The organism is Devosia aquimaris, from assembly GCF_020169335.1.
Lineage (GTDB): Bacteria > Pseudomonadota > Alphaproteobacteria > Rhizobiales > Devosiaceae > Devosia > Devosia aquimaris.
Genome location: NZ_JAIEZN010000001.1, coordinates 2,524,957 through 2,638,978, shown reverse-complemented (window position 1 = coordinate 2,638,978; position 114,022 = coordinate 2,524,957). Strand labels below are relative to the sequence as shown.

Here is a 114,022-nt window from a genome sequence, read left to right as displayed (position 1 = left end):
CGCGCGTAGAACGATGTCGACCGGACGCAGCAGGCAGGGCCAGCCGATGCGGGCTTGGAGCCAGCCATACCCGGCATGGACCGACCGCTCAAGGGCGTTGGCAAATGGCCTGGTGATGGCGGAGAACAGCAACGTAATGCCGCCAGACTCTTCCGCGATGACTGCCGCTGCCATGAAGGCGGCAATTTCGTCCAGGCTGGTGGCCATGGTCGTGCCGCCAGGCAATTCGGACGGGTCGCGATAGACCACGCCGATGGTGACGATATGGGCGTTGAGCAGGCTTTGGCTAAGCTGCTCGCAGGCGCGCTTGACCCGGGGATATTGGTAGCAGTCCGTCACCGCGTCGACATTGGCGGTCGCGGTGCTGATGTAAAAGACATGGATGTCCGTTTCGGTCGCCAAGCGAGCGAACATGGCCCGGTTGGCATCAAGGTCGCGGGCATAGCTCAGGACCCACACCCGGTCACCCGGGGCGAAGGCAAAGCTATCGAGTTCGCTGTGACCAATAGCCTTGAATCCCGACGCCAGTCGCGAGTCCGTGCAAAGCGCCTGCCAGACCGTCGAATTTTTGCCCAGCACGATGTTTCGGCCGCTGCCTGTGCTCATGGGGCAGAAGCCCCGGTCTGGACAAATCGGGCCGGAATGCCGACGGCCGTTGCTCCGGCGGGGACTGACGTCAGCACCACCGCATTGGCCCCTATCGTGCTGCCGCTTCCCAGCGTTACCGGCCCCAATACCTTTGCGCCAACGCCAATGGTCACCCCGTCCTCAACCACTGGCCGCTTGGCCGGGTTGTACTGGAAGTCGGCGACGCTGGCGCCCAGTGTCACCTGGTGGAAGATCGTCACATTATTGCCAATGGTTGCCGCGCCCAACACGGTTCCGATCGTGTGCGGCAGGACGAGGCCACCACCGATGACAAGGCTTGCCGGCACCTCGATGCCGAAAAGCTGAAAGTTGAACAGGCTCACCAGCTTGGCCAGCGGGCCCAGCCTGTGCCGATGCAGCGCATTGGCCAGGCGCAGCAGGAAAACCGGCATGAAGCGCGGGCCCAGTACATTCCAGGGGCGGAGTGGTCGCCCGGGGCGACCGGTCAGCTCACACAGGTGCGCCCAGTCGCGCTGCAGCAGGTCGCCAAATCGTTGCGTCGGTGTGCTCGTCATGCCTTTGCGTCTCGCTGCCAGAGGTAGATCGCGCCGGCATAGGCCAAGGCAAATTGGGGGGCGGAGATATAGTATTGAAACAAGAACACCACCGGCACGGCAAAGATGAACAGGCGCGCAACCGGATCGGCCTTGGTCATTGCGATCCGCATGGTGGAGATCCTGATAAAGGGAAAGGCCAGCACGCCAGCCTGGAACAGCAGGACGCCATAGCCACTTGGCACACCGGTCCCACTGATGTCCATCAGGAACGAGAAGCGCTCCATCAGCAGCGGGCGGGCGTCCGTCCAGGTCTGGGCAGCCAGCCCATTGGGGAAGAAGCTGGATTCAATGCTGTCCAGCATTCCGGCAATGGCACCGCCGATACGCATGTTGGTGCTGTAGTCTTCGGTGATCAGAATGGTGGGATTGCTCAAAAGGCGACCAAGCAGGGTGATCAGGCGGTTGCCGTCGGCCATGGTGAGGATCGCATTGCCGACGCCCAGCATAATGGACCCAAGCAATAACGTGATTCCCAAGACCACCAGCCGGGGGCGATAGACCGTCAAGGCGATCGCCAGGGCCAAGGTGAGCACCAGCGCACCATTGGCCGAGCGGGCCAGGAACAGGACGCTGAGTGCGGCCAGGACAATTGTCCAGCGCTGCTGGCGCAACAGGATGGCGCTGCCGCCGAGCAGGATCATGTGGAATGCAAAATGGGTGGGTTCGGGCGCCAGGCCGATGGCGCCGCGGCCCGACGCGGCGATATCCTTGGCCAGCCCGCCCCATTCGCCCAGAAGAGCCGTCATGAAGCTGGCGTCCAGCAGGGCCTGGGTCATGCCGATCCAGAACCAGATCAGGATGGACAGCGACACAAGCTGCCCCACCAGTCTGCGATCCCAATCAAGCAGGGTGTAGCAGGCCATGGTCAGGATCATCGGGCTGACGTAGTTGAGCAGGTATTTGTATTCCTGCACATTGCGGTAGGGTGCGCAGGTCAGCAGGAACAGCACGATGCCCAGTCCTGCGAACGAGATCAGCGCCACTGCGTCCGGCCAGGGCATGCGGCGCACACTCGACAAGCGTGACAGGACCAGCACGACCATGCCCAGAACCATGGCATAGGGCTGCGTGTAGCTGCCCAATGGGATGATCTGCACATAGGGGAAGGTGATGGACAGCACGGTCAGCACCAACAGCGTCGTGCGCGCCGCTGCCAGCCATCGCATCCGGGTCAATGATGAGCCATGCTCGTCAGCCAGCAGCGCGTCGGCCATTCATCATTCTCCAAAGAACTGCTGCGTGCAGCGTGCGGGCGACCAGTACGGCAAGGATAAACCACTCGAGCGCCAAGCCCAAATACCACGCTGCGCCAAACAGCAGAGCCATTGTTGCCGTTGCAATGGCACTGGCGAGCAGGACGTCCTTCTCGCGGTCATGAGCGATCAGGTGGAACTCGAGCAGGCTGAAGATCTGCATGAAGCAGACGCCGCCACCAAGCAGGATTGCCTCCCAGGAAATCTGGTAGCGCTCAAAGAACCCGAATGGCAGGTCCAGGGCCCGTGCAGCCAACATGCCGCATGCCAGTGCGACCGATAGCGCGGCCATGCCCAGCACCGGCTTGCGCACACTCTCGATGCGGCCCGAACCGATGGCATTGGTTCGCGCGGACTTGATGACACGGGGGCCGGCGCGTTGCGCAAAGATGTTGATGACCAACTGCCCAACCTGAAACATCAGGGCGACGATGCCGTAGGAGCCGGCCGCGGCGGCGCCCAGGATAATGTTGATGGCGCCGCGGTCGAGCAATTGGGTGGACGAGGACAGCAGATAGGCCAGGTAAAGCTTGCCACCGCCGGTCTTGCTAACGGTGTCGACCTGTGGCTCGACCAGTTGGTCGCCAGCGTGTTGCCTGATCAGGCTACGAATGCTGACGATGGCGTAAAGCAGGGAGCTGGCGGCGGCGACCAGGTCGCCGACCATCGCACCCGTCCAACCGAACATCCAACCGCCCAGACAGGCGAGAAGGATGGCCGTGCCGTTGCGAACGAGATTGAAGGCCTGCAGCACATTGGCATTCTCGGCGGCGCGGAGCAGTGATGCAGCCAGGGCGAGATAGGCACTGCACAGACCGATGCCACCCGCCGTTACGGCGGTGAGCACGGGATTGTCGATCTTGAACAGGAACAGGGCAACCGCGCCAGCCAAGGTTGCCAGGACGAAGCGAATCCCAAGCTTGAGCGCAATCAGCCGCACGCTTTCGGTGATCCGCGCGTAGTCGCGCGTGAGCCAGAGACGAGGATAGTATTTTGTGGTGCCTTCGATCTGGCCGAAGCTAAGCAGGGTGCCACTGAGCACAGCCACGCCGATGACCGAAACATAGCTGCCCAGATTGGCGGGCGACATGATTTGGGCGAGGGCCAGGACTTTGGTGAAACCCAGGCCGGATGCAAACAGCATCCAGAAAAAATACCGTTTCACGCCATGTGCCAGATCTGAATGGAATGAGAAGTTGGAACAGACGCCGGGCCCGGGCTGTGTGGCCGCCCGGCCCGGCGTGCTGTTGCGCTCAATTCAGCCGCAAGATGTTCCGCAGGAAACGCGGGTTGAGATCGGGACGCAGCTTGGCGCCAACCTCTGCGAGACGCTCGGCATTGTCGAGGATCTGCGGGTTTGCCGGCACGAAGGGGGTCTGTGAATTGAAGGTCACAAAGATCGCATAGCGCGGCTCAGACGTGCAACGGCTGCCGTAGTGGTAGCAGACTGCCGGGTCGACCAGCACCGATTCTCCAGCCTTGCCGTAGAACGTCCGGATCTGACCATTGCCGAGCTCGGCCTTGAGCTCGTCGTCCGAAAGCCGGCGGATTGCGATCGACTTTCGAATGCGTTTGGTGTCGTTCTTGTCCACAAAGACGAAGGGGCCCTTGTCGTCCGTGAGGACGTCATTGAGATAGACCACACAGTGGAACGACTTCCGGTCGCCGTAGTCCTTGTGCCAGAACTGGCTCTCGCGCAGCTTTTCGGTCGGATAAGAGTAGAGCACCTGGATACTGTCCAGGGTCAGACGCCCACCGAAATAGTCGATGGCGGGGTCGAGTACTTCCTGGGAAAAGGCCACTTTCATCAGCGGATTGTCGACGGTGAAGTCTTCCGGCTTGACCAGGTTCACAAACGGTGCGCCGCGGTCTTTGGGAACCACCAGCGCGCCGCGAGGCACATAGATCTCGCGCAGGGCAGCGACCGTCTCGGCATCGAGCGTGGGACCGGCGTGATAGCCCTGTTCGTCGAGAATGCCCGTGGTCTTGCTCACGCCAGCGCGCTGCGCACCTGCGTGCTTGCCATATTCCATCAGCATGGTCGCATAGCGGACCGGGATGAGCCGCCAGCGGATAAAGCTTCCGATGTCTCGTAGACTTGTCACTTAGTGTTCCTTTGCATCACCGGACTGGACCCATTCGTCGGATGCCTGGTCTTTCACTCGGCGAACCGGCACTCCGACATAGATGCCTGGTTCTGAAATCGACTTGTTCACCAGCGACATCGCACCAATGATCACATTGTCGCAAATATCGATCGGGCCGACCACGACCGAACCTGCTCCGATTACCACATTATCGCCAAAACGAAAGACGGATCTGGTTTTGTGACGTTCAAGATAGGTTGGGTCGGAAGGGCTGCGTGCTACCAGCGAGACGCCAGCCATGACGGCAACCCGACCAGACGACACCACGCCGTTGCCGCCGAGCAAAATGCCGTTCGGATGGCTGATCGACAGGCGTTTGACATCGATGGACGAGGACATCATGTCCACGCCGTAGCAAACCAGCATGAGCCGATCCAGGATCATGGAGATCGGACGGCCGATGAACGGCACCCGGAACCAGAAGAAGCGGGAGACGCGGATGTGCCCCCGGATCTGGCTCTCGATCATCCAGAGCTTTTTCAGGATCTGCTTCACTTGGCTGTTCCCGCTCGATATTCGGCTCGAATTGCCTCCGAGAGGGCGTGCAGGTTTTCCTCGGTGAACAGGACATCAGATGGCTGGGGGTCGCCGGGATAGGCGTTGCGGCCAAACGCGATGAGTTCCTCGATATTGGCGTCGGCGTTGTCGCTGAGCTCGTAGGTTTCAGCGCGATTCAGCGCAACTGCAAGCTCGTCATGCGAAGAGACCGGTATGGCGCCGGTGAAAGTGCGGTAGAAGACCCGACCGGCGACGATCACCTTGCGGCCAAGCAAGAGGGCGTCCATGCCCATGCTGCTCGAAATGCTTACAGCGGCGCCGCAACGCTTGATCAGTTCGCGGCCGCTTTGCCGACCGTGGATGAAGCGCAGGTTGCCATATTTGGCCCGCAACGCGCGCCAGGGCTTTTCGCCCAGGGCGCCGAACTGGTTCGGATGTTCCTTGACCCACAGGAGCCGGTCGCTGGGCAGGGCGCGCAGGATGGTTTCGACAAACGATATCTGGCTGACGATCTCTGGCGCGAAATAGATCAGGGATGCTTCCGGCTCGTACTGCAGTGGATAGACCACATTGGTGGCAGCAAAGCTGTCGGGCAGGGCATCGTAGACATAGGACGGCGTGAGCAGATAGCGCATATAGGCACGATGCTCTGAGGCCGACCCCGCGGTCATGTAATCCCCGCGGAACGGGAAGGTCAGGCGTTTGATGTGCGCGCGCATCATGCGGGCGAACTGGAGGCCGATACTGGTCAGGCCCGGACGCAGCACCAGCGGTCGCTCACCCTTGCGTTGGCTGAGATAGTCCAGCTGGGGCTTGCTGGCCTTGCTGGCAAAGGCATGGTGATAGGCCGGGCCGACCCGGTCGCCAATCACGCCATGGGCATAGGATTCAACTGTCTTGCGCAGCTCGGGGCTGGTGTTCGGGGCGCCGGCAATCGGTGTCGGTACCGAGATGTTGGTGGCGTCGGCAAAATAAAAATAGTCCGGAAAGTATGTATTGGCCCACAGGAGGGGGCGGGTGCCGGTCTTGCGGCAGAAATAGAAAACAATGTGCGTGATGAAGATGGCCACGGGCTCGCTGACGAAGGCGTCGTAGTGGCGTTCCGCGAACAGCGCAGCGACGGCGTCAAAGACGATCCGCGCGGTCTTCTCGCGCTTTCGGGCCGGCAGGTCGGGCAGGTTGCGGTCCGAATAGAGCGCTGACCAGCCAAACCCCGTCACGTCTCGGAAATCTTCCGGCTCGCGCCATTGCGCAGGCTGAGTTGAACTGAAGTGCTGTCGCACGACAGCCTCCAGGTTCAGCACCACTGTGCCGCCGGCTGCTTTAACTGCGCGTTCTTCTGCATCGCTCTGCACGATATGAAAATACTGCGCATCCGCATCCAGCTTTCCCAGCCTTGGCAGCAGATTGGAAAGGTAGGATCGGGACAGGCAAAGCACGTTGGCGGTCATCATTGTCTTCCTGGGCAGTAGTGGTGCCGTTGTACAACAGGCACCATTGCCATCTTTATGGGGTTTCCTGCTTGAGCTGCAGATCAAATATCACGAAATAGGGCGCCAGCCATGGCGGTTCGATCGGAGACTGTGCGGCGGTAAAGGACAGGCTGAATGGTCCCTGTGTCCTGATCGGAAGCTCATAGCGATTGTGAGAGAAGAAAGTCTGTGCCGGGGCGGTAACGGTGCCATCGGCAGTCGTGATCGTAATCGTCTCAGGGCGTCGATCACCAAGGGGATGGTCGGAGAACTCCACGCTGAAGACCCTGTGCCCATCCGGGTTGGGGAAGTCGAAGGTGATCGGCTTGGTCCAGTCCGCCTCGGCCTGTGACCATGCAACCATCACCTGGGTCACGTCCGATGGCCAGGGCACTTCAGCGATGCGGGCCCATTCGGGCCAGTGCTTGTCCAGGAACTTCCAGGGCACAGTCGTCAGCGCGCGGTCGACAGGATCACCGTTCGCAAAGGCCAGAACATGCGCGGGACCCAGCGCTGCAACACCTCTGGCGGTCAGCGCCAACCCATAGCCGCCAGCCAGTTCCCGATAGGTGCGGTCAAACTGTTGAACCAAGGCCATGCGCTCTACCGCCGGCATGGGACGCGGCAGGAAGATTATGTCCCGGTCCGACAGTTCCTCCATCGTGGGCGCGAAGCGGAGGTCGCGCCCGAGATAGGCTGTCATCATGGGAAACTGGTAGGTTTCGGTCTCGCCGAAGGGGCTGCGCGCAAGGGAGTCCGGCTGGGGCACCAGGAAGCCGATGGAGGCGTCGGCTCCGGACGGCACGACCTCGCGGAAGAAGCTGGCGGCATCAATGGCGATGTCACCCCACCCGTGGCGCGGGTTGACGATGTCCTGCAGATGATAACCCAGGAACACGGCCAGTGCCGCTAGCGCCACACTGTCGAAAGCCAATTTGCCGAAACGACGTTCTTCAACCGCAGGGCGTGGGAAGGCCAGCGCAAGAAAGACCAATGTAGGGGGCACAAGGAAGTAGATCAACTTGCGCAGCAACGTGCCTTCGTTGAAGCGGTTGCCCCCTTCCAGAAGCACGGCAGACGCCACCACCAGAATAGCGACCAGGATGATCATCAACAGCGGAACCAGGAGGCTGCGGCGCTTGTCGGGCGCGGTGATCAGAACGTAGGACAGCAGCGGAAGGGCGATGCAGACCGCCAACTGGGCGATGACGCCACGCTGAGCGAGTTGCATGGGGTCCAGTTGTGCGAGAGAGACCAGCAGTTGCCGGCCAACCGAAACGCCACCGATCTGCGCAAAGCTGAGCCCGGCAACAAGCAGGGCAATTGCGGCCAGGCCAAATGGCACGAACAGCGCGAGGTTCACGCGCCGACCGGTACGGACGCCAGCCAGCCGCCAGACGGCCAGCATCGTCACAAACGGGGCCAGCACGACGCCATCGCGCTTGGCCAGAATCAACAGCGCCACAAGAACGGCGATCAGCCAACCGGCCTTGGCCCGCGGCTGGGCAAGGGTGGTCACAACCGCAGCCAGAACCAGTCCGACATAGAGATGTGGGCGGAAGGCAAAGGCGTTGTCGAGCAGATAGATGCAGAGAAGCACGGTCACAACGGCCAGAACCGGGCGGCTTATCCGCAGGCGATCAAGCGTGAGCACCAGATAGGCTGACAAAAGCAGCACAACCAGCCGCGACAGCGTGCCGGTCAATGTGCCAAACCACACCACTTCCAGTCCGTCGAGCGCGAGGGATGTTGTCTGGTCGAAGAGGAACCAGCCACTGGCGTCGAACTGCTTGAGCCATGGCGAGAAGGCCGTGCCAGACCGCGCCAGCTCCATCGAGCGCATGGCGGCATGGAAGTAGTCATAATGCATGAACGGAATCGGCGAGGCATTGGCAGCCAGATAGGTGGCGGCCAACAATGCCGCGAGCCCGAAACCCCATCGCCCGGCTTGGCTATCTGGCGTGTCGGGCCGTCGGACGGGCAACAGATTGAAAAAAGCCAATCCCAGCAGCACAAGGGCAATCTGATGCTTGGCGAATGGCCAAGGCGCAGCTGCCAGAAGCACGGTGACACACAGCCCAATCAGGACCGCCAGGATGGTGGCTGCAAAGCCGCTTTCAATCCGGCGGGCAAGCGGGCGTCCAGCCAGGAACAGCAGAACCAGCAAGGCGAGCGCATTTCCAAAAAAGCGCAGGTCCGCTACCTGCGACAATGCAGAAAAGCTTATGTTGCCGACATCCATGCGCGTTCCCGACCTCTAGTGGGTGGCCTTATCAGGGGTAGCCCTTGCCCACCACGATGTACTTTTCGTCGCGGTCGAGGTTGAGACTGTGGGTCGCCTTGAAGGCGACGTCCGTGCGGACGGGTGCAGGATTATGAGCAGTCTCGGGCTGGGGCATGGTGCTCCAGCCATGAAACACCCAATGACCTGGGCGTTCCTCGGTCCAGTAGTCGGGGTTGCGGTGCTCGTTCATGATGAACTGCAGGCCGCGTGGATCGACGCCGAGCCACTCGCAGAACTTTTCGATGTGACGAAGCGGCGCCTGCTCATGCTTGCGCACCAGTTCAAGGCCCTGGTCGCGCGTCAGCCGCCCATGCCGAATCTCGCGGCTGGCGTGGTCGGTGACCTTGGAATAGCCGTGCTTGTACAGCTTGAGGACATCGTGGATGTCCATGAAGTTGTAGCAGTCGACGTGGTCGTAGCAATCGAACGTCCGGTCAAAGCTGGCGCTTTGGTAGCCATGCGATTGGATCATCTGTTCATGCTGTGCCTTGGGATCCCAGCGCACGAAATTGCCCAGATAGATGCCGCGGACGCCACCGGCGGCAAGATCGGGGTCGCTGGGATAGCGATATTGGGCCACGTCATCGCCCTTGAGCGTGTCGAAGATGGACAACAGGTCGTCGGCCTCGCGCGCCATCAGATCGTGGTCGACGCGATAGCGGCGCGACATTTCCACCTCATGTTCATGGCTGAACATGCCGACCTGCTCAAGACCCTGGTGTGCCCCCCAGATGATGAGCGGAACCTTGTAGCGAACCGCTGTCTGCACGGGAAACACAGTCTGACCCGCCAGTGGAGGCCAATACATGCTGCCGAACTGGCGCAGCGTTGTCCGCGTGATCGCCTTGACCGTGACCGGATTGACGTTCTGCACAAGGATATCGCAGTTGAAGCGAATGCGCAGATTGGCGAGGTTGCGAATACCGAGCGGGGTGTTGAAATACTTGTTGTACGTCACCAGCAGCGGGTTGAGCCCCAGCCGCTCCTTGACCAGGTGGACAATGTAGTAGGAGTCGTTGGCTCCGGTGACGGGGACGATGCAATCGTAATTGGCGCCCGCGGCGTTGCGATAGGGCTCCACCAGGGCCTCAAGCTTGCGCCAGCGCGCATCCCAGTCCAGGCGATCCTTTTCTTCGTGAATCCGGCAGCCTGAGCAGATCCCGTCCTCATCGAGCACTAGGCCCAGGGGATGGCTGGAGCGGTACAAGCAACGGCGGCAGCATGTGTCGGCCATAATCAGTGGTCTACCCTGCGTTCATGAGATGGCGCACGGATCGGCAGGTCACCGAGCGCCTTCTTGAGATGGCGGATGGCATGCTCGCGATAGTTCAACGTGTTGCCAACGGCGGCGGCCACCACCGATTTGCGCGTTAGCACGCCGCGCAGCTGGTCGGCGCCGGCCAGTCCGCCAAAGGCGATCAGCGGGATGTCGGCAAGCGGGAATGTGTCCAGGATACGGGTGTCGAAGGCCGTACCGCCGTCATTGCGCCAGTCGATGGTCATCACTTCGGAGACAATGCGTTTGCTCATCAGCTCAAGCACGGTATCGGACAGTGGCGCCAGCGCCCCGGTGCGATAGTTGCGATGCATCAGCCCGGCTGGTTCGACAGACAGTGGCAGCGCGGCGATGATGGCCTGTGCGCCCAGGTTGGCTTCGATCTCATGCACCTGGGACGGCTCGTCGGTGAGCATGGCATCAATGGCGATGCGGTCTGCGCCGGCATGGACTACGGCAACCGCCTGCTGGGCCGTGTGAATGCCGCCCAGGTAGATCAACGGCGTCGTCAGGCCCTTTTGGGCGACGCGCTCGATCATGGCGATGTCGGGGCCTGCCTGGGTGCTGGTACGGTCGATGCACTGCAGCACGATTTCGTCGGCGCCCCAACGGTCAAGATTGAGGGCCAGGATTTCGGGGCGACCCAATGGCAGATAGCGCCGGTAGCCCATGGATTGGACGGCCCAGCCATCCTTGACGGTTATGACGCCTACAATGCGTTTACGCAGCACGGCACAGGCCCTCGATGACGTCGGTCAGCAGTTGCAGGCCAGCGGCCTGGCTTTTCTCGGGGTGGAACTGCAAACCCACCGTGTTCTCGCGGCGGATGGCGACGGGGAAGGGCGTCATGCCCTGGTCAATGCGTGCGACGCCGATGACATATTCCGGTGATGTCCGGAGCACGAAGGAGTGGTTGAAATAGACGGTGCGGCCGTCGCTGGGGCGCACCAGGGGATCACTTGACGCCGCTTCAAGCGTATTCCAGCCGATATGCCAGTCCGCATTTTCGAGAGCGGTCACATAGCCCGGAATGATGCCAAGCCCTGAGGTCTCGCGGATCTCGTCCGAGCTATCGGCCAGCAGCTGCATGCCGAGGCAAATGCCGACCAGCGGCTGACCAGACTGGGCCCGCTCCTGCAGGAAGCCCACCATGTCATGATCGTGCAAGGCCGCCATCGCCGTCGGAAAAGCGCCCACGCCGGGCAACAGGATCAGGCTGCTGGCGGCCAGCGTTTCAGGATTGGACGTGGTCTGGCAGCGATAGCCCAGTGCGGACAGCGAGCGCTCAAGAGAGCCGATATTGCCCACGCCATAGTCGACGATGCCGATCGTGCGCCGCTTCATAGCCCGACACCCACTTCGAATTTGCGCGTAATCGTACCGTCACTGTGCAGCTCGAACAGGTTCTTGTTGAGCGAGCGATGGACCTGATCCCAGAATGCGTCGACCGAGATCTCGATATAGTCGCAGAACTTGGCGATGTACTCGGGCGAGCAGGCGTCGTCGTATTTTTCCACCAGGCGGATGCCGTCCTCCCGCTTGAGGCGGCCGAGACGTATCTCTTCGTTGACATAGTCGGTGACGCGACCAAAACCAAACTTGTAGTATTTGATCATCTGGTTGAGCGTCACCCAATCCTCGTCCAGCGACGTGACGCCGCGCAGATCGCCAGTGTTGTCGACCGTATCAGAGCGGACCTTCAGCCCGCGCCCGGCAGAATACATGCCATTGTTGACCAAGGACCAATCCCCCAGGAACCAGCCCAGGTAGATGATCTGGAGGTCGTGTTCCTCAAAGGCTTCAGGGGCCGGATAGCGGTAGGGCAGGAGTTCTGTATTGGTGGCGCCTGCCTCCATCATCCAGTCGGCGGCGCCCCCGGAAAGGGTATTCATGTAGCGCAGATTGTTGCCATCATAGCCGGTCTTGCCAAGCGTCTTGAGGTCACCCAGTTGCAGGCCCGGGTTCTCCCCCCACAGAATAAGCGGGATGCGGTAGCGGATTGCCAGTTGCGGCACTGAGCTGAACAGGGCCAACTCGGTCGACTTGGCCCAGTTGGTAAAACGCAGGAAAGACTCGCGCATGAGCTTGCGCCAGGTCCCGGGTGCAGGCGCTGACATCACCATATCGAACCCCAGCTCGATCAGGTTCGAGATGTTGTCGACGCCGCGCTCAGTGACCTGTTCGGGCGGGTAGGTCAGGCATGCCAGGAGCGGCTTGAGGCCAAGGTTGTCCCGAACCCAGAGTGCCTGGCGCATGCTGTCCTTGCCGCCGCTGACGCCGATGATGCAGTCGAACTCCTGGTCGGATCGCCTGGGCCGTGCTGCCAGCACATCCTGCAGGATTTCGTAGCGCTCCTGCCAGTCCACGTTCTTGAGACGGGAGTAATATTCGCAGGCCGGGCAAATGCCTTCGGGCAGGAACTGGGTGTTGGGACGAGTGTCTGGTTGCAGGCATTGCTTGCAGTACTTCAAGGTGCCTACTCCATCGCCTTGATGTGGATGATGCGATCATGGGGCAGCCGGCATTGCGGCGCATGGGGCGGCAGAGTGCAGAACACGGGGCGCCCCGCCTCCAGCGCTAGCGCAAGTGCGAAAGACTCACAACCCGCAACCCAGCGCGCCCGTCCAATCGCCTGCGAAATACTGCCTGATTGATCCAATGACAGGGCCATATTGGCATGACGGGCGATCCACTCGTCATACTTGCCCGACGGGTCGGAGGGGTGGGGACGCAGGGTGATCTCGATATCGGCCGGCAGGCGAAGTCCCGGCAGCCTTTCGGCAAAATAATCGAGCGCCTGGAACTCCCCCTGCGTGTGGCGGCCCCAGTCAGACCGTGCCGGTTCGAGAACGTACAACACCCGGTTGGCCGTCTCGGCAGTGATCGGCGCCACGCCGGCGAGTTGTGCTCTGGCGTAGAGGTTGGGCACCAGGTCAATGCGCGCGGGATCAAAGTGTCTGCTCGCTTCGGCCAGCGCAAAGTTGTCAGTGACCCACCAGCGGTCGGGGAGGACCTCCTGTCCGTTGCGGACGAAGCGCTGCGGATAGTTCACCCAATGGTCAAGCACGGCGATGGAGGGAATGCCGCGCGCCCTGGCGCCGGCGCGGGCCTGGTGCTCGAGGTCGCTTGCCCAGCCGGTGCCGCTCAACAGCATTGCCGCGCCATCCAGCGCAGCGTCCAAGCTGTTGGTGTTGCGCGGATGGCCCAGGGCGGCGGCAATGCCGTCCGCCGGCCCTTCAGTCCAAATGCGAATGCCATCCGCTTGTTCGCCAATCGCATGCAAGATGATATTGGCAGCGCCAGCGTCGTGACACACGACCGCAAGCGGGCGTGGCAGATCATTGATGGGTGAAGCGCGCATAGTACACGATGTCCTGGGGCTGGCCCTCAACGATCTCCTGTGCCACCCGTCGGGCTTCCAGTTCCATGCCAGAGCGCTGCATCAGCTTTTGCATGCCGATATTGCAGTCCAAGGTGCCGGCGGTGATCTTGCGAATGTCACTGCGGCTGGCCAGCCAGGTCAACAGCAGGTCCCAGGCGTCCTGGCCATAGCCCTGGCCCCAAACCTCTGGGGCGCCGACCATGATGCCGACGTCGACCGTCTGGTGGTGCACGTTCACATAGGCCGTCATGGTGCCGATGGGCGCATCGTCCTGACGCCGTCGCATGGACAAGAACAGGTTGGCGGTGCCTTCAAAGCTGGACAGATAGGCCACGCAGCTTTCGGCATTGTGACGCCGAAAGCGCTGGTTGCTGAAGCGAACCACCCGTGGGTCGTTCAGCCAGCCAATGTATTGCTCGGTGATGTCGTCTGGCCCGAACGGGCGCAAGCTGACCAACTGGCCGACCAACACAGGTGCGCATGCCGCCATTTGTGGTCACTTGGCCTTCAATGCGTCGAGGTTGCCCCAGACTTTGTGGAAGGCAGCCACCAGGTTGGCGATGTCGGCGTCGCCGTATTCGCCCATGCACAGGTTGAGCCCGAGGAAGGTGCGAGCATGCAGGTCCTCGGCGACGGGGCAGATGCCGCGCGAATAGTCGATGTCGCGGGATACAAAGGGCTGGTTCCAGGGGAAGCCCTTTGAGCCATAGGCGATCTTGTGCTGGAACAGGGGGTAGAGATGCACGTTCTGGTAGCCGGCCATCAGCCACGGCACGCCCTCGGCGCGGAGGGCCTCGACCAGGCGTTCACGCGAGACGCCCAGAGCGTCGACGTCCAGTTTCATGCCATAGACATAATAGACATTGGTATTGCCGGGGGCCGTGACGGGCGGGGTCAGCCCAGGCAGGTCGGCAATGCCGCGAGTAAAGGCCTCGGCGGCCTTCTGGCGGCTGGCAACCCGCGCAGCCAGCTTGTCGAGCTGGACCGAGGCGATGGCAGCCTCGATTTCGCCCATGCGGAAGTTGTAGCCGAGCATGTTGTTCAGCTCGGCGGGGTCGGACGAGCGGATCACGGCCTCGGCGTGGTTGCGGATCAGGCGCATGCGGTCAGCCAGCCGATCGTCCTCGGTGACAATGATGCCGCCTTCGCCGGAATGAATATGCTTGTGGTAGTTCAGGCTATAGCCGCCGATGTCGGCCAGCGTGCCGGCATATTTGTTGTCCTGCAGCGCCCCGGGCGCCTGTGCGGTATCGCTGAGCAGCTTGATCCCATGCTTGTCGGCAATGGCGCGCAGGGCGCGCATGTCGGCCGACTGGCCAAAGATGTCCACGGCCATGATGGCGCGGGTGCGCGGGGAGATCAGCTTTTCGACACTGGCGGGATCGATGTTGAATGTCACCGGGTCGATATCGGCAAAGACCGGGATGCCGTTGAAGTGCAGGATGGCGGTGGCTGTCGCCGCCATCGTCCAGGGCGTCGTGATGATCTCGTCGCCCGGCTCGATGCCGATGGCGCCCACGGCCGCAATCAGGCCGGAGGTCCAGGAGTTGACAGCAACGACATTGCGAACGCCGAAATATTTGGCGGCCTTGGCCTCGAACGCCTTGACGTGCGGACCACCCATGAAGCCTTCGCCCGGCGCGCCGATATAGGCCGACAAGACGCCTGAGCGGATGACCGCGCTGGCCGCGTTCACCTCGTCTTCGCCAATGCTGTGGAACGGCTCAAGCGGAGCGGCGATGGCCGGGGTGCCGCCAAACAGTGCAAGGGTGTCGTTACTCATCGTTGTCTTCCTCTGCCGTCATTGCGGCAAGTGCTCGAATGTCCGCACAATGGCGTTGGGCGGCCAGGGCTGAATAGCCCGTACTGCGCACGGACGACCCGTTCGTGGCTGCCTCATACAAGTCTGCGACGGCGTTCACCATCGCCATTTGATATTCGCCCGCGACCTGGCTTCCGGCGTCGAGCGCCTTGTAGCCGGTGAATGTCGGGCTGTCGATGACGCGGCGATAGCGCCAGAGGTTGCCGCCATCCTCCATGGTCACCAGGCCTTCTTCGGTGGTGAGCGTCAGCTCGAATGTCGCGTAGTCGCGCGCATCGCCTACAGCCAGCAGGACGGGGACGCCCGTGGCGGAGACCAGGGCCGCCGGAATTGTCGGATCATCGGGCCAGAAATCATGCACCGGCCGACCAGCCCATTGGACTGACAAGGGGCCGAGCAGGAACTCGAGCAGGTCGAGCATGTGGCCGCCATTGTTCAGCACACCCTTGGTATAGCGCGCTGCGGCCGAGCGCACCGCACCCCAGGCGCCAGACTGCAACTGATCGCGCAAGCGCCAGACGTCAGGGGCCCAGCGACGGGTGTGGTTGATCGCGAGGATGATGCCAGCCTGTTCACAGCGCGCCACCACCTGCTCGGAGGTCGCAAGTGCTGGTGTCATCGGTTTTTCGCAGAAGATCACCTTTGGCCGCAGGGCAATGGCTGCGTCCATGTCGTCGGCATGGGCGCTGGTTGGGGAGCAGATGCTGATGACATCGAACTGCCCCACGCGATCACGGAGATCCCGTGTGCTCGCACGGCCCTCCGGGATCTCCCAGCGCGACATGAAGGCGGCGCGTCGGGCATCATCGACCTCGACGCAGGCTGCAAGGCGGAAACGACCGTCGCGCCGATAGGCACCGGCATGGGACAGCGGCAAGGCGTCGACCGGACGGGCGGCGTCGAAGCCGCCCGCGATATTGCCGCAGCCGATGATCAGAACCGACAATTGCCCCGTCTGGGTCATGGAATCAGTCCAGAACGTCCCAGGTGACGCGGGTGTTGGCCTCGATATCCACCTTGGCCGTCTTGCCGATCACGGCATCGAGGTGCTTGGGCGCCAGGCCGAAGCCTGGGCGCACGCTGCGCACCATGTCGGGCGTGATGGTCTGGCCAGCCTGTACGGGCTTGATGAAATAGAGCGAGCGGCGGAACTTGACGTTGCCCACTTCGCTGGACTTGCGGCCGTAGTTGACCGTGCCCAGGGCTTCCCAGGTTGCGCGCGCGGTGGTGCACAGTTCCTGCAGGTCCTTGGGTTCAAGCGAGAAGCTGTCGTCGGGCCCGCCGCCATTGCGGTCGAGCGTGAAGTGCTTCTCGATCAGGGCGGCCCCCAGGGTGACGCTGGCAATGGCCGTTACGTTGTCCAGGGTGTGATCCGACAGGCCGGTGACCAGACCGAAGCGCTGCTTCATGTCGGCCAGGGTGCGCAGGTTGTAGTCGCCCGAGGGCGCCGGATAGCCGCTGACACAATGCAGCACGGCCAGCTCGGTGCAGCCGGCCGATTTGGCCGCATCGATGGCTTCCTCGATCTCTTCGTCATCGGCCATGCCGGTCGAGATAATCATCGGCTTGCCGGTGCTGCCGGCATAGCGGATCAGCGGCAAGTCGACGGCCTCAAAGGAAGCAATCTTGTAGGCGGGCGCGCCAAGGTCTTCGAGCAGGTCGATCGCGGTGGTGTCGAACGGGGAGCTGAACAGGGTGATGCCCACCTGGCGGGCATGGTCAAACATGGGCTTGTGCCAGTCCCAGGGCGTGCTTGCCCACTCGTAGAGCTCGTGCAGGGTCCGGCCGGCCCAAAGGCCGTCGTTGATCTGAAAATCCGGCTTGTCGGATTTAAGCGTCAGCGTGTCGGCAGTATAGGTCTGGATCTTGACCGCATCGGCACCCTGCTGCTTGGCAAGGCTGATGATGTTCATCGCCGTGTTGAGGTCGCCATTATGGTTGGCCGACATTTCAGCGATGATGTAGGGCGGGGCGTCGTCTGCAATGCGCCGTCCGGCGATGGTGATCGATTGCATGTCAAAGCTTCTCCAGGGTGAGCTTGTAACGGTGGCCGTGGAGCTCAAAAAAGGCGGGATAGCGCACGGGGTCGCAGACCCGTATCAGGTCGAACTGATCGGCTATCGTCTTGTTGACGTCAAGACGGCTGTGTTCAGGCGTGCGCTTTTGATAGTAGGTCGGCGCAATGTCGGCGGGCTGAGGGGCGCCGGGATTGGTGCCATGCAGCGCCAGCGCCATGTCCATCAGTTCCAGTTCGCAGTCGAACAGCGCCTGATTGATCTCGGGCGCCAGGAAGTGCTTGGGAATGGGCACGGTCTTCTTGGCCCAGATCGCTCCGGAATCAACCTTGTCCTCGGCTTCGAGCAAGGTGACCACGATGCGTTCGCGGCCTTCAGCAATTTCCCAGATATAGGGGCTCCAGCCGCGGCCTTCGGGCAGGTCGCTGGCATGGATGACCAGCGTCACGCCGAACTTGGCGCGATGTGCACTGGTGACAATCTCGCTGCAAGAAATCAGGAACAGGATGTCGCCGCCCTCAAGCTGCTTGACGCTGCGCAGCAGCGTAATCTCGTGCGTGGCGCCATGGGTTTGTATCCAGCGCTCGAGCCAGGGATTGATCGGGTGATCGGCCGAACTGCAGACGATGGTGATCTTCATCAGGCTAGCAACTCCATCAAGGCATCGGCGACGTGCCGTGCACCCTGTCCATCGGTCACGGCAGCGGCGGCATGGCTCATCGCAGTGCGAAGGTCGGTGTCGCACAGCAAGGTGTCCACCGCCTCCGCCAGGCTATCGTCAAATGTCGGTGCGTCGCTACGGCCCACGGTCAAGGCTGCTCCGCTGGCAGCGACCGCGCGGGCGATCTCGGTCTGGTTGTCGGCGGTGACCGCCATCACGGTGGGGACGCCAAGGCAGCAGCGCTCCCAGGCCGAGGACCCGGCGGCCCCGATTGCCAGGTCGGTGTGGACAAGCAGATCAGCCATGTCAGCAACATTGACCAGAACCGCAATGTCATGACCGCTGCGCTCGGCTTGCCGTGCAACGCTGTCGCGCCAGGGCGCCGTCGCCCCGAGCACCACTGTGATCTCGGTTTCTCTGGCGCTGGGCAGCGCGCAGAGCACATCGAGAACGCGGCCAGTGAGATTGTCGCGATCAATGCCGCCCATCGAGACGATGATGCGCTTTGGCTGCCGCCCGGCCCGCAGCTCAAGACTACGGTGTCGCGCATGGGCGAACTGCGGACGCAGCAGGGCAAAGCCGGCGCCACACAATGGGTTGCAGTCTTGAGGGACCAAACCGGCGTAGGCTTGCGGCGTGCGTCCCAGTGTCTGGTCGACAAGCAAGGCGCAGTGATGTGGGCGGTCGGCCAGGTCATCAATGACGGCCGTGCGTCGCTGCGGGACGACGTCGTCTTCCCAGCGTGCGTCCAGGCCATAGTGATCAACGACCAGGCCATCACAGCCGGCAGCCTCGAGAATGGATCGGGTTTCCGCGGCATCGACGGACAGGTCTGCCCCCACCCAGCTGGCATAGGGTGAACTGCTGTGGTCACCAAGCGCATGCACCGGAAGGACCGAGACCTCAAATCCGGCCGCCCGAATGGCGGGGATCATGTTGCCGGGGTGTTCGCGACAGACGAAATGGCTTTGTGCACCCCGCTGCGACAGCTCCTGCGCCAGGGTGATGCAACGCATCACGTGCCCGGCACCGATGTCGAGCGCCGCGTCGGCGCGAAAGCCAAACTTCATAGGGTCTGGGACGTCGCGAACGCCCGATAGAGGATTTCTGCACGTGCCCAGTCATCGGCAGTGTCGATGTCCACCACGCGCCATTCGGGCAGCACGATGGTGGTGCCATGGCCATGCAGGCTCAGCCCATCAAGCCAGGCCTGGCGGCGGCCCCAGTAGAACTGTCCAGCATCAAAATAGGCTGGTTCCAGGTCCTGGGTGCGCGTGTTCACAAATTGCGGGCTGAAAGGCTGGGCGTTGCCGGTTTCAACATCACGCCGCAGGGCGCGCTGGATAGCGGCCGGAAAGGGCGCGACCGGGAAGGCATATTGGGCCTGGCTGCCCAGCAGGTGCTCGCGGGCCTTGCGCAGGTCATCGGCATCGATCATGGGCACGCCCGGATAAATGCAGCAAACCAGCTCGGGGGCAGTGCCCAGGTCCATCATGCTCCGGATAGCGTGGGCTATCACCGGCACGGTGGGCGTGAAGTCGTCCGACAGATCAGCCGGGCGCATGAACGGCACCTCGGCGCCATGCTGGCGGGCGATGTCGGCAATCTCGGCGTCATCTGTTGAGACAATGACCTTGTCGAACTGGCCACTGGCCAAGGCGCTGTCGATGGCGAAGGCGATCATGGGCTTGCCAGCGAAGGGGCGGATATTCTTGCGCGGAATGCGCTTGCTGCCGCCGCGGGCGGGAATGACTGCCAGGTTCATCTATGTCCCCTCAGGCCGACAGGGCGGCACGCAATGTCGATGCCACGAAATCCTGCTGCTGCTCCGTCATCGCGGGGAACAGCGGCAGGGATATGGCATGCGCATAGTAGTGTTCGGCGGCCGGGAAGTCGCCACGCTTGAAGCCCAGGCCGAGATAGTGGGGCTGGGTGTGAATGGGGATATAATGCACGTTCACCCCGATCTCGGCGGCGCGCATGGCGTCAAAGACTGCGCGGCGCGACGGGCCGGCCGGGTCGATTTCGACGGCATACAGATGCCAGGCCGATGTGCGGTCATTACTGCGATACGGCAGCGTCACGGGCAGGTCAGCCAGTATGGTGTCATAGCGGTCGGCAAGCGCCGTGCGGCGCGCCTGCATGGTCGGCAGGCGGGCCAGCTGGCTTGAGCCCAGCGCGGCCTGGATATCGGTCAGGCGGTAATTGTAGCCCAGCGCTGTCTGCTCATAATACCATGGACCCTCGCTCTCGCCCTGCATGCGCGCGGTATCGCGTGTGATGCCGTGGGAGCGCAGCAAGCGGAGCTCGTCGGCCAGAGCCGCGTCGTTGGTGGTGATCATGCCACCCTCGGCGGTGGTGACGATCTTGACCGCATGAAAGCTGAAGACGGTCAGGTCAGACCAGGCACCGCCGGTCGGAGCGCCCAGGTAGCTCGAGCCGGTGGCGTGCGAGGCATCCTCGATGATGCGGAAGCCATAGTCGTCGGCCAGGGCCCGCATTTCCTGCAGGTCGCAGGGCAGGCCGGCAAAGTCCACCGGGATCAGCACATTCGGTAGGGTTCCGGCAGCCTTTGCCGCAGCCAGCTTGTCGCGCAGCGCCGGCAAAGACATGTTGCGAGTCGTGGGGTCGATGTCGACGAAATCGACTTTGGCGCCGCAATAGAGCGCGCAGTTTGCCGAGGCAACAAAGCTGTTTGGCGAGGTCCAGACCAGAGAGCCGGGGCCGACGCCCAGGGCCAGGCAGGCCAGGTGAAGCGCCGAGGTGGCATTGTTGATGGCCACTGCATGCTTTGCGCCGTGGCGGCGCGCAAAGGCCTCCTCAAAGGCGGGAATGGCCGGCCCCTGTGTCAGATAGTCGGCGCGCAGCACCGCAGTCACTGCCGCGATGTCATCCTCGTCGATGGACTGCGTGCTGTAGGGTATGAAGGCCATTGCCGTTGTCCTTAGTCGATCGACCTGCCGATGACATGGGTTTCGATCAGCGTACGGAGCTGTTCGACAGTGAGGAACTCAGGGTTGGTGCCGCTGTTGTAGGCAAAGCCCTTTGGCACCGGAACACCGTTGTTCTTGGCGCAGTATTCTTCGGTCGTGTAGTGGCTGGCAACCGGCAGGATGGCGTAATACTTGCCCAGGTCCACCGTGTTGAAGCTGTCACTATCGGTGATCATTTCCTCGTGGATCTTCTCACCGGGGCGGATGCCCACGATCTCCTGGCGGCAGCCGGGCGCAATGGCTTCAGCGACGTCGGTGATGCGATAGGAGGGAATCTTGGGGACCAGGATTTCGCCGCCCCAGGCATTGGCCAGGGACCACAGCACCATGTCGACACCCTCCTGCAAGGAGATGTTGAAGCGCGTCATGGTCGGATCGGTGATGGGCAGCACGCCATCCTGGCGGCGATCCAGGAAGAAGGGAATGACCGAACCGCGGCTGCCCATGACATTGCCATAGCGGACAACGCTGAACTTGATCTCACGATTGCCGCGAATGTTGTTGGCAGCCACAAACAGCTTGTCCGAGCAAAGCTTGGTCGCGCCATACAGGTTGATCGGCGCAGCGGCCTTGTCGGTGGACAGGGCGACCAGGTTCTTCACGCCGCTGTCGAGGCAGGCCTCGATCAGGTTCTGGGCGCCCAGGACATTGGTCTTGATGCATTCAAAGGGGTTGTACTCGGCGGCCGGCACCTGCTTGAGCGCGGCAGCATGCACCACAATATCGATGCCCTCCAGCGCACGGCGCAGGCGGCTCTCGTCGCGCACATCGCCAATGAAGTAACGCAGCGCCGGATAGTCGCGTTCCGAGAAGGTCTGCGCCATCTCGAACTGCTTGAGTTCATCGCGGGAGAAGATCACCAGGCGCTTCACGCCGGGGTAGCGTTCCAGCACAGTCCGGACGAAAGCCTTGCCGAACGAGCCGGTGCCTCCCGTGATCAGGATCGATTTGTCATTGAGCATGGCTTGGTCTCTTGTCACGTGTTGAGGCGGGTCTTGAAGTCAGCGATGGTGCGTTCGAGGCCTTCATCGAGGCCGATACGGGGTTCCCAATCCAAACGCGCCTTGGCCAGGGAAATGTCGGGCTTGCGCTGACGGGGGTCATCCGAGGGGAGCGGGCGGTAAACGATCTGGCTGGTGGATCCTGTGAATGCGAGCACCTTTTGCGCCAGCTCGAGCATGTTGAATTCGAAGGGGTTGCCGATATTGACGGGGCCAGCAAAGTCCTCCGTCCGCATCATGCGTACCATGGCCTCGATCAGATCATCAACATAGCAGAAGCTGCGGGTCTGCTTGCCTTCGCCATAGATGGTCAGGTTCTGGCCGGTCAGCGCCTGGACAATGAAGTTGGACACCACCCGGCCATCCGACGGCAGCATGCGCGGGCCATAGGTATTAAAGATGCGGACCAGCTTGGTCCGCACGCCACGGTGGCGGCGATAGTCGGCGAACAGCGTTTCTGCGGCGCGCTTGCCTTCGTCGTAGCAGCTGCGCTCGCCCACTGTGTTGACATTGCCCCAGTAGGCTTCCGTCTGCGGATGCACGTGCGGGTCGCCATAGACCTCACTGGTGGAGGCCTGCAGGATCACCGCGCCATTTTTCTCGGCGAGATCCAGCATGTTTATGGCGCCCAAGACACTGGTGCGCATCGTCTTGATCGGATCATGCTGATAGTGCACCGGCGAGGCCGGGCAGGCCAGGTTGAAGATGGTGTCGACGTCAAGCGAGACCGGCGTAGCGACATCGGCCTCGATCAGCTCAAAGCGCGGTTCGTTGGCAAGGTGGGCCAGATTGGCGGCCGAACCGGTCGACAGGTCGTCAAGGCAGGTCACCCGCGCACCCTCGCGCAGCAGGCGGTCCGCCAGGTGCGAGCCGAGAAAGCCAGCACCACCGGTTATCAATACGGACTTCATTTCGACCAAACTCCAAGGGTCAATTCAGGGCGTCGCGGATCAATGGACATCGCGGCAGACGCCAACATGTGGCCAACGGCTTGAAGCAAATCGCTGGGGCTGCAGAGTGCAGCGGTCGCCCGACATTGCCCGGTTGGCAAATGAGGCGTCACAACCGGCAGAAAATTCAGGTCTATTCACTATCATGAACCTATTTCTTCAACTGCCAGCCGGCGAGCAGAGCGGGACAACATGTGCCCTGCGGGGTTGCGGGGTGAGGACCATTTCAAGGTCGGCCCGCGGCATCCCCATAGCGGAAAGCGGCGAAAGGTCAATCAGGGACGCGGTCCGCTATTCACAGCAATCCCTTTTCGCGCCGGATGCGCCTGCTCTCCAGACCATAGAGCATGCCCCACACGACAAACAGCAGCAGGGTGAAGGTGAAGATGCCAACATTGCGCAACGGCGGTTGGCGAATGGGCGTGACGCGCGGCTCCTGGGACACTTTCGGCAGAACAGTAGGGGCTACGTCGCGCAATGCCAGGTAGTCGATGCGCTGCTGCGCCAGACCACGTTCGGCGCGGAGAGTCAGGATCTCGGTTTCCGAGCGGTTTCCGGAAGACACCAGCTCGGAAATACTGGACGCATACTCCCGCAGCGCGCGCAGTTCGAGCGCCTGGGTCGGCGTCAGTGATGTGCTGACCGGCTCGGGGTCAGGTACGACAGCGATGATCTGGTTGATCACGCCAATGGCAGTATCTGCGTCGGCAGCATCGACCGACATGATGACCGTTCCACTACCGGCGGTCAGCGTGACGATGGTTGATTCAGTCTGCGCATCAATGATGGGGCGAGCATAGAGTTCGACGACATCGCCGTCTGAGTTGAGGACGGAAGTCACAGACACCCGCGTGGGCAGGTTGGTGTAGATCGCTGCGACAATCACCGTGACCACAAGAGGGATAGCCAGCAGCCAGACCCAGTGACGAACAGCGAGCAGCGCCGCGTCCTGCAAGGACATTCCGGACTCCGGCTCGACACCGATGATGACAGGCTTGGGGGCGGTCAATTCCTGGCCCCCTCGATGATGTCGCTCTCGCGGATCTGCGCGAACAGCACGCGACGGGCAGTGGCCTCGTCGCGCTGCAGCAGAGCGCCTTCCAGCTCCGCCAGCGCATCCTGAATTGGGCGATTGCTGACGATGTCACCGGCGCCGCGCAAGATCTTGGGATGCAGCGTCGGGCTTGCCGTGGCGTCGTCGTAGAACAACTCCTCGTACATCTTCTCGCCTGGCCGCTTGCCCGTTATCACAATCTGGATATCGCCGTCCGGATTGCTCTGGTCGCGGATCGAGGCGCCGGCCAGGCGGATCATGTTCTCGGCCAGGTCCTTGATCAACACCGGTTCACCCATGTCCAGCAGGAACACGTCACCGCCGCGCGACAGGCTTGCGGCCTGGATAATCAGCTCGGAGGCCTCATGAATGGACATGAAATAGCGGGTCATCTCGGGGTCGGTCAGAGTGATTGGACCGCCCTTGGCGATCTGTTCCTTGAACAGCGGAACGACCGAGCCATTGGAGCCCAGCACATTGCCGAAGCGCACTGCACAGAATCGCTGCGTGCCATTGGCCCGGCTGACGTCGAGCGCCCGCTGTTGCACGATCAGTTCCGCCCAGCGCTTGGTTGCACCCATCACATTGGTGGGGCGAACGGCCTTGTCCGAGGAAATCAGCACAAAGCTCTCAACGCCCGATTCGGCGGCGGCGTCCACGACGGTCTTGGTGCCGAAGACGTTGTTGCGGATGCCTTCGATGACATTGGCTTCCACCAGCGGCACATGCTTGTGCGCTGCAGCGTGGAAGACAACCTGTACCTGATGCTGGTTCAAAGTATGGCGCACATTGGCTGCATCAGTGATGGAGCCCAGAACTGGCACAATCGAGTGACTCTTGACGGCGGAAAGCTCGCGCTCGATCTGATAGAGCGCAAACTCGTTGGCCTCGAACAAGACCAGGCGTTGTGGCGACCACTTGACGATCAGACGGCACAGCTCGGACCCGATCGATCCGCCGGCGCCGGTGACCATGATGATCTTGCCCTCGATCATCTCGCGCAACAGTGTGCGGTCGGCAGGGACAGACGACCGGCCAAGCAGTTCGTCGATGTCAATTTCGCGAATCTGGCTGATCAGATAGCGCCCGGAGATCAGCTCGCCAATGGGTGGCAGGGTGCGGATCCGGGCACCCAGTCCACCTATCCTTGCGACGAGCGCCTGCCGTTGCGTGGCACTCAGCGATGGCATGGAGAGCACGACTTCCTTGACGCCGTACTGATTGATCAGTGTGGGCAGGCTCGCAGGCGAATAGACCCGAATACCGGCGACGTCGCGACCATGGAGCGACGCATTGTCGTCCACGAAGGCAAGCACATATTGGGTGGAATCGCGCCGGATCGCGTAGGCCAGCTGCACGCCGGTCTCGCCGGCACCATAGATGACGATGGGATGTTCGCGGAACTTTGCGTCCGAAGACGCCCACAAGAGGCGCTTGGCAAGAAACCGGCTTCCCCCCACCAACAGCAGTGAAATGGCCCAATAGAGCAGGGGGACAGAGCGTGGCACGATACCGCGGCCGGCCATTTCGGACAGAAAGACCACCAGCACCCAGCAGACGGTCGACAATGTCACCGCCTGCAGGATCGTCCACATGGCGCGCTCAGGCAGGTAGCGGATGACCGCGCGGTAAAGGCCAAGGCGAATGAAGATCGGTATGGCCACCATGGGGCCGGTCAGGATGATCAGCAACTGGTCCAGCGTATTGGGCGGATTCCACTGCCCATAGCGCAGGGCAAAACTCGCCGACAGGGCGAAACCCAGCGCGAAAGCGTCGAATACAACAAGAATTACCCGCTTCCATAGGCGGGGCATGTTGCGAACCCGCAGGACCAAGTCACTAAAGGTCAAATGCAAAACTCTCAGCGTTCAGGACATCATGTGGGGTTGGTCTGCGAAGTCCTCTCAACGCGCAAGCCCAAATAATGGTTTGCACGATCAAAACTGATCGGAAATCGGATTGCCTCCACGACCACGCTTGCCTACTCGACGCAAGATGAGCAGAGCCCGCGATCCAGCCCTCAGTTACCCCAGCGTGGGTATATTACGCTGACACCGCGGAAGCAACTGGCCCCAATGTGCCACCCTCAGCACGCCACCACGTTGACTGCCAGGCCCGCGAGGCTGGTTTCCTTGTAGCGGTCGGACATGTCTAGGCCCGTTTGGCGCATGGTTTCGATGCAGGCGTCGAGGGGGACCGCGTGGGTGCCGTCGCCGTGCAGGGCCAGCGAGGCGGCGGTGACGGCCTTGACGGCGCCGAAGGCGTTGCGCTCGATGCAGGGGATCTGGACGAGGCCGCCCACCGGATCGCAGGTCATGCCCAGATGGTGTTCGAGGGCGATTTCGGCAGCGTTTTCCACCTGGGCGGGGGTGCCGCCCATGATGGCGCAGAGGCCGGCGGCGGCCATGGCCGAGGCCGAGCCGACTTCGCCCTGGCAGCCCACTTCGGCGCCGGAGATGGAGGCATTGTGCTTGATGATGCCGCCGATGGCGGCGGCCGTCAGCAGATAGTCGCGCACCGCCTGATCGCCCGCAGCGGCATTGAACTTGAGGAAATAGCGCATCACGGCGGGAATGACCCCGGCGGCGCCATTGGTGGGGGCGGTGACGACACGCCCGCCGCCGGCATTCTCCTCATTGACCGCCATGGCATAAAGGCTCAGCCAGTCATTGGCCATCAATGGCGTGATCTCGTTGCGCTGCCATTGTTGTGCGAGCTGGCGGTGCATGGCACTGGCGCGGCGCTTGACGCGCAGGCCGCCGGGCAGGGTGCCGTCCTGGGCCAGGCCGCGATCGATGCAGCCGCTCATGGCCGACCAGATGTCATCAATGCCGCGATCGAGCGCCGGGCGGCTGCGGTGGCTTTCCTCATTGGCCCGCTTCATGCCGGCGATGGAGAGGCCCGAGGCTTCGGCCATGGCCAGCATGTCGGCGGCATGGGCAAAGGGAAAAGGCACATCCTGCGGCAGGGGCTGGGGTGACTTGAGCTGGCCCAGCTCCTCCTGGCTCAGCACGAAGCCGCCGCCGACCGAGAAATAGGCGCGGCGCAGCAGCAATTGCCCGTCGCTGTCAAAGGCGGTGAACTGCATGCCATTGGGATGGCCGGGCAGGGGCGTGGTCTTGTCGAAGACGAGGTCGACGGCGGGGCGGAAGCGATAGGCGGGGTGGCCGGGCGGGTGTACGCGACCCTCCGCCTCCACCTGGGCAATGATGGCGTCGATGGCGTCGGGATCGACCTTGCCGGGCTCCTGCCCGCTCAGCCCCAGAATCACCGCCCGTCCGCTGCCATGGCCGATGCCTGTAAAGGCCAGCGATCCATGCAGGCTCGCCGTGAGGGCCGCTGGCGTGGCGCGGGCAGCGCGCGGCGCGGCGCCGGACTTGAGCTCGTCGAGAAAGCGCCGTGCCGCCGTCATCGGGCCCATGGTGTGGGAACTCGAGGGGCCGATGCCGATCTTGAAGACGTCGAAGATGGACAGGAACATGTCCGCCATTCTGGCACAGGGCGCCACCGGCGCAAGGGGTCACCAGGCCAGGGGCAGGCCGGTGTGGTCGAGGAAGCTGCCGCTTTCGGCCGGGGTCAGGCCATCGATGACAGACAGCAGCCGCCCTGCCGCCGCCTCGGGCGCCACGGCCGGGTGGCCGGGCCCGCCAAAGGGGGCAGACAGGGTCGTCGCCACTGTGCCGGGGTGAAGGGTGACGCAGATGGCTTGGGGCCTTGTGCGGGCCAGCTCGATGGCGGCGGTGTGCATAAGCTGGTTCAGCGCGGCCTTGGCGGCGCGATAGCCGTACCAACCGCCCAGGCGGTTGTCGCCAATGCTGCCCACCTTGGCCGAGAGCGCCGCAAACACCGCCTTGTCCTGGCGCGGCAGCAGGGGCAGCAGGTGCCTGGCGACCAGCGCCGGGCCGATGGCGTTGACCGCAAAGCTCCTGGCCAGCATTGCGCCGTCGAGCTGGCGCCAGCTCTTTTCGGGCTGCATGTCGCCATCATGCAGCAGGCCGGTGGCCAGAATCACCAGTCGCAACGGAAGGCCGGTATCAGACAGGCGGGTGGCCGCGCGGGCGATGCTGTCGGCGTCGGTGATGTCGAGCGCGTCGTCGCGCCTCGACAGGCCAATCACGCGGGCAAAGCGGTCTGACGCGGCGAGCTGGGCAGTCAGGGCCTGGCCGATGCCGCCGCTGGCGCCGATCACCACGGCAAGGCCACCAGGGGTAAAGCTTTGCAGCGATTGGGTCATGGCGCGCCTCCTGGATTGCATACGGGCGCCGGGGGCGGGCGGTTCAGCATCGTTTCCAATTTGGCGACAGTGTGTGGCGATATCTGCGGTTGCTCGAAACAGGGGCGGCGCCAATATTGCAACCAACCCCAGTCAGGAGATCGCATATGGCCGACTATTATTTTCGCGCAGGCGGTTCCGCCGACCCGACGGCGCCACTGTTCCTTGTGTTCCACGGCACGGGTGGCGACGAGAACCAGTTTTTCGAGCTGGCCGGCCAGCTGATGCCCGAGGCGCGCATCGTGTCGCCGCGCGGCGACGTCAGCGAAGGCGGGGCGCTGCGGTTCTTCCGGCGCACCGGCGAGGGCGTCTATGACATGGCCGACCTGGCCGAGCGCGTCAAAGCCATGACGGCATTTGTCGCGGCCCGGCGGGCTGAAGGCACGCCACGCGCGGTGGTGGGGCTGGGTTATTCCAATGGCGCCAATATCCTGGCAGCGGTGCAGTTTGCCGCGCCCGAGTTGTTCGACGCCAGCGTGCTGATGCACCCGCTGATCCCCTTTGCGCCACCGGCGGCCGACTTCACCGGCAAAAAAGTGCTGATCACGGCTGGTCAGCGCGACCCCATGGCGCCAGCGGCGATGACGCAGCAACTGCATGACTATTTTGCCGCGCAGGGGGCCGAGACGTCGCTGACATGGCATGCGGGTGGCCACGAACTGCGCAACGAGGAACTGGTGCGCACCCAGGCCTTCCTGGCCATGGTCTGACCACGGGCAGCGCGGCGTGGGCGGGACAAGTCGCGCGGCCCTCCTTGGGACCTCAACGGTGGATTTTGTGCGGCTCTTTTGGAGTCGTTAACCGCTTTTATAGATGTGGTGTCAGACATTAAGGGGGTATCTGGGCCGTTGCCAGCGGCCCGCAACCCGCGTCGGCGAGGTCCCCATTTTCGAGTTTGGTCGCACGATCACCAGCAGCCTGCGCATGCGCGTCCTCGTGTTCGTGCTGCTGGGCTTTGCTGCCGTTGCGATTCCCGCCTATGCGGCCTTCACCTGGATCGTCAATTCCACGGTGATCCAGCTGGGCACGCTGTTTGCCGAAAAGCAGGTGCTCTACGACCGCTATCGCGGGCTCGAAACGTTGATGCGCGAGGTCTCGCTGGCCGAGACCCTGGCCGGCTCGCAGGCGGTGCGCGACTGGGCGCTGCATGAAGATGAGCCGGCCTACAAGCAGCGCGGGCTGGCCGAGCTGGAGCATTTCCGCCGCTCCTTTGTCGATCGCAGCTACTTCTTCGTCATCGGCGCCTCGGGCAATTACTATTTCAACGATGCGGCCAATGCCTTTGCCGGCAACCAGCTGCGCTATCGCATCGAGGCCAACAATCCCCGCGACGCCTGGTATTTCGCCACCGCTGCGCTGGGCAGCGGCTGTCATCTCAATGTCGACAACGACGCCCATCTCCAGCTCACCAAGGTGTGGATGAACTGCGTCATCCGCGAAGGTGGGCGCGTGCTGGGTGTGCTGGGCACCGGCATCGACCTCAGCGCCTTCATCCAGGAAGTGGTCAATGTGCCCCAGCTGGGCGTTTCGACCATGTTCGTGGACCGGCGCGGCGCCATCCAGGCCCATCGCGACCAGAACATGGTGGATTTGCGCAGCCTGTCGGACGTCGAGGATGAGCGCCGCTCGGTCTTCTCCTTGCTCGACACGGCCACCGACAAGCTGGCGCTGCGGGCGCTTCTGGACGAGGTGGCAGACGGCCAGAACCTGGTGAAGTCCGAGTTCATGTCGATCGGCGGCAAGCGCACGCTGGTGGGCGTGGGCTATCTGGACAAGCTGGGATGGTTCAACGTCACGCTGATGGATGTCGACAGCATCATCGACCGGCGCCTGTTTGTGCCCATCGGCCTGCTGCTGGCCGCGGTGATGGCGCTGGTGGCCACGGTGATGGTGCTGGTGTTCAAGCGGCAGGTGCTCGATCGGCTGACGCGGCTTGAGGATGTGGTGCGGGCCGCCCGGGTGGGCGACTATTGGCCGGCGCTGTCGATGGGCGATACGCGGCAGGACGAGATCGGCCGGCTCTCCGGCGCCTTCACCGAGATGGCGGTGACGGTGGCCGAACACACGCAAAGCCTGGAGCGCAAGGTGCGCGAGCGCACCGAAGAGCTGGAGGAGCTGGCGTTCCGCGACGGACAGACGGGGCTATCCAACCGGCGCGGCTTTCTCGCCGCCTTCCGAGATGGCATGCAGGAGCGCTCGCGTGCGCTGCTGCTGATCGACATCGACCATTTCAAGGGCGTCAACGACACCCATGGCCATGCCGCCGGGGACGCCGTGGTGCTCGAGGTGGCCCATCGCATCGCCCAGTCGATCGGCCCCAACAATATCTGCGCCCGCTGGGGTGGCGACGAATTCGTGGTGCTGCTGGGCTCCTCGACGCCGCAGCAACTGCGCCTCGCCGCCCAGGCGGTCTTTGCCAATATCGTGGGTCAACCGATCCCGCTGCCCACCGGCGATGGCATCAGCATCACCTGCAGCCTGGGCGCCTGCCTGGTGCAGGCCAATGACACCATCGAAATGGCCATAGAAATGGCCGATACCGCGCTCTATATGGCCAAGGATGGTGGTCGCAATACCACGGTGATCCTGGATTCAGAGAGCCTGGGTGTCCCCCAATCCGCCGCTTCCCTGGGCTGACAATTGCCGTTGATCGGCCAGGGTGTATAGTTTGCACCGGCAGGCGAAATCGCCTGGCGAGGCGGTTGTACAGACCGGTCGGGAGAAGCAATGGCGAGGCTGCTGATAGTGTCGATGCTGGTCGCGTGCCTGGCCGGGTGCAGCGGCACCATGCCCGGTCCACAGAGCATACAGGTGTCGGGAGCAGAGGAAGCCTATCCGGCCGACTACAAGGCGCGGGCGCTGCGGGCGCTGGGCGATGCGGCGTCCCCCGGCATGAGCATCTCGGCCCCGCAACTGACCATTGGCGAGAGTGCCTTTGGCCCCAAGCGCTGGTATGTGTGCGTGCGCGGCGTTGCGACCACGGCCAAGCCGCCCACCAAGCTCAAGCCCGTTCTCGACCTGGCCGGCGATGTCATGCGACCGGCAGCCAGCACGGGCCTTTATGAGGTGATCGTGGTGCTGCGCGGCAATGGCAGCGCCAGCCAGATCAAGACCTTTGACAGCCCGCTGTGCGCCAGCGGCAGCTACGAGCCCCTGGCGGCGGGGTGAGCCGTGCAGTTCAAGGTGACCTATGCGCGCTACTGGCCCGAGCGACGGCGGCTCGAATTCACCGCCACCGGCGAGCGTGACGGTTGCGTGTTCACGGTGGTCAGCGATGTGGTGTGCCTGAAAGACCCGCGTACGCCTGAAAATATCCATCTGGTGGCACTGGCGCGGCTCACCGAGATTTTCCGCCGCAAGAGCGCCTCGGGGCGATAGTTTTCAAGTTCAGAGGACGCAGTTCCATCACCCGTCCCTCCGCGGGCGGATCTGCATAGCGTTGCTCTGTCGGTGTCATTCAAGACCACCCCCACCCCGGCCCTCCCCTCAAGGGGGAGGGGGCGATTGAACCGCGTCAATTTCAGCCTGAATCAATCCAGGCATCAGGCCTTCAGATCTGCCCATTCGGGGTGGCGGCGGAACTGGGCCACCACATAGGAGCAGACCGGGTGGATCTTGAAGTGCTCGTGGCGGGCATCTTCAATGGCCTTGTTGACCAGGCGGGCGGCAATGCCGCGGCCCTCGAACTCAGGCGGCACGCCGGTATGGTTGATGGTCATCAGGCCATCAGCGCCGCGGGTAAAGGTCATCTCGGCTTCGGCGTGGGGCGACAGGCGGATGACATAGCGGCCGCTGGTCGGCCCGTCTTCGCGCTGCACGGTCATTTCATTGTCGTTCATCGGGTCTGCCTCGCCGCTTGGTGTTGCGGCAGGAGACCGTGCCGGGGCGGCGCCGTCAACCGGCAAAGTTGGCGCTGCGGGCGCCGCTCAGTGGCCAGGGTCCGACTGGGACCAGCGCGCCTGCATGGCGCGGCCCAGGCCGCCCAGCCAGGGCGCGAAGAACAGCAGGATGCGGCGATAGGAGTGGATGAGGATAAACAGGGCCGCCAGGATCAGCGTGCCCACCACGATCACCAGTTCGAGTGAAAGGCCGATCGACTTGAGCCAGGCCGTCAGCAGCATGCCGGGCAGGATATGGGCCGCCGCCCAGGCAAAGGCCGAGGTGACATTGATCAGGGTGAAGAAGCCATAGTTCATGCCCATGATGCCGGCGACGCCGGGGATCACCGCCTTGACGCCGGGAATGAAGCGGCCAATGAACACGGCCTTGCCGCCATGGCGGGCAAAAAAGGCCTCGCCGCGCGCAATCAGGTCACGATGGTTGCGGAAGGGCCAGATCTCCTTGATCGTGTCCTTGAGGAAATGCCCGATGGTGTAGGAGATGGCGTCGCCGATGATGGCGCCCAGCACGGCGGCGAAATAGACTTCCCAGAAGGGCAGGCGGCCTTCGGCGATGATTCCGCCGGCCAGCAGCAGCACGGGCGTGGAGGGCACGAACAGGCCCAGGATGAACACGGCTTCACCGATCGCCACCGCAAAGATGAACCAGAAGGTGAGCCAGAAATTGCCCGAGATGGTGTTCAGAAAGCTCTCGAGATAGACCGATACGGCGTGGAAGATGTCGAACATGCCGCTTCCGAGCTATTGGGCCGAACAGTGGTGGGCAAGCGCCACCGGTGGTTGACTTATGGCTGGCCAGACCGTCACGCTCAAGCATTATCATTGAGGTTTTCGTATGGGCGAGTTGCTCCACCACATGATTGCGTCCGGTCCGCGGCCGGTTGCACCCTTTTCACACGCTGTCGAGGCAGATGGCTGGGTGTTTGTCACCGGGCAGATGCCCACCAATCCCGCGGCGCCCGACGCGCCGCTGCCCGAGGGTGTGGAAGCGCAGACCCGCCAGGTGATGGATAATCTCAGAATCGTGCTGGGCGGCATCGGCCTGGGGCTCGAGCATGTCACCATGGCGCGGATTTACCTGACGCAGTTCGAGCGCGACTATGCGGCGCTCAATGCGCTGTGGCCTAGCTTTTTCGAGGCGGGCAAGCTGCCGGCGCGCACGACCGTGGGCGTCACCGCGCTGGCCGTGGGTGCGCTGGTGGAGATCGACCTGGTGGCGCGGCGGCCTTAGGGGGGCGGGCATCGTCGCCCTGTCCACTATAGGCCCAGCAGAGGTGGGGGCGAGCCCAATGTGGGGCGAATGCGGTTTGGCTGCTGGCGATCCCCATTCAGTCATTCCACCGTGGGTCCCCGGAGGCCGTCCTCGATCAACAAGTGGACTGTATCAGACGTGCTGGACATCTATCGCGCGGAGGCGACATAGGCACGGCACGCGCGGGGCAGTTCTTGGCGCAGGCGTGCCAGATTGTCCGGCGAGGCTGCCGTATCGAGGAGCATACGAACCGTCCCGCCGATGATCACCGCAAGCATGAATGCGACCGCCTCGCAGTCGGCGAAATGGGCATCGGGCGCGGCAGCCAGAAGGCCCGAAAACACCTCTGTCATCTGCGCCAAAGCCTGCCCCATGCCCTCCGCTAGGTCAAACTCTGCAACAACACCATAGAGCGCTCGGAAGGCCTCGGATTCGGGCGTCTTGGCATCGATCCACGCCAGAGCAAGGCCCTCGGCGACCGTGCCGACATCCTGTCCGCGTAGTTGCTCGGCGGCAGTCAGCATGAAACCAATAACGGTTTCGAGTTGCCGTTCCACCATGGCAAACAGAAGCGCCTGCTTGTGCGGATAGTATTGATACATCGTCCCGATAGAGACCCCGGCACGTTCGGCCACACGCGCGGTCGTCAGCCGGCCAACGCCCTCAGCAAGCAAAACCTGAATAGTGGCCGTGTGGATTGCCTCCAGTGTCGCGGTTGAACGCGCTTGTTTGGGCGCTTTTCGGGGCCTGAGGAGCGATGGGGCGGGCCGGTTCATAATGCGATTACCGAAACTGAGGAAACCCTCATATATTCGGTGCACACGCAAATACCAAGGATATCTGGATGCCCACCGCTCTTATTACCGGCTGCTCGACCGGCTTCGGCCGCCAAACCGCTCTGCACTTTATCGACAAGGGCTGGACCGTCTTTGCCAGCATGCGCGATCCCGCCGCCAACACGATGCCGGCGTCCGAGCGCCTGCATGTCCTGCCCCTCGACGTCACTAACTCAGGCTCGATCGCCGCGGCGTTCACGCAGGCCGGACAAATCGACGTCCTGGTCAACAACGCTGGCATCGGCTGGTTCAATGCGCTGGAAGGCACGCCAATCGATACGGCGCGCGAGGTGTTTGAAACTAATTTGTTCGGCATGATTGCGATGATGCAGGCTGTGCTGCCGGGTATGCGCGAACGGCAGTCCGGCACCATCGTCAATATTTCGTCGAGCACCATATACGCGCCAATGCCGCTGCTGGCCGTCTACCGTGCCAGCAAGGCCGCCGTGACGGCGATGACCGAAGCAGCCGCCGGTGAACTGGCCCCGTTCAATGTCAGGGCAAGGGTTGTTGTTCCCGGCCTCGCACCCGCCACGAGCTTTGCGGCCAATATCCAGGAGCGCGTCGCCAAGGGAGGCTGGTTTCCGCCGGCCTATGCCGATTTCGCGCAGAAAGCCCTCGTCCACCTGCAGAGCCAGCCCCCCGAGCAGGTCACCACTGCGTCCGATGTCGCCGAGGCTGTCTTCCGTTCCGCGACCGACCCAGACTGCCCAGCAGTCCTGCCGGCCGGCCCCGATGCGATAGCATGGTCGCAGAAGCGGTAGACGATCCGGGGCGGACATGCCGATGTTCGCCCCGGCTTGAGGGATGGGCAAGCGGCACGGGTCACTGGCCGGCCTAGGCATAAGTCGAGGTCAATCGCTGTCCGCCTCAGGGCACGCCACTCCAAGACCTGCCTTTCCGTGACCCCCTCCTAGCAGCCGTCGCTCAGGAGCCGCGCAAAGTCATCCCCTCCCCCTGCCGAGGGCAGGGGGAGCAAGGATGTCGCCCTTTCAGGCGCTATAGGCCTTCACGTTCTGGGCCTGCTCGCCGAGGCCTTCGATGCCCAGGCGCATGACGTTGCCGGGCTTGAGCCAGACCGGGTTCGGCTTGATGCCCATGCCGACGCCGGGGGGCGTGCCGGTCGAGATGATGTCGCCGGGCTGCAGGCTCATGAACTGGCTGACATAGCTGACTACATTGGCGACGCCGAAGATCATCGTCTTGGTCGAGCCGTTCTGGTAGCGCTTGCCGTCGACCTCGAGCCACATCTTGAGATTCTGCGGGTCGGCGACTTCGTCGCGGGTCACCAGCCAGGGGCCGATGGGGCCAAAGGTGTCGCAGCCCTTGCCCTTGTCCCAGGTGCCGCCGCGTTCGGTCTGGAAATGGCGTTCGGAGACGTCGTTGATCACGCAATAGCCGGCGACGTGGTCCATGGCATTGGCCTCGTCGACATAGCGGGCCTCCTTGCCGATGACGACGCCGAGTTCGACTTCCCAATCCGGCTTGATGGCGTTCTTGGGGATGATCACATCGTCATTGGGGCCGATGATGGCGCTGGTGGCCTTCATGAAGATGATGGGCTCTTCGGGGATCTTGGCGCCGGTTTCGGCGGCATGGTCAGCGTAGTTGAGCCCGATGCAGATGAATTTGCCGACATTGGCCACGCAGGCGCCGATGCGCTGGTTGGCGTCGAGCTGGGGCAGGGTGCTTACATCGACAGCCGCGACATGGGCCAGGCCTTCGGGGGTGAGCGTGTCGCCGCCGATGTCGCCGACAATGCCAGAGAGGTCGCGGATGGAGCCGTCCTGCGCCAGAATGGCAGGCTTTTCAGCGCCCTTGGCGCCGATGCGGAGCAGTTTCATGATTGGATGTCCTTGTGCCGTCGGCCCGTGCATAGAGCTAACATGTCAGTGTGTCGAGGCCAACCTTGGTACAGGGTCTGGCTGGCCTCGCGCTGGTCTCAGGCGTCGGGGCGGATAATGCCCTTCTTGAGCAGGATATTACCGTACAGGCGCCGTTCGCCGGTCTGGACGATGGCATAGGCCGTCTTGACGCGGTCGTAGAAGGCAAAGCGTTCCAGCGAGGAGACGCCCATCTTGGGCTCATGCTTGCGCACGATGGTGTCGAAGGCATCGACGACAGGCTCGCGCTTGCCGGCATCGCCGACGGTCTGCATGGTGAGCACCGGCTCATCGACAAAGTCATCGAGCGGCATCAGCGTCAGCACGGCGTCGAGCACATCGGTGGCGCTGATCCCATCCAGGCGCACCAGCACCGGCCCGGCCGAATCGGCGGGATAGTTGGCGTCCACGATGGCGATCTCGTCGCCATGACCCATGGCCCGCAGGATGCCCAGCAGGTCGGGTCCCAGGATGGGGGGAATGTTCTTGAGCATTCTTGGTGGCCTCCTCAGCCAAACGGAAAACTGTCGCTGCCCAGGGTGTCGCCATCGGCGAACAGGCCGGGATGCTCGCGGGCGAAGGCGAAGAGCTCCACCATCACTGCGTCGATATGGGCGCGCATGGCGCTTGTGGCCCGGGCCTGGTCGCTGGCCAGGATGCCATCGAGAATGGCCTGGTGCTCGGCAATGGTCAGCGCCAGCCGGCGCGGGGTGATGATCAGCCGGCGGGCGCGATCGAGATTGGCGCGGGCGCTGTCGATGATCCCCTTGATCTTGGAGAACTGCATGGCCCGGAAGATGATGTCGTGGAACTCGATGTCGATGGCGTGAAAGCCTTCGGCATCATCGTGTTCAGCGGCAATGCGCTGTTCGGCGATATTGGCCTTGAGCGCGGCAATCAGCTCGCTGTCATGGCTGCCGATGAAGACACGGAGCGCCTCGCTCTCGAGCCCTTTGCGGATCAGCATATATTCGCGCACGTCGGCGATGCGGACCAGTGAGACGGTGGAACCGCGCTGCGGGGCAATGTCGACCAGGCCCTCGATCTGCAGCCGTGACAGGGCCTCGCTCACCGGAAAGCGCGAGACGCCCAGTTGCTGGCAGACCAGCGACTTGTCGATGACACTGCCCGGCGGCAGGTCGAGCCGCACGATGGCCTGGCGAATCGCCGCCGTCACCTCGGCAGTCACGCTGCCGCGGGTCAGCGCAGTCTGCGGCGTCAGAAAAGAGTAGGGACTTGCTGGCGATGTCATGCTAACATGTTAGTTAGTGCCGTGATGCTTTACAACGATCATCGCTGTGGGTTGCCCTGCAATCTGTCGGTTTGTGGCCCGTTGGTAAAGCGCGGTTGAGATCCTAGCACTGGAAGCCCTTTTTATGTCCGACACGATGACCCGTCCGCAGCCCCGCACGCTGGTGCTCAATGGCGCAGACAATATTGCAGTGGCCCTTGTCAACCTGGAGGTGGGCAGTGCCACCCCGCAGGGTCCGGCCATCGTGCGCCGTGTGCCCAAGGGGCACAAATTTGCCATTCGGCCCATCGCGGCAGGCGAGCCGATCCTGAAGTTTGGGCAGATCATCGGCTTTGCCAAGGAAGCCATCGTGCCCGGCGACTGGGTGCATGAGCACAATTGCGGCATGGGTGGCCCCGATGGCTCGCTGACGCATGACTATGCCTTTGCCGAGGGCGCCATTCCCCCCGAGATGATCCCGGTGGAAGAGCGCGCAACCTTTGAGGGCTATCGCCGCGCCAATGGCTCGGTGGGCACGCGCAATTATGTGGGGATCCTCACCTCGGTGAACTGCTCGGCCACCGTGGCCAAGTTCATTGCCGAGGGCATCAACCGCTCGGGTATTCTCGATGACTATCCGGAAATCGACGGCGTCGTGCCCTTCGTCCATGGCACGGGCTGCGGCATGGAAAGCCGCGGCGAGGGCTTCAACATCCTGCAGCGCACGCAGTGGGGCTATACGTCCAACCCCAACCTGGGCGCGGCCATGCTGGTGGGGCTGGGCTGCGAAGTGTTCCAGATCGGCCGGATGAAGGAGACCTATGGCATTGTCGAGAGCGACACCTTCCAGACCATGACCATTCAGGAGCGCGGCGGCACGCGCAAGATCGTGGAATGGGGCATTGAGCAGATGAAGGAAATGCTGCCCATCGCCGCCCGCGCCCGGCGCGAGACGGTGGATGCCTCCGAACTCGTGCTGGCGCTGCAATGTGGTGGGTCCGATGGCTATTCGGGGATCACGGCCAATCCGGCGCTGGGCCATGCTGCCGATATCCTGGTGCGCAATGGCGGCACTGCCATCCTCAGCGAAACCTCTGAGATCTATGGCGCAGAGCATCTGCTGACCCGCCGCGCGGTGACGCGCGAAGTGGGCGAGAAGCTGATCAGCCGCATCCATTGGTGGGAAGACTATACCAAGCGCAACCATGGCGAGATGAACAACAATCCCTCGCCGGGCAACAAGCTGGGCGGGTTGACCACGATTCTGGAAAAGTCGCTCGGTGCGGCGGCCAAGGGCGGCACGACGCCGCTGACGGCGGTCTATGAATATGCCGAAAAGATCACCGAAAAGGGCTTTGTGTTCATGGACACGCCCGGCTTTGATCCGGTCTCGGCCACTGGCCAGGTGGCGGGCGGCGCCAATGTGCTGGCGTTCACCACCGGGCGCGGTTCGGCCTATGGCTGCAAGCCGGTGCCTTCGATCAAGCTGGCCACCAATTCGGACATGTATGCGCGCATGACCGAGGACATGGACATCAACTGCGGCGACATCATCGATGGCGTCTCCATCGAGGAGAAGGGCCGCGAGATTTTCGATCTCATCCTCAAGACCGCCTCGGGCGAGCCGACCAAGTCCGAAGCCCTGGGCTATGGCGACAATGAGTTCGTGCCCTGGCAGGTCGGGGCGACGATGTAATCTGCCGCTTCAACGCAGGCGATAGACTACACCCATGCGGTTGGCGGTGTCCCTGGCATCGCCGACATCGCTGACCGTGTAGCGGGCGACCTCGGTGAGCGCATCGCGTGGCAGGTCGCGGCGGTCGGGGTCGCCGATCAAAACGGTGATGCCGTTGGCCTGGCAGCGCCGGAGAAACGGCAGCATGAGCGCTGCGACCTCGGCGTTGTAGAACACATCGCCCGCAGCGATCAGGTCGATGGCTTTGGGCGCCGGGCCATCGAGATCAATCTCTCGCAGCGGGATGGCCACGCCATTGGCCGCCGCGTTGAGGCCAATGGCGGCGCGCCCATTGGCGTCGATTTCGGCTGCCTGAACCAGGGCGCCCGCCTGTGCCGCAGCGATGCCGACGAGGCCCGACCCGGCGCCCAGATCAAGCACGCGTTTGCCGGCGACCAGTTCCGGATGAGCGGCAAAGTGATGCGCCAGGGCCAGCCCGCCGGCCCATGGATAGGCCCAATAGGGCGCCGGCGGATCGTCGCCGTCCTCGCTGAAGAGCCGTGACAGCCGGCTGCCGGCATGGGCGGTATAGAGGCTGATGCCGGGCAGGCCCGGCACGGGCTTGAGCTGCAGATGGCTGGTGATGAAATCGGCTGGTTCCACGCGCTGTTCCGCTTGTTTCGCATCCCCGATCAGGGCGCTGTTTTCCGACTTCACATGGAGTGTCCATAATTGCCTAGACCAGATCACGCATCCAGTCGCTTTGTTGTTCTCTCGGGTTGCTCGGGCGGCGGCAAATCGACACTGCTCGACGAACTGGCGCGGCGTGGCCATGCCTGCTTGCCTGAACCGGGGCGTCGTATCGTGGCCGAGGAACTGGCCGGAAGCGGAGCGGCCTTGCCCTGGGTCGATGCCGCTGCCTTTGCCCGGCGCGCCATTGCCATGGCACAGGCTGATATTGCCGCGGCAGCCGACCAGCCCGGCTGGGTGTTCTTTGATCGCGGCCTTGTGGATGCCGCGGCGGCGCTGGCGCATCTGTGCGGCGTGCCGCTGATCGAAAGCCTGGGGCCGGTGCGGCACTACCATGATGAGGTGTTCCTGGTGCCACCCTGGCCGGAAATCTATGTGCAGGATGCCGAGCGCCAGCATGGGCTGGCGGCTGCCGAGGCCGAATATGCCCGATTGCTGCAGGCCTATCCGGCGCTGGGCTACCACGTCACCATTCTGCCCAAGGTCAGCGTCGCCGAGCGGGCCAACTTCGTGCTCGCCCGGCTGGGCGCCCGCTAGGGCCGCTGCAGCCCCGTCGCGCTGACATAGGTGGCCATCACATATTGGCTGCAGGTGATGAAGAGGCGATTGCGACGCGGGCCGCCGAAGACCACGTTGGAAGTCTTGGCACCGGTCTTGATGCGGCCCAGGAGCGTTCCGGCGGGATCATAGACATTCACGCCCAGCCCGGCGCTGGTCCAGACATTGCCTTGCGTATCGAGCCGGAAGCCATCGGGCAGGCCGGAGTCGATGTCGGCAAACACTTTTGGGTTGGTGAGCCTGGCGCCTTCGACATTGAACTGGCGGATATGGGCCGGGTAGTCGGGGTCGTGGCTCTGGCCGGTATCGGAGACATAAAGGATCGATTCATCGGGCGAGAAGGCCAGGCCATTGGGCTTGGCGAAATCATCGGCCACCACGGTCAGCGATCCATAGGCGGGGTCGAAGCGATAGACGTAGCAGCCGGCCTGTTCCTGCTCGGACTTGTAGCCTTCGTAGTCGCTCAAAATGCCGTAGGGCGGATCGGTGAACCAGACGGTGCCGTCGGACTTGACCACCACGTCATTGGGCGAATTGAGCCGCTTGCCCTGATAGCTGTCGACCAGCGTGGTGATGGTGCCATCGGCCTCGGTGCGCAGCACGGCGCGGGCGCCATGCGAACAGGAGATCAGCCGGCCCTGACGGTCGCGGGTATTGCCGTTGACATAGTTGGAGGGCGTGCGGAACGTCGTTACGCCGAGGTCAGGCACCCATTTGAGCATGCGGTTGTTGGGAATATCGCTCCAGACCAGGAAATTGCCATCGGCAAACCACACCGGCCCTTCGGCCCAGCGGCAGCCGTCATAGAGCACTTCGAGCGGCGCTATGCCGATGGTCAGGTCATAGAATTTCTTGTCGATGAACTCGAGCGCGTCGCCGCCGATGGCCATGGTGTGTCTCCCCCGTTTTTGCCTGCATATGACGAGAAGTCGGCGGTGCTGACAAGGCTTTGTCACCGAGGCGTCTGTGCGCAGATTTCACCTTGGCGTGGATCGGGGACCATCCGGAGATTGCGGAAATGCCGCCATGTGGTCCGTTTGACCCATCTTGCGGTTGCGACGCGATCTCGGGATGGGTCCCCGCTTTCGCGGGGATGACACCGCGTTTTGGGAGGCAGACTGCTTCTGCAAGAGCGCCCGTTCATACTTCCCCGCATTCGCCGTCATTGCCCGGCTTGTCCGGGCAATCCAGGGCTGGCCTCTGGACGTCGGGAGCTTCCCCATGGATCACCCGGACAAGCCGGGTGATTACGGTGGCTGGGGCGGCCTTGGCGCCAAATAGACATGAGTGGCAGTTGGCGCACAGATGTCCCCTCGAAGCGCCCAACTGCCAATTGACGACTAACATGTTAGTTGTTACGGCAGGATCACACCGCAGGAGTGCGCACATGCCCAATCTCGACAAGATCCTCACCGTGGCCGAGATGAAGGAGAAGGCGCGGCGTTCGGTGCCCAAGATGTTCTTCGAATATGCCGACAGCGGCAGCTATACCGAAGGCACCTATCGGGCCAATGAGAGCGACTTCAACAAGATCAGCCTGCGCCAGAAGGTGGCGGTGAACCTGGAGGGCCGCAACCTCAAGACCTCCATGCTGGGCAAGACCATCACCATGCCGGTGGCCATTGCCCCGGCGGCGACCGGCGGCATGCAGATCGCCGACGGGGAAATCAAGGCGGCCAAGGCCGCCGAGGCATTCGGCATTCCTTTCACGCTCTCGACCATGTCGGTCTGCTCGATCGAGGACGTCGCGGAAAACACCAGTGCGCCATTCTGGTTCCAGCTCTATGTGATGCGCGATCGCGGCTTCATCGAAAGGCTGATCGACCGGGCCAAGGCGGCGAAGTGTTCGGCGCTGGTGCTGACGATGGATCTTCAGATCCTGGGCCAGCGCCACAAGGACATTCACAATGGCCTTTCGACACCGCCCAAGTTCACGCCCTATTCGATCTTTCAGATGATGCAGCACCCCATCTGGTGCGCGCGCATGCTGGGCACCAAGCGGCATACCTTCCGCAATATCGTGGGCCATGTGGATGGCAATCACGACTTGGCCTCTCTCTCGGCCTGGACGTCGAGCCAGTTCGACCCCACGCTCAACTGGGCCGATGTCGCCTGGGTCAAGAAACGCTTCGGCGGCCCGGTGATCGTCAAGGGCGTGCTCGACCGCGAGGATGCGATTGCCGCGGTCGAGAACGGCGCCGATGCGGTGATCGTGTCCAATCACGGCGGGCGTCAGCTCGATGGCGCGCCCTCGACCATTCGCGTGCTGCCAGAGATCATCGATGCGATCGGCAAGCGCACGGAGGTCTATCTCGATAGCGGTATCCGCTCAGGCCAGGATGTGATCAAGGCGCTGGCTTATGGTGCCAAGGGCACTTTTATCGGCCGCCCCATGCTCTATGGGCTGGGCGCCGGTGGCCAGGCGGGCGTGGCGCGCGTGCTCGAGATCATCCGCAAGGAGCTCGACACCACCATGGCGCTGTGCGGCGAGCGCGACATTGTCAATGTCGGGCTGCACAATATCTATTCCAACGACATTCCGCCGCGCCGCGCGCCGCTGGCCCCGTAAGGCTGCAAGCTTAAGGGGCGCGGCCTAGCCCCGGTAGGCCTGGCCCGCGGTGACGTCGCCTTCGGTCATCTGGCGGTACACGGCCTGCGACACGGCCTTCATCTGGTCATCGGGCAGGGACCCCACCACGGTGCAGGTGATGCGGCTATTGGCCCAATAGAAGGCCTCGGCCCCACCGGCATCGGCGAATTGATAGGCCGGGGTGCGGTCGGGCAGGGCGGCAGTCACATAGACCGTGATGCGGTCCTTGGCGGTGTTTTCATACATCAGCTGCGCGGCGCGGCCGCCGGCATCGGGCTGGCCGGGCAGCAGACGGCCACCGACCAGGGTAAAGCCCTCGCCGGTCAGGTCCGGCGTGCCCAGCGGGGTGGCCAGGCGGTTGGACAGCCAGGCCGTCAAATGATCCTCGTCGGTCGCGGGCACTTCCACCGCATGGCGGTTCTCGGCGACAAAGACGGTATGGGCGTTGACCGCATCGGCGATCAGGGTCTGGCTGGGCGGGGCGCCACTCAGCAGGGGCCGGCCAAACCAGCCCAGGCCGAGGCCGAGACCGACCAGCACAACGGCTGCCGCAGCCCAGCGCCAGGATTGCAGGCGCCGCGAACTGGCCTCGGCGGCGATGCGACGGGGCCGCAGGCGGGCCGGCACGGGTTCGGCAACGACGGGATCAAACAGGGTATGGATGGCATCGGACTGGCGCTGCAGCAGGGCCACTTCCGCCGCGGCTTCGGGATTGGTGGCCAGATGGGCCTCCACCAGCAGGCGCTGGTCGGCCTCGAGCTGGCCGTCGGCATAAGCCATCAGCATGTCGCGGGTGATCTCGGTCATTTCACCGTCCTCAGATGGGGCTCGGCCGGCGTGCCGGTCGCCAGGCGCAGGGCGGCGCGGGCGCGGCCCAGCCGGCTCATCAGCGTGCCTTGCGGAATCTTCAGGATGGCAGCGGCCTCCGCATAAGGCAGGCCTTCGAGGGCCACAAGCAGCAAGGCTTCCTTTTGCTCCAGTGGCAGGGTGTCGATGGCCCGGGCCATTTCGGCCAGTGCCAGATGGCCCGGCTGCGGCGCCGGGGTCGATGGCTCGGCAATGCTGTCGAAATCGACCGTGCTCGGCTGATGTCGCGCCGTGCGCAGGCTGTTGCGATAGAGGTTGAGCAGAATGGTGAAGAGCCAGGCGCGGACCGGCCCGCTTGGGCGGAACAGCCCGCGCCGGGAGATGGCGCGTTCCAGACAATCCTGAACCAGATCATCGGCCAGGTCGAGATTGCGCGTCAGCGCCCGGGCATAGCGCCGCAGGGCCGGTACGCAGGCTTCGACCTGATCGAGAAAACTGTCCAAGACCGCGCTCGCCGATTATTCGACAGCAAGATGCCAGACGCCACCGACGCCGTCACCGGTGATGTCGCCGGCCTTCATGTCGTCCTTCCAGAAATAGAGCGGCATGGCCTTGTAGGCCCACATCTTGGTGCCGTCGGTGCGGTCCACCAGGGTGAAGTCACCTTCGGGCTTGGCATCTGCATCGGCCAGCAGCGGCGGCCAGTTGGTGGCGCACTTGTCATAGCAATTGGTGACGCCGGCGGTGTCCTTGTCGAAGATATAGAGCGTCATGTCATTGGCGCCGGTCAGCACCATCTTGCCGCCGATGTCGGCGGATTTGACAGCGCCGCCAACATAGTCGGCGGCAAAGGCCGGCATGGCAAACAGGGCGAGCGCTGCAGCGCCAGCGAGAATGGACCGAAGTTGCATGGGATGTTCCCTCCTAGGTTCGGGTCCGCGGTTGCGTCCCGTACAGGCAACAACACCGTTCGCGGCGGTTTAATCCCGGGGGCGCGAAAGATTTTTGACGGACGGGGCGCCACTGGCCGCAACATGATGCTGGACAGAGCCGCAGCGGGTTGGTCTTGTAGGCAAGACTGGGTCGGGCTGTTTTGGGAGAGGTGGCACCGATACCGGCTTTCGCGCCGCAGCGCGCGAACGACACAAAGGGAGAAGAGAATGAAAAGACGCGAGTTCTTCAAGTCCGCATCGGTTGCCACTATCGGCGCAGCCGCGGCGGCAACGCTGGCGACGCCGGCAATCGCGCAGGGCAACATCACCTGGCGCATGGTCACCACCTGGCCCAAGAACTTCCCGGGCCTGGGCGTTGGCGCGCAGAAGCTGGCCGATCGCATCACCAAGGCGTCCGGTGGCCGGCTGACCGTGCAGGTGTTCGCCGCCGGCGAAATGGTGCCGGGTCTGCAGGCGCTGGACGCGGTGATCGATGGTTCGGCCGAAATGAGCCATGGCGCTGCCTATTACTGGCAGAACAAGAGCCAGGGCCTGAGCTTTTTCACCGGTGTTCCCTATGGCATGACCAGCCGCGAGCTGGCGGCCTGGGTGCGCTATCTGGGCGGCCAGGAACAGTGGGACAAGATCTACGACCAGTTCGGTCTCAAGGGCTATCTGTCGGGTGACACCGGCACGCAGGCCGGCGGCTGGTTCAAGAACGAGCTGACCGGTGTGGCGGACCTGCAGGGCCTGCGCTTCCGTACGCCGGGCCTGGGTGGCCAGGTGTGGGGCAAGCTGGGCGCCTCGGTGACCAATATGGCGGCCGGCGAAATCTTTGCCGCGCTGCAGTCGGGCACGCTCGATGCGGCCGAGTTCGTCGGTCCCTACAATGACCTGGCGCTGGGCTTCTACCAGGTGGCCAAGAACTACTACTTCCCCAGCTTCGTCGAGCCGGGCCTGGCCACCGAACTGGTGGTCAACAAGGCCAAGCTGGCCGAGCTGCCCGAGGACCTGCAGGAGCTGGTCGCGGTCTGTGCCCAGGCGTCCTATGACGATGTGGCATCGGATATGTATGCCAATGACCCGCGTGCACTGCGCGCGCTGGTCGACGAGCATGGCGTGCAGGTGCGCCGCTTCCCCGAGGAAATCCTCGAAGCCGGCGCCAAGGCGGCCATGGAAGTGATCGCCGAGATCCGCGAAGGCGGCGATGCACTCACCAAGGAAACCGCCGAGAGCTTCATCTCGGCCTTCAACCTGCTGCGCGAGCGCACCGAGGGCACCGATGCCCCGTTCCTGGTCGCCCGCGAAAAGTACATCAAGTACACCTGATCGGCCTGGCCGACAGAGAAAAGCCCGGGCGCAGGCCCGGGCTTTTTGCTGGCCGCTCTCGGCCTATTTGTAGAGCACGCCCGGCAACCAGGTGACCAGCTGGGGGAAGATGAAGAGCAGGGCCAGGCCCACGATCTGAAGGGCCACAAAGGGCACCACGCCGCGGTAGATCATGCCGGTGCGCACGCCCGAGGGCGCAACCCCGCGCAGATAGAACAGGGCAAAGCCGAAGGGCGGGGTGAGGAAGCTGGTCTGCAGGTTCACCCCCACCATCACGCCCAGCCAGATCGGGTCGACACCCAGCGTCAGCAGCACCGGTGCGGTGATGGGGATGACGATGAAGATGATCTCGAAGGTGTCCAGGATAAAGCCCAGCAGGAACATGATGGCCATCACGATGATGGTGGCCCCCAAGGCGCCGCCCGGCATGTTGGAGAGGAAGGCGTGCACCAGATTGTCGCCGCCCATCATGCGGAACACCACCGAGAACACAGCGGCGCCGAACAGGATGATGAACACCATCGAGGTGATGGTGGCGGTCGAGACCACGGCCTGACGCAGGATCGACACGGTGAACTTGCGGTTGGCGATGGCCAGAACGATGGCGCCAACCGAGCCGACGGAGGCGGCTTCGGTCGGGGTGGCAATGCCGCCCAGGATGGAGCCGAGCACGGCCACGATCAGCAGCAGCGGGGGTACCAGCGCCACCATGACTTCGCGGCCCAGGTCCTTTTTCTCGGGGGCGGGCACCGGCGTGGCGGGGGCGGATTTGGGGTCGGTGATTGCCTTGAAGATCACCCAGACCAGATAGAGCCCCACCAGCAGGATGCCCGGCAGCAGCGCACCGGCAAAGAGGGCGCCGACCGAGACGGGTTCGGGCGCGAAATTGCCCTTTTCCATCTGCACCTGGGCATTGATGCCCGAGAGCATGTCGCCCATGAAGATCAGCACGGTCGAGGGCGGGATGATCTGGCCCAGCGTGCCCGAAGCGCAGATGACGCCGGTGGCCAGCTTGGGATCATAGCCGGCGCGCAGCATGGCGGGCAGGGAGATCAGGCCCATGGTGACCACCGTGGCGCCGACGACGCCGGTGGAGGCGGCCAGCATGGCGCCCACCAGGATGACCGAGATGCCCAGGCCGCCGCGCAGATTGCCAAAGAGCTTGCCCATGGTCAGCAGCAGGCGTTCGGCAATGCCGGAGCGCTCCAGCATCACGCCCATGAAGACGAAGAGCGGCACCGCCACCAGGGTTTCGCTGCTCATCAGCCCGATGTAGCGGCCAATGAGCGAGCCATAGTTGGAGGGGTCATAGACCCCCAGGAGCCAGCCGACGAGGCCGAAGATCAGGGCGGTGCCGGCGAGGGAGAAGGCGACGGGAAAGCCGATCAGCAAGACGCCGATCACGCCCACGAACATCAGGCAGGCGAGGATTTCGCCAATCAGGATCTGGCTCACAGGGCGGTCTCCACATGGCTGTCACGGGCATAGCGCAGGTGGGGGGGCAGGCGGTCTTCCTCACCCGCCAGCACCAGGATGGCGCGGGCCGCCATGGCAATGCCCTGCAGGCCCACCAGGGCCGCAAAGACCAGGATGAAGCTCTTGAGCACGAACAGTCCCGGCATGCCGCCGACATTGCTGGAGGCCTCGTAATAGCTCCAGGAGCGGGCGATGGCCGGCCAGCCATAGTGGAAGACCACATACATGAAGGGCAGCAGGAAGACGGCGACGCCGAAGAGATCAGCCATGGCCTTGCGGCGAACCGAGGCCGGCCGATAGAAAATATCGACGCGCACATGATCGTCGCGCATCAGGGCAAAGCCGGCGACGCCGGTGAACATGGCGCCGCTGACCCAGACATAGAGATCCTGCATCCACAAAGTGCTGGTGCTGAACACATAGCGCTGCACGACCACGGTGAAACAGACCAGGACGCACACCAGTGCGAGCCAGGAGAGCGCCTCACCAACCCATTTGTTCAGTGCGCTTATCGCGCGCACAAGCGTGGCCAGTGCCTGCACATTATCCTCCTGATGCCTATTGCCCTTCTGGCGGGTTAAATCCCGCGCTGGTGGCTTTGCACTAGGATTGCACAGCATCGCGGCATCAGGTCAACACAAAGGGTGATGCCAAGGGCATTCTGTATCCAGATTTGTCGTAGCCCGCGGTGGACGCACTGGTGACAGGCTGGGCAAAAGTGATATGTCGCTGGCAAATGCGCAGGGCGCGCCGGCTTGAGGAGGATTTGCATGTTCGTGGTGGGTGGCGAAAGCCTGATCGATCTCAAGGCCGAGGTTGTGCTGCCTGGCGGCGACGTGATCGGGCGCGATGGCGAAAACCAGATCGTCATGACGGCCCATCCGGGTGGTTCCCCCTATAATTGCGCGATTGCCCTGGCCAAGCTGGGCAATGACACCGGCTTTCTGTGCCCGATCTCGGCCGACGCCTTCGGCGACTATCTGCTGGGGCCGCTCAATGCAGCGGGCGTGACGCCGTTGCTGGCTGAGCGCGTCAAGGAATACACCACGCTTGCCGTGATCAATTTCGACGCCAATCACAATGCGCGCTACGGTTTCTACCGTGCCGCCGATGGCGCCATTGACGCCGACAAGGCCATTGCCGCGCTGCCCGAAAAGCTCGAGGTCTATCAGATCGGCGGCTTCTGCCCGATCAAGCCGGACGAGGCCGAGGCCTGGCTCAAGGTGGTCAACGCAGCGGTGGCCAAGGGCGCGACGATCTCGATCGACCCCAATGTGCGGCCGAGCCTGGTCGATGATTTTGCCGGCTACAAGGCGCGGCTGTCTCGCTTCCTCGATCTGGCGCATCTGGTCAAGGTGTCCGAGGAGGATCTCGAGGCACTCGACAGTGCCAAGAGCATCGACCAGCATGCTGCCGACTTGCTGGCGCGGCCCAATTGCCAGCTGGTGATCGTGACCCTGGGCGACAAGGGCTCGCGCGCCTTCACGGCGAAGGGCACGGCCAATGCGGCCATCTACAAGCCGCCGGTGTTTGGCGACACGGTTGGGGCCGGCGACAGCCTGATGGCCGGCACGCTCTCCTGGCTCAGTGAACGCGGCCTGTTGAATGCAGATGGCCTGGGGCAGCTCGATGATGGGCAACTGGCCGAGATGCTGCGCTATGGCGCGGTGGTTGCCGGCATCAACTGTGGCCGCAAGGGGTGCAAGCCGCCGACCCGCGCTGAAGTCGACGCCGTCCTGGGCGCCTGAAGGGGGCTGGTCACGACGAGGTGATGAACCCGCTGTAACCCCGGCGGGTCCAAACGCGAATGGCATGCGTATCTTCTGCAACAGCGGATGACGGGGCCATGCCGTGTTTGAACTGATTGTCGCCTATGCCGCAGGACTGCTGACGCTGCTCAACCCCTGCGTGCTGCCGCTGCTGCCGCTTGTTGCGGCCGGCTCGGTGGCGCGCCATCCCCTGGGGCCGCTGGCCATGGCATCGGGGCTGGCGGTGAGTTTCACGCTGGCGGGCATCTCCATATTCGCGCTGACGCGGGCCACGGGCCTGACGCAGGACCAGATCACGGTCGGCGCGGGCTGGCTGATGGTGGCCTTTGGCCTGGTGCAACTGGTGCCCCAGGCGCAGATGGGCTTCTCGCGCCTGGCCGGCGCCGCCGCCACCGGTGGCACGCAGCTGATGGGGCAGGTGGAGGGGCGTGGGCTGGGCGGCGAGTTTGTCGCCGGGGCGCTTCTGGGCCTGGCCTGGTCGCCTTGCATCGGCCCGACGCTGGGTGGCGCCATCGGCCTGGCCGCGCAGGGGGAAAACCTGCTGCTGGCCTTTGCCATCATGGTGATGTTCTCAGCCGGCGCAGCCACGGTCATGCTGGCGCTGTCCTATGGTGCCCGTTCGCTCATTGCCAGCCGTCGCGCCGCACTCTCGGCCATCACGCCGCATGCCAAGACGATCCTGGGCGTGGGCCTGGTCGTGGTGGGGCTGGCCATCATCTTTCATCTCGACCGCGTGGTGGAGGGCTGGGCGCTGACCACGCTGCCCAGCTGGTTCACCGAATTTTCCGTCAGCCTCTAGCAACCTTGGAGTTCAAGATGACCAATCTCGACCGCCGCACAGTCCTGGCCCTGATGGCAGGGCTTGCCGCCACCTCGGCGCTTGTTCCGCCGGCCGCTGCCCTCGAAATCGCCGACTATTCGCAGGAGAACCTCAGCAAGCTGCAGGCCTGGGGCAAGCCCTATCTGCTCGACTTCTACGCCAGCTGGTGTGTTACCTGCGCGGCGCAGCAGCGGGTGCTGGATGACCTGACCAAGGCGGAAGCCAAATATGCCGCCATTCCGATCGTGCGGGTGGATTGGGACACCTATGGCAATGGCGAACTCGCCAAGAGCCTGGCCATCCCGCGCCGCTCGACGCTGGTGCTGATGCGCGGCACGACGGAACTCGGACGCCTGGTGGCCGAAACGCGCGAGGACAAGATCGCCGCCCTGCTCGATCTGGCGGGGACGTGATCGCCGTCTGATTGCATCCGGTGCCATCGTCTGTTTGTATCGCCCGGACGGTTATGGGGGCGACGAGATGCGACGTTGGACATGGGCGGTGGCGATCGTGGCCGTGCTGGGGGTCGGGGTTGCGGCCTATATGCTCAAGCCGGTGACCGGCCCGGCGCGCGACCTGACGCTGGTGGGTGATGTCGAGCGCGGCAATTACCTGATCCGCGTCGGGGGTTGCGTGGCCTGCCACACCAACAATCAGGCCGGCACCGGGTTCCTGGCCGGGGGCAGAGGCCTCAGCACCCCGTTCGGCACATTCGTGCCGCCCAATATCACATCCGATCCCGACGCCGGGATCGGCAAGTGGACGCTGGCGCAGTTTGATGATGCCATGAGCAATGGCATGGGGCCGCAGGGCAATCTCTACCCCGCCTTCCCCTATGAGAACTATACGCTGATGAGCGACCAGGACATTGTCGATCTCTATGCCGCGTTGATGGCCACCGAACCGGTGAGCACGCCGGCAGCGGACAGCGACATTCCGTTCCCGTTCAATATCCGCCTAGCCATGTCGGGCTGGAAGAACCTGTTCTTCTCACCGGGGCGCTTCGAGCCGGATCCGGCGCAGTCCGAGGTCTATAATCGCGGCAAATATCTGGTGATGGGCCCGGCCCATTGCGTGGCCTGCCACTCCCCGCGCAATGCCCTGGGCGCGGTTGATCGCAGCGCGCTGCTGACCGGTTCACCGGGCGGCACGGGCGGCAAGGCGCCGTCCCTGACGCGCGATGCGCTTGTCGAGGCCGGCTATGACGTGGCCAGCCTGGCGCAGACGCTCGAAGATGGCTTCACGCCGGGGTTTGACGTGCTCGGCGGCGCCATGGGCGAGGTCATCAGCGATGGCACATCGCACTGGACGGCCGAGGATCGCGCCGCGGTGGCGACGTATCTCTTGGCAGAGTGATCACTCGGCCAGAAGGTCGGGGCCGATGTCCCGGGCGGCGTGCAGGATGCGGCGCCCTTCGGCCTTGGTGGCGTCGGCGCTGTCCCACCGCTCGGGTTCGCCGCTATCAAGGCCTTCCTGTAGCGCCTTCTTCAGCTCGGCCAGTTTCCAGGCGCGCTTGGCTTCGCGTTCTTCCGTCAAGCCCCGGCACGGATGGCCAGCGCCTCGTCGAGCCCCATGGTGGTGTGGTGCTCCCAGGTTTCGTCGGTCTGGGGGAAGTCGGTGCGGAAGTGGCCACCCCGGCTTTCGGTGCGCTTGAGTGCCGCCGCAGCCACAAGCGTGGCTGATGTGGTCATGTTGAGATAGGCGCTGGTCACATGCTCGGCCGTGGCTTCGAGCCGGGCGATTGCGCGCAGCGCCGCCCGCAGGCCGGTGGCGTCACGCTCAACGCCCACGAGATCGGTCATGACGCGGCGCAGCTCCTGCACGGCGGGCAGGTCGCGCAGCACCTGTTCGGCCTTGGCGCCTTCGGCCTCGTCCCATTCGATGCCCTTGAAGGGCAAGAGGCTGCGCACCGGCTCGAGCCCGCTGATATCCTCGGCAATGCGGGCGCCATAGACGGTGGCTTCGAGCAGCGAGTTGGAGGCCAGGCGATTGGCGCCATGCAGGCCCGTGCAACTGGCCTCGCCGCAGACCCAGAGGCCGGGGAGGGACGAGCGACCGCGCTCATCCACCTTGACGCCGCCCATGTGGAAATGCGCTGCCGGGGTCACCGGGATCATGCCGGCGACAGGGTCGATGCCGGCGTCGAGGCAGTATTGGGCGACAGTGGGGAAGCGGGTCAGGATATCGGCGCCCAGCACCTGGCGGGTATCGAGGAACACTTTTCGCCCCGACTGGATCTGTCGGAAGTTGGCGCGGGCGACAATGTCGCGCGGGGCCAGTTCGGCGTCGGGATGAATGGCGGGCATGAAGCGCTCGCCCAGATCATTAACCAGAATGGCACCTTCGCCGCGCAAGGCCTCGGTGGCCAGCGGGGCCGGATCTGCGCCGGTGGCGATGGCGGTGGGGTGGAACTGCACGAATTCGGCGTCGGCAATCAGAGCACCGGCGCGGGCGGCCATGCCCATGGCATGACCACGTACGCCGGGGGGATTGGTGGTGACAGCATAGAGCCCGCCCAGCCCGCCGGCGGCCAGAACAGTGGCGCGGGCACGGATGAACACCGGCTCGGAATAGCGGTCGCCCAGGCGCCGACCGAAGACGCCGACGATGCGGCCATTGTCCCGCGCCAGGCTCAGCGCGGTAATGCCTTCCACCACGCGGATGGACGGCGTGCGGCGCACTTCGGCGATGATGGCTTGCATGATGGCCCAGCCGGCCCGGTCGCCCTCGACCTTGACGATGCGATTGGCCGAATGGGCGGCTTCCTTGCCCAGCGCATAATTGCCGAAATCGTCGCGATCAAAGGGCGTGCCCCAGCGGGCAAGGTCCTCGATACGGGCGGCGGCTTCGGCGGTGACGCTTTCGGCAATGCCGTGGTCGACGATGCCGGCGCCAGCCATTTCGGTGTCCAGCGCATGGGCGTGGCTGCTGTCGCCCTTGCCCACGGCTGCCGCGACGCCGCCCTGGGCCCAGGCCGAAGAGGCGCCCATGCCCAGCGGCTTGGGCGAGAGCACCGTCACCGGGCGTGGCGCCAGCTTGAGGGCGGTGAACAGGCCCGCCAGGCCCGCCCCGACGATCAGCGCACCGTCGGCATTCAGGCTATTGTCGAAAATGCTCATGGTCGGGTCCTGGTAGTTCTCAATCTAGGTAATTGCCCGTAAGGTTGTCTCCGGAGCAAGCCCGGAGCCTGACAATGGCGACGTCCCGTGATGACCGGGGGTGGAGCGAAGAGGGGCAGCGCGGCTTTGAGGCCGGCGCGCCGCTGGAGGCCTATGAGGCCATCTATCGCCTGGTGCTGATGAGCTACCGCTATCGCTGCGCCATCACCGGGGAACAGTTCCTGCCCGATGTCGGGCTCATCCATCCCCATCTCGAAGTGGTCGCCATCAGGCCACGTGCCCTGGGCGGGCCGCTCGAGATCAGCAATTTCCTGGCGTTGGAAGAGCATGCGGCCAAGGCTTTCCGTGCGGGGATCATCGAAATCGAGGATGACTATAGCGTGGTTGTCGCCCGGCCGCAGGCTTTGGATCGGGCCGTGGCGGTACGGCTGCATCCGGGCGGGCGCCTCTTGGTGCCCGACGAGGCGCTGTTCCAGCCCAGCCCGGCCCATCTGGCGTTTGCACGGCGCGCCAACCGGGGCGGCTAGTCGCGCTTGCGGCTCATTTCGATCATGCGTTCCACGGCGAGGCGGGCAGGGGCGATGATCTCGGCGGGGACGGTGACTTCCTCGGTCATAGTGTGGAGTGACCACAGCACGTTTTCGAGATTGATGCGCTTCATATGCGGGCAGATGTTGCAGCCGCGCAGGAAGTCGACCCCGGTCGTCTCGCTGGCCACATTGTCCGACATCGAGCACTCGGTGACCATGACGACGCGGGCGGGGCGGGTGGACTTCACCCAGTCGATCATGGCGGCGGTCGAGCCGGCAAAATCAACGGCGTCGATCACCTCGGGCGGGCATTCGGGATGGGCGATGATCTTGGCCGTGGGGTAGGCGTGGCGCAGCTCGGAAATATCCTCGGCGGTAAAGGTCTCGTGCACCTCGCAGGCGCCGGCCCAGGTGATCACCTTCTTCTTGGTCTTCTTGGCGGTGTTCTTGGCCAGATACTGATCGGGGATCATGATGACGCTGTCGCCATCGACGCGGTTGACGATGTCGAGCGCATTAGAGGAAGTGCAGCACACATCGGTCACGGCCTTCACCGCCGCCGAGGTGTTCACATAGGTCACCACCGGCACGCCGGGATACATCTGGCGCATGGCCATCACGTCTTCGACGGTGATGGAGCTGGCCAGCGAGCAGCCGGCGCGGCTGTCGGGGATCAGCACGGTCTTTTCGGGGTTGAGCAGCTTGGAGGTCTCGGCCATGAAATGCACGCCGCATTGCACGATCACCGATTGGGTCACCTTGGTGGCCTCGATGGCCAGCTGCAGGCTGTCGCCGACGATGTCAGCGACGCCGTGATAGATCTGCGGCGTCTGGTAATTATGCGCCAGGATCACCGCATCCTTCTCCTTCTTGAGCCGGTTGATCTGGAAGATCAGCGGCGCATAGAAGGGCCATTCAATCTCGGGAATCTTGTCGCGCACACGGTCAAACACCTTGGCGGTGCTGCGTTCAATGGCCTTGGAATAGGTCAGGTCGAAGTGCCCGGCCAGTATGGTGCGCGCTTCATCGAGGGGCGTGATCGCGTTGATTGTCTGCACCATGGCTTTGGTCCTCCCCAAGTCGATGCGGAACCTAGGGATTTTTGCGGCGCAATTCAATGAACGGGGTTGCAGTAAATTTGCCAAGCTCCTAACCCTTGCCCAAGACGCATCCTTGAGAGGCCCATCCATGCCACAAGATACCGCCGCCATCCGCTCCATCCTGTCGCTGGCTCCCGTGGTGCCGGTCATCATTCTCGACGATGTCAGCCAGGCGCGACCGCTGGCCGAGGCGCTGGTTGCCGGTGGCCTGCCGATCCTGGAAGTCACGCTGCGCACGCCCAATGCGCTCAAGGTGATGGAAGAAATGGCCAAGGTCTCGGGCGCCATTGTCGGCTCGGGCACAGTGCGCACGCCGCTGCACATGCAGCAGTCGGTTGATGCCGGTTGCCGCTTCATGGTGTCGCCGGGCATCTCTCCGCGCATTCTCGATGCGGCCGATGACATCGGCATCCCGCTGCTGCCCGGCATTGCCACGCCCAGCGAGGCGATGACGGCGGCCGAGCGCGGCTATGGATTCCTCAAATTCTTCCCGGCCGAAGCCAATGGCGGCGCGCCGGTGCTCAAGGCCTTTGCCTCCCCGCTCCCCGACATCACTTTCTGCCCCACCGGCGGCATCGATCCGGCCAAGGCCAAGGTCTATCTCGGCCTGTCCAATGTGATCTGCGTGGGCGGCAGCTGGATCATGCCGGCCGATGCGCTGGCGTCGGGGGACTGGGGCCGCATCGAGGCGCTCGCCCGCGAGGCCAGCGCGCTGCGCGGTTGACGTGGCCGGGGTTCCCCCCGATGGCCTCACCCATCTCAGGATCAGCCTGAGCGAGACGGCCTATGTCGGGCCGGGGCGGGCGGACCTGCTGGCGCTGATCGCCCAGACCGGCTCGATTGCTGCGGCCGGCAAGGCCATGGGCATGAGCTACAAGCGGGCCTGGGGGCTGGTGCAGGCCCTCAATGCCGGCTTCGGGCGGCCACTGGTGGAATCGACGCGCGGCGGCGCCAGCCAGGGCGGCGCCCATCTCACACCGGCGGGGGAAACCGTGCTGGCGCATTATCGCGCGCTGGAGACCAAGACGCGCGAGGCTATCGCTGGCGATGTCGCGGCACTGCGGGCCTATTTCGATATGTCCGAACAGAAATAACGCTTGCCGGGCGCATTCGGCTTTGCCACAAACGATATGTCCCGATGACCATATCGAATTGCCCTTCATGACGCGCATCCTTGCCCTGGCCGTCCTGCTCGCCGCCTCACTGACCGGCGCTGCCCGCGCCGATAGCGTTAGCGTTGCTGTTGCCGCCAATTTCACCAAGGTGGCCGAAGACCTGGCGCCGCTGTTCACCGCCGAGACCGGCCACGAGGTTCGCTACAGCTTCGGCGCGACCGGTCAGCTCTATACCCAGATCAGCCAGGGGGCGCCGTTCGAGGTGTTCCTCGCCGCCGATGACGAGCGTCCCAGCAAGGCCGTGAGCGATGGACTTGCTGTCGATGGCACGGTGTTCACCTATGCCGTGGGCTCTCTGGCCCTCTACAGCACCTCGCTTGATCTCAGCGACGGCAAGGCCGTGCTGGAGGATGGGCAGTATGACAAGCTGGCCATCGCCGACCCGGCAACAGCACCTTATGGCCGCGTCGCCATGGAGGCGCTCGATGCCCTGGGCCTCACGACTGCCGTCACGCCCAGGCTGGTGACCGGCCAGAACATCAGCCAGACCCTGCAGTTCGTCGAGACGGGCAATGCCGAGCTGGGCTTTGTCGCCGCCAGCCAGGTGGTGGGCAAGTCGAGCGTCTGGATCGTACCGGCTGAGCTCCATGAGCCCATCCGGCAGGATGCCGTGCTGCTCAAGCTGGGGGAGGCCAATCCGGCAGCGAGGGCCTATCTCGCCTTCCTCAGAGGCGAGAGGGCGCTCGCTGTCATCACGGCGGCGGGCTACGCTGCCCCATGAGCGCGTGATGTGGAGCCTGCGGCGTGACTGTTGACGATATCTGGATCCCCATCCGCCTGACGCTCGCCCTGGCCGCGCTCAACACGCTGATTCTGCTGCTGGTGGGCACGCCCATCGCCTGGTGGCTGGCGCGCAGCCAGAGCCGGGTGCGGGAACTGGTGGGCGCGGTGGTGTCCATGCCGCTGGTGCTGCCACCGACCGTGCTGGGGTTCTATCTGCTGATTGCGCTGGGCCCCAATGGGCCGGGCGGCTGGATCGCCGGGCTCTGGGGCGGGCGCACGCTGGCCTTTTCCTTTGCCGGGCTGGTCATCGGCTCGATCTTTTATTCGCTGCCCTTCATGGTGCAGCCGCTGCGCAATGGCTTTGCCGCCATCGGCGACGATGCGCTCGAAGCCGCGGCGACGCTGGGCGCCAGCAGGTGGCAGCGCTTCTGGCGCGTCGCCCTGCCGCTGGCGCGGCCCGGCTATATTACCGGTGCGGTGATGACCTTTGCCCACACAGTGGGCGAATTTGGCGTGGTGCTGATGATCGGCGGCAATATTCCGGGCCAGACCAAGGTCATCGCCATCGCGCTCTATGACTATGTCGAGCGGCTGCAATGGGGCGAGGCCCATGCCATCGCCCTGGGCATGGTCATCTTCGCCTTTGTCGTGATTGCCATCACGCTCAGCATCGACCGGCGGCTCAATGTTCCCATGCCGTGACGCAGGTATCGGACCGTTGCCACAGCGACGACCTGTGCCAATGGGTATCATTGCGCGGGCGATCGCATGCTCATAGTGTCGTGCCCAATTGTGTGCGGGAGGATCTGAATGGGTTTCTTGAACGAGATGGGGCTCGATGGTCTCAGCATTACGCTGATTGGCCTGGGCATTCTGGCCCTTCTGGTGCTGTTCGCGGGCGCCAAGACGGTGCCGCAGGGGTACAATTTCACCATCGAACGCTTCGGCAAATATACCCGCACGCTCAAGCCGGGGCTGAACCTGATCGTTCCCTTCATCGATTCCATCGGCAAGCGCATCAATGTCATGGAACAGGTGCTCGACGTGCCGCACCAGGAGGTGATCACCCGCGACAATGCCTCGATCACGGCCAATGGCGTCACTTTCTACCAGATCCTGGATGCCGCTGCGGCGGCCTATGAAGTGTCCAATCTGGAAAACGCCATCCTCAACCTCACCATGACCAATATCCGCACGGTGATGGGCTCGATGGACCTCGATGAGCTGTTGTCCAACCGCGACGAGATCAACCATCGCCTGCTGGCGGTGGTGGATGCCGCAGTCTCGCCCTGGGGCGTCAAGATTACCCGCATCGAAATCAAGGACATCGATCCGCCCAAGGATCTGGTGGATTCCATGGGCCGGCAAATGAAGGCCGAGCGCGAAAAGCGCGCCGCCATCCTGGAGGCCGAAGGTCGCCGGCAGAGCGCAATCCTGCAGGCAGAAGGCGCCAAGCAGGCGCAGGTGCTGGAAGCCGAGGGCCGGCGCGAGGCCGCCTTCCGCGATGCCGAGGCGCGCGAACGCTCCGCCGAGGCCGAGGCCAAGGCCACGCAGATGGTCAGCGACGCGATTGCCTCGGGCAATGTGCAGGCCATCAACTATTTCGTCGCCAACAATTACATCAAGGCGCTGGAATCGATCGCCACCTCGCCCAACCAGAAGCTGCTGATGATGCCGCTTGATGCCTCCAGCATCATTGGCGCCATCGGTGGCATTGCCGAAATCGCCAAGGAGAGCTTTGGCGGCACGGCGCCGACGGCGGCGCGGCCCAGCCGGCCGCCCAGTTCCGGCCCGACGCAATAGGGGGTAGGCATGGCCCTGGTCGACTTCATCGCCGTCAATGGACACTGGTCCTGGATTGTTGCGGGGCTGGTGCTGCTGGCGCTGGAGTTGTTCCTGCCCGGCGGGATCCTGCTCTGGATGGGCATTGCCGGCATCGCCACGGGCCTGCTGACCATGCTGCAGCCGCTGGCGTGGCCGCTGCAATGGCTGATCTTTGGCGTGCTGTCGCTGGCCGGCATTGCCATCTGGCTGCGCATCGCCCGCAATCGACCGGCGCGCACGGATCGCCCGTTCCTCAATCAGCGTGCAGACAGCTTCATTGGCCAGGATGTGGTGCTGGAGCAGGCGATCGTGCAGGGCTATGGCCGCGTCGCCATGGGCGATACGGTCTGGCGTGTTGCGGGGCCTGACCTGCCGGTGGGACAGCGCGTGCGCATCGTGGGCAGCCAGGGCGCGGTGCTGCTGGTCGAGCCGCTGCCCTAGGGGGGCGGCAATCATTCATTAACCATAAGGTGGAAGGATCGCCCCGCCCGGGGCAGTCCGCCCATGGGCACGAATCGGCGCGCCGATAGTCTTGCGGCGGACGGAGCGAAAATTGGCCCTGCGAATGCGGCATTGTTTGAGGCAGGTGAGCGCATTGGGCGCCCTTTGCCTGGCTGCGCCGGCGCTGGCCGGGCCGCTGACCCCGCAGGGGGCAGTCGAGCCGCTGCAGGATGCGCGGCTGTCGCCTGGCATCTATCCGACCAATCCCGCGCTGGCCCAGGATGCGCCGTTGCGCGAACCCTATGATCCCTTCTTTGACATCGACTGGTCGGTGTCGCTGCGCGGAAGCTATACCAAGGCCACCGAGTCCGAACGCTTTGACGTGCTGGTGTCGCCCTCGGTGACGCTCAAGCATACCGGGGTACGGTCCGCCATCAGCATCGATGCCAGTGCCGAACTCGTCCGGCCCAAGGAGGGGCAGGTCGATGTCACCAGCCTCCGGCTGGGCCTCAATACCGGCTATGTGCTCGACAGCCAGACCAGGCTGACCGCCAATGGCAGCCTGTCGGTCACCCGCGCCCTGGCGGGCACACCGGGCGTGGCCAGCACCATTGCCGTGGCGCCCCAGACCATCACCGGCAGTGGCGAGCTGGGCGTCACGCGCACCTTCGGCATGTTCAATGTCGGGGTCACCGGGGCGCTGGGCCGCAGCGTCTATGGGCAGACCACGCTCACCAGCGGCGCCAATCAGGACAATAGCGAACAGAACTTCTGGTCGAGCGATGCCAAGCTGCGCATCGGCTATCAGGCGACGCCGATCTTTGAGGTGTTTGGCGCAGCCGGTGTCGGCCGCGACATGTTCGACCTTGCCTCGTCGAGCCTGGGTGTGCGGGCCGACGCCACCACAACCACGCTCGAGGGCGGTGTCACCGGGCGCTGGAACACAACCCTTGAGGCCACTGCCTCGACGGGCCTGGCCATGGTCCGCTACGACGCAGCGGGCCTGGGCGAGGTCAATACCCAGCTCTACAACGCCAGCGTGAGCTATACGCCCGACCCAACCCTGCGCCTGCGGCTGGGCCTGGCCACCACCGTGGCGCCGCCTGGCCCCAGCGCAGGCGGCACAACCCGCATTGGCTATGGGGTCACCGGCGACGTCAGCTATGCGCTCAATTCGCGCCTGGCCCTGCGGGCCTCGGCCGATTGGAACACGGCCACCTTTGCCGGCAGCACGCGGACAGAGAAGGGCTACGGCTGGGGCCTGGGCGCGGACTACACGCTCAATACCCACACAGCCGTTACGGCCGACTACGACTATGACCAGTCCGAAAGCAGCGTGGACGGCACCAAGGACGCCCACCGGGTCAAGGTGGGCGTCACGCTCAAGCGCTAGGCTTGCCCTCGGCTAGAGCTTGTCGGAGAGATCGAGGTTGCGCAGCTCCTTGAGGAAGCCGTCGCGGATATCCTCGCGGTCCAGGGCGAACAACACATTGGCCGTCAGGAAGCCGAGCTTGGAGCCGCAGTCGAACACCTTGCCTTCGTATTTGACGCCGGTGAAGCGTTGTTCCTGCATCAGCACCTGCATGGCGTCGGTGAGCTGGATTTCCCCGCCCGCGCCCTTGGTCTGGTCGGCCAAAAGGTTGAAGATCTCGGGCTGCAGGATGTAGCGGCCGGAGATGAACAGGTTGGACGGCGCCTCTTCACGCTTGGGCTTTTCGACCATGCCATTGATGGCAAAGCCCGTATCGGGGCCGGGGCCGCGGACCACCACGCCATAGGAGGAAACATCCTCCCAGGCGCATTCCTCGACACCAATGACGTTGCCGCCGTTTTCCTCGTCCTCGTAGGCGTCGATCATCTGGCGCAGCACGCCCGGCTGGGCGCGGAAGATCATGTCGGGCAGCAGCAGGGCGAAGGGATTGTTGCCCACGATCTCGCGGGCGCACCAGACGGCGTGGCCCAGGCCGAGCGGTTCCTGCTGACGGGTAAAGCTGGTGCGGCCGGCCGAGGGCAGGTCCTTGCGCAGGGCTTCGAGCGCCTTGGTCTTGCCGCGGGCTTCGAGCGTGGTTTCCAGCTCGAACTGACGATCGAAATGGTCCTCGATGACGCCCTTGTTGCGACCGGTGACGAACACGAAATGCTCGATGCCGGCTTCGCGTGCCTCGTCCACGGCATATTGGATCAGCGGTCGATCCACCACGGTGAGCATTTCCTTGGGAAGCGCTTTTGTGGCAGGGAGGAAGCGTGTCCCCAGGCCTGCAACCGGAAAGACGGCGGTTCTGACGCGCTTTGGCAAAGGGCTCACTCCATGGCGGTGCAACGGTAAAGCTATCTCAATCTCTTTACATTATCACCAGCCTGATTTTCGTTGCAATCTTAGGGGTTAGAGGAAATGGCTGTCTTGGTTACCGGTGGCGCCGGCTATATCGGCAGCCATATGGTTCTCAACCTCGCCGACGCCGGCGAGAAGGTCGTTGTGCTCGACAATCTGGTCACCGGCTTTGACTGGGCCATCGATGGTCGGGCCGAGTTCGAGCAGGGCAATGCCGGCGACGTCGACTTCGTTCTGGGGCTGATCAAGAAGCACGGCATCACCGAGATCATCCATTTCGCCGGCTCCATCGTGGTGCCGGAATCGGTGGTCGATCCGCTCAAATACTACGCCAACAACACCGCCACCTCGCGCAGCCTGATCGAGGCCGCCGTCAAGGGCGGGGTCAAGCATTTCATCTTCTCCTCGACCGCGGCTGTCTATGGCATGACGGGTCTGGCCCCGGTGGTGGAAACCACCCCGCTCAACCCCATTTCGCCCTATGGCCGATCCAAGCTGATGACCGAGCTGATGCTGGCCGATGTCGCGGTGGCACACCCTATCACCTATGGCGTGCTGCGCTATTTCAACGTCGCCGGTGCCGATCCGCAGGGCCGCAGTGGCCAGTCGTCACCAACGGCGACGCATCTGATCAAGGTCGCCTGCCAGGCTGCGCTGGGCCAGCGCGAGAAAATGGATATCTTCGGCACCGATTTCGAGACGCCCGATGGCACCGGCGTGCGCGACTATATCCATGTTACCGACCTGATCGCTGCCCATGCGCTGCTGCTCAAGCATCTGCGTGGCGGCGGCGAGAGCCAGACGCTGAACTGCGCCTATGGTCGTGGCTATTCGGTGCGCGAGGTGGTCGAGACCGTGCGCAAGGTCACCGGCGTCAATATCCGCGCCGATGAAGGCCCGCGCCGTGCTGGTGACCCGGCCTCGATCACGGCGACGGGCGAGAAGGTGCGTTCGGTGCTCGGCTGGGTGCCCCAGCACGCCGACCTTACCGAGATCGTCGAATCCGCCTATGCTTGGGAAAAGCACCTGATGGTGCGCAACCGCTAGTTTCCGGGGAGCGGCAGCATGCGTCTGGCCGCACTTGCCTTTGTGATGCTGTGCCTGCCGGCGGCGGCCCAGCCGATCGAGAGCTTTGACAGCTTTGTTGCCGGTTTTCGCGCCAAGGCGCTGGCGGCGGGCGTTGACGCATCGGTCTATGACGCGTCCATGCGCGGGATGGCCCCCGACCCCAAGGTGCCCAATCTGGTCAGCAGCCAGCCCGAGTTCACCACGCCGATGTGGGACTATATCGAGGGGCGGGTCACCTCGGGCCGCATATCGCGCGGCCAGGCGGCCATGGCGCGCAACGCGGGGCTGTTTGCCTCGGTGGGCGAGGCCTATGGCGTCGACCCGGCCATTCTGGGCGCCATCTGGGGCATGGAAACCGACTATGGCGCGGTGCTTGACAATGCCGGCCTGATCCGCCCCATCGTGCGCTCGCTGGCGACAGTGGTGCATCAGCGGCGCAGCCGGCTGGCCGAAGACGAAGCCGATCTCATCGCGGCACTCAAGCTGCTGCAACGCGGGCCGCTCGATGCCAGCCATCTGGTCGGCTCCTGGGCCGGCGCGATCGGGCACCTCCAGGTCAATCCGTCCAATGTGCTGGCCTATGGTACGGATGGCGACGGCGATGGCGCGGTGGACCTGCACCATTCGCTGACCGATGCCCTGGCCACCAGCGCCCGCTATCTGCGCGGGCTGGGCTATCAGCCGGGGCTGGACTGGGGCATGGAGGTCGCCGTGCCCGAGGGCTTTGACTATCTGCTGGCTACGCGCACCGAAATGCGCCCGGTGTCATTCTTTGCTGAGCGCGGGGTGCAGCGGGTGGCGGGCCGGGTTTTTGCCGATCCCAATCTGCCGGTATTTCTCTATGTGCCAGCGGGCAAGAATGGCCCGAAATTCCTGATGACGCAGAACTATCTGGTGCTCAAGGGCTACAATTTTTCCGACAGCTATGCGCTGAGCGTGGCGCATCTGGCCGACCGGCTCAAGGGCAGCAAGGGCTTTGTCGCCGATTGGCCGCGCAGCACCAAATTACCCAATCTCAACCAGCGCAAAGCCATCCAGCAGGCGCTGATCGGGCTGGGGCTCTATCAGGGCGCGGTGGATGGGCGGCTGGGTCCGGTCACGCAGGAGGCCTATGCGCGCTTCCAGGCCAGCCGCGGCGAGGTGGCCGACGGCTTCATAACTGCGGCGGCCTACACCGCCCTTGCCGGCGGGCAATAACAAGCAAGCGACCGGCATGGTGCGCCGCGCCGGGGTTTGCTAGGACAGGCTGGTTGTCGAGACGTGGATTGAGCATGCGCCGCTGGGTTCTGACATTGCTGATCGGGCTGTTCGTGCTGGTGGACATCGCGCCCGTCCTTGCGCAGGACAATGGCGCCGTGCAGGTGGCGCAGGCGCAGAAGCGCCGGACGCTTTTTGACCTGCTGTTCGGCGAGCCCGAGCCGGAACCGGTGCAGGAGCAAAAGCCGCAGAAGCGCACGGCTCCTGCCGCCACGGCCGCCCTGCCGCCGCCCAAGCCGCAGGTGGAGAAGGCAGCTGATGCCACGCGCCTCGCCGTCTTTGGGGATTCCCTGGCCATCGATCTCAGCAAGGCGCTGGAGCGCTATTATGCCGAGGACGCCAATCTGGTGGTCATCAACCAGGGCGTCAGTTCCTCGGGCTTCGTGCGCGCGGACTATTTCGACTGGAACAAGGCCATCGGCGAGCAGATCGCCGCCAATAGTTTTGATCTGGCAGTGGTGATGATCGGCATCAATGACCGGCAGGAGCTGTCCGCCAATGGCGAGACGCTGGCCCCGCTGTCCGATGCCTGGAACTCGGCCTATCAGGCGCGCATCACCGATTTCCTGGCCCAGTTACGCGCGGCCCGCAAGCCGGTGATCTGGCTGGGCCTGCCGCCCATGTCCAAGACCGAATATTCAGCCGCCATGAGCAAGATCGCCAATATCCAGCGGTTGGCCAGCTTTGCCGGCGGGGCGGAATATCTTGATATCTATGAGCGTTTTCTGGGCGAGGACGGCAAATATTCCTCCTATGGGCCGGATGTGAACGGGCAGAACGCCCGCATGCGCAAGGATGACGGCATCCATTTCGCCGCCGCTGGCGCTGACAAGCTGGCCTTTTATCTCAGCCAGACGGTCAAGAGCTTCTATCGCGGCGCCGGCACCACGCTGGCGGCAGCCGACCCGCTGGCCGGCACCGATGCCGCGGCCATGCTGCGCCCGCCCTATCAGGGGCTGGGACAGACGCGGCTGCTCGAAGTGGCCGGAGCGGTGATCCCGATCAGCCGGGTGGCGGTGCGGGCCGATGACCTGCTGCTGGCCGGGCGGGCGCAGCCGCCGGCGGCGCCGTTCACGCTCGAGGACCTGGTCAATGCGCCGGTCGGGCGGGTCGATGCCTTTGGCGTGGGGGCCGCGCCAGTGGCCGCGGAAAACGTCGGGCGTTAGTTGTCTTCGACGAACCGCACCGCGCCGATGTGGGGCAGGTTGCGGTTGCGCTGGGCATAGTCGATGCCATAGCCGACGACAAATTTGTCTGGAATATCAAAGCCTACCCATTTGGCGTTGACCTCGGTCTCGCGCCGGCTGGGCTTGTTGAGCAGGGCACAGACTTCCATGCGGCGCGGGTGACGCGTCTCAAGGATTTCCAGCACGTGCTTGAGGGTGTAGCCGGTGTCGACGATGTCCTCGACCACCAGCACGTCGCGGCCGGCGATCTCGCCGCGCAAATCCTTGAGAATACGCACTTCCCGGCTCGATTCCATGGCATTGCCATAGGATGAGGCTTCGAGGAAATCGACCTCCACCGGCAGGTCGAGCTCGCGCACCAGGTCGGCGATGAAGATGAACGAGCCGCGCAGCAGGCCGACGACGACCAGCTTGTCGGTATCGGCGAAATGGGCGGAAATCTCCTTGGCCAGCGCCTCGACACGGGCGGCAATGGCTTTGGCCGAGATCAGTTCATCGACGACATAGGGCTTCTGGGTCATGGCAGGATCCGTGTAGCACCCCGGTGGTTGGGGCGCAGCATTTTGGAGCGAAGTGTTAGCAGAGTGCTGACCGGTTCGGTAGCCAAACAGGCGCATGGCGCACAGCGATGGCGTCGATGGGGGGATTTGGGGGATTGGCGGGACAATCGATCACCAGGCCCGGCTATGGATCACCCGGACGAGCCGGGTGATGACGGCGACGGTGAGATCGCGATGATGTTCCCACCTTGGCAGTCCCCCACCTAACCTCCCCCTGAAGGGGGAGGGATCGTTCGGTGGGTGAGACGAGATCGTGCCCCACACTCGATAAGTCCCTCCCCCTTTCAGGGGGAGGTCAGGTGGGCGGTACGAGAGCCGCCTAGCGCGGCAGGGCGGTCTTGCCCATCAGGTCGAAGTCGATGGAGCGAGCGGCCTGGCGGCCCTCGCGGATGGCCCAGACCACCAGGGACTGGCCACGGCGCATGTCGCCGGCGGCATAGACCTTGGGAACGGTGGTCTTGTAGCTCATGGTGTCGGCGAAGAGATTGCCGCGCTTGTCGAGCTGGGCGCCCAGCTCGGTCAGCATGCCCTCGTGCACCGGCGAGGCAAAGCCGATGGCCAGCAGAACCAGATCGGCCTTGATGACGAATTCGGTGCCGGGGATGGGCTGACGCTTGCGATCGACGCGGGCGCATTCGACGCCCGTCACCTGACCCTTGGCATTGCCAATGATCTTCATGGTGCCGGCGGCGAATTCGCGGATGGCGCCTTCGGCCTGCGACGACGAGGTGCGCATCTTGACCGCCCAGTTGGGCCAGTTGGTCAGCTTGTTTTCCAGCTCGGGCGGCATGGGGCGCACGTCGAGCTGGGTGACGGCAATGGCGCCCTGGCGGAAGCTGGTGCCGACGCAGTCAGACGCGGTATCGCCACCGCCCACCACCACGACATGCTTGCCGGCAGCGGTCAGCTGCAGCTGGCTCGACACATCCTCGCCGCCGAGGCGACGGTTCTGCTGCACGAGGAACGGCATGGCATAGTGCACGCCATTGAGATTGGTGCCCTCGGCATCAACATCGCGCGGCTTCTCGGCGCCGCCGCAGAGCAGCACGGCGTCGTGCTTGGCCTGCAGCTCGGAGAGCGGCGTGGTGACGCCGACATTGACGCCATAGTGGAAGGTCACGCCCTCGGCCTGCATCTGCTCGACGCGGAAGTCGATGTGGTCCTTTTCCATCTTGAAGTCGGGAATGCCATAGCGCATCAGCCCGCCAGCCTTGGGCTCGCGTTCGTAGAGATGCACATCATGGCCGGCGCGGGCGAGCTGCTGGGCAGCCGCCATGCCGGCCGGGCCCGAGCCGACGACGCCGACCGACTTGCCGGTCTTGTGCGCTGCGATCTGCGGCTTGACCCAGCCGGAGCGGATGGCGCGGTCGGCAATGGCCTGTTCTACCGTCTTGATGGCGACGGGCACGTCCTCGAGGTTGAGCGTGCAGGCTTCCTCGCAGGGGGCCGGGCAGATACGGCCGGTGAACTCGGGGAAGTTGTTGGTGGAGTGCAGATTGCGCGCCGCCTCTTCCCAGTCGCCGTTGTAGACCAGATCGTTCCAGTCGGGGATCTGGTTGTGCACCGGGCAGCCGGTGTCGCCATGGCAGAAGGGAATGCCGCAATCCATGCAGCGCGCTGCCTGGTCGACAATGCGGCCTTCACTCATGGGAATGGTGAATTCGCCAAAGTGGCGGATGCGGTCGGAGGCCGGTTCATACCGGGGCTCTTCGCGCTCGATCTCGAGAAAGCCTGTTACCTTACCCATTTTGCTCTCCCTATTCCGCAGCCGCGCCGATGGCGCCAGAGGCCCGCTTCTTTTCCATTTCCTTGATCGCCCGGCGGTATTCGACCGGCATGACCTTGACGAACTTGGGGCGCATTTCGACCCAGTGGTCGAGAATGAATTTGGCGCGCGTCGAGCCGGTGTAGTGCAGGTGATTGGAAATCAGCTGGTGCAGGCGTTCGTCGTCATGCTTGGTCATGTCGCCGGAAATGTCGACACGGCCATGCCATTCGAGGTCCCCACCATGGTGGTGGATCTGCTGCATCAGCGCCTCTTCCTCGGCCACCGGCTCGAGGTCGACCATGGCCAGGTTGCAGCGGTCGCGGAAGGTCTCGTCTTCGTCGAGCACATAGGCCACGCCACCGCTCATGCCGGCGGCGAAGTTGCGTCCGGTCGGGCCGATGACCACGACCACGCCGCCGGTCATATATTCACAGCCGTGATCGCCCGTGCCCTCGACCACCGCAATGGCGCCCGAGTTGCGCACGGCGAAGCGTTCGCCGGCCACACCGCGGAAGTAGCACTCGCCGGCAATGGCGCCATAGAGCACGGTGTTGCCCACGATGATGGACTTCTCGGGCACAAAGCTCGCCTTGTCGGACGGGCGCACGACGATGCGGCCACCCGAGAGACCCTTGCCGACATAGTCATTGGCGTCGCCAATCATGTCGATGGAGATGCCCCTGCCCAGGAAGGCGCCAAAGCTCTGCCCGGCGGTGCCCCGCAGGGTGATCGAAATGGTGTCGTCCGGCAGACCTTCGTGGCCGTAGCGGGTCGCCAGCGCGCCCGACAGCATGGCGCCGGCGGAGCGGTCGCGGCTGCGGATGGGCAGGTCGATCTGCACGGCTTCGCCGCGGGCGAGCGCCGGTTCGGCCAGCTCGACCAGCTGGCGGTCGAGCACGGATTCGAGGTGATGGTTCTGCGTCTCGGAGTGGTAGAGCGTGTCGCCACCGAGCGGCTCGGGCTTGTAGAACAGCTTGGTGAAGTCGATGCCTTCGCTCTTCCAGTAGTCCTTGAGATGCTTGTGATCGAGCAGGTCCGAGCGGCCGATGAGATCCTGCAGGGTGCGGGCACCCAGCTCGGCCATCAGGCCGCGCAGCTCTTCGGCGATGAAGAAGAAGTAGTTGATGACATGCTCGGGCGTGCCCTTGAAGCGCTTGCGCAGCACCGGGTCCTGGGTGGCAACGCCAACCGGACAGGTGTTGAGATGGCACTTGCGCATCATGATGCAGCCGGCCGCGATCAGCGGCGCGGTGGAGAAGCCGAACTCGTCGGCACCCAACAGGGCCCCGATCAGCACGTCGCGGCCGGTCTTGAGGCCACCATCGACCTGCAGCCGCACGCGGCTGCGCAGGCGGTTGAGCACCAGGGTCTGGTGGGTTTCGGCCAGGCCGATTTCCCAGGGGCCGCCAGCATGCTTGAGCGAGGTCAGCGGGGACGCGCCCGTGCCACCGTCATAGCCCGAGATGGTGATGTGGTCGGCGCGCGCCTTTGCGACGCCGGCCGCAACGGTCCCCACGCCCACTTCCGACACCAGCTTGACCGAGATATCGGCGCGCTCGTTGACGTTCTTGAGGTCGTAGATCAGCTGGGCCAGATCTTCGATGGAATAGATGTCGTGGTGCGGCGGCGGGCTGATCAGGCCCACGCCGGGGGTGGAGTGACGGGTCTTGGCGACGATCCAGTCGACCTTGTGACCGGGCAGCTGACCGCCTTCGCCGGGCTTGGCACCCTGGGCGACCTTGATCTGCAGCTGGTCGGCATTGACCAGATATTCGGTGGTGACGCCAAAGCGGCCCGAGGCGATCTGCTTGATGGCCGAGCGCATGGGGTTGGCCGAGCCATCGGGCAGGGGCTTGTAGCGATCGGGCTCTTCGCCGCCTTCACCGGTGTTGGACTTGCCGCCAATGCGGTTCATCGCCTTGGCGAGCGTGGTATGCGCCTCGCGGCTGATCGAGCCGAAGCTCATGGCGCCGGTGACGAAACGCTTGACGATCTCGCTGGCCGGTTCGACCTCGTCGAGCGGCACGGCGGTGCCGAGCGGCTTGATGTCGAACAGGTTGCGGATGGCCAGATAGCCATTCTCGCCGCTGTTCACGCGGCGGGCAAAGCTGTTGTAGCGCTCCTGGGCGTTCTCGGGCGACTCGTCATGGGTGCGCACGGCATGCTGCAGGTCGGCCACCACATCGGGGCTCCAGGCATGCTTTTCGCCGCGGATGCGGTACATATATTCGCCGCCCACATCGAGCGCCTTGCGCAGCACGATGTCGTCGCCAAAGGCGTCGGCATGGCGCCGCACGGTTTCCTCGGCGACTTCACTGAGGCCCACGCCCTCGATGGTGGTGGCGGTGCCAAAGAAGAAGCGCTGGACGAATTCGGTCGAGAGACCGACGGCATCAAAGATCTGCGCGCCGCAGTAGGACTGGTAGGTGGAAATGCCCATCTTGGACATCACCTTGAGCAGGCCCTTACCCACGCTCTTGATGTAGCGGTAGACCACTTCATGGGCGTCGACCTCGGCCGGGAACTCGCCTTCGGCATGCAGGGCCGAGAGCGTCTCGAAGGCGAGATAGGGGTTGATGGCTTCGGCGCCATAGCCGGCCAGCATGGCGAAATGGTGCATTTCGCGGGCTTCGCCGGTTTCCACCACCAGGCCCGACGAGGTGCGCAGGCCCTTGCGGATCAGGTGATGGTGCACGGCGGCGGTGGCCAGCAGCGCCGGAATGGCGATGCGGTCGGCCGCGACCAGCCGGTCGGACAGGATAATGATGTTGTACTCGCCACGCACCGCTGCCTCTGCCTTTTCGCAGATGGCGGCAATAGCGGCTTCCATGCCTGCCGCGCCCTGGTCGGCGGGGTAGGTGATGTCGATGGTCAGCGTCTTGAACTGGTTGTCTTCCATGTCGCCAATGGCGCGGATCTTTTCGAGATCCTCATTGGTGAGCACGGGCTGACGCACCTCGAGACGCTTTTCGCGCGAGCTGCCTTCGAGATCGAGAATATTGGGGCGCGGGCCGATGAAGCTGACCAGGCTCATCACCGATTCCTCGCGGATCGGGTCTATGGGCGGATTGGTCACCTGGGCGAAGTTCTGCTTGAAATAGGTGTAGAGCAGCTTGGACTTCTGGCTCAGCGCGGAAATGGGCGTATCGGTGCCCATCGAGCCCACGGCTTCCTGGCCGGTGGTGGCCATGGGCGCCATCAGGATCTTGATGTCTTCCTGGGTATAGCCAAAGGCCTGCATGCGATCGAGCAGGCTCTCGGTGGTCACCGGGGCCTTGGGCGCGGTTTCGGGCAGGTCTTCGAGCACGATCTGGCTGCGCGCCAGCCACTCGGCATAGGGATGCTTGGTGGCCAGGGTCCGCTTGATCTCTTCGTCGGAGATGATGCGGCCTTCTTCCAGGTCGATCAGCAGCATGCGGCCGGGCTGCAGGCGCCAACGCTCGACAATGTCCTCATCGGGAATGGTCAGCACACCCGATTCGGAGGCGAGGACCACGTGGCCTTCCTTGGTCACCAAATAGCGGGCGGGGCGCAGACCATTGCGGTCGAGCGTGGCGACGACATAGCGGCCGTCGCTGAGCGACATGGCGGCCGGGCCGTCCCAGGGTTCCATCAGGGCGGCGTGGTATTCATAGAAGCTGCGGCGCGTCTCATCCATCAGCGGATTGCCGGCCCAGGCTTCGGGGATCAGCATCATGGCCGCATGGGGCAGCGAATAGCCGCCACGCACGAGGAATTCGAGCGCGTTGTCAAAGCAGGCGGTGTCGGACTGGCCCTCATAGGAGATCGGCCAGATCTTGGTGATGTCGTCGCCGAACTTGGGCGAGGACACCGAGGCCTGGCGCGCGGCCATCCAGTTGACGTTGCCGCGGATGGTGTTGATCTCACCATTGTGCGTGGTCATGCGATAGGGATGGGCCAGCTTCCAGGACGGGAAGGTGTTGGTCGAAAAGCGCTGGTGCACCAGGGCAATGGCGCTTTCGAAGTCGTCATCATGCAGATCGACATAGAAGGCGCCCAGCTGGTCGGCCAGGAACATGCCCTTGTAGACGATGGTGCGGGCCGACATGGAGACAACGTAAAAGCCGTTGTCGCCAGCGGACTCAGGGATCTGCGCATAGACGGTGTTGGAGATCACCTTGCGCACGATGAGCAGCTTGCGCTCGAACTCGTCGAGGCTCAGGCCCTCGGGGCGGGCGATGACCATCTGTTCGATGATCGGCTGGGTGGCAATGACGCCGGCCGAGAGCTTGGAATTGTTGGTGGGCACGACGCGCTCGCCCAGCAGGGCCAGGCCTTCCGATTCCAGGCAGGACCGCACCACGGGCGCCACGCGGTCGCGCAGCCCCTCGGTGTTGGGATAGAACAGCATGGCCACGGCATAGTTGTGCTTTTCGGGCAGCGCGAAGGGCAGCACCTTCTTGAAGAAGGCATGCGGGGTCTGCACCAGGATGCCGGCGCCGTCGCCCATCAGCGGATCGGCGCCCACGGCACCGCGGTGTTCGAGGTTCTCGAGGATTTCGAGACCCTTTTCGACCACTTCGTGGCTGGGCTTGTTCTTGATGTTGGCAATCATGCCGATGCCGCAGGCATCATGCTCGTTGGCCGGATCATACAGACCCTGCGCCTCGGGGCGACCTGTGGCAACGCGGCGACCGTCACGGATCAAGGTTTTGACATTGGCAGTGCTCGCCGTGACGGGAGAGTGGGTTCCGTTCCGCGGGTGTGCCATGACAATGGTCCTCGTTATCTGGTCGCGCCCGTTTTGCCGGGCCCTGTTGCTGTGTCGCGCATCCTGTTGGTGCCGGCGAACCGGCGGGCTGGATGCATATGTGTCCTCTGGCGGGCGCGCTGTCCATGCGGGGCGTACCGAGTACGGCTCCGATGAGCAGCTACGTCCATGCTTGGGGAGCGGCACTGCATCCAAATGGCCGCTCATCTTCGGGCTAGTTTAGCCCCGCTTGTCCGTTTCCGCTATCGTCTAGCGGGCCAGCCGGACCGGCGTGCGCGCTGACCGCGGAGAGCGGGGCGACGCGTCAGATAGGACAGTTGTACTGCCCTATCGAATTCACATTTGCATAATTCCAGACTGGGAGCAAGCGCCTTTGGTCCGCCGGGCGGGGAAAAAATAGGACATTGCCGATTTTGCAATAGGACAGTGTAGGCAATTGCGGGGTGCCGCGCATGGAAAAGGGGCGCTTCCGCCTGGAAACGCCCCTGATCGTCTGCCAAATGGCTATGATTGCCTATTCGAGATGGGACTTGATGAACCAGAGGTTCTTGTCCAGCTCGCGCGAGAAGGCGGTCAGGATATCGGCGGCATCGGCATCGCCAGCCTCGTCGGTGGCGTCAATGTCCTCGCGGACCTGGTTGGCCAGGGTGGCAAAGCGATCGGCCAGCGCCGTCAGATGCTCGGTGACCTTGCGGATATCGGTGGGATAGGGCGACAGCGCCGTGGCCTTGGCGACGACCTGGGAGGTGCCCAGGGCAATGCCATCGAGCTGGGCAATGCGCTCGGCGATCACATCGACATGGGTGTCGATGGCGGCGCGCATGGGGTCGAGCATTTCATGGACGGCGATGAAGTTGGGACCCTTGAGGTTCCAATGGGCCTGCTTGACGATGAGCGCCAGGTCGATGGCGTCGGCCAGGCGGGCGTTGAGAATGTCGATGACGGTGGATTTTGCGTTAGCCTTGAGGGCAATCGATGGAGTTTTCACAACAACGTCCTGTCAATAAAAATCAAAATGGGTGGTCGCGCCAATGATGGGCGTGGCGGGGAGCCACAAAGCAAAAGGCGCGCAGTGCTTGCGTACTGCGCGCCAGATATGTGGCTATATCAAGTCAGGCGATCAGTTGACCGACTGGTCCTCAATACTGGCCTGGGTGCCGGCGTTGATCTGAATCGTGCGCGGCTTCTTGCTCTCGGGCAGCTCGCGCTTGAGTTCGAGATGAAGCAGGCCGTTCTCGAGCGTGGCGCCCTGAACCTCGACATAGTCGGCCAGCTGGAAGCGCAGCTCGAAGGCGCGCTCGGCAATGCCGCGATGGAGGAATTCACGGGCCTTCTCGGCGGTTTCTGCCGGCTTGGCACCCTTGACGACGAGGCTATTTTCCTTGGTCTCGATGGCAATGTCGCCATTGGCAAAGCCGGCGACGGCGATCGAGATGCGGTAGGCGTCTTCACCGGTGCGCTCGATGTTGTAGGGCGGGTAGGTCTTAGCTTCCTGGCCCACCAGGGTATCGAGGCGGTTGAAGACGCGGTCAAAGCCGACGGTCGAGCGATAGAAGGGGGAAAAATCGATGGTCTGCATAGTCACATTCTCCGTAAAGCAACGTGGATGTCCCGGTGGTCTCCTGTTGTGCTCCCAGCATTAGGCGAGCCCAGAAATCGGAGGTCGGGGTTCCCGGATAATCCGGCGAACGGCTCAGATATGGGCGTGGATTTTTCCGGTTCAAGACCCCAAAAATGGCGGAACAGTGCGGAAAATGCGACGGCGCCACAATGGTGAACCCAGACTGAACGTCTCGGTCCGTTCAGGTTCAGGCCGGCTGTTTTAGAACGGGGTAATGATCGCAGGATTGTTCCTGGATCATTGCGGCGGCCCTGTCATCCGCCCCCCGCCCGGGTCGTCGTATGAAAGCCGGCATCCTACGGGATGCCGGTTTTCTTTTTGGCCGGTGTTTGCTCTAAGTCAGCCATCGACACGAGCGGCCCATAACATGACATCCCAAGCCTCCCCCGACGCCAGCCTGGTCAATATTGCGTCCAATCCGGTGCCCGAGGGCGCACGGGTGGGCTTCATGACCACTTCGGACAATGTGCGCCTGCGCTATGCTATCTGGCCCAAGTCGGAAGGGGCGCATCGCGGCACGATATGCCTGGTGCAAGGGCGCACCGAGTTCATCGAGAAATATTTCGAGACCGTTGCCGATTTCCGCCGGCGCGGCTTTTCCGTCGCCACCTTCGACTGGCGCGGCCAGGGCGGCTCGGAGCGGCTGATCGGCAACAAGAGCCTGGGCTATGTCGACCGCTTCGAGGACTACTGGACGGACCTGAAGAGCTTTCACGGCCATATGCTTTTGCCCGAATGCCCGCCGCCGTTCTATCTGGTGGGCCATTCGATGGGCGGGCTGGTCTCGCTCAATGCCGCCATCAATGATCGCATGATGTTTGATCGCGTGCTGGTTTCGGCGCCCATGGTGGCGCTCGACCGGCAGCCGCTGAGCATGGCGGGCATGGCGCGGGTTGCCGAAGTGCTGAGCTTTTTCGGCCTAGGCCGATTGCCCGTCGCCCGCAAGGCCGACAAGCCGGCTTCGGAAGCCACCTTCCCGGGCAATCCGCTGACCGGCGATCTCATCCGCTACATGCGCATGGTGGATGTGCTGCGTGCCCGGCCGGACCTGGGCATCGGTTCTCCCACTGTGCGCTGGGTGGCCGCCGCCATGGGCGCCATGGCCGAGGCGACCAGCGACAGCTTCCCGGCCCGCATCAAGGTGCCGCTCTTGATGCTGGCCGCGGCGCGGGACGAAGTTGTTTCCCCCGGCGCGATCGAGCAGTTGGGCCTGCGCATGCGCATCGGCCGCCATGTGGTCATCGCCGGGGCGCGACACGAGCTGTTCATGGAAACCGATGTGATCCGCGGCCAGGTGCTGGCAGCGTTTGACGCGTTCATTACCCAGCAGAGCCAGTAGGGCCCCGGTTGGGCTCGTGCGTCGCTGAGGCCGCGGCGTTCAAGAGGCGGACATCGGGCGCTCCCTTGCCTGGCCCGTGCCCTTGGATCGAGCCCCTCTCGCCCAGAAGATCGCCATGAGGGAGACGCTACCCAGAATGAGCGATCCCCATGCCAGGGACCCCGGCGTGCCATCGTAGCCCTGCCCAATCACTGACCCGAGCAGCGTGGCTCCCATGGCCTGGATGGCGCCAAATGCCGACGCAGCGGTGCCAGCAACCTTGCCCAGGTTCGTCATCGAGAGGGCCCCCAGCGTGGCGTCGGCCCAAGTGAACATGGCCATCATCCCGGTGATCAGGAACAAGAACAGCCAGAAGGGCAACATATCCAGAGACAGCGCGACCACCAGAACCGCCGCAAACCCGACATAGGCGGACAGGGCAATCAGGCCGATGGCCGGAGCACCGAAGCGCCGGATGAGGCGCGAACAGACAAAGGCTGCTCCAGACTGGACAATTGCTGTCGCCGCCATTGCAAAGGCGAAGAATCCTCCAAGCCCGAATGCCTCGCCATAAACCGGCTGGGCCGTGGCAATGAAGCCGTAGAGTGCCCCCAGCAGCACCATGGCGGCGAAGCCATAGCCGAGGGCATTGCGGTCCTTAGCGATAATGGCGAGGCCGCCCCAGATCGAGCGAAAGCTGAGGGATCGACGGTTCTCCGGCGCCAAAGTCTCGGGCAGTTTGCACCATGTCCACACCAGCACGGCCAGTCCGAGAGCCGCCATTGTCAGGAAGATGGCCTGCCAGCCAGCGACCAACAAAATGGCCTGACCTATCAGAGGCGCCACGACCGGCAGAATGAGGAAGGCCATCAACGACAGCGACATGGCTTCTGCCATCTCGCTGCCGGAAAAATGATCCCGCAAGACGGCCTGGGACAGTCGTGTGGTGCCGACACCCAACCCCTGGACGAGGCGAAGCGCGAGCAGCACCTCCATGCTTTGCGCGAATGGCGCGAGCAGGGAAGCGACCACAAACAATGTCAGTCCGGCCAAGATCGGCAGGCGGCGTCCATAGGCGTCCGCGATCGGGCCGACCAGGAACGCCGCGACGGCTGCACCCGCAAGGAAGACACCCACAGTCAACTGCGCCAGATTGGGCGCGGTTGTCCCCATCGCGCGGCCAATATCGGGCAGCGCGGCGAGCATGATGTCGAGAGCAATGGAACTGAGGCCCATCAGGGCAGCGACAAGCAGGACGAGCTCACGTCGTCCCAGACCAGCTATGCTAGATAATTCGTGCACCCACCGGCAGCGACATGACCGTCCAGACCAACCCTGGATCGTGCGGTCGCTACACAGGGAAAATGGCACGGGAACAATCGATCCGCAACCGGCAGCACTGCCCGTTGCGCTTCAGGTCAACCTGGCGGCATTTCGAACGAATGCATCACCAGGCCCGTTGGCCAATACGGGGTCTGCAGCGAACCGGCGCGAACGGCGCAATCTATCGGCCGTTTGGCGAACATGTCGATTTCCCGAAAACGGACATCGCTGCTGGACGCCTGCAACGACCAAGCAGGGGTGGGAAAGGGACTGGCGGCTTTTGGATTGACGTCGATCATTGCTGCCGTGGTTTGACAATCTGAAATCAGTTTCCATTAGTGGAAAGTTTATTGCCAAGGCACTGCCGGCCAGATAATAGTTTCCTCTCAAGGAAACATATGGATTTGCCATGAGCCTGACCTTATATCTCCACCCGCTTGCCTCCTTTTGTCACAAGGTGCTGATCGCACTCTATGAGAATGACATTGCGTTCGAGGCCAGCCTCGTTGATTTCTCGAACCCAGGTTCTGCGGCGGCGCATATCGAACGCTGGCCCGTCGGCAAGATCCCGGTCCTCCATGACAGCGTGGGCAACCGGGTGGTGGCAGAGACCAGCATCATGATCGAATACCTGCAGCGGCATTACCCCGGCCCAGTGCCCCTGATACCTGACGATGCTGGCCCTCAGCTCGACGTGCGCCTTTGGGACCGCTTCTTTGACCTCTATGTCAGCGTTCCGATGCAGAAGATCGTCGGGGATCGCATTCGGCCCGAGGGGGCCACGGACCCTTTTGGTGTGGCGGAAGCACGGGCTACGCTGGACACGGCCTATAGGATGATCGAAGGACAGCTCTACAACGGGCCATGGATCACCGGCGATACCTTTACGATGGCCGATTGTTCGGCGCTGCCGGCCCTGTTCTTTGCCACAATCGTGCATCCGCCCGGCGATGAACGCCCGATGCTGCGCGACTATCTCGAACGCCTGCTCGCGCGACCGTCTGTACGGCGTGTCTTTTCCGAGGCGCAGCCGTATTTCAAGTTCTTCCCCTATCGGGAGGCCATGCCGGCGCATTTCCTGGAACCCATGTCATGACAGGACAGAACAATCTGGACCGGTTTTTCGAGGTGATGGCCGACCCGTACCGTCGGGGTTTTGTCGAACGCCTATGCAAGGGTCCGGCAACAGTAACGGAACTCGCCGCTCCTGCGGCCGTGCAGTTGCCGGCGGTGCTAAAGCATCTCAAGGTGCTGGAAGACGGCGGGATTGTCGTCAGCCAAAAAACGGGCCGTACCAGGACCTTCCAGATGCGGAAGGACGCCTTCGTCACATTGGCGGCGTGGGTCGATCAGCGGCAGCGCGAACTGAACTCCGCCTTTGACCGTCTGGCTGACCTGATGGCGGAGATTCCAGAGAAGAAGGATCACTGATGGGTGTGACCGTTGACCACAGGTCGTTCGTTATCGAGCGGGAATTGCCCGGCAGTCCTGGGCATGCCTTCCGCTTCTGGTCGGAACACGAACTCAAGCGCCGCTGGAACGCCTGCCATCCTGACTGGCAGGTGATCGAGGATCGTTTCGACTTCCGGGTCGACGGGCATGAGAGCGTGATCTGGCGCATGCCTGATGGCACCAAACAGACCATGCTGGCGCATTTTCTGGAGGTCCATCCGCGCCAGCGTATCGTCTATGCCTACACGATGCGCACCAATGAGGTCCCCATTTCGTCCTCGCTCGTAACGGTGGAGTTCGAGGGGCAGGATGGCAAGACCATCATGACGTTCACCGAACAGGCTGTCTTTGCCAATTCTGCTGATGGAGACATGCGCGAGAGCGGCACCGGCATCGGGTTTTCACGTCTCCAAGAGATCATGGCGGATGGGCTGGAAAGCGCTCGGCTGTAGGGACGTCAGCTTTTGGGAACTCATTGCCGTGGCTTGGATGGCAACAACGGGGTCGGCAGCGGACTGGCGGCTCTCGTGGTCTTTAAGCACGAAGGCGGTAGCGGATGGTGGCTCGTTTTCCTTGCCGTCGTTGAACGCCTTGGGCCGGCCAGTCCACCCCCTGGCCAAGCTGGGGGTGGATGGGGCGTGGAAAGATCCAGGGATCAGGTGGCGCTCTTTTGTGCCAGCCAGTTCACGATCACCTGGTTGGTTTGCTCGGGCATTTCCTCCTGAATCCAATGGCCGCAATCGAGGCTGACCACGTCCACATTGGGCACGAAGTCTGCCAGCTTCTCGAATTTGGGGATCACATCCCGGTCGCCATAGATCATGAGCGTTGGCTGACGGATGATCGGATCGACGTGTGCCAACAGGTGCCAGTTGCGGTCGAGGTTCCGATACCAGTTGATGCCGCCTGTGAACCCGGCCTTTTTGAAGGCCGAGACGTAAACCGCCAAGGCGCTCTCATCCATAATGGGCTCGCCGCGCGGCGTTTCCGCCCTGGCCAGATTGATCATAGCCATGCCCGGCTCGGGCGCCTGGAGGGGCACGTTCTTGCGGAACAGGTTGCGCAGGAAGCGGGCTGCGTTCGCGTCCAGAATGGCGTCGGCGACGCCCGGCTGCCGATTGAAGTGAACGAAATAGTAGTCGCTGCCCAGGATCAGCTCGAGGAACTCGATCCAGGGTGTTTCGCCACGCTCCTGGTAGGGCAGGCTCAGATTGATCACCTTGTTGACGCGGCCGGGATGCAGCAGGGTCAGCCCCCAGACAACCATCGCCCCCCAGTCGTGGCCGACAAAGGTCGCATCCTGGTATTGGTAGTGATCGAGAAGGGCGACGAGATCGCCGGCAAGATGGTCGATGTCATAGTCCGTCACGTCGGCCGGGCGGGACGAATTGCCATAGCCGCGCTGGTTCGGAACGATGACGTGGTAGCCTGCGGCGACAAGGGCGGGCACCTGATGGCGCCAGGAGAAGGCAAGCTCCGGCCAGCCATGGCAAAGCACAATGGGATTGCCCTTGTTTTCTCTGCCGGCCTCGAAGACTTCGAGCTCCACACCATTGACCGCGACAAGGGTGGGCTGGGGAAAGTCGATTGTATTGAGCATAGATTTTTCGCCTTGCTGAGATGTGCAGCCGCTGACTAAAGGCGAATGGTGCCAAACTTTGACACCATTGAATGACAGCGTGGTCCAATGACAGCTCGCCTCCGACAAGACGCCATCGTGCGCAGCCTGCGCCGCACCGGCACGTCCACGATCGCCGAACTGGCCGCGGAGGTCGGTGCGTCCAGGCGCACGATATTGCGTGACATCAGCGCGCTGCGAGACGAGGGCTTCGTCATTCATTCCGAACCGGGTCGCGGCGGCGGTCTGCAGCTTGATCCGCAGTCCGTCCAGACCATGGCTCGGCTTTCGGTCGCCGAGGTCTTTGCGCTGCTCATCAGCGTTGCCTCCATGCGGGCCGCCGGGAATCTGCCCTTTGCGGGGCTGGCCGATGCCGGGCTTGCAAAGATCGAGAAGGCCCTGCCACCGGACAAGGTGCGCGACTTGCGCCGATTTCTGGATTGCCTCTATGTCGGGCAGCTGTCACCCCTGGTCGATATTTCGAACATGGGGGAAATGGACCCGGCGCTGCTCCCCGCGTTCGAGACGGCATTTCTGCACAGACGGCGCTTGCGCATGCTCTATCGCGACGCAAAGGGCGCTGGATCGGAGCGACATGTCGAACCACAGGCCATGCTGATCCTGCCGCCTCTCTGGTATCTGGTGGCCTGGGATCCGACGCGGCAGGACTTTCGTCACTTTCGAATGGACCGGATCAGCCGGCCGGAAATCGACGAAGGTGCCCCTTTTCACCGGAGACACGTGCCGTTCGAGGATCACGTTCGCCCGGTTCGGGATCTATCGCGCTAGGCGTCGCACGATCAGCCGTCACGATGGGACGGTGGATTTCAGGCAGCCGCCCAGACCGCGGGGCCTAGCGCGAGAGCGCCGCAGTATCCGGGCCAATCCTTCCCCCTCCGCGCCGCCTCAAAGAAAAGCGGCCGGGACGGCGACGTCCCGACCGCAGTGGCCTGGGGTGCGCCAATCAGTCGATCGGCGGGCCTAGAAGGTCGATACCATGGGCGGCGCAGATGCTGGCCAGGGCCTGCTGCTGCTCCAGCGTGGGCGGAAGCTGCTCGGGCAGGCCGTCCATGGCGGCAGGCCGCGCGGCGGCCCGGACCATGTCTTCGAAGCGGCCGTGGGTCATGGTCAGGCAGCGTGCCTGCTCGGACAGCACGCGGAAGCCATGCACCGAGCCCTTGGGCAGATAGATGGTATCGCCACGACCAGCGTGGAGCACCGCGCCATCGCGCTGGAAGCGGAAATCACCATCGAGGATGAAAAAGGTCTCGTTTTCGTCGTGATGGACATGCAGCGGCGGCGCAAAACCTTTGGCCATGCGGTGCTCGATGATGGAGAGCCCGTCGGCATTGTCTTGCTGTTCGAGGTGGATGATCAGATGGGCGGTCATGAACCAGAGGTTGTTTGCTGTCTTGGTCATTGTGTTGTCCTGTCGATTGAAGTCTTTCGCTTTTGCCGGTCGGCTTTTGCTTGCGCTCTGTTTATCGAAAGGCAGAAGAATGATAAGACCGATCATCGGACAACATTGGCTGGATAATCGCGCATGAAGTCGCTGGACCCGCTGGAGGGCATCGCCGCGTTCCTGGCCGTCGCTAGGCATCTCAATTTCACCAGGGCAGCCAGCGAGATGGGCATGTCCCGCGCCACCATTGGTGCCCAGGTCAAGGCACTGGAAACCAAGACCGGCATCCGCCTGCTGCACCGCTCGACGCGCAATGTGGTGTTGACCGAGGCGGGCCAGGCCTATCTCGAGGCACTCAACGGCGTGCTGCCGCAAATCCGCGAGGCCGAGCGGGCGGCGCTGAGCTATCAGGAAGAGATCGTGGGCCGCCTCAAGATGTCGGCGCCGCCCGATTTTGGGCAATTGCACCTGGCGCCCATCATTGCGGAGTTCCTGATCGAGAACCCGGCCCTGTCGATCGATTTGTCGTTCTCACATGCCTCGGTCAACCTGATCGAGGATGGATATGACCTGGCGATCCGCGGCGTGATCTCGGTGGAGCCGAACCTGATCACCCGCCACATCGGGGATTCGCCGCTGATGATCTGCGCCTCCCCCGACTATATCACCCGGCATGGGGTTCCCAAGGAGCCGGGGGACCTTGCCGCCCATACGCTGCTGCACTTCTCCGGGCTGCGCTGGGGCAATGTGTGGCAGTTCCGGAACAAGGAGCAGACGGTGCGCGTGCCCATTGCGCCACGCTATCGGGTCAATGACGGCATCAGCCTGCGGGATGTGGCCATCGCCGGGGCGGGGGTGACCTTGCTGCCCCGCTTCCAGATCGGGCCGGACCTGAAGAGCGGGCGCCTCGTCCAGCTTCTCAGGGATTGGCCGGTCGGCACCGTCCCCGTGCATGCGGTGTATCCGGCCAACAAGAACATCGCCTCAAAAGTGCGCCGATTTACTGATCTGCTCGTCAAGCGACTGCCCAAGGATGCGCTGTGAAAACGGGGGCACTTCCGGCGTGTGGACGAGATTGCCGTTGCCAGCGCGGTGATGCCTCAGGCTTGTCCGGAGGGATCAGCACAGGCGCGCTCGTTTGGTGATGACCCGGGCGGGTGCTGGCCTATTGCAGCAGGAACAACAGGGTGGTTGTCACCAGGCTGCTGACCAGGAAGTAGGGCCCATTCACCAGCGCATAGGCGAATGGCTTGGGGAAGTTGGGATTGATGGCAATGGTCATGCACATGCTGAGCTGATAGCCGACGCCAATCACCAGCCCGAACGCGAGCGCATCGGCAAGGGTGGCAATGCCGACCATGCGCATGACGGCCGCTGTGGTGACGATCATGACGACATTGCACGCAAAGGGGCCGAGGATGGTCAGCACGTCGGGCCTGGTGGCTGGCACGGGCTCGCGGCCCAGCGCCCGGGCGTAAGGTCGGGGAACCAGGGCGCCAAAATAGACGCCACCAAAGACAAAGCCGAATGCGGACGCCGCCAGCACGCCCCAGAGACTGATCTGCGCAAATGCACTGAAAACCATGGTTGAATCTTCCACTGAAGTCTGGTTGCGGGCGCTCAATGCGCGCCGTTGTTCTGGACGTCGAGCACCCAGGTGATGCCGAACTTGTCCTTGAGCATGCCGTAGAGCGGGGACCAGCCGGCCAGCGCCTGCAGAATCTCCCCATCCGCCTTGAGCTTGTCCCAATAGGCCGTGATCTCGTCATTCGAGGTACCGCTGACGGACATGAAGAACGGGCTCTGGCCAGGATCATAAGCCCGGCTCGCCGGCGCGTCGTAGGCCATGACGGCAAAACCTTCCGGTGAAACCACACGCCCCCAACTGACCAGGTCGGCCTCTGCAGCATCGGTCGTGCCATAGACCTGCGCGTGCGTGAGCAGCACCAGTTCGCCACCAAAGACCGATTGGTAGAAGGCGAGGGCAGGGCGCGCGTCGCCCCGGAAATTGATGTGGGCGACGGTCTGGATACTCATGGGTTCTCGTCCTGTGACTGGATGAAAGGGATGAACCGGGTATAGAAGGGCACAACTGACACTTCGCGGCAGTTGGACAATGAGCGGACCAGACAGATTGTTGCGCCTGCTGCAGTTGATGCGGGTCATGGCGCCGCCGATCACGGCGCTGCGCCTGGCGGCTGAACGCGGGGTGTCGGTGCGATCGATCTATCGCGATATCGAGCTGTTGCGGCTGTCCGGCGCCCGGATCGAGGGCGAGCGGGGTTATGGCTATCGCCTGATCGAGGATTATGCCTTGCCCCCGCAAACCTTCGATCGGCTCGAAATCGAAGCGATCGCGGTGGGGCTGGGAGAGGTGCGCCAGATGGGCGATCCGGACCTGGCGCGGGCGGCCGAGGCCGTGCTCGCCAAGGTTGCTGCAACCCTGCCGGATGATCGTGAGCAGCAGCTGCTGCATTCCATTTCCCATGTCTATCGGCCAGACGGGCGCTATGGCCCACATCCGCAATTGCAGGCCATTCGCCAGGCGTGCTGGGACGAACATGAGATCGAGATCGGCTATCAGGATCAGGCTGGCAGTTTCACCCAGCGGCTCATTCGCCCCCTGGCCATCATGTACAGCGATCGCGTGATGACCGTTCTGGCGTGGTGTTGCCTGCGCAACGACTTCCGCATGTTCCGGGTCGACCGGATTGGAACAATGTCACGCACCGGGACCAGTTTCCGGCCCCGAAGGGCCAGCCTGTTGCGGGATTATCTTGCCAAGCTCACCGAACAATAGCGCTGGATTGGTCGGGGGACGCCGGCATTGGCCGGTTTGCTCGGGCGATCCGGTGCGGGACCAATGGATCACCCGGACGAGCCGGGTGATGACGCTCTGTGGTGGGGAGGCTGAGGTGCCTGACGGGTGGCGCTGAACCCCTCATCCTGCCCTCTCCCCTCAGGGGAGAGGGGGCGATGGCTGGGATGTCGGGGTTCTCGCCCCAGGGCGAAAGAGGCCAAAAGCTAGCTGGCGTTGACGAGGGCCAGGGCCTTGTCGAGGAGCTCGGGGGTGGCGGCGGCGACGACATTGCCGCCGCCGGTGGGCTCGGAGCCGTCCCAGCAGGCGATGGCGCCGCCGGCTTCGCGGATGATGGGGACGAGCGCGGCGATGTCGTAGGTGTTCAGGTATGGCTCGATGACCAGATCAGCCTGGCCAGCGGCCAAAAGGGCATAGCCATAGCAATCCATGCCGAAGCGCTGCAGCCGGGTTGCCGCTTCGATGGCGTGCCACTTGGCCTCGATCTCGGGCGTGTTGAACAGGCGGGGCGTGGTGGTGAAGACGCGGGCGGGGGCCAGTTCGGTCTGGCCGCTGGTGCGGATGGGGCTGGTGACGTCGCTGCGGCGATAGCTGGCGCGGCCCGGCACGGCCAGGAAGGTCTCGCCGATGAAGGGCTGGCTCATCAGCCCGGCGATGGCCACGCCCTTGTGGGCAAAGCCGATCAGCGTGCCCCAGACGGGGGCGCCGGAGATGAAGGCGCGGGTGCCATCGACCGGGTCGATGATCCAGCTGTAGTCGTGCTCGCCCGATACGCCCCATTCCTCGCCGATGATGGCATGGTCGGGAAAGGCCTCGGCGATGACGGCGCGGATGGCGGTCTCGGCGCCGCGGTCGGCCTCGGTGACGGGGTCAAAGCCGGCAGCCAGCTTGTTGTCGATGGCAAGGCCCGTGCGGAACAGGGGCAGCGTGCGCTCGGCCGCGGCTGCGGCGGCGGCCAGCAGCGTGGCTTCAACTTTGGCAAGATCGATGGTCATGACGACGAGGCCTCCTGGTCGGGCCCTGTCTTAGCGGTGGCGCCCGGCGCAGGAAAGCCAAAAGCGGCGTGGCTCGCAGGGTTACTCGGCGGCGCGGGCCAGGCCAGGCTGGCCGGCGGCAAGAGCCACCAGATCGATGCCGACCAGGGCAAAGATCAGCCGGTCGATCAGCGCCCGAATCGCCTCGAAACCCTCGTTCTGGGTCAGCGTCACCTCATTCATGTAAAGGTGGCGGCTGATCTCGATCTGCAGGGCATGCACGCCATGCTGCGGGCGGCCATAGTTGCGGGTGGCAAAGCCGCCGGCATAGGGCCGGTTGCGCGCCACATTGAGCCCGGCGCTGGTGAAGATGGTTTCGACCAGATCGACCAGGCCCGGGGCACAGGTGGTGCCATAGCGGTCGCCCAGCACGATGTCGGGCGCCGCCTTGTCCTGGGCGCGCTGGATGCGCGGCATGGAGTGGCAATCGATCAAAAGGGCGACACCGAAGGCGCTCATGGCTTCGCTCAAGAGGCGCTGCAAGGCGGCGTGATAGGGATGGTAGATGCCTTCGATGCGCATGGTGGCATCATCCAGCGTCAGGCGCTCGCGATAGATCGGCTTGTTCTCGGCCACCACGCGGGCGAGCGTGCCCAGGCCGGCGGCGACGCGGGGCGAGGTGGTGTTGAAGCGATCTGACAGGGGCTCCACGAACATGGTGGGGTCCAGTTCCCAGGGTTCGCGGTTGACGTCGAGATAGGCGCGGGGGAAATGCGCCCGCAGCATGGGGGCGCCCAGATGGGGCGCGCGGGCGAACAGTTCGTCCACCCAGGCGTCCTCGGACTGGCGGATAGACAGATGGTCCAGCCGGGTCATGGCCAGGAAGCGCTCGGGATAGACGCGTCCGGAATGGGGCGAATTGAACACCACCGGCGCCACCAGGCGACGCGGACGAATGGTTTCAAATGCTGGTTGATCCCAATAGTCGGACCGCACGCTACCTCCTCGGGCCAGCGCCTGTTTCCGGTGCTGGTGATTTGCCCTGAGTTTCGCCGTTTGTACCCAGCTTGTCCAGATTGTCACAAAAACAGCGATGACAAAGCGGTTGATGTTGCAGATCGGCAAACTTCGCTTAAACATCCCGCGTTATGGTGCGACTCGCGCCAGGAAGGCGTGGGATTGTTTCGCGCCATGCGTTTGCGGTCCGGTGGCGACATCGGGCACAGCACGTCGGGGACCCGGAGAGGTTTTATGAAGCGAATTCTGCTCGCAGAAGACGACAACGACATGCGCCAGTTCCTGACGCGGGCGCTCAAGAATGCCGGCTATGAAGTGGTGTCGTTCGACAATGGCCTGAGCGCCTATGAACGCCTGCGCGAAGAGCCCTTTTCGCTGCTGCTGAGCGATATCGTGATGCCGGAAATGGACGGCATTGAGCTGGCGCGCCGCGCCACAGAGCTCGATCCGGACCTCAAGGTGATGTTCATCACCGGCTTTGCCGCGGTGGCGCTGAACCCTGACAGCGATGCGCCCAAGGACGCCTCGGTGCTCAGCAAACCCTTCCATCTCAAGGATCTGGTCAACGAGGTCGAGCGCCTTCTGGCCGCCTGAGAAAAAAGACTATCCACAATCAGCGGTTTGCCCCCTTGACCCCAGAATGGGTTTTATGGTCTATCCGCGCCACCGGCAGGGCCTGATGGTTCCGCCGTCCCGGAGAGATGGGCGTATAGCTCAGCGGGAGAGCACCTCGTTGACATCGAGGGGGTCACAAGTTCGATCCTTGTTACGCCCACCATCTCTCTAAAGACTTTCGCCGACTGGCGATGGGAGTATAGCTCAGCGGGAGAGCATTCGCTTCACACGCGAAGGGTCACAAGTTCAATCCTTGTTACTCCCACCATTCCTTCTTTTCGGTCCGATTTGACCTGAGGCTGCGGGGCAGATGCCCCGCTATTTGCCATGGGCAACCGCGTAGCGCGCGCGGGCTTCGGCGACTTCCCTGCCGTTGCGCAGCGTCCAGGCGTGGATGGCGGCCAGCGGATCCTGCAATTCGCGCCCCATGGCCGTCAGCTCATAGTCGACCCGCGGCGGGATGATCGGCGTCACCGTGCGATGCACGATGCCGTCTTCCTCAAGCTCCCGCAGGGTCTGGGTCAGCATTTTCTGCGAGATGCCCTGCAGCTGTCGCCGCAGCTGGGAGAAGCGCTGGGGGCCCTGCATGAGCGCCATGATGACATAGAGCGACCAGCGGCCACTGATGCGGCCCAGCATTTCGATCATGGGAACGGCGACGCTGGTGCATTCCTCATAGGTCTTGGGTGGTTTCGTCAGGGTGCCCAGGGTTGCCATGTGGTGCCTCCGGTAAGGAAAAAGTGCCGTCTTGTGGGGTGTTTGGATGGTCACCAATATAGAGTCAGTTACGTTCAGTGACTAGATACCTATTTACTCCTTAAGCAGGAAAAGAGACCATCGCTATGAGCAAGCCTAGAATCGGCATCATCATTTCCACCACGCGCGAAGGCCGTTTTGGCGATCGGGTGGCGCGTTGGGTGGCCGAATTGGCCGTCGCCCAAACGGATATCGAGACCGAGATCGTTGACCTCAGGGACTACCCACTGCCCTTTTTCGAGGCCGCAGCATCGCCCGCCTATGTGCCGATCGAAACGCCCGAGGCCCGCAAATGGGCGAACAAGATCGCCGAGCTGGACGGCTATATTTTCATTACGGCGGAGTACAACCACTCCATCTCCGGCGTGCTCAAGAATGCGGTGGACTATCTGTTTGCCGAGCCAAACCGGAAGCCGGCCGCCTTTGTGGGCTATGGCGCGGTGGGGGGCGCGCGGGCGGTGGAGCAGCTGCGGCTGATGGCGATCGAGCTCGATATCGTGCCGCTCAAGAAGGCGGTTCACATCAATATGGAGCCCATGCTCGGCCTGCTGCGCGAGGGCAAGGATTTCGCCGACTATCCCTATCTGGCGCCGACGGTGACAACCATGCTCGATGAGCTGTCGTGGTATGCGCAGACGCTCAAGGCCGGGCGGCAGTCGGCACAGCGCGACGCTGCCTGATGAAAAACGGCAAGTCCGACCGCAGGGTCGGGCTTGCCAGTCCGGCATGGCTTAGCCTGGGCTGCCTGATCGGCAGGCCGGGCAAAGGCACTGAACGGTATCAGTCCCTGGACCAGAAGATGTCGGCATTGCCATCGATGAAATCATCGAACAGCACCGTGGTGCGATCGGGCGTGCCGACGACGACGGCCATCTGGCCGGGGCCAGAGATGCGGCGCATGGGCGCATCGGGGCGGTCAACGGAGAAATCGACCGAATAATGCCCGCCCGCCAGGGTGGTGAAGGGCAGGCCATGCCAGGTGGCGGTCGAGGTCAGGTGGACATGGCCGGCAATGACCTGGCGGATGTCGGGATGGGTCTTGAGCGCGGCGATGAAGGCATCGGGCTCGAGCATGCGGATGCGGTCAGAATGAATGTGCAGCGCATTGGCATTGTGGTGCAGCACGACGATGACGGGGCGATCCATGGCCTCGGCGAGGCGCGCGGTGAGCCAATCGATCTGGGCCTGCTCCAGCACGCCATCGACGCGGCCGGGCTCGGAGGAATCGAGCATGATGATGCGATAGCCCTTGGTATCGATCACCTTGTCGACGTGACCGGTCTCGGCGGCAAAATCATCGCCGAAGACGGAGAGGAAGGTCGGGCGGTCATCATGATTGCCCAGGGTGATATGGGCAGGGATGGGCAGGCGGGCGATGATGGTCTTGAGGCGCTCATAGGCTGCCGCTTCACCACGGTCGGCCAGGTCGCCGGCCAGGATGCAGAAATCGGCATCGGCATGGCGGGCCAGCACGGCATCAACCGCCTGTTCGAGCCGGGCTGCAGTATCGAGCGTTACCGACAGGGCGCCCTCGGGCACCAGGTGCAGATCGCTCATAATCACAAATTTCAACGTCATGTTCGCCTCGCAGGATGATGCGGGCGTGGTAGTGCGGGCCCATGACCCTGCCATGAAGGGTGGGTGACGGGTGTGCGACAGTCAGCCCGTCGCCGGGGGCCTCACCACATGGTCTGGCGGGCGCGCTCGGGCCAGGCCTGGTCATAGGCGGCGCCGCCGACGGTGTTGTCGCTCATGCCGGCCAGCATGGCGCCGGGCGTGGGCAGGGTGGCGGGATCGATATGGCGGGCAGGGTTCCACAGTTCGGAGCGTACGATGGCGCGGGCGCACTGGAAATAGAGCTCGTCGATGGCCATGACGATCACCGAGCGCGGCGGCTTGCCATCGACAGCAAAGCTTTCGAGCAGGTCGGGGTCGATGCTGAGCCGGGCGCGGCCGTTGGCGCGGAAGGTGGTGCCCGAGCCGGGCAGCAGGAAGAGGAAAGCGCAGCGCGGATCGCGCACGATATTGCGCAGCGAATCAATGCGATTGTTGCCGCGCCGATCGGGCATCATCAGGGTGGTGTCATCATGCACGCGGACGAAGCCGGGCTGGTCGCCGCGCGGGGAACAGTCGATGCCTTCGGGGCCGACGGTGGCCAAAGCGGCGAAGGGGCTGGCCTCGATCAAGCGGCGATAATGCGGGGTCATGGCATGGGCCACCTTGACGGTGGAAGCGGCCACCGGGGCAGGGGTATAGAGCGCCTCAAGCTCGGCGATTGTGGTGACATAGCTCATGGCAGACCCTTGATGACAAATGGGCGAACCCGCGTGGCGCCCCTAGGTGAGGGCTGTAACTCATCCTATATTGCCAACGAATGACAAGGCGACAAAAGGAGTAAAGCCATGGATGCCCATGCTTACAAAGTGACCCGCACCGACGCGGAATGGCGGGCCAGATTGACGCCGGAGCAATATCAGGTGATGCGCCAGCACGGCACGGAACGGCCGGGGAGCTGCGCGCTGCTGCACGAGAAGCGCCAGGGCACTTTTTCGTGCGCCGGCTGCGATACGCCGCTGTTCGGCTCGACGCTGAAGTTCGAGAGCGGCACCGGCTGGCCGAGCTTTAACGACCCGCTGCCGGGCTCGGTGGAGAGCACCGAGGACCGCAGCTATGGCATGGTGCGCACGGAAGTGCATTGCGCCACCTGCGGCAGCCACCTGGGCCATGTGTTTCCGGACGGCCCGCCGCCCACCGGCCTGCGCTATTGCATCAATGGCGTGGCGCTGAATTTTACGCCGGCCGAATAGAGCGAGGGGCCCCGGAGCGATCCGGGGCCTTTTCGTTTTTTGGGGGGGCTTGTCCGGGTGAGCCATTGGCGGCGGATTCGGAAGTGGATTGCCCGGACGGGCCGGGCAATGACGGGGCGTGGTGGCGGACTGTGACGCTGAACCCCTCACCCGGCGCTGCGCGCCGACCTCTCCCCTCAGTGGCGAGGTGGGTTCGGCCTCCCGGGTCAGGTGCCGCGGGGCTTGGCGCGGGCGGTGGGGTGGGCCTTGGCGGGTTCGTCGGGCCAGGGGTGGCGCGGATAGCGGCCCTTGAGCTCCTTGGCGACGTCGGCCCAGGACCCGGCCCAGAAGCCGGGCAGATCGCGCGTGGTCTGGATGGGGCGATGGGCGGGCGAGAGCAGCACCAGCACCAGGCGGATGCGGCCATTGGCAATGGTGGGGTGGCGGGTGAGCCCAAACAGTTCCTGCACGCGGATCTCGATGGCGGGACCGCCTTCGGCTGCGTAGTCGATGGGCACGCCATTGCCGGTGGGCGCCACAAAGTGGCTGGGCAGCAGGGCCTCGATTTCCTGCCGCCGGGCATAGGGCAGCAGCAGGTCGAGCGCGTTGCGCAGATGCTCGGCGGAAATTTCGGACAGTTTTGATAGGCCAAAGAGGGCCGGGGTCAGCCAGTCGCTGATGCTCGCCGACAGAGCCTCCTGCCCGAGATCGGGCCAATCGGCGCCCAGCGTGGCGCGCAAAAAGCCGGCGCGGGCGCGCCAGGCGAGCTGATCGCGGCTCCAGGGCAAGAGATCCAGCCCCCGCCGGGCGGCGGCTTCGGCCAGCAATTGGGCGGCGGCTTCGGGATCATCGATCGGCGCCGGTTCATCGGCGAGCCGCAGGGCGTCGAGCTGGCGGGTGCGACGGGCACGCACGCTGGCCGAGGCGGCATCAAAGCTCAGCGTGGTGCCGGACGTGATGCGATGGGCGAAGAGGCTTTCGAGGTCGTCGCGATCGAGCGCGACGGCACCCCGGATACGGCCGGCGGCGGCCGTGCCGGTGACATCGGTGACGACGAGGAAGGGCTGGCTGGCCAAGGCGTCGGTGACTTCGAGCGCGGCCTGGCGGCCATTGGCAAGGCGGAAGCGGCCGCGCGGGCCGGCGGCCTGGGCAATGCGGTCGGGAAAGGCGCGGGCGAGGTGATGGCCGGGGGCGAAATTGCCGCCCTTGCCGCCACCGACCAGGCTCGCCCAGCGCCGGGCCATGGCGCGGGCGGCGTCGGCCTTGGGGCCGGTGGCGCGGCGGAAGCGGTCGAGCCGGTGGCCAAGGTCAGTGTCGTCGCCGCCCAGACCCCGCTCGCCGATCAGCACGGCCAGTTCGGCGGCTGTGAGCGCATCGTCCTCGGCGGCGGCAGCGACGACCATATGGGCGAGACGGGGATGGAGCGGCAGGCGGGCCAGGGCCTTGCCGGCCGGGGTGAGGCGGGCCTGATCGTCGAGTGCCTCCAGACGCTGCAACAGCGCAACCGCTTCGCTCCAGGCCGGCGCCGGCGGGGCATCGAGAAAGCTGAGCGCTGCCGGATCGCTGACGCCCCAATTGGCCAGATCGAGCACGAGATTGGCGAGATCTGCAGCGAGGATTTCGGGCGTGTCGAAAGGCGCGAGGGCCGCAGTCTGGCCCTCGTTCCAGAGGCGGATGCAGACGCCGGGACTGGTGCGGCCGGCGCGGCCGCGGCGCTGGTCGGCGCCGGCGCGCGAGACGCGGCGGGTTTCAAGCGTGGTCAGCCCCGTGCCGGGGTCATAGGCCGGCACGCGGCGGAAGCCGGAATCGACGACAATGCGGACGCCGTCGATGGTCAGCGAGGTCTCGGCGATGGAGGTGGCCAGCACGATCTTGCGGCGGCCCGGCTCGGCGGGGCGAATGGCGCGATCCTGCTCGGCGGGGGTCAACTGGCCAAACAGCGGGGCAATATCGGTATCGGCGGGGACGCGGCTGGCCAGCCGCTCGGCGACGCGGGTGATCTCGCCCTGGCCGGGCAGGAAGACCAGAGCCGAGCCCTCATGCGCCCGCAGCGCCGCGAGCACCGCATCGGTGACCTGATCTTCGAGCCGTTTGAGCGGGTCGGGCTCGGCATGGTGCGTCTCGACGGGAAAGGTGCGGCCGAGGCTTTCGATTACCGGGCAATCGCCGAGCAGGCGGGCCACACGGGCGCCATCGATGGTTGCCGACATGACCAGCACGCGCAAATCGGGCCGCAGGGCGGCGGCGTCCAGCGTCAGGGCCAGGCCCAGATCACCATCGAGGCTGCGCTCATGGAATTCGTCGAACAGCACGGCGGCAATGCCGGTCAGCTCGGGATCATCGAGCAGCATGCGGGTAAAGACGCCTTCGGTGACGATCTCGATGCGGGTGCGGGCCGTGACCTTGGTGTCCATGCGCACGCGGTAGCCCACGGTCTGGGCGACCTCCTCGCCGAGCAGGCGCGCCATCTGTGCGGCAGCGGCGCGGGCGGCGAGGCGCCTTGGCTCGAGCATGATGATGCGGCGGTCGCTGCGCCAGGGCGCTTTGAGCAAAGCCAGGGGCACGCGCGTGGTCTTGCCGGCGCCGGGCGGCGCCACCAGCACGGCATAGGGGCCGGCGGTCAGGGCCGCCTGCAGACCGGGCAGGGCATCATCAATGGGAAGCGGTGGCATGGACATGGCAGGTGTTTGGCGGATGGACGGGATTTGGGCAAGCCCGGCAATGGGCAGCGCCTGCGTGTGGGTCATGACAAAAACGTCGGATGACCAGCCGGGCGATTTCACTATTATGGGTGATGTCGCGGGTGTGGTGCTGCAGGCACAGCCGGCCGAGTGGTTTGCGGGGGCGCATGGACAAGATCGAGATCGGCAATGACCAGGTCCGGGTGACGGTATCGGCGCTGGGCGCGGAAATGCAGTCGCTGGTGACCGCAGACGGCCAGTCGTGGCTGTGGGATGGCGATGCGGCGTTCTGGGGCGGGCGCTCGCCGGTGCTGTTCCCCATCGTGGGCAAGGCGCCGGGCGACCATATTGCGGTGCATGGCCAGCGCTATCCCATGGGGCAGCATGGCTTTGCGCGGCGCAGCACGTTTGAGCTGGAGAGCCAGGGCAGCGATTTTTGCCGGCATGTGCTGAAGTCGAGCCTGGCCAGCCACTCGGTCTATCCGTTCGATTTCACGCTGACCATCGAGCATCGCCTGGTGGGGCGGGCGGTGTCGGTGACCGCCGAGGTGCACAATGCCAGTCATGCGCTGATGCCGTTCGGCATCGGCTTTCATCCGGCCTTCGTCTGGCCGCTGCCGGGCTGCGACGGCCAGGTGCATCGGGTGACGCTGGACAATGGCGGCGCGCCGGCGTTGGTGCGGCTGAGCGGCGGGCTGGTGCAGCCCGACAAGCTGGCCTCACCCTTTGTGCGCGGCCATCTGGTGCTCGATCACAGCTTGTTTGCGGCCGATGCCATGCTGTTTCCCGAGGGTGCGGGCGCCGGGCTGCGCTATGGCGCGGGTGAGAAGGCCATCCACTTCACCTGGGAGAATCTGCCCAATCTGGCGTTGTGGTCCAAGCCGGGGGCGCCATTTGTGTGTCTCGAACCCTGGCGCGGCACGGCGGCCGAGGTGGATGGCTCCGACGAGCTGGCGGAACGCCCCTATGTGGAGCTGCTGGGGCCGGGCGCCACGGGGCGCTATGGCTTCAAGGCGGAACTAACTTAATGAAGCTGTTTGACTTGCTATGCGGGTGGCTTCCAGGATTTACGATAGTTTTCTCATCGACGGTCGTTTTCCTAATCTTTCCTGATGCAGTGCGTCCAATATTGAATTGGTATTATCAGTATGTACCGATCATCTCGGACTTGACGAGAATCAACGTTTCTCGATTCGCCTCTAAATACACGCTAGATATTGTACTGTTTTGGGAATTGACTCGGGCAATTGTCCAGGTTGAGGTTCCCTTATTGGCGATTTTGATAGCGCCTTTAACCTATATATTTACGAATAGTATATCAAGAGAATTTAAGATAGATTCTTTTTATGTATTGATAGCGTCAATAGGTGCGTTGTGTAGTTTATATATTTTGTATTTTGACGTCGGACTGTTATTTGGTGACGGAATTAATAGGTTATCAGATATTGGTCGAGTTGGCATATTTACATATGCTTTTTTTGGATTCTTTGTTTTTGCATTTTTCCAATGGTGTATTGTTCTATGGGCGATGCGGCATAAATCTGATCGATTTTTATAATTATCAATGCAAGTAGGTATGGAAATTTGGAGAGTCTGAGCGTGAACTTGCAATCTCAAATTATTCAAGTGTGGAAGGCAGTTCTCGATATCTTACTATTGAGCTCGATTATGCGACCCGTCCGGCGCTGATATTTTGACGCTAAGCTATTCGGCGGCGCCGCGCTGGTCTTCGAGGGTATCGGGACCATTGGGATCGCCGGGGGCGGTTTCGACGCCCAGATCGGGGAAGGCGACGACGCGGTTGTTGCGGAAATCGAGCCGCACGACCAACAGGCCCCGTTCCTCGAACCAGGTCAGCAGCCGCCGGGCGCGGCTGGCGGAATGGGTACCATAGAGGCGCGCCAGGGTGGCGTCGGACGGGCAGGGGGCGCCGCTGAGCGCGGCCTGGGCCAGAACGAGAAACACGCCCTGCACATCGTCGGTGAGCGTTTCGGACAGCGCCAGGGCCTGCTGCCAGCCATCGGACTGGACCGTCGCGGCGTCAGGCGCCACGCGGGCGACGGCCAGCTTGCGCTTGAAGGCGGGCAGGGCCGGCGGCTCGCCGGGCACGCGGCGGATGCGGCAGCGGACCAGGAAATCCTGATAGAGCACGGCGACCGTGCGGAAGCTGGCGTCGGGATCGCCCAGGAGCTCGGCCATGATCTCGTCGATCTGGGCGTCGCGCTCGGCTTCGTCGATCTCGGGGAACAGCGATTGCGGCGCCGCTTCCACTTCCGGAGGACGGGCGCGGGAGAGCTGGGCCAACAGATCATTGGTCGAGGGCGGCGGGGGCGGCGGCGGACGCCGCACCACGGGGCGGGTGGCCTCTTCGGGCGAGGCCGTAAAGATCAGGTCTGCCGCATCGGCCGGGGCTTCGGGCAGCGGGGTGAGCTTGGGGCTGGTGGAGCGGGCCGAGGTCACCACTTCGCCAATGGTCACCGGCAGCGGACGGCGCGAAATGGCCGGACCCAGGGCGACGAAATGGCCGCGGGCCAGATCGCGGAACTGCTCGGCCTGGCGCTTCTCCATGCCCAACAGGTCCGCAGCACGGGCCATGTCGATATCCAGAAACGTGCGGCCCATGAGGAAATTGCTGGCCTCGGCAGCGACGTTCTTGGCCAGCTTGGCCAGGCGCTGGGTGGCGATGACACCGGCGAGGCCGCGCTTGCGGCCGCGGCACATGAGGTTGGTCATGGCGCCGAGCGAGAGCTTGCGTGCTTCGTCACTGACTTCGCCGGCCACGGAAGGGGCAAAGAGCTGGGCTTCGTCGACGACCACAAGCACGGGATACCAGAAGTCGCGGTCGGCATCGAACATGCCGCCGAGGAAAGCCGCTGCGGCGCGCATCTGCTGCTCGACGTCGAGACCCTCGAGATTGAGCACGACCGAGACGCGGTGTTGCCGGACGCGAGCGGCGATGCGGGTCAGCTCGGCCTCGGTGCGGGTGGCGTCGATGACCTGGTGGCCATAGCGCTCGGAGAGCGTGGTGAAATCGCCCTCGGGATCGATGATGCACTGCTGCACCCAGGGGGCGGATTGTTCGAGCAGGCGCCGGAGCAGATGGGATTTGCCGGAGCCGGAATTGCCCTGCACCAGCAGACGCGTGGCCAGCAATTCTTCGAGGTCGAGCGTGGCGGGGGTGGCCCCGCTACTCGTTCCCATGTCGATTGCTACCTTCATCGGGTCTCCGCAATGGCGGCCGGCAGGATGCCGACGCGTCGCCTGAGGTGAATGCCTCAGGCTGGTTAGCACACCCCGGCGCCGATTCGGGCAAGGGCAGGGCGATCAAATCACAGCTTTGCCCGGCGCCTGGTGCAAGGGGGCAATGCCGGGGCACCAGCCGGGTTGCGCCGAAGCGCCGGCAGTGCTTAACGACAGGCTTTGACCATTGGCCGCCGCGTGCAGCCGCGAGCGCAGGAAGACTGAAACAATGATCCGGCTGGAAAGCATCGGCAAGCAGAACGGCAAGCAGATCGTCTTCATCGACGCCTCGGCCACGCTGCAAAAGGGTGAAAAGATCGGGCTGGTCGGCCCCAATGGTGCGGGTAAGACCACGCTGTTCCGCATGATCACCGGCGAAGAGCAGCCCGACGAGGGCCAGGTGTCGGTCGATCGCGGCGTCACCATCGGTTATTTCAGCCAGGAAGTGGGCGAAATGAGTGGCCGCAGCGTCGTCACCGAGGTGATGGACGGGGCCGGGCCGGTGAGCGCGCTGATCACCGAGATGCGGGCGCTGGAAGCGGACATGGGCGACCCCGACAAGGGCGACCAGATGGACGCCATCATCGAGCGCTATGGCGAAGTGCAGCACCAGTTCGAGGAGCTGGACGGCTATTCGCTGGACGGGCGGGCGCGCGAAGTGCTCGCCGGTCTGGGTTTTTCGCAGGAGATGATGGATGGCGACGTCGGCGCGCTGTCGGGCGGCTGGAAGATGCGCGTGGCGCTGGCGCGCATCCTGCTGATGCGGCCGGACGCGCTGCTGCTGGACGAGCCGAGCAACCATCTGGACATCGAAAGCCTGATCTGGCTCGAGGCGTTCCTGCAGAATTATTCGGGCGCGCTGTTCATGACCAGCCATGACCGCGAGTTCATGAACCGCATCTGCACCAAGATCATCGAGATCGATGCGGGCACCCTGACCAGCTATTCGGGCAATTACGAATTCTACCAGCAGCAGCGCGCGATTGCCGAAAAGAACCAGCAGGCGCAATTTGAGCGGCAGCAGGCCATGTTGGCGAAGGAGCTCGATTTCATCGCCCGCTTCAAGGCGCGGGCGAGCCACGCCGCCCAGGTGCAGAGCCGAGTGAAAAAGCTCGACAAGATCGACCGCGTCGAGCCGCCCAAGCGGCGGGTGGTGGTGGATTTCGAATTCCGCCCGGCGCCGCGCTCGGGCGAGGACGTGGCTCAGCTTAAGGGTGTCAGCAAGAGCTATGGCAGCCGCAGCATCTATGACGGGCTGGACTTCCATGTGCGGCGCAAGGAGCGCTGGTGCATCATGGGCGTCAATGGCGCCGGCAAGTCGACGCTGCTCAAGCTGATCACCGGCACCACCGAGCCGGACCAGGGCAGCGTGACGCGCGGGCCAAGCGTCAAGATGGCCTATTTTGCCCAGCACGCCATGGATGTGCTGGAGGGGGATTTGACGGTGTTCCAGCAGCTCGAAAGCAGTTTCCCGCAGGCCGGACAGGCGCCGCTGCGCGCGCTGGCCGGGGCCTTCGGCTTTTCGGGCGATGACATCGAAAAGAAGTGCCGGGTGCTTTCGGGTGGCGAGAAGGCGCGGCTGGTGATGGCCATGATGCTGTTTGATCCGCCGAATTTCCTGGTTCTGGACGAGCCGACCAACCATCTCGACATCGCCACCAAGGAAATGCTGATCACCGCGCTCAGCCAGTATGAGGGCACGATGCTGTTCGTCAGCCACGATCGGCATTTCCTCGCCGCGCTCAGCAACCGCGTGCTGGAACTGACGCCCGAGGGCGTGCATGTCTACGGCGGTGGCTATACCGAATATGTGCAGAGCACCGGCCAGGAAGCCCCGGGGCTGCGCAGCTAGGGGCTGGATTGCCCGGACAAGCCGGGCAATGACGGAGAGATTGGGGCTGGTGTAGTGTGTTAGGATGCCCGCAAGTTCCTGGGAGTCCCGTGCGTAAGCAGTGGTGAATGGGCGTAACTTGCCACCGACGTCATCACCCGGCTTGTCCGGGTGATCCAGGCTGGCGTGATGGATTGCCCGGACGAGCCGGGCAATGACGGTGCGTGGGGAGAGTTTTTGGCCTCAGGAACTCGCTATGAAGGGCTATGTCTACATCCTGGCGTCCAAGAAGAACGGTACCCTCTATACTGGCGTCACCTCCGACCCCGCGCGGCGGTTGCTGGAGCATCAGCAGGGGCTGACGCCTGGTTTTACCTCGAGATACGGCGTCAAGACGCTGGTGTGGATCGAGGAGCACGACCTCGTGGTCGACGCGATCCGGCGCGAGAAGGCGATCAAGAAGTATCCTCGGCAGTGGAAGATCAACCTCATTGAGGCGACCAATCCGGACTGGGCGGATCTCAGTTCTTGGCTGTTTGATGCGGAGTAGTGGATTGCCCGGACAAGCCGGGCAATGACGGAGAGATTGGGGCCCATTTGCTATTCTGCTCTGAACGCCGTCATCACCCGGCTTGTCCGGGTGATCCAGGCTGAAGTGCTGGCTTGCCTGTGCTGGCCGGGCGATGAAGGACGGATTGGGGCCAGGCTGCAGGCAAATTGCCGAGGGGCGCGATTTGCCCCTACCGGGTTGCTCGGAAATCTTGTATGGTAGATGTAACCGGCCGGTTCGGCCTTCTTCCAGCAGCAAGAATCCTTCAGCAGATGACCAAGAAATTCGCCATTGTCGGCACCGGCGGACGTCACCAGATGTTCCGCGACGCGGTTGCCATCACCCATGCCGAGAGCGCCGAACTGGTTGGCCTGTGCGACGTCAACCAGAGCCGGCTGGCGCTGTCGGCGCACAAGGTGCCCGACAAGACGGGCAATGGCATTGCCACCTATCTGGCCGAAGATTTCGACAAGATGCTGAGCGAGCAGGACCCCGACACGGTGATCGTGACCGTGCCGGATTATCTGCACGACGAATATATCGTGCGGGCGCTCAAGGCCGGCCGCAATGTGATGACCGAAAAGCCGATGACCATCGACGTGGCGCGGCTGAAACGCATCCTCGACGCGCAGCGCGAGAGCGGCAAGAAGGTCACCGTGACCTTCAACTATCGCTATTCGCCAGCGCGCACCCAGCTCAAGGATATCCTGCTCAGCGGCGCCATCGGCGAGATCACGGCGGTGGATTTCCGCTGGTATCTCGACCGGGTGCATGGCGCGGACTATTTCCGCCGCTGGCACCGCTACAAGGACAAGTCCGGTGGCCTGCTGGTGCACAAGTCGACCCATCACTTCGATCTGCTCAACTGGTGGGTGGGCTCGACACCCAAGAGCGTGACGGCCATCGGCAAGCGCGATTTCTACACGCCCGAAATGGCGATCAAGCTGGGGCTCGAAGGCCATGGCGAGCGCTGCCATACCTGCCCGGTGGCGGAGAAATGCGAATTCAGGATGGACCTGGAGGCCGACGAGGCGCTCAAGGAACTCTATCTCGATGCCGAGGATGATGACGGCTACTGGCGCGACAAATGCGTGTTCGCCGATGACATCACCATCGAGGACACCATGCAGGTGCAGGCGCAATATTCCTCGGGCACGTCGCTGAACTATACGCTGGTGGCCTATTCCCCCTGGGAAGGGCTGGAGGTGAAGTTCCACGGCACCAAGGGCGAGCTGACGCACAAGCATATCGAGGTGCATGGCGTGTTCGCCGGCGGGCATCGCGAGCGCGACGAGACCGAGGCCATGTTCACCGAGCTGCATATTGCCGGTGGCCTGCCACAGAAGATCGATGTGTGGACCGGCAAGGGCAGCCATGGCGGGGCGGACCCGATCATGCTGGGCTATCTGTTTGACCCGGAAAACATGGAAGCGGACAAATATGGCCGCGCCTCGGACCAGGTGTCGGGCGCCTGGTCGATCCTGACCGGCATTGCGGCCAACCAGTCGATCGCCCGCAATGGCGAGCGGATCTTCGTGGACGAAATGCTCAAGGCGGCGGGGATCACGCTCTAAGGTGCCTGCCGAACCGGGCCGGACGCCATAATTCTGTGGATGTCCGGCATTGGGCTAGAGAATTGGGCGGCCGATCCGGCCCATGGTTGGCGGGGGTGACAACAATGGCGGCCAAGACGGTGCTGGAAATCGGCGAAGAGACCATGGCGATGCGCGTGGTCAGCGCATTGCGCGACGAAATCGTCAGCATGGCGCTCAAGCCCGGCGACGTGATCTCGGAAAGCGACATTGCCGGCCGCTATGGCGTCTCGCGCCAGCCGGTGCGCGAGGCCTTCATCCGGCTGGCGCAGCAGGGCCTGCTGCTGATCCGGCCCAAGCGCGCCACGGTGGTCAAGAAGATCTCGCCCGACGGGGTTCGCCAGAGCCGGTTCATCCGAGAATCCATCGAAGTGGAAATCGTTCGGCGCCTCGCGGCCAATCCGCGCGATGCCGCAACGGTGCTGGCCGGACTGATCGAAGACCAGGAAGCGGCCTCGGCAGCAGGCGACAGCCGCGGTTTTCACACGCTGGACGAACGCTTCCACCGTACACTCGCCCGGCTGACCAATGTGGAATACGCCTGGCAATTGATCGATGACCACAAGATGCAGCTCGACCGCGTGCGCTACCTGACCCTGGGCGCGTCGTCGTCGCGCGTGGCGATCGACGAGCACAAGGTGATCGTGGCCGCCGTGGCGGCGGGGGATGTAGCCGCGGCCGAAGCGGCGATGCGGGCGCATCTGGCGCGGGCCGAACTCCTGCTCAGCCAGACCATTGCTGACCATCCTGACTATTTCGAATAGGCGGTTTGCCCCGCCCCTGCACGTGGGGGCAAAAAAACCGGTGCTTGGAACGGGTTGACCACGCGTCTGGCTGCGGTCAGTCTCGGGCTTTTGCAAAGCCATTGCCATGACCGAAACGGACGACAAGCCTGACTGGTCGATGATCTGGCCGCCCCTCAAGAGCATCTATGGGCGCTTTCTGGCCGAGGAACGCTGGATGCTGGCGGGCGTGGCACTGGTGGTGCTGGTCAGTGCCGTGCTGGCCGTGGCGACGCCCTATGTGTTCTCGCGGCTGATCGACCAGCTGACGGCAGGCGATGTGGCCGGCGGGGTGCTGCTGGGGTTTCTGGCCTATGCGCTGATGCGCGGCGTGCTCACCATTTCCGGCTATTCGATCAACTATCTGTCGGTGATCGCGGCGGAGAACCTCAATTTCATCGCCGCGACGCAGTTCTTTTCCGTGCTGCTGCGCAAGCCGGGCAGCTTTTTCATCGACCACAATCCGGTGGCGATCCAGACCGCGCGCGGGCAGGGGCAGAATTCGGTCTATGCGCTGCTGCAGCTGGCGATGATCGTCTTCATCCCCGGCACGGCGCAGATAGTGTTGGCTGCGGGACTGGTGGGCACGGTGATCAATGTCGAACTGATGCTGATCGTCGCCATTTATGGGACGTTTTTTATCGGGCTGACCTATCTGGCCAATCGCTGGACGCGGCCCTGGCTGGACCGGGCCATTACCGCGCAGCAGGACAATGCGCGCTTCATGGGCAATGCGGTCAACGCCATGGAGACCCTGCGCTATTTCAACGGCGATCGCTGGATCAGCCAGAAATTTTCGGCGGTGGCCAATCTGTCGCGCAGTTCGTGGGTGAGCTGGTCACGCCGCCGCATCCTGCTGGCCGGCATTTTCGGCGGGGCGCTCGCGGTGCAGCTGGCGGTGACCTATTGGCTGCTGTTGCCGCGCTATGCGGCCGGCGAACTCAGCGTCGGCGATATCGTTCTGATCAACATGATCCTGGTGCAGCTCAACCAGCCCTTCGAGATGATCGGGACTTCGGTGGACGAGGTGATGCGGGCGGCAACACGGTTCATGCCCTTTGCCCGCATGTGGATGGCGCCCGACGATGTGGCCCACGGCGCGACGACCGCGCTGGTGGTGAAGCGCGGCGAACTGCGCTTTGAGGACGTCGGGTTCCGCTATGGCACGCGGCAGACGGTCGAGGATGTGAGCTTTGTGGCGGGGCCCGGGCAGTTGACCTTCGTGACCGGGCCCACGGGGGCGGGCAAGAGCACGCTGTTCAAGCTGGCGCTCAAATCGCTGGAGCCGACCGCGGGGCGCATTGTGGTCGATGGCGTCGATCTCAAGGGCATCGACCGGGCGAGCTGGTATGAGGCGGTCGGCGTGGTGCCGCAGGATGTGATGCTGCTCAACGACAGCCTGGCGACCAATATCGTGCTGGGGCGCCCCTTTGATGCCGCACGTCTGCGCAAGGCTGCGGCCAAGGCCTCGATTCTGGCGTTCATCGAGGGGCTGCCGGACGGGTTCGAGACCACGGTGGGCGAACGCGGGCTCAAGCTCTCGGGTGGGGAAAGGCAGCGTGTATCCATCGCGAGGGCCCTTTACGCGGACCCCAAGGTGCTGTTTCTGGACGAGGCCAGTTCGGCACTGGACGAAGCCACCGAAGCGGCCATCATGGGCGAGTTGCGGCGGCTGATGGGTGGCATGACCATCCTGGCCATAACACACCGGCGCAGCGTGATCGGACCGGACGACCAGGTGATCGTGCTGGCGGCTGACGAACAGAGGACGGAGACAGAGCATGAAAACGCGGCGACTGGGCAAGACGGGCTATGACGTCAGCGAGATCGGGCTGGGCTGCTGGCAGCTGGGCGGCGACTTCGGGCCGGTGGGCGATGAGACCGCTGCCGCGATCCTGGACGCAGCCAATGCGTCTGGCGTGAGCTTCTGGGACACGGCCGATGTCTATGGCGGCGGGCTGACCGAAAGCCGCATCGGCAACCATGCCAAGGGGCCGGACGTGCATGTGGCCACCAAGCTCGGTCGCGGCGGCGGGCTGTTTCCCAACAATTACAGCAAGGATGGCCTGCGGGCGAGCCTTGAAGGCTCGGCCAAGCGGCTGGGCGTGGCGACGCTGGACCTGGCGCAGCTGCATTGCGTGCCCACCGAAGTGCTGCGCGATGGCGCGGTGTTCGGCTGGATGGATGAGCTCAAGGCCGAGGGGCTGGTGCGCCACTGGGGCGCCAGCGTCGAGACCATCGAGGAAGGGCTGATCTGCCTCGAGCAGCCCGGCTGCGCGACGCTGCAGATCATCTTCAACCTGTTGCGCCAGGACGCGGCGGAGCTGCTGCTGCCCAAGGCGGCCGAACAGGACGTGGGCATCATCGTGCGCCTGCCGCTGGCCAGCGGGCTGCTGACCGGCAAGTTCGACAAGGAAACGCGGTTCGCGGCGACCGACCACCGCAGCTACAATGCTGATGGCCAGGCGTTTTCGGTGGGTGAGACTTTCTCGGGCCTGCCGTTTGCGCGGGGTATCGAACTGGTGGCCGAGCTCAAGGGACTGGCGCCGGAGGCCATGCCGATGAGCCAGTTCGCGCTGCGCTGGATCCTGGACCATCCGCAGGTGAGCACCGTGATCGCCGGGGTCAGCAAGCCCGAGCAGCTGGCCGACAATGTTGCGGCGAGCGAGCAGAAGAGCCTCTTCCCGGCGCTGATGGGGCAATTGGGCGAATGGTACGAGAAGAGCGTCAAGCCCGATATCCGCGGCGGGGTGTGAGGCCAGCCCGCGGCCTGACAGGCGAAGTTCGGATCAGAGGTTGGTGACCCCCTAGCGGATCGGGGTTCACCTCCCTACGTTGGGGGTCACTCCCCGACGTCCGCTTCCGAGATTTTCCATGTCCCACCATTCCGCCTTCGAACTGATCCGCGACGAGCATATTGCGGAGGTCAATTCGCAGGCCCAGTTGTTCCGCCACAAAAAGACCGGGGCCGAGGTGCTCAGCCTGGTCAATGACGACGAGAACAAGGTGTTCGGCATCACCTTCAAGACGCCGCCGGAGGATTCGACCGGCATCGCCCATATCCTCGAGCATTCGGTGCTGTGCGGCAGCCGGAAATATCCAGTCAAGAAGCCGTTCGTGGAGCTGGTCAAGGGGAGCCTCAACACCTTCCTCAATGCCATGACCTTTCCGGACAAGACGGCCTATCCGGTGGCCAGCCAGAACCTCAAAGACTTCTACAATCTGGTGGATGTCTATCTGGACGCGGTGTTCTTCCCGCTGCTGACCGAGGAAACGTTCCTTCAGGAAGGCTGGCACTATGAGCTGGAGGATGTGAACGCGCCGCTGGTCTACAAGGGCGTGGTGTTCAACGAGATGAAGGGCGTCTATTCCTCGCCGGACGCGGTGATGCGCAATATCGCCCAGCACTCGCTTTATCCCGACATCACCTATGGCAAGAGCTCGGGCGGCGACCCCAAGGCCATTCCCGACCTGACCTTTGAACAGTTCAAGGCATTCCATCGGACGCACTACCACCCGTCCAATACGCGGGCGTTCTTTTCGGGCGATGACGACGCCAACCAGCGTCTGGCGATCCTGGATGACTATTTCAGCCAGTTCGAGCGGGCGCCGGTCGATGCCGAGGTGGGGCTGCAGCCGCGCTTCAACGCGCCGCGCCAGATCGTGGCCACCTATGCCGGCTCCAAGGAAGAGGGCAAGCCGCGCGATGGCATGGTGTCGGTCAACTGGCTGATCGATCCGCCGGCGGATCGCGAGGAACAGATCAGCCATGGCATGCTGAGTTACCTCTTGGCTGGCAATTCGGCGGCGCCGCTGCGCAAGGCGCTGACCGAGAGCGGGTTGGGCGAGGGCATGACTGGCGGCGGCATCGGCAGCGGCATGCGCCAGCCCATGGCCAGTTTCGGCATGAAGGGGATCGACCCTGCCGACGCGGGCAAGGTGGAAGCGCTGATCCTCTCCACGCTGGAGGACATTGCCAACAAGGGCTTCGATGCCGAGCAGCTGGAAGCGGCAGCCAATACCTTCGAGTTCTCGCTGCGCGAAAACAACACCGGCTCCTATCCGCGCGGCATGGTCTATATGTTCAATGCGCTGGGGACCTGGCTGCATGGCGGGGACCCGCTGGCGCCGCTGGCCTTTGAAGAGGCGCTGAGCGCGCTCAAGGCCAAGGCGCAGGATGGGCATTTTGCCCGCGAGATCCGCCGGCTGTTCCTGGACAATATGCATCGCACCACGGTGACGCTGAGCGCGGATCCCGAGCAGGGTGCACGCGAGGCCGCCGAAGAGGCCAGCGTTCTGGAAACCGTGCGCGCCGGCATGGACGCGGCCGCGCTGGACGCGACGCAGGCGGAGACCGAGCGGCTCAAGGCGCTGCAGGAAGAGGTGGATGATCCGGCCGAACTGGCCAAGATTCCCATGCTGACGCTGGCCGACCTGCCGCGCGAAAGCCGCACCGTCCCCATCGAAAAGAGCAATCTGGGCGGGGCGCGCCTGTTCTACCACGACCTGCCGACGCTGGGCATTGTCTACCTCGACCTCGGCTTTGACATGCATGTGCTCGATGCCGAGATGCTGCCCTATATGCCGCTGTTCGGGCGGGCGCTGCTGCAGACCGGCACCAGCAAGCAGGATTTCGTGGCGCTGACGCAGCGCATTGGCCGCACGACCGGCGGCATTGCCCAGCACCGGGCGTTGTCTGCCCGCCAGGGCGATGACGGTACGGCCGCGTGGTTTTTCCTCTCGGGCAAAGCGGTGCCGGACCGGATGGACGAGATGCTCGCCATCATGGGCGATGTGCTGCTCGACGCGCGGCTCGACAATCGCGAACGCTTCAAGCAGATGGCGCTGGAGGAAAAGGCGGGCTTTGAGGCGCGCATGATCCCCAGCGGCAATGCCATTGTCGACACGCGGCTCAAGGCCGGGCTGACCGAGGCGAGCTGGGTCTCCGAGCAGATGGGCGGGGTGAACTACCTGATGTTCCTGCGCAAGCTGGTGCAGCAGATCGACAGCGACTGGCCGAGCGTGGAAGCCATGCTCAAGACCATCCGCGACCGGTTGTTCAACAGCGGCCGCATGGTGGTCAATGCGACGGCCGATGCGGCACTGTGGCAGCGCGTGGAGGCCAGCGTCGGCCAGTTCGTGGCCAGCCTGCCCAACAGGAGCCATGGGCTGGTGGACTGGCAGGCCCGCCTGGTGCCGCAGTCCGAAGGGCTGATCATTCCCGCGCAGGTCAATTATGTGGGCAAGGGCGCCAACCTCAAGGCGCTGGGAATCGCGCTGACGGGTGCGTCGAGCGTTGTGCTCAAGTTCCTCAACACCACTTATCTCTGGGACAAGATCCGCGTGCAGGGCGGCGCTTATGGCGGCTCCAGCCGGTTTGACCTGACCTCGGGCAATTTCAGCTTCCTGAGCTATCGCGACCCCAATCTGCTCAAGACGCTCGATGCCTATGACGGCGCGGCCAAGGCGCTCAATGCGCCGATTGGCGACAATGACCTGACGCGCTCGATCATCGGTGTGATCGGCGGGGTGGACGGCTACGAGTTCCCCGATGCCAAGGGCTATTCCTCGATGTGGCGCGAACTGACCGGGACGACCGATGCGCTGCGCCAGCAGCGGCGCGACGAAATCCTCGGTGCCACGGCGGCCGACTTCAAGGCCATGGCCGAGGCCGTCGATGCCGTCGCGCGGCATGGCCATGTGGTGGTGCTGGGCGGGGAGGCGGCGATCTCCCGCGCCAATGAGAAGCGGCCGGGCCTGCTCAATGTGACCAAGGTGATGTGAGGCCCAGCATCGGTCCGGGCATGGATTGCCCGGACAAGGCGGGCAATGACGGAGAGACTGGCGCATAGCATGGCGGTGGACCGCCTGCTGACATGATCCGACCATCAAATGGTGGAGAGTGAACTGCAGCCCGCCGCGACGCGTTGAAGGATCTCCATGGCCAGTCCCATCCTCGACCGCAATCTGCATATCCGCGCCATCGACGCCTATATCGATCCGGGTGTGCCGCGGGCGCGGGCCATCATCACGCATGGCCATGCCGACCACGCGCGGGCGGGGCATGGTGCGGTGCTGGCGACGCCTGATACCATCGCCATCATGAAAACGCGCTATGGCGCCGATTGTGCCGGGCAGTTCCAGGCGCTGGATTTTGGCGTGCCGCTGCAGATCGACGATGTGACGATCACGCTTTTTCCGGCCGGGCACATCCTGGGGTCGGCGCAGGTGCTGATCGAGCAAGGCGGGCAGCGCGTGGTGGTGACGGGCGACTACAAGCGCCTGGCCGAGCGGACGGCGCAGGCCTATGAGCTGGTGCCCTGTGACCTCCTGGTGACCGAAGCGACGTTTGGCCTGCCGGTGTTCCAGCATCCCCATCCCACGCTCGAAATCGGCCGCCTGCTCAAATCGGTGGCGGACAATCCCGAGCGCAGCCATCTGGTGGGATGCTATGCCCTGGGCAAGACGCAGCGGGTGATCGCCCTGCTGCGCGACGGCGGCTATGACGCGCCGATCTACCTCCATGGCGCCATGCTGGCGCTTTGCGATCTCTATACCCAGCTGGGCGTCGAGCTGGGCGAATTACGCCCGGCGCTGGACGTGCCCAAGCCGGAGCTGGCGGGGCAGATTGTGATCGCGCCGCCCTCGGCGATCCGTGATCGCTGGAGCCGGCGCTTCCCGGACCCTGTGGTGTGCCAGGCCTCGGGCTGGATGAGCGTCAAGCAACGCGCGCGCCAGGCGCTGGTGGAATTGCCGCTGGTGATCTCGGACCATTGCGACTGGGGCGAATTGCAGCAGACCATCACCGAGACCGGGGCTGAAACGGTGTGGGTGACGCACGGCCGCGAAGACGCCTTGGTCTATTGGTGCCGCAGCCAGGGGCTCAGCGCCGAACCGCTCAACATCCAGGGCTTTGAGGGCGATGGCAGCGAGGGGGAAGCGGCATGAAGCGCTTTGCCCAATTGCTGGAACTGCTGGCGCTGACGCCATCGCGGACGCGCAAGCTGGCGGCGCTGGTGCAGTATTTCCGCGAGGTGCCGGACCCTGATCGCGGCTATGCGCTGGCGGTGCTGACCGGCACGCTCAATATCGCCAATGTGAAGCCGGCCCTGCTCAAGGACGTGGTGCTGGCCGAGGTGGACCCGACCCTGTTTGCCATGAGCTATGACTATGTGGGCGATCTGGGCGAGACCATTGCGCTGATCTGGCCGCATCATGGTGGCACCGGCGAACTGCCGACGCTGAGCGAACTGGTGGCGCTGTTCAACACCACATCGCGGCGCGAAATGCCCGGCGTGATCGCCGGACTGTTGACGCGGGCCGAAATCAACGAGCGCTGGGCGCTGGTGAAGCTGACCACCGGGGCGCTGCGGATCGGTGTGTCGGCGCGGCTGGCCAAGACAGCGCTGGCCGAAATGAGCGGGGTGGAGCTGCAGGCCATCGAAGAGGTCTGGCATGGCCTCAGCGTCCCCTATGAGGCGCTGTTTGCCTGGCTGGACGGGCGCGCCGGCCGGCCCGAGATCGACCAGTCGGCGCGGTTCCATCCGCTGATGCTATCCAATCCCATCGAGGAGAAGGATTTCGAGCGGCTCGATGCCAAGGACTTTGCCGCCGAATGGAAATGGGATGGCATCCGCGTGCAGCTGGTGCTGGACGGTGAGCGCGTCTCGCTGTTCTCGCGCACGGGCGACGACATCGCGGCTGCCTTTCCCGATATTGTCGACAATGTTCGCGGGCGCGCCGTGCTGGATGGCGAGTTGCTGGTGGGGCAGGATTTTGAGGCTGCCAGCTTCAACGACCTGCAGCAGCGGCTCAACCGCAAGGTGGCAACTCCGGCCCATCTGCGCGACAGCCCGGCCTTCATCCGGGTCTATGACATGCTGTTTGATGGCAGCGAGGATATCCGCACGCTGGACTGGACCGCGCGGCGGGCGCGGCTCGAGGCCTGGTTCAAGGCCAATCCGCAGGACCGGCTCGATGTGTCGGCGGTGCTCAGCTTCCAGGATTGGGACGCTTTGGCGGCGCTGCGCCGACAGGGCGCGGACGAGCATGGGCACGAAGGGGTGATGATCAAGCTGCGGTCTTCGCCCTATGTGCCCGGGCGGCCCAAGGGCTATTGGTTCAAATGGAAGCGCGACCCCAATGTGGTCGATGCGGTGCTGATGTATGCCCAGCGTGGGCATGGCAAGCGCAGCTCGTTTTATTCGGACTACACATTCGGGGTGTGGAAGGGCAACGAGATTGTGCCGATCGGCAAGGCCTATTTCGGCTTCACCGATGAGGAGCTGAAACAGCTCGACAGCTGGATCCGCAGCCACACCACGGCCAGCTTCGGGCCGGTGCGGGAGGTGAGCAAGGAGCTGGTGTTCGAGGTGGCCTTTGACTCAGCGCAGCTGAGTACGCGGCATAAATCGGGCGTGGCGCTGCGCTTTCCGCGCATCAACCGCATCCGCTGGGACAAGCCGGCGCGCGAGGCGGGGACGCTGGAAGACATGATGGCGTTCCTGGGGGTTGATTGGCCCGGACGGGAAGATGGATTGCCCGGACGAGCCGGGCAATGACGGTGGGCGGGGATGGGGTTGTGGTCGACAAGATCTGGACTCCCATCTGCCCCCACCTATCCTCCCCCTGAAGGGGGAGGGACTGTCCCGTGGACTGTCGCTGCCACTGGCGTCATCATCGGGCTTGTCCCAGTGATCCATATGAACGTGCCGGGCGCACAGGACTGAGGAGAAGACGATGTCGTCGCGATCCATTCACGAAAAGCTGGCGACGCTGACGCGGGAGATGACCGAAGCGGCCGAGGCGATGGATTTTGAGCGGGCGACGGCCTTGCGCAACGAGATTGCCGCGATCCGCGGGGAGGGCGCGCTCCAGCCGGGCGACCCCGATACGGTGACGGTGAGCCAGCCGCCGCCGGGGGCGATGGGGCTGGGCACGCAGGTGCCGGTGCGCCAGCCGCCAAAGGGCTGGGTGAAGCCGAAAAAGCCGGACCTGATGACCAATGTCAGCAAGCCGCGGGGCAAGCGCTAGAGTGTTTTGCGTTGAGACTGATTTGGTTCTCTCGTCGCCCTTCTTATCCGGGTTGCGCTTTACGCGCCCCAGTGCAGGCACCTGAGAGAGGGGGCGGGGCTGTGGACCATTGCGGCCCCCCCTCCCTCGGTCCCTCCCTTCAAGGGGGAGGGAGGCGAAGGATTCGCGAAATCCGATCGGGAGTAAGGTAATTTAGGTCGGTCAGCCGGCGCGTTGGCGGGGGCGGGGCGCGACGGCCAGCTCGCGGATTTCCTTGAGTTCAGCGATGGTGGTCTCGAGGTCATCGCGCTGGCGTTCGAGCGAGGCCAGGCGCTCCTCGACCTTGTCGACCAGCAGATGCACCTGCTGGCTGCGGTCGGCGTCATAGAGGCTGAGATAGTCCGAGATGTCGCGCAGCGAGAAGCCGAGGCGCTTGCCGCGCAGGATCAGGATCAGCCTCGCGCGGTCGCGCCGCCGGAACACGCGGGTGGCGCCGACGCGCTCGGGCGACAGCAGGCCCTTGGCCTCGTAGAAGCGGATGGCGCGGGTGGAAATGCCGAACTCCTTGGCGAGGTCGGCGATGGCGAACAGGTCCTGGTTGTCAGTTTGCTGGCGTGTCACTTGCTGGCCTTTGACTGGGCATATTCCTCGCGCAGTTCCTTCTTGGAGAGCTTGCCGATCAGCGTCTTGGGCAGGGCGTCCTTGAAGATGATTTCGCGCGGCATTTCGATCTTGTTCAGGCGCTCGGTGAGGAAGGTCTTGAGCGCGCTGTCGGTCACGGTCTGGCCGGCCTGGAGCTTGACGAAAGCGATCGGGGCCTCGCCGCGATAGTCATCGGGGACGCCGATGACGGTGACCTCCTCGACGGCGGCATGGGCCATCAGTGCTTCCTCGATGGTGCGCGGATAGACGTTGAAGCCCGAACAGATGATGAGATCCTTGAGGCGATCAACGATGAAGACATAGCCGTCCTCGTCGACATGGCCGACGTCGCCGGTGCGCAGCCAACCATCCATGAAGGCGTCGCTTGTGGCCTGCTCGTCATCGAAATAGCCAGCCATGACCTGGGCACCCTTGACCTGAAGTTCGCCATCCTCGCCGATGCCCAGCACAGCGCTGGTCTCGACATTGACGAAGCGCAGGTCGGTTCCCGGCAGCGGCATGCCGATGGACATGGGCTTGCTGACCTTGCGCAGGGCGGCGCAACAGACCACAGGCGAGGCCTCGGTGAGGCCATAGCCTTCGGCCAGGATCGCCTTGGACTTGGCGCCGAAGGCGGCGCGGATCTCGTTGGAAAGGGCGGCGCCGCCGGAGATGACCACCTCAAGGCTTGCCAGCTGCTGGGGATCGGCGGCGTCGCTGCGGGCAATGGCATTGAGCAGGGTCGGCACGGCCGGCATGACATTTGCGCGGGTGCGGGCCAGAAGGTTGAGCAGCGCCTTGAGCTCGAAGCGGGGCAGCATGACCACCTGGGCGCCGTTGCACAACGGCACGTTCATGCAGACCGTCATGGCGAAGATGTGGAAGAACGGCAGCACGGCCACGACCTTGCTGGGCGGATAGAAGACGCCATCGCCCCATTTGTCGATCTGGCTCATGTTGGCCGCGATATTGGCATGGGTGAGCAGGGCACCCTTGGGCAGGCCGGTCGTGCCGCCGGTATATTGCTGGACGGCGATGTCCTTGTCCGGATCGATGACCACGGCGGCGGGCGGGTCGCCGCGGGTCACCATGTCGTGGAAATGGGTGATGTGCTCGGCCACGGGCGACTTGCGCAGATTGGCAAGGTCCTTGCGCTTGGCCACCGAGAACAGCAGCTTCTTGACCAGCGGCAGGGCATCGGGGAAGTGGCAGACGATCAGCGATTTGACATGGCCGGCCTGGACGAGCTTCTCGGCCTTTTCAAAGATCTGCTGCAGATCGAGCGTCACCATGATGTCGGCGCCGGCGCTGGCGGTGATGTGGCTGAGCTCATGCACGGTATAGAGCGGGTTGCAGTTGACCACCGTGCCGCCGGCGCGCAGCACGGCATAATAGGCAATGGGGTAAAAGGGCGTGTTGGGCAGCATGAGCGCCACACGGGTGCCCTTGGTGACGCCGAACTGGCGCTGCAATGCACCGGCAAGCGCGATGATCTTTTCGGCCAGATCGCCAAAGGAGGTGGTGCCGCCCAGGAAATCGAGCGCGGTGGCGAAGGGGTTCTTGGCGCAGGCGGCCAGCACCTGTTCATGCACCGGGCGCAGGTCGAGCTCGACATCCCAGCTGACGCCATCGGGATAGTTGGCGATCCAGGGGCGGGGGTGAGAAGCGGTGGTGGTCGATCTGGCCATGGTTCCTCCGGGTGCCGGTGTTGCGGCGGCGGGCTGATGCCCTTGTGTGACGAATATTTCACGAGCTTACGTTAACGTCAAACCGTTGTCCGGAAATATGAACCGGCGGGAGGATTGCGATGGGGGAGCTGGCTGCAACGTGAGTCGTCACGCGGACGTTTACGGGCGCTGGTTGACGTATAGGTAAACCTTGCTAAACTGACCTCAACAATCAGGGCCTGTCGCGCTATCATCCCGGCGCGGCTGACCCAAAGACAGGCCGAACGATTCGGCGACAGGTCTGACGTTCAGGGATTGCGCTGCCCGCACACCGCGCGGCAGCCCAGAGGAGGGCATGCTGTGATCTTTGCCACTATCATTATCGGTCTGATCATTTTCGCCGTGCTGGCCATGCGCGAGAGCCCGATGTGGCAATGGGGCGTGGGCGCACTGGTGATTGGTCTTCTCAGCCGCATTGACCTCAGCGCGGGCTTTGCCTTTGGCGGCGGGGTCGGGCTGGTGCTGGCGCTGCTGCCGGGGCTGATCCTGCTGGCGCTGAGCGTCAAAGCCATCCGCATGCCGGTGCTGATCACCCCGGTCTATGGCGCGGTCAAATCCATCCTGCCCAAGGTGAGCCGCACCGAACAGGAAGCGCTCGATGCCGGTACGGTGGGCTGGGATGCCGAGCTGTTTTCCGGCCGGCCCGACTGGAGCAAGCTCAGTGCCATCCGGCCGCTGACGCTGACGGCCGATGAACAGGCGTTCCTCGACAACCAGACTGAAACCGCCTGCAAGATGATCGACGACTGGGATATCCGCAACAATCGCGCAGACCTGTCGCCCGAGCTCTGGCAGTATCTCAAGGACGAAGGGTTCCTGGGCATGCTGATTGCCAAGGAGCATGGCGGCCTGGGTTTTTCGGCGCAGGCCCAGTCGATGATCGTCTCCAAGATCGCCAGTCGCTCGGTCGCGGCCGGTATCACGGTGATGGTGCCCAATTCACTCGGGCCGGGCGAGCTGCTGGAAAAATACGGCACGCCTGAGCAGAAGGAAAAATACCTCGGCCGGCTGGCGCGCGGGCTCGAAGTGCCCTGCTTTGCGCTGACGGGCGTGCATTCGGGGTCCGATGCCGGCGGCATGCGCGATATCGGCGTGGTCACCAAGGGCATGTGGGAGGGCAAGGAAACGCTTGGCGTGACGCTGAGCTTTGACAAGCGCTACATTACCCTGGCGCCGATCGCCACGCTGGTGGGCCTGGCGTTCCTGCTCAAGGACCCTGACAATCTGCTCGGTCGCGGCGCCGATATCGGCATCACGCTGGCGCTGATCCCGCATGACCATCCGGGCCTTGATATCGGCCGCCGGCACTTCCCGTCGCGCCAGGCCTTCATGAACGGGCCGGTGCGCGGCAGCAATGTGTTCGTGCCGATGAGCTATCTGATCGGCGGCACCGATTATGCCGGCCAGGGCTGGCGCATGCTGATGGAGTGCCTGTCGACGGGCCGCGCCATCTCGCTGCCGGCAATCGGCTCGATCTCGATCAAGCAGACGCTGCGCACGACGTCCGCCTATGCGCGGGTGCGCCGCCAGTTCGGCATTCCGGTGGGGCTGATGGAAGGCGTCGCCGAGCCGCTCGGCGAAATGGTCAAGCGCGCCTATACCTTCGAGGCCGGCCGCCGGCTGACTGCCTCGATGGTGGACGAAGGCCAGCGCCCGGCGGTGATTGCGGGCCTCCTCAAATACACCACCACCGAAGCCATGCGCGACAGCATGGACAATGCCTTTGACATCCATGGCGGCCGCGCCATCCAGGACGGGCCGGGCAATTACCTGTTCGGCGCCTATATGGCGCTGCCAGTGGCCATCACGGTGGAAGGGGCCAATATCCTGACCCGCACGCTGATGACCTTTGCCCAGGGCGTGCTGCGTGCGCATCCCTATCTGCTCAAGGAAGTGCAGGCGGGCAAGAACCCGGACCGCAAGGCGGGGCTGGAGCAGTTCGACGTGGCCTTTGGCGGGCATGCGCGCTTCATGCTGCGCAATGTGGTGGCCAGCTTCCTCCACGGGGTGAGCAATGGCGCCTTTGCCAGCACGCCCAACCAGGGGCCGATGGCGCATTGGTATCGCCAGCTGCATCGCTATAGCCAGGCCTTCGCGCTCACCGCGGACTGGACCACGGTGGTGCTGGGCGGGGCGCTCAAGCGCAAGCAGAAGATCTCGGGCCGCATGGCCGATATCCTGAGCGATCTCTATCTGATCTCGGCGACGTTGCGGCGCTTCGAAGACGAAGGCCAGCTTGCCGAGGACCGCGATGTGGTGGAGGCCATCATGGCCGACCGGATTGCTGGTATCGAGGACAGCTTCGACGCCGTGTTCGCCAACTTCCCCAACCGCTTCTTCGCCGTGGCGATGCGGG

The 114,022-nt window shown here is 63.7% G+C and carries 110 protein-coding genes and 2 tRNA genes (2 of these 112 running past the window's edge); 49 read left to right on the top strand and 63 right to left on the bottom strand.

The window, feature by feature from the left end:
* The 27 genes from K1177_RS12685 to K1177_RS12555 all read right to left on the bottom strand — a co-directional run.
* A protein-coding gene (locus K1177_RS12685) for a hypothetical protein (protein ID WP_224703645.1) crosses the window boundary here: on the bottom strand, positions 1–606 show its 5' portion. Its footprint begins 66 nt before the window's first position; only the first 606 of its 672 coding nucleotides appear in the window; its start codon is at positions 604–606; its stop codon lies off the left edge, out of view.
* Positions 603–1,163 carry a serine O-acetyltransferase gene (locus K1177_RS12680; RefSeq protein ID WP_224703644.1) on the bottom strand — a complete coding sequence of 187 codons (561 nt, stop codon included), beginning with the start codon at positions 1,161–1,163 and terminating at the stop codon, positions 603–605. Before K1177_RS12680 ends, K1177_RS12685 begins: the two co-directional genes overlap by 4 nt.
* Positions 1,160–2,419: a hypothetical protein gene (locus K1177_RS12675; protein ID WP_224703643.1), complete on the bottom strand. Its 1,260-nt coding sequence runs from the start codon at positions 2,417–2,419 to the stop codon at positions 1,160–1,162. The genes K1177_RS12680 and K1177_RS12675 overlap by 4 nt, the downstream gene beginning before the upstream one ends.
* Positions 2,397–3,623: a polysaccharide biosynthesis protein gene (locus tag K1177_RS12670; protein WP_224703642.1), complete on the bottom strand. Its 1,227-nt coding sequence runs from the start codon at positions 3,621–3,623 to the stop codon at positions 2,397–2,399. Before K1177_RS12670 ends, K1177_RS12675 begins: the two co-directional genes overlap by 23 nt.
* 88 nt (positions 3,624–3,711) lie before the next feature.
* A complete protein-coding gene (locus tag K1177_RS12665; protein WP_224703641.1) occupies positions 3,712–4,563 on the bottom strand; it encodes a hypothetical protein in 852 nt (283 codons plus the stop codon).
* The gene (locus K1177_RS12660) at positions 4,564–5,100 is read right to left on the bottom strand and encodes an LbetaH domain-containing protein (RefSeq protein ID WP_224703640.1); all 537 of its coding nucleotides are present in this window, start codon (positions 5,098–5,100) and stop codon (positions 4,564–4,566) included.
* Positions 5,097–6,554 carry a capsular polysaccharide export protein, LipB/KpsS family gene (locus tag K1177_RS12655; RefSeq protein WP_224703639.1) on the bottom strand — a complete coding sequence of 486 codons (1,458 nt, stop codon included), beginning with the start codon at positions 6,552–6,554 and terminating at the stop codon, positions 5,097–5,099. The genes K1177_RS12660 and K1177_RS12655 overlap by 4 nt, the downstream gene beginning before the upstream one ends.
* A 55-nt stretch (positions 6,555–6,609) precedes the next feature.
* On the bottom strand, positions 6,610–8,742 hold the full coding sequence (locus K1177_RS12650) for a hypothetical protein (RefSeq protein ID WP_224703638.1): 2,133 nt from the start codon (positions 8,740–8,742) through the stop codon (positions 6,610–6,612).
* A gap of 106 nt (positions 8,743–8,848) precedes the next feature.
* The gene (locus K1177_RS12645; protein ID WP_224703637.1) at positions 8,849–10,093 is read right to left on the bottom strand and encodes an N-acetyl sugar amidotransferase; all 1,245 of its coding nucleotides are present in this window, start codon (positions 10,091–10,093) and stop codon (positions 8,849–8,851) included.
* 2 nt (positions 10,094–10,095) lie between these two features.
* Positions 10,096–10,866 carry a HisA/HisF-related TIM barrel protein gene (locus tag K1177_RS12640; protein WP_224703636.1) on the bottom strand — a complete coding sequence of 257 codons (771 nt, stop codon included), beginning with the start codon at positions 10,864–10,866 and terminating at the stop codon, positions 10,096–10,098.
* Entirely contained in the window at positions 10,856–11,479 is a 624-nt protein-coding gene (hisH, locus tag K1177_RS12635) for an imidazole glycerol phosphate synthase subunit HisH (protein WP_224703635.1), read from the bottom strand. Before hisH ends, K1177_RS12640 begins: the two co-directional genes overlap by 11 nt.
* On the bottom strand, positions 11,476–12,606 hold the full coding sequence (locus K1177_RS12630; RefSeq protein ID WP_224703634.1) for an N-acetyl sugar amidotransferase: 1,131 nt from the start codon (positions 12,604–12,606) through the stop codon (positions 11,476–11,478). The genes hisH and K1177_RS12630 overlap by 4 nt, the downstream gene beginning before the upstream one ends.
* Positions 12,607–12,611: 5 nt before the next feature.
* Positions 12,612–13,496 carry a glycosyltransferase family protein gene (locus tag K1177_RS12625; RefSeq protein WP_224703633.1) on the bottom strand — a complete coding sequence of 295 codons (885 nt, stop codon included), beginning with the start codon at positions 13,494–13,496 and terminating at the stop codon, positions 12,612–12,614.
* A complete protein-coding gene (locus K1177_RS12620; protein ID WP_224703632.1) occupies positions 13,474–13,974 on the bottom strand; it encodes a GNAT family N-acetyltransferase in 501 nt (166 codons plus the stop codon). The genes K1177_RS12625 and K1177_RS12620 overlap by 23 nt, the downstream gene beginning before the upstream one ends.
* Before the next feature lie 39 nt (positions 13,975–14,013).
* The gene (locus K1177_RS12615) at positions 14,014–15,300 is read right to left on the bottom strand and encodes a DegT/DnrJ/EryC1/StrS family aminotransferase (RefSeq protein ID WP_224703631.1); all 1,287 of its coding nucleotides are present in this window, start codon (positions 15,298–15,300) and stop codon (positions 14,014–14,016) included.
* Complete coding sequence (locus K1177_RS12610) at positions 15,293–16,303, bottom strand: Gfo/Idh/MocA family protein (protein ID WP_224703630.1); 1,011 nt, start codon at positions 16,301–16,303, stop codon at positions 15,293–15,295. The genes K1177_RS12615 and K1177_RS12610 overlap by 8 nt, the downstream gene beginning before the upstream one ends.
* A 4-nt stretch (positions 16,304–16,307) precedes the next feature.
* Positions 16,308–17,354 carry a pseudaminic acid synthase gene (gene pseI, locus K1177_RS12605; RefSeq protein WP_224703629.1) on the bottom strand — a complete coding sequence of 349 codons (1,047 nt, stop codon included), beginning with the start codon at positions 17,352–17,354 and terminating at the stop codon, positions 16,308–16,310.
* A 1-nt stretch (position 17,355) separates the two neighbouring features.
* A complete protein-coding gene (locus K1177_RS12600; protein ID WP_224703628.1) occupies positions 17,356–17,994 on the bottom strand; it encodes a formyltransferase family protein in 639 nt (212 codons plus the stop codon).
* A complete protein-coding gene (gene pseG / locus K1177_RS12595) occupies positions 17,994–19,085 on the bottom strand; it encodes a UDP-2,4-diacetamido-2,4,6-trideoxy-beta-L-altropyranose hydrolase (protein ID WP_224703627.1) in 1,092 nt (363 codons plus the stop codon). Before pseG ends, K1177_RS12600 begins: the two co-directional genes overlap by 1 nt.
* Positions 19,082–19,780, bottom strand: coding sequence for a pseudaminic acid cytidylyltransferase (gene pseF / locus K1177_RS12590; protein ID WP_224703626.1), 699 nt, complete (start codon positions 19,778–19,780; stop codon positions 19,082–19,084). Before pseF ends, pseG begins: the two co-directional genes overlap by 4 nt.
* A gap of 10 nt (positions 19,781–19,790) precedes the next feature.
* Positions 19,791–20,948, bottom strand: coding sequence for a UDP-4-amino-4,6-dideoxy-N-acetyl-beta-L-altrosamine transaminase (gene pseC, locus K1177_RS12585; RefSeq protein ID WP_224703625.1), 1,158 nt, complete (start codon positions 20,946–20,948; stop codon positions 19,791–19,793).
* 11 nt (positions 20,949–20,959) lie between these two features.
* Complete coding sequence (gene pseB / locus K1177_RS12580; protein ID WP_224703624.1) at positions 20,960–21,970, bottom strand: UDP-N-acetylglucosamine 4,6-dehydratase (inverting); 1,011 nt, start codon at positions 21,968–21,970, stop codon at positions 20,960–20,962.
* A gap of 14 nt (positions 21,971–21,984) precedes the next feature.
* Complete coding sequence (locus tag K1177_RS12575; RefSeq protein ID WP_224703623.1) at positions 21,985–22,920, bottom strand: UDP-glucuronic acid decarboxylase family protein; 936 nt, start codon at positions 22,918–22,920, stop codon at positions 21,985–21,987.
* Between the two features lie 334 nt (positions 22,921–23,254).
* The gene (locus K1177_RS12570; protein ID WP_224703622.1) at positions 23,255–23,968 is read right to left on the bottom strand and encodes a hypothetical protein; all 714 of its coding nucleotides are present in this window, start codon (positions 23,966–23,968) and stop codon (positions 23,255–23,257) included.
* Positions 23,965–25,827, bottom strand: coding sequence for a polysaccharide biosynthesis protein (locus K1177_RS12565; protein ID WP_224703621.1), 1,863 nt, complete (start codon positions 25,825–25,827; stop codon positions 23,965–23,967). The genes K1177_RS12570 and K1177_RS12565 overlap by 4 nt, the downstream gene beginning before the upstream one ends.
* Positions 25,828–26,099: 272 nt before the next feature.
* On the bottom strand, positions 26,100–27,494 hold the full coding sequence (locus tag K1177_RS12560; RefSeq protein WP_224703620.1) for an L-serine ammonia-lyase: 1,395 nt from the start codon (positions 27,492–27,494) through the stop codon (positions 26,100–26,102).
* A gap of 39 nt (positions 27,495–27,533) precedes the next feature.
* A complete protein-coding gene (locus K1177_RS12555) occupies positions 27,534–28,247 on the bottom strand; it encodes an SDR family NAD(P)-dependent oxidoreductase (protein ID WP_224703619.1) in 714 nt (237 codons plus the stop codon).
* Between the two features lie 146 nt (positions 28,248–28,393).
* Between K1177_RS12555 and K1177_RS12550 the strand changes: the two genes are divergently transcribed.
* From K1177_RS12550 to K1177_RS12535, 4 genes are all read left to right on the top strand, one after another.
* On the top strand, positions 28,394–28,996 hold the full coding sequence (locus K1177_RS12550) for an alpha/beta hydrolase (RefSeq protein WP_224703618.1): 603 nt from the start codon (positions 28,394–28,396) through the stop codon (positions 28,994–28,996).
* Positions 28,997–29,210: 214 nt separating this feature from the next.
* On the top strand, positions 29,211–30,923 hold the full coding sequence (locus K1177_RS12545; protein WP_224703617.1) for a sensor domain-containing diguanylate cyclase: 1,713 nt from the start codon (positions 29,211–29,213) through the stop codon (positions 30,921–30,923).
* 90 nt (positions 30,924–31,013) lie between these two features.
* Entirely contained in the window at positions 31,014–31,454 is a 441-nt protein-coding gene (locus K1177_RS12540; protein ID WP_224703616.1) for a hypothetical protein, read from the top strand.
* A 3-nt stretch (positions 31,455–31,457) separates the two neighbouring features.
* Positions 31,458–31,664, top strand: a complete 207-nt coding sequence (locus K1177_RS12535; RefSeq protein ID WP_137153216.1) for a hypothetical protein — start codon at positions 31,458–31,460, stop codon at positions 31,662–31,664.
* 164 nt (positions 31,665–31,828) lie between these two features.
* On the opposite strand, the gene K1177_RS12530 is transcribed toward K1177_RS12535, so the two are convergent.
* Positions 31,829–32,125, bottom strand: a complete 297-nt coding sequence (locus K1177_RS12530) for a GNAT family N-acetyltransferase (RefSeq protein WP_224703615.1) — start codon at positions 32,123–32,125, stop codon at positions 31,829–31,831.
* 87 nt (positions 32,126–32,212) lie between these two features.
* The gene (locus tag K1177_RS12525) at positions 32,213–32,914 is read right to left on the bottom strand and encodes a DedA family protein (RefSeq protein ID WP_224703614.1); all 702 of its coding nucleotides are present in this window, start codon (positions 32,912–32,914) and stop codon (positions 32,213–32,215) included.
* Between the two features lie 127 nt (positions 32,915–33,041).
* On the opposite strand from K1177_RS12525, the gene K1177_RS12520 reads away from it, so the two are divergent.
* Positions 33,042–33,416, top strand: a complete 375-nt coding sequence (locus K1177_RS12520; RefSeq protein ID WP_396120166.1) for a RidA family protein — start codon at positions 33,042–33,044, stop codon at positions 33,414–33,416.
* 170 nt (positions 33,417–33,586) lie between these two features.
* On the opposite strand, the gene K1177_RS12515 is transcribed toward K1177_RS12520, so the two are convergent.
* Positions 33,587–34,213, bottom strand: a complete 627-nt coding sequence (locus K1177_RS12515) for a TetR/AcrR family transcriptional regulator (RefSeq protein WP_224703613.1) — start codon at positions 34,211–34,213, stop codon at positions 33,587–33,589.
* A 68-nt stretch (positions 34,214–34,281) separates the two neighbouring features.
* On the opposite strand from K1177_RS12515, the gene K1177_RS12510 reads away from it, so the two are divergent.
* Positions 34,282–35,037, top strand: a complete 756-nt coding sequence (locus K1177_RS12510; RefSeq protein WP_224703612.1) for an SDR family oxidoreductase — start codon at positions 34,282–34,284, stop codon at positions 35,035–35,037.
* Between the two features lie 228 nt (positions 35,038–35,265).
* Here the strand turns inward: K1177_RS12510 and K1177_RS12505 are convergent, their stop codons facing one another.
* The 3 genes from K1177_RS12505 to K1177_RS12495 form a co-directional block, all read right to left on the bottom strand.
* Positions 35,266–36,117, bottom strand: coding sequence for a fumarylacetoacetate hydrolase family protein (locus K1177_RS12505; RefSeq protein ID WP_224703611.1), 852 nt, complete (start codon positions 36,115–36,117; stop codon positions 35,266–35,268).
* Between the two features lie 98 nt (positions 36,118–36,215).
* The gene (locus K1177_RS12500; protein WP_224703610.1) at positions 36,216–36,650 is read right to left on the bottom strand and encodes an RbsD/FucU family protein; all 435 of its coding nucleotides are present in this window, start codon (positions 36,648–36,650) and stop codon (positions 36,216–36,218) included.
* Between the two features lie 14 nt (positions 36,651–36,664).
* The gene (locus tag K1177_RS12495) at positions 36,665–37,408 is read right to left on the bottom strand and encodes a GntR family transcriptional regulator (protein WP_224703609.1); all 744 of its coding nucleotides are present in this window, start codon (positions 37,406–37,408) and stop codon (positions 36,665–36,667) included.
* 124 nt (positions 37,409–37,532) lie between these two features.
* Here K1177_RS12495 and K1177_RS12490 point away from each other — a divergent pair, with 124 nt between their 5' ends.
* Positions 37,533–39,083: a UxaA family hydrolase gene (locus tag K1177_RS12490; protein WP_224703608.1), complete on the top strand. Its 1,551-nt coding sequence runs from the start codon at positions 37,533–37,535 to the stop codon at positions 39,081–39,083.
* Between the two features lie 9 nt (positions 39,084–39,092).
* Here the strand turns inward: K1177_RS12490 and K1177_RS12485 are convergent, their stop codons facing one another.
* Positions 39,093–39,725, bottom strand: coding sequence for a class I SAM-dependent methyltransferase (locus K1177_RS12485; RefSeq protein ID WP_224703607.1), 633 nt, complete (start codon positions 39,723–39,725; stop codon positions 39,093–39,095).
* Between the two features lie 69 nt (positions 39,726–39,794).
* Between K1177_RS12485 and K1177_RS12480 the strand changes: the two genes are divergently transcribed.
* On the top strand, positions 39,795–40,349 hold the full coding sequence (locus K1177_RS12480; protein ID WP_224703606.1) for an AAA family ATPase: 555 nt from the start codon (positions 39,795–39,797) through the stop codon (positions 40,347–40,349).
* Here the strand turns inward: K1177_RS12480 and K1177_RS12475 are convergent.
* Entirely contained in the window at positions 40,346–41,260 is a 915-nt protein-coding gene (locus K1177_RS12475) for an SMP-30/gluconolactonase/LRE family protein (protein ID WP_224703605.1), read from the bottom strand. The genes K1177_RS12480 and K1177_RS12475 overlap by 4 nt on opposite strands.
* A gap of 497 nt (positions 41,261–41,757) precedes the next feature.
* Between K1177_RS12475 and K1177_RS12470 the strand changes: the two genes are divergently transcribed.
* Positions 41,758–42,939, top strand: a complete 1,182-nt coding sequence (locus K1177_RS12470; RefSeq protein ID WP_224703604.1) for an alpha-hydroxy acid oxidase — start codon at positions 41,758–41,760, stop codon at positions 42,937–42,939.
* A gap of 24 nt (positions 42,940–42,963) precedes the next feature.
* Here the strand turns inward: K1177_RS12470 and K1177_RS12465 are convergent, their stop codons facing one another.
* Genes K1177_RS12465 through K1177_RS12455 form a run of 3 tightly spaced genes read right to left on the bottom strand, consistent with a single transcriptional unit; the run spans position 42,964 to position 44,678 of the window.
* On the bottom strand, positions 42,964–43,767 hold the full coding sequence (locus K1177_RS12465) for an anti-sigma factor family protein (RefSeq protein WP_224703603.1): 804 nt from the start codon (positions 43,765–43,767) through the stop codon (positions 42,964–42,966).
* A complete protein-coding gene (locus K1177_RS12460) occupies positions 43,764–44,270 on the bottom strand; it encodes a sigma-70 family RNA polymerase sigma factor (RefSeq protein ID WP_224703602.1) in 507 nt (168 codons plus the stop codon). Before K1177_RS12460 ends, K1177_RS12465 begins: the two co-directional genes overlap by 4 nt.
* A gap of 15 nt (positions 44,271–44,285) precedes the next feature.
* The gene (locus tag K1177_RS12455; RefSeq protein ID WP_224703601.1) at positions 44,286–44,678 is read right to left on the bottom strand and encodes a COG4315 family predicted lipoprotein; all 393 of its coding nucleotides are present in this window, start codon (positions 44,676–44,678) and stop codon (positions 44,286–44,288) included.
* A gap of 249 nt (positions 44,679–44,927) precedes the next feature.
* Here K1177_RS12455 and K1177_RS12450 point away from each other — a divergent pair, with 249 nt between their 5' ends.
* Positions 44,928–46,028 carry a TRAP transporter substrate-binding protein gene (locus K1177_RS12450; protein WP_224703600.1) on the top strand — a complete coding sequence of 367 codons (1,101 nt, stop codon included), beginning with the start codon at positions 44,928–44,930 and terminating at the stop codon, positions 46,026–46,028.
* Between the two features lie 63 nt (positions 46,029–46,091).
* On the opposite strand, the gene K1177_RS12445 is transcribed toward K1177_RS12450, so the two are convergent.
* Together K1177_RS12445 and K1177_RS12440 are read right to left on the bottom strand one after the other, a co-directional pair.
* Positions 46,092–47,483, bottom strand: a complete 1,392-nt coding sequence (locus tag K1177_RS12445; protein ID WP_224703599.1) for a TRAP transporter large permease — start codon at positions 47,481–47,483, stop codon at positions 46,092–46,094.
* Positions 47,480–48,046 (bottom strand): TRAP transporter small permease subunit, encoded by a 567-nt coding sequence (locus K1177_RS12440; protein ID WP_224703598.1) that lies wholly within the window; start codon positions 48,044–48,046, stop codon positions 47,480–47,482. The genes K1177_RS12445 and K1177_RS12440 overlap by 4 nt, the downstream gene beginning before the upstream one ends.
* A gap of 228 nt (positions 48,047–48,274) precedes the next feature.
* Between K1177_RS12440 and K1177_RS12435 the strand changes: the two genes are divergently transcribed.
* The 4 genes from K1177_RS12435 to K1177_RS12420 all read left to right on the top strand — a co-directional run bounded on the left by K1177_RS12435 (position 48,275) and on the right by K1177_RS12420 (position 51,449).
* Positions 48,275–49,252: a carbohydrate kinase family protein gene (locus K1177_RS12435; RefSeq protein WP_224703597.1), complete on the top strand. Its 978-nt coding sequence runs from the start codon at positions 48,275–48,277 to the stop codon at positions 49,250–49,252.
* A 103-nt stretch (positions 49,253–49,355) separates the two neighbouring features.
* Positions 49,356–50,072 (top strand): cytochrome c biogenesis CcdA family protein, encoded by a 717-nt coding sequence (locus tag K1177_RS12430; RefSeq protein WP_224703596.1) that lies wholly within the window; start codon positions 49,356–49,358, stop codon positions 50,070–50,072.
* Positions 50,073–50,089: 17 nt separating this feature from the next.
* Positions 50,090–50,506, top strand: a complete 417-nt coding sequence (locus K1177_RS12425) for a thioredoxin family protein (protein WP_224703595.1) — start codon at positions 50,090–50,092, stop codon at positions 50,504–50,506.
* Between the two features lie 67 nt (positions 50,507–50,573).
* Positions 50,574–51,449, top strand: a complete 876-nt coding sequence (locus K1177_RS12420) for a cytochrome c (RefSeq protein WP_224703594.1) — start codon at positions 50,574–50,576, stop codon at positions 51,447–51,449.
* Here K1177_RS12420 and K1177_RS12415 read toward each other — a convergent pair whose 3' ends face one another.
* Entirely contained in the window at positions 51,450–51,629 is a 180-nt protein-coding gene (locus tag K1177_RS12415; RefSeq protein ID WP_224703593.1) for a hypothetical protein, read from the bottom strand. It lies immediately after the preceding gene.
* Positions 51,626–53,212: an L-aspartate oxidase gene (locus K1177_RS12410; protein WP_224703592.1), complete on the bottom strand. Its 1,587-nt coding sequence runs from the start codon at positions 53,210–53,212 to the stop codon at positions 51,626–51,628. Before K1177_RS12410 ends, K1177_RS12415 begins: the two co-directional genes overlap by 4 nt.
* 74 nt (positions 53,213–53,286) lie before the next feature.
* Between K1177_RS12410 and K1177_RS12405 the strand changes: the two genes are divergently transcribed.
* Entirely contained in the window at positions 53,287–53,739 is a 453-nt protein-coding gene (locus K1177_RS12405) for a hypothetical protein (RefSeq protein ID WP_224703591.1), read from the top strand.
* Here K1177_RS12405 and nadA read toward each other — a convergent pair.
* Entirely contained in the window at positions 53,736–54,803 is a 1,068-nt protein-coding gene (gene nadA / locus K1177_RS12400; RefSeq protein ID WP_224703590.1) for a quinolinate synthase NadA, read from the bottom strand. The two genes, K1177_RS12405 and nadA, sit on opposite strands and share 4 nt — an antisense overlap.
* A gap of 127 nt (positions 54,804–54,930) precedes the next feature.
* Between nadA and eda the strand changes: the two genes are divergently transcribed.
* The 7 genes from eda to K1177_RS12365 all read left to right on the top strand — a co-directional run bounded on the left by eda (position 54,931) and on the right by K1177_RS12365 (position 60,398).
* Positions 54,931–55,566 (top strand): bifunctional 4-hydroxy-2-oxoglutarate aldolase/2-dehydro-3-deoxy-phosphogluconate aldolase, encoded by a 636-nt coding sequence (gene eda, locus K1177_RS12395; RefSeq protein WP_224703589.1) that lies wholly within the window; start codon positions 54,931–54,933, stop codon positions 55,564–55,566.
* A gap of 1 nt (position 55,567) precedes the next feature.
* Positions 55,568–55,936, top strand: coding sequence for a winged helix-turn-helix domain-containing protein (locus K1177_RS12390; protein WP_224703588.1), 369 nt, complete (start codon positions 55,568–55,570; stop codon positions 55,934–55,936).
* Between the two features lie 67 nt (positions 55,937–56,003).
* Positions 56,004–56,738 carry a molybdate ABC transporter substrate-binding protein gene (modA, locus tag K1177_RS12385; protein WP_224703587.1) on the top strand — a complete coding sequence of 245 codons (735 nt, stop codon included), beginning with the start codon at positions 56,004–56,006 and terminating at the stop codon, positions 56,736–56,738.
* 23 nt (positions 56,739–56,761) lie between these two features.
* Positions 56,762–57,442 carry a molybdate ABC transporter permease subunit gene (gene modB, locus K1177_RS12380; RefSeq protein WP_224703586.1) on the top strand — a complete coding sequence of 227 codons (681 nt, stop codon included), beginning with the start codon at positions 56,762–56,764 and terminating at the stop codon, positions 57,440–57,442.
* 126 nt (positions 57,443–57,568) lie between these two features.
* Entirely contained in the window at positions 57,569–58,543 is a 975-nt protein-coding gene (locus K1177_RS12375; RefSeq protein ID WP_224703753.1) for an SPFH domain-containing protein, read from the top strand.
* A gap of 9 nt (positions 58,544–58,552) precedes the next feature.
* A complete protein-coding gene (locus K1177_RS12370) occupies positions 58,553–59,005 on the top strand; it encodes an NfeD family protein (RefSeq protein ID WP_224703585.1) in 453 nt (150 codons plus the stop codon).
* A gap of 154 nt (positions 59,006–59,159) precedes the next feature.
* Positions 59,160–60,398: an outer membrane beta-barrel protein gene (locus K1177_RS12365; RefSeq protein WP_224703584.1), complete on the top strand. Its 1,239-nt coding sequence runs from the start codon at positions 59,160–59,162 to the stop codon at positions 60,396–60,398.
* A gap of 12 nt (positions 60,399–60,410) precedes the next feature.
* Here K1177_RS12365 and galU read toward each other — a convergent pair whose 3' ends face one another.
* Positions 60,411–61,301 carry a UTP--glucose-1-phosphate uridylyltransferase GalU gene (gene galU / locus K1177_RS12360; protein ID WP_224703583.1) on the bottom strand — a complete coding sequence of 297 codons (891 nt, stop codon included), beginning with the start codon at positions 61,299–61,301 and terminating at the stop codon, positions 60,411–60,413.
* A 96-nt stretch (positions 61,302–61,397) separates the two neighbouring features.
* Here galU and galE point away from each other — a divergent pair, with 96 nt between their 5' ends.
* From galE to K1177_RS12345, 3 genes are all read left to right on the top strand, one after another.
* Positions 61,398–62,384 (top strand): UDP-glucose 4-epimerase GalE, encoded by a 987-nt coding sequence (galE, locus tag K1177_RS12355; protein ID WP_224703582.1) that lies wholly within the window; start codon positions 61,398–61,400, stop codon positions 62,382–62,384.
* An 18-nt stretch (positions 62,385–62,402) separates the two neighbouring features.
* Positions 62,403–63,602 (top strand): lytic murein transglycosylase, encoded by a 1,200-nt coding sequence (locus K1177_RS12350; protein WP_224703581.1) that lies wholly within the window; start codon positions 62,403–62,405, stop codon positions 63,600–63,602.
* 74 nt (positions 63,603–63,676) lie between these two features.
* On the top strand, positions 63,677–64,828 hold the full coding sequence (locus tag K1177_RS12345; RefSeq protein WP_224703580.1) for an SGNH/GDSL hydrolase family protein: 1,152 nt from the start codon (positions 63,677–63,679) through the stop codon (positions 64,826–64,828).
* Here the strand turns inward: K1177_RS12345 and hpt are convergent.
* The 5 genes from hpt to K1177_RS12320 form a co-directional block, all read right to left on the bottom strand.
* The gene (gene hpt / locus K1177_RS12340; RefSeq protein WP_224703579.1) at positions 64,825–65,370 is read right to left on the bottom strand and encodes a hypoxanthine phosphoribosyltransferase; all 546 of its coding nucleotides are present in this window, start codon (positions 65,368–65,370) and stop codon (positions 64,825–64,827) included. The genes K1177_RS12345 and hpt overlap by 4 nt on opposite strands.
* Positions 65,371–65,728: 358 nt before the next feature.
* The gene (locus K1177_RS12335) at positions 65,729–67,156 is read right to left on the bottom strand and encodes a glutamate synthase subunit beta (protein ID WP_224703578.1); all 1,428 of its coding nucleotides are present in this window, start codon (positions 67,154–67,156) and stop codon (positions 65,729–65,731) included.
* A 10-nt stretch (positions 67,157–67,166) separates the two neighbouring features.
* Positions 67,167–71,909 (bottom strand): glutamate synthase large subunit, encoded by a 4,743-nt coding sequence (gene gltB, locus K1177_RS12330; protein ID WP_224703577.1) that lies wholly within the window; start codon positions 71,907–71,909, stop codon positions 67,167–67,169.
* 514 nt (positions 71,910–72,423) lie between these two features.
* Positions 72,424–72,897 (bottom strand): DNA starvation/stationary phase protection protein Dps, encoded by a 474-nt coding sequence (gene dps, locus K1177_RS12325; RefSeq protein ID WP_224703576.1) that lies wholly within the window; start codon positions 72,895–72,897, stop codon positions 72,424–72,426.
* Between the two features lie 132 nt (positions 72,898–73,029).
* The gene (locus tag K1177_RS12320; RefSeq protein WP_224703575.1) at positions 73,030–73,488 is read right to left on the bottom strand and encodes an Hsp20 family protein; all 459 of its coding nucleotides are present in this window, start codon (positions 73,486–73,488) and stop codon (positions 73,030–73,032) included.
* A 409-nt stretch (positions 73,489–73,897) separates the two neighbouring features.
* Here K1177_RS12320 and K1177_RS12315 point away from each other — a divergent pair, with 409 nt between their 5' ends.
* Entirely contained in the window at positions 73,898–74,869 is a 972-nt protein-coding gene (locus K1177_RS12315; RefSeq protein WP_224703574.1) for an alpha/beta fold hydrolase, read from the top strand.
* Between the two features lie 39 nt (positions 74,870–74,908).
* Here the strand turns inward: K1177_RS12315 and K1177_RS12310 are convergent, their stop codons facing one another.
* On the bottom strand, positions 74,909–76,084 hold the full coding sequence (locus tag K1177_RS12310) for a multidrug effflux MFS transporter (protein WP_224703573.1): 1,176 nt from the start codon (positions 76,082–76,084) through the stop codon (positions 74,909–74,911).
* A 496-nt stretch (positions 76,085–76,580) separates the two neighbouring features.
* Here K1177_RS12310 and K1177_RS12305 point away from each other — a divergent pair, with 496 nt between their 5' ends.
* From K1177_RS12305 to K1177_RS12295, 3 genes are read left to right on the top strand one after another with little or no spacing between them, the layout of a single operon-like run.
* Entirely contained in the window at positions 76,581–77,267 is a 687-nt protein-coding gene (locus K1177_RS12305; RefSeq protein ID WP_224703572.1) for a glutathione S-transferase family protein, read from the top strand.
* Positions 77,264–77,602, top strand: a complete 339-nt coding sequence (locus tag K1177_RS12300) for an ArsR/SmtB family transcription factor (RefSeq protein ID WP_224703571.1) — start codon at positions 77,264–77,266, stop codon at positions 77,600–77,602. The genes K1177_RS12305 and K1177_RS12300 overlap by 4 nt, the downstream gene beginning before the upstream one ends.
* Positions 77,602–78,075 (top strand): SRPBCC domain-containing protein, encoded by a 474-nt coding sequence (locus tag K1177_RS12295; RefSeq protein ID WP_224703570.1) that lies wholly within the window; start codon positions 77,602–77,604, stop codon positions 78,073–78,075. Before K1177_RS12300 ends, K1177_RS12295 begins: the two co-directional genes overlap by 1 nt.
* 203 nt (positions 78,076–78,278) lie before the next feature.
* On the opposite strand, the gene K1177_RS12290 is transcribed toward K1177_RS12295, so the two are convergent.
* Positions 78,279–79,223: an alpha/beta fold hydrolase gene (locus K1177_RS12290; RefSeq protein WP_224703569.1), complete on the bottom strand. Its 945-nt coding sequence runs from the start codon at positions 79,221–79,223 to the stop codon at positions 78,279–78,281.
* Positions 79,224–79,310: 87 nt separating this feature from the next.
* Between K1177_RS12290 and K1177_RS12285 the strand changes: the two genes are divergently transcribed.
* Complete coding sequence (locus tag K1177_RS12285; RefSeq protein ID WP_224703568.1) at positions 79,311–80,030, top strand: helix-turn-helix transcriptional regulator; 720 nt, start codon at positions 79,311–79,313, stop codon at positions 80,028–80,030.
* 175 nt (positions 80,031–80,205) lie between these two features.
* Here the strand turns inward: K1177_RS12285 and K1177_RS12280 are convergent, their stop codons facing one another.
* Complete coding sequence (locus K1177_RS12280) at positions 80,206–80,661, bottom strand: cupin domain-containing protein (protein ID WP_224703567.1); 456 nt, start codon at positions 80,659–80,661, stop codon at positions 80,206–80,208.
* A 123-nt stretch (positions 80,662–80,784) separates the two neighbouring features.
* On the opposite strand from K1177_RS12280, the gene K1177_RS12275 reads away from it, so the two are divergent.
* Complete coding sequence (locus tag K1177_RS12275) at positions 80,785–81,687, top strand: LysR family transcriptional regulator (RefSeq protein ID WP_224703566.1); 903 nt, start codon at positions 80,785–80,787, stop codon at positions 81,685–81,687.
* Between the two features lie 121 nt (positions 81,688–81,808).
* Here K1177_RS12275 and K1177_RS12270 read toward each other — a convergent pair whose 3' ends face one another.
* The gene (locus K1177_RS12270) at positions 81,809–82,228 is read right to left on the bottom strand and encodes a DUF1761 domain-containing protein (protein ID WP_224703565.1); all 420 of its coding nucleotides are present in this window, start codon (positions 82,226–82,228) and stop codon (positions 81,809–81,811) included.
* Positions 82,229–82,263: 35 nt separating this feature from the next.
* On the bottom strand, positions 82,264–82,680 hold the full coding sequence (locus K1177_RS12265; protein ID WP_224703564.1) for a VOC family protein: 417 nt from the start codon (positions 82,678–82,680) through the stop codon (positions 82,264–82,266).
* Positions 82,681–82,759: 79 nt separating this feature from the next.
* Between K1177_RS12265 and K1177_RS12260 the strand changes: the two genes are divergently transcribed.
* Positions 82,760–83,443 (top strand): helix-turn-helix transcriptional regulator, encoded by a 684-nt coding sequence (locus tag K1177_RS12260; RefSeq protein WP_224703563.1) that lies wholly within the window; start codon positions 82,760–82,762, stop codon positions 83,441–83,443.
* A gap of 224 nt (positions 83,444–83,667) precedes the next feature.
* Here K1177_RS12260 and hisN read toward each other — a convergent pair whose 3' ends face one another.
* Positions 83,668–84,456 carry a histidinol-phosphatase gene (hisN, locus tag K1177_RS12255; RefSeq protein WP_224703562.1) on the bottom strand — a complete coding sequence of 263 codons (789 nt, stop codon included), beginning with the start codon at positions 84,454–84,456 and terminating at the stop codon, positions 83,668–83,670.
* A gap of 81 nt (positions 84,457–84,537) precedes the next feature.
* Positions 84,538–85,431 carry an N-formylglutamate amidohydrolase gene (locus tag K1177_RS12250; RefSeq protein ID WP_224703561.1) on the bottom strand — a complete coding sequence of 298 codons (894 nt, stop codon included), beginning with the start codon at positions 85,429–85,431 and terminating at the stop codon, positions 84,538–84,540.
* Positions 85,432–85,686: 255 nt separating this feature from the next.
* Between K1177_RS12250 and cpdR the strand changes: the two genes are divergently transcribed.
* The 3 genes from cpdR (at position 85,687) to K1177_RS12235 (ending at position 86,335) form a co-directional block, all read left to right on the top strand.
* Positions 85,687–86,046, top strand: a complete 360-nt coding sequence (cpdR, locus tag K1177_RS12245) for a cell cycle two-component system response regulator CpdR (RefSeq protein ID WP_046105558.1) — start codon at positions 85,687–85,689, stop codon at positions 86,044–86,046.
* A 109-nt stretch (positions 86,047–86,155) separates the two neighbouring features.
* Positions 86,156–86,230: transfer RNA gene (locus K1177_RS12240), tRNA-Val, on the top strand.
* Positions 86,231–86,260: 30 nt separating this feature from the next.
* Positions 86,261–86,335 (top strand) — tRNA-Val (locus K1177_RS12235).
* A gap of 50 nt (positions 86,336–86,385) precedes the next feature.
* On the opposite strand, the gene K1177_RS12230 is transcribed toward K1177_RS12235, so the two are convergent.
* Positions 86,386–86,784, bottom strand: a complete 399-nt coding sequence (locus tag K1177_RS12230; RefSeq protein ID WP_224703560.1) for a winged helix-turn-helix transcriptional regulator — start codon at positions 86,782–86,784, stop codon at positions 86,386–86,388.
* A 125-nt stretch (positions 86,785–86,909) separates the two neighbouring features.
* On the opposite strand from K1177_RS12230, the gene K1177_RS12225 reads away from it, so the two are divergent.
* The gene (locus K1177_RS12225) at positions 86,910–87,503 is read left to right on the top strand and encodes an NADPH-dependent FMN reductase (protein WP_224703559.1); all 594 of its coding nucleotides are present in this window, start codon (positions 86,910–86,912) and stop codon (positions 87,501–87,503) included.
* A 100-nt stretch (positions 87,504–87,603) separates the two neighbouring features.
* Here the strand turns inward: K1177_RS12225 and K1177_RS12220 are convergent, their stop codons facing one another.
* Both K1177_RS12220 and K1177_RS12215 read right to left on the bottom strand, forming a co-directional pair.
* The gene (locus tag K1177_RS12220; RefSeq protein ID WP_263574811.1) at positions 87,604–88,401 is read right to left on the bottom strand and encodes a phosphodiesterase; all 798 of its coding nucleotides are present in this window, start codon (positions 88,399–88,401) and stop codon (positions 87,604–87,606) included.
* A 101-nt stretch (positions 88,402–88,502) separates the two neighbouring features.
* The gene (locus K1177_RS12215; protein WP_224703557.1) at positions 88,503–89,117 is read right to left on the bottom strand and encodes a pyridoxamine 5'-phosphate oxidase family protein; all 615 of its coding nucleotides are present in this window, start codon (positions 89,115–89,117) and stop codon (positions 88,503–88,505) included.
* Between the two features lie 108 nt (positions 89,118–89,225).
* Between K1177_RS12215 and msrB the strand changes: the two genes are divergently transcribed.
* Positions 89,226–89,630, top strand: coding sequence for a peptide-methionine (R)-S-oxide reductase MsrB (msrB, locus tag K1177_RS12210; protein WP_224703556.1), 405 nt, complete (start codon positions 89,226–89,228; stop codon positions 89,628–89,630).
* A 206-nt stretch (positions 89,631–89,836) separates the two neighbouring features.
* Here msrB and hrpB read toward each other — a convergent pair whose 3' ends face one another.
* A complete protein-coding gene (gene hrpB / locus K1177_RS12205; protein ID WP_224703752.1) occupies positions 89,837–92,287 on the bottom strand; it encodes an ATP-dependent helicase HrpB in 2,451 nt (816 codons plus the stop codon).
* Positions 92,288–92,457: 170 nt separating this feature from the next.
* Between hrpB and K1177_RS12200 the strand changes: the two genes are divergently transcribed.
* Positions 92,458–93,318 (top strand): aldose 1-epimerase family protein, encoded by an 861-nt coding sequence (locus K1177_RS12200; RefSeq protein WP_224703555.1) that lies wholly within the window; start codon positions 92,458–92,460, stop codon positions 93,316–93,318.
* 676 nt (positions 93,319–93,994) lie between these two features.
* Here K1177_RS12200 and K1177_RS12195 read toward each other — a convergent pair.
* A complete protein-coding gene (locus K1177_RS12195; RefSeq protein WP_224703554.1) occupies positions 93,995–95,509 on the bottom strand; it encodes an ATP-binding protein in 1,515 nt (504 codons plus the stop codon).
* Positions 95,510–95,759: 250 nt separating this feature from the next.
* Between K1177_RS12195 and K1177_RS12190 the strand changes: the two genes are divergently transcribed.
* From K1177_RS12190 to K1177_RS18430, 10 genes are all read left to right on the top strand, one after another.
* Positions 95,760–97,382: an ABC-F family ATP-binding cassette domain-containing protein gene (locus K1177_RS12190; RefSeq protein ID WP_224703553.1), complete on the top strand. Its 1,623-nt coding sequence runs from the start codon at positions 95,760–95,762 to the stop codon at positions 97,380–97,382.
* Positions 97,383–97,617: 235 nt separating this feature from the next.
* Positions 97,618–97,911, top strand: coding sequence for a GIY-YIG nuclease family protein (locus tag K1177_RS12185; RefSeq protein ID WP_224703552.1), 294 nt, complete (start codon positions 97,618–97,620; stop codon positions 97,909–97,911).
* A gap of 272 nt (positions 97,912–98,183) precedes the next feature.
* Complete coding sequence (locus K1177_RS12180) at positions 98,184–99,485, top strand: Gfo/Idh/MocA family protein (RefSeq protein WP_224703551.1); 1,302 nt, start codon at positions 98,184–98,186, stop codon at positions 99,483–99,485.
* Between the two features lie 104 nt (positions 99,486–99,589).
* The gene (locus K1177_RS12175; RefSeq protein WP_224703550.1) at positions 99,590–100,267 is read left to right on the top strand and encodes a GntR family transcriptional regulator; all 678 of its coding nucleotides are present in this window, start codon (positions 99,590–99,592) and stop codon (positions 100,265–100,267) included.
* Between the two features lie 106 nt (positions 100,268–100,373).
* Positions 100,374–102,101 carry an ABC transporter ATP-binding protein gene (locus tag K1177_RS12170; RefSeq protein WP_224703549.1) on the top strand — a complete coding sequence of 576 codons (1,728 nt, stop codon included), beginning with the start codon at positions 100,374–100,376 and terminating at the stop codon, positions 102,099–102,101.
* Positions 102,067–103,041: an aldo/keto reductase gene (locus K1177_RS12165; RefSeq protein WP_224703548.1), complete on the top strand. Its 975-nt coding sequence runs from the start codon at positions 102,067–102,069 to the stop codon at positions 103,039–103,041. Before K1177_RS12170 ends, K1177_RS12165 begins: the two co-directional genes overlap by 35 nt.
* 118 nt (positions 103,042–103,159) lie before the next feature.
* The gene (locus K1177_RS12160; RefSeq protein ID WP_224703547.1) at positions 103,160–106,069 is read left to right on the top strand and encodes an insulinase family protein; all 2,910 of its coding nucleotides are present in this window, start codon (positions 103,160–103,162) and stop codon (positions 106,067–106,069) included.
* A 156-nt stretch (positions 106,070–106,225) separates the two neighbouring features.
* Entirely contained in the window at positions 106,226–107,233 is a 1,008-nt protein-coding gene (locus tag K1177_RS12155; protein ID WP_224703546.1) for a ligase-associated DNA damage response exonuclease, read from the top strand.
* The gene (locus K1177_RS12150) at positions 107,230–108,846 is read left to right on the top strand and encodes a cisplatin damage response ATP-dependent DNA ligase (protein WP_224703545.1); all 1,617 of its coding nucleotides are present in this window, start codon (positions 107,230–107,232) and stop codon (positions 108,844–108,846) included. The genes K1177_RS12155 and K1177_RS12150 overlap by 4 nt, the downstream gene beginning before the upstream one ends.
* Positions 108,847–109,024: 178 nt before the next feature.
* Positions 109,025–109,318: a UvrB/UvrC motif-containing protein gene (locus K1177_RS18430; RefSeq protein ID WP_263574810.1), complete on the top strand. Its 294-nt coding sequence runs from the start codon at positions 109,025–109,027 to the stop codon at positions 109,316–109,318.
* Between the two features lie 201 nt (positions 109,319–109,519).
* Here K1177_RS18430 and K1177_RS12135 read toward each other — a convergent pair whose 3' ends face one another.
* Positions 109,520–109,918: a MerR family DNA-binding protein gene (locus K1177_RS12135; protein ID WP_224703544.1), complete on the bottom strand. Its 399-nt coding sequence runs from the start codon at positions 109,916–109,918 to the stop codon at positions 109,520–109,522.
* Complete coding sequence (locus K1177_RS12130) at positions 109,915–111,627, bottom strand: long-chain-fatty-acid--CoA ligase (RefSeq protein WP_224703543.1); 1,713 nt, start codon at positions 111,625–111,627, stop codon at positions 109,915–109,917. The genes K1177_RS12135 and K1177_RS12130 overlap by 4 nt, the downstream gene beginning before the upstream one ends.
* A 339-nt stretch (positions 111,628–111,966) precedes the next feature.
* On the opposite strand from K1177_RS12130, the gene K1177_RS12125 reads away from it, so the two are divergent.
* Positions 111,967–114,022, top strand: the 5' portion of a protein-coding gene (locus K1177_RS12125) for an acyl-CoA dehydrogenase (protein ID WP_224703542.1). Its footprint extends 410 nt past the window's final position; only the first 2,056 of its 2,466 coding nucleotides appear in the window; it begins with the start codon at positions 111,967–111,969; its stop codon lies off the right edge, out of view.

Bases quoted from the DNA above. Each gene is read 5' to 3' on its own strand.
- K1177_RS12290 (WP_224703569.1), bottom strand. From the start codon at position 79,223: ATGCTCAATACAATCGACTTTCCCCAGCCCACCCTTGTCGCGGTCAAT.
- K1177_RS12295 (WP_224703570.1), top strand. From the start codon at position 77,602: ATGGGTGTGACCGTTGACCACAGGTCGTTCGTTATCGAGCGGGAATTG.
- K1177_RS18430 (WP_263574810.1), top strand. From the start codon at position 109,025: ATGTCGTCGCGATCCATTCACGAAAAGCTGGCGACGCTGACGCGGGAG.
- K1177_RS12425 (WP_224703595.1), top strand. From the start codon at position 50,090: ATGACCAATCTCGACCGCCGCACAGTCCTGGCCCTGATGGCAGGGCTT.
- K1177_RS12375 (WP_224703753.1), top strand. From the start codon at position 57,569: ATGGGGCTCGATGGTCTCAGCATTACGCTGATTGGCCTGGGCATTCTG.
- K1177_RS12680 (WP_224703644.1), bottom strand. From the start codon at position 1,163: ATGACGAGCACACCGACGCAACGATTTGGCGACCTGCTGCAGCGCGAC.
- K1177_RS12560 (WP_224703620.1), bottom strand. From the start codon at position 27,494: ATGTTCCTGTCCATCTTCGACGTCTTCAAGATCGGCATCGGCCCCTCG.
- K1177_RS12470 (WP_224703604.1), top strand. From the start codon at position 41,758: ATGCCCAATCTCGACAAGATCCTCACCGTGGCCGAGATGAAGGAGAAG.
- K1177_RS12185 (WP_224703552.1), top strand. From the start codon at position 97,618: ATGAAGGGCTATGTCTACATCCTGGCGTCCAAGAAGAACGGTACCCTC.
- K1177_RS12320 (WP_224703575.1), bottom strand. From the start codon at position 73,488: ATGCAGACCATCGATTTTTCCCCCTTCTATCGCTCGACCGTCGGCTTT.
- K1177_RS12405 (WP_224703591.1), top strand. From the start codon at position 53,287: ATGGCGACGTCCCGTGATGACCGGGGGTGGAGCGAAGAGGGGCAGCGC.
- K1177_RS12335 (WP_224703578.1), bottom strand. From the start codon at position 67,156: ATGGGTAAGGTAACAGGCTTTCTCGAGATCGAGCGCGAAGAGCCCCGG.
- pseI (WP_224703629.1), bottom strand. From the start codon at position 17,354: ATGCAATCGATCACCATCGCCGGACGGCGCATTGCAGACGACGCCCCG.
- msrB (WP_224703556.1), top strand. From the start codon at position 89,226: ATGGATGCCCATGCTTACAAAGTGACCCGCACCGACGCGGAATGGCGG.
- K1177_RS12525 (WP_224703614.1), bottom strand. From the start codon at position 32,914: ATGTTCGACATCTTCCACGCCGTATCGGTCTATCTCGAGAGCTTTCTG.
- K1177_RS12500 (WP_224703610.1), bottom strand. From the start codon at position 36,650: ATGCTCAAGAACATTCCCCCCATCCTGGGACCCGACCTGCTGGGCATC.
- K1177_RS12475 (WP_224703605.1), bottom strand. From the start codon at position 41,260: ATGGCCATCGGCGGCGACGCGCTCGAGTTCATCGACAAGAAATTCTAT.
- K1177_RS12190 (WP_224703553.1), top strand. From the start codon at position 95,760: ATGATCCGGCTGGAAAGCATCGGCAAGCAGAACGGCAAGCAGATCGTC.
- K1177_RS12275 (WP_224703566.1), top strand. From the start codon at position 80,785: ATGAAGTCGCTGGACCCGCTGGAGGGCATCGCCGCGTTCCTGGCCGTC.
- K1177_RS12675 (WP_224703643.1), bottom strand. From the start codon at position 2,419: ATGGCCGACGCGCTGCTGGCTGACGAGCATGGCTCATCATTGACCCGG.
- K1177_RS12300 (WP_224703571.1), top strand. From the start codon at position 77,264: ATGACAGGACAGAACAATCTGGACCGGTTTTTCGAGGTGATGGCCGAC.
- K1177_RS12545 (WP_224703617.1), top strand. From the start codon at position 29,211: ATGCGCGTCCTCGTGTTCGTGCTGCTGGGCTTTGCTGCCGTTGCGATT.
- gltB (WP_224703577.1), bottom strand. From the start codon at position 71,909: ATGGCACACCCGCGGAACGGAACCCACTCTCCCGTCACGGCGAGCACT.
- K1177_RS12555 (WP_224703619.1), bottom strand. From the start codon at position 28,247: ATGACCCAATCGCTGCAAAGCTTTACCCCTGGTGGCCTTGCCGTGGTG.
- K1177_RS12345 (WP_224703580.1), top strand. From the start codon at position 63,677: ATGCGCCGCTGGGTTCTGACATTGCTGATCGGGCTGTTCGTGCTGGTG.
- K1177_RS12305 (WP_224703572.1), top strand. From the start codon at position 76,581: ATGAGCCTGACCTTATATCTCCACCCGCTTGCCTCCTTTTGTCACAAG.
- K1177_RS12200 (WP_224703555.1), top strand. From the start codon at position 92,458: ATGGACAAGATCGAGATCGGCAATGACCAGGTCCGGGTGACGGTATCG.
- K1177_RS12170 (WP_224703549.1), top strand. From the start codon at position 100,374: ATGACCGAAACGGACGACAAGCCTGACTGGTCGATGATCTGGCCGCCC.
- K1177_RS12150 (WP_224703545.1), top strand. From the start codon at position 107,230: ATGAAGCGCTTTGCCCAATTGCTGGAACTGCTGGCGCTGACGCCATCG.
- K1177_RS12195 (WP_224703554.1), bottom strand. From the start codon at position 95,509: ATGAAGGTAGCAATCGACATGGGAACGAGTAGCGGGGCCACCCCCGCC.
- K1177_RS12130 (WP_224703543.1), bottom strand. From the start codon at position 111,627: ATGGCCAGATCGACCACCACCGCTTCTCACCCCCGCCCCTGGATCGCC.
- K1177_RS12495 (WP_224703609.1), bottom strand. From the start codon at position 37,408: ATGACATCGCCAGCAAGTCCCTACTCTTTTCTGACGCCGCAGACTGCG.
- hisN (WP_224703562.1), bottom strand. From the start codon at position 84,456: ATGACCATCGATCTTGCCAAAGTTGAAGCCACGCTGCTGGCCGCCGCC.
- K1177_RS12225 (WP_224703559.1), top strand. From the start codon at position 86,910: ATGAGCAAGCCTAGAATCGGCATCATCATTTCCACCACGCGCGAAGGC.
- K1177_RS12220 (WP_263574811.1), bottom strand. From the start codon at position 88,401: ATGACGTTGAAATTTGTGATTATGAGCGATCTGCACCTGGTGCCCGAG.
- K1177_RS12285 (WP_224703568.1), top strand. From the start codon at position 79,311: ATGACAGCTCGCCTCCGACAAGACGCCATCGTGCGCAGCCTGCGCCGC.
- K1177_RS12350 (WP_224703581.1), top strand. From the start codon at position 62,403: ATGCGTCTGGCCGCACTTGCCTTTGTGATGCTGTGCCTGCCGGCGGCG.
- hisH (WP_224703635.1), bottom strand. From the start codon at position 11,479: ATGAAGCGGCGCACGATCGGCATCGTCGACTATGGCGTGGGCAATATC.
- K1177_RS12230 (WP_224703560.1), bottom strand. From the start codon at position 86,784: ATGGCAACCCTGGGCACCCTGACGAAACCACCCAAGACCTATGAGGAA.
- K1177_RS12260 (WP_224703563.1), top strand. From the start codon at position 82,760: ATGAGCGGACCAGACAGATTGTTGCGCCTGCTGCAGTTGATGCGGGTC.
- K1177_RS12515 (WP_224703613.1), bottom strand. From the start codon at position 34,213: ATGAACCGGCCCGCCCCATCGCTCCTCAGGCCCCGAAAAGCGCCCAAA.
- K1177_RS12520 (WP_396120166.1), top strand. From the start codon at position 33,042: ATGATTGCGTCCGGTCCGCGGCCGGTTGCACCCTTTTCACACGCTGTC.
- K1177_RS12455 (WP_224703601.1), bottom strand. From the start codon at position 44,678: ATGCAACTTCGGTCCATTCTCGCTGGCGCTGCAGCGCTCGCCCTGTTT.
- K1177_RS12575 (WP_224703623.1), bottom strand. From the start codon at position 22,920: ATGAAGTCCGTATTGATAACCGGTGGTGCTGGCTTTCTCGGCTCGCAC.
- K1177_RS12315 (WP_224703574.1), top strand. From the start codon at position 73,898: ATGACATCCCAAGCCTCCCCCGACGCCAGCCTGGTCAATATTGCGTCC.
- K1177_RS12600 (WP_224703628.1), bottom strand. From the start codon at position 17,994: ATGAAGATCACCATCGTCTGCAGTTCGGCCGATCACCCGATCAATCCC.
- K1177_RS12655 (WP_224703639.1), bottom strand. From the start codon at position 6,554: ATGACCGCCAACGTGCTTTGCCTGTCCCGATCCTACCTTTCCAATCTG.
- K1177_RS12180 (WP_224703551.1), top strand. From the start codon at position 98,184: ATGACCAAGAAATTCGCCATTGTCGGCACCGGCGGACGTCACCAGATG.
- pseC (WP_224703625.1), bottom strand. From the start codon at position 20,948: ATGGCCTTCATACCCTACAGCACGCAGTCCATCGACGAGGATGACATC.
- pseG (WP_224703627.1), bottom strand. From the start codon at position 19,085: ATGAAGTTTGGCTTTCGCGCCGACGCGGCGCTCGACATCGGTGCCGGG.
- K1177_RS12155 (WP_224703546.1), top strand. From the start codon at position 106,226: ATGGCCAGTCCCATCCTCGACCGCAATCTGCATATCCGCGCCATCGAC.
- K1177_RS12265 (WP_224703564.1), bottom strand. From the start codon at position 82,680: ATGAGTATCCAGACCGTCGCCCACATCAATTTCCGGGGCGACGCGCGC.
- K1177_RS12410 (WP_224703592.1), bottom strand. From the start codon at position 53,212: ATGAGCATTTTCGACAATAGCCTGAATGCCGACGGTGCGCTGATCGTC.
- K1177_RS12435 (WP_224703597.1), top strand. From the start codon at position 48,275: ATGTTCGTGGTGGGTGGCGAAAGCCTGATCGATCTCAAGGCCGAGGTT.
- K1177_RS12565 (WP_224703621.1), bottom strand. From the start codon at position 25,827: ATGCCCCGCCTATGGAAGCGGGTAATTCTTGTTGTATTCGACGCTTTC.
- K1177_RS12505 (WP_224703611.1), bottom strand. From the start codon at position 36,117: ATGAAACTGCTCCGCATCGGCGCCAAGGGCGCTGAAAAGCCTGCCATT.
- pseB (WP_224703624.1), bottom strand. From the start codon at position 21,970: ATGCTCAATGACAAATCGATCCTGATCACGGGAGGCACCGGCTCGTTC.
- K1177_RS12420 (WP_224703594.1), top strand. From the start codon at position 50,574: ATGCGACGTTGGACATGGGCGGTGGCGATCGTGGCCGTGCTGGGGGTC.
- K1177_RS12270 (WP_224703565.1), bottom strand. From the start codon at position 82,228: ATGGTTTTCAGTGCATTTGCGCAGATCAGTCTCTGGGGCGTGCTGGCG.
- eda (WP_224703589.1), top strand. From the start codon at position 54,931: ATGCCACAAGATACCGCCGCCATCCGCTCCATCCTGTCGCTGGCTCCC.
- modA (WP_224703587.1), top strand. From the start codon at position 56,004: ATGACGCGCATCCTTGCCCTGGCCGTCCTGCTCGCCGCCTCACTGACC.
- galE (WP_224703582.1), top strand. From the start codon at position 61,398: ATGGCTGTCTTGGTTACCGGTGGCGCCGGCTATATCGGCAGCCATATG.
- K1177_RS12530 (WP_224703615.1), bottom strand. From the start codon at position 32,125: ATGAACGACAATGAAATGACCGTGCAGCGCGAAGACGGGCCGACCAGC.
- K1177_RS12510 (WP_224703612.1), top strand. From the start codon at position 34,282: ATGCCCACCGCTCTTATTACCGGCTGCTCGACCGGCTTCGGCCGCCAA.
- K1177_RS12540 (WP_224703616.1), top strand. From the start codon at position 31,014: ATGGCGAGGCTGCTGATAGTGTCGATGCTGGTCGCGTGCCTGGCCGGG.
- K1177_RS12450 (WP_224703600.1), top strand. From the start codon at position 44,928: ATGAAAAGACGCGAGTTCTTCAAGTCCGCATCGGTTGCCACTATCGGC.
- K1177_RS12465 (WP_224703603.1), bottom strand. From the start codon at position 43,767: ATGACCGAGATCACCCGCGACATGCTGATGGCTTATGCCGACGGCCAG.
- pseF (WP_224703626.1), bottom strand. From the start codon at position 19,780: ATGAACCTGGCAGTCATTCCCGCCCGCGGCGGCAGCAAGCGCATTCCG.
- hpt (WP_224703579.1), bottom strand. From the start codon at position 65,370: ATGACCCAGAAGCCCTATGTCGTCGATGAACTGATCTCGGCCAAAGCC.
- K1177_RS12645 (WP_224703637.1), bottom strand. From the start codon at position 10,093: ATGGCCGACACATGCTGCCGCCGTTGCTTGTACCGCTCCAGCCATCCC.
- K1177_RS12310 (WP_224703573.1), bottom strand. From the start codon at position 76,084: ATGGGCCTCAGTTCCATTGCTCTCGACATCATGCTCGCCGCGCTGCCC.
- K1177_RS12550 (WP_224703618.1), top strand. From the start codon at position 28,394: ATGGCCGACTATTATTTTCGCGCAGGCGGTTCCGCCGACCCGACGGCG.
- K1177_RS12160 (WP_224703547.1), top strand. From the start codon at position 103,160: ATGTCCCACCATTCCGCCTTCGAACTGATCCGCGACGAGCATATTGCG.
- K1177_RS12280 (WP_224703567.1), bottom strand. From the start codon at position 80,661: ATGACCAAGACAGCAAACAACCTCTGGTTCATGACCGCCCATCTGATC.
- K1177_RS12370 (WP_224703585.1), top strand. From the start codon at position 58,553: ATGGCCCTGGTCGACTTCATCGCCGTCAATGGACACTGGTCCTGGATT.
- K1177_RS12615 (WP_224703631.1), bottom strand. From the start codon at position 15,300: ATGAGTAACGACACCCTTGCACTGTTTGGCGGCACCCCGGCCATCGCC.
- K1177_RS12490 (WP_224703608.1), top strand. From the start codon at position 37,533: ATGTCCGACACGATGACCCGTCCGCAGCCCCGCACGCTGGTGCTCAAT.
- K1177_RS12625 (WP_224703633.1), bottom strand. From the start codon at position 13,496: ATGCGCGCTTCACCCATCAATGATCTGCCACGCCCGCTTGCGGTCGTG.
- hrpB (WP_224703752.1), bottom strand. From the start codon at position 92,287: ATGTCCATGCCACCGCTTCCCATTGATGATGCCCTGCCCGGTCTGCAG.
- K1177_RS12215 (WP_224703557.1), bottom strand. From the start codon at position 89,117: ATGAGCTATGTCACCACAATCGCCGAGCTTGAGGCGCTCTATACCCCT.
- cpdR (WP_046105558.1), top strand. From the start codon at position 85,687: ATGAAGCGAATTCTGCTCGCAGAAGACGACAACGACATGCGCCAGTTC.
- K1177_RS12175 (WP_224703550.1), top strand. From the start codon at position 99,590: ATGGCGGCCAAGACGGTGCTGGAAATCGGCGAAGAGACCATGGCGATG.
- K1177_RS12165 (WP_224703548.1), top strand. From the start codon at position 102,067: ATGAAAACGCGGCGACTGGGCAAGACGGGCTATGACGTCAGCGAGATC.
- K1177_RS12610 (WP_224703630.1), bottom strand. From the start codon at position 16,303: ATGACCCAGACGGGGCAATTGTCGGTTCTGATCATCGGCTGCGGCAAT.
- nadA (WP_224703590.1), bottom strand. From the start codon at position 54,803: ATGGTGCAGACAATCAACGCGATCACGCCCCTCGATGAAGCGCGCACC.